The sequence below is a fragment of the Flavobacterium laiguense genome, assembly GCF_003097655.1.
Lineage (GTDB): Bacteria > Bacteroidota > Bacteroidia > Flavobacteriales > Flavobacteriaceae > Flavobacterium > Flavobacterium laiguense.
Genome location: NZ_QCZH01000017.1, coordinates 1 through 81,928, shown reverse-complemented (window position 1 = coordinate 81,928; position 81,928 = coordinate 1). Strand labels below are relative to the sequence as shown.

At 35.0% G+C, this 81,928-nt stretch carries 71 protein-coding genes, 2 pseudogenes and 2 riboswitches; of the genes and pseudogenes, 26 read left to right on the top strand and 47 right to left on the bottom strand.

Going from position 1 to position 81,928, the window contains the following annotated elements; genetic code table 11:
* Positions 1-442: pseudogene (locus tag DB891_RS17630) on the top strand (DNA adenine methylase); the annotation flags it as partial.
* Positions 443-548: 106 nt separating this feature from the next.
* Here DB891_RS17630 and DB891_RS13385 read toward each other — a convergent pair.
* The 10 genes from DB891_RS13385 to DB891_RS13340 form a co-directional block, all read right to left on the bottom strand.
* On the bottom strand, positions 549-1,805 hold the full coding sequence (locus tag DB891_RS13385; protein ID WP_116764079.1) for a DUF3857 domain-containing protein: 1,257 nt from the start codon (positions 1,803-1,805) through the stop codon (positions 549-551).
* Positions 1,806-1,811: 6 nt separating this feature from the next.
* On the bottom strand, positions 1,812-3,728 hold the full coding sequence (locus DB891_RS13380) for a DUF3857 domain-containing protein (protein WP_116764078.1): 1,917 nt from the start codon (positions 3,726-3,728) through the stop codon (positions 1,812-1,814).
* A 56-nt stretch (positions 3,729-3,784) separates the two neighbouring features.
* A complete protein-coding gene (dtd, locus tag DB891_RS13375) occupies positions 3,785-4,237 on the bottom strand; it encodes a D-aminoacyl-tRNA deacylase (RefSeq protein WP_116764077.1) in 453 nt (150 codons plus the stop codon).
* A gap of 68 nt (positions 4,238-4,305) precedes the next feature.
* A complete protein-coding gene (gene rsgA / locus DB891_RS13370; RefSeq protein WP_116764076.1) occupies positions 4,306-5,283 on the bottom strand; it encodes a ribosome small subunit-dependent GTPase A in 978 nt (325 codons plus the stop codon).
* A 296-nt stretch (positions 5,284-5,579) separates the two neighbouring features.
* Positions 5,580-6,662: a bifunctional 3-deoxy-7-phosphoheptulonate synthase/chorismate mutase type II gene (locus tag DB891_RS13365; protein ID WP_116764088.1), complete on the bottom strand. Its 1,083-nt coding sequence runs from the start codon at positions 6,660-6,662 to the stop codon at positions 5,580-5,582.
* Positions 6,663-6,834: 172 nt separating this feature from the next.
* On the bottom strand, positions 6,835-7,686 hold the full coding sequence (locus DB891_RS13360) for a prephenate dehydrogenase (RefSeq protein WP_116764075.1): 852 nt from the start codon (positions 7,684-7,686) through the stop codon (positions 6,835-6,837).
* Positions 7,687-7,873: 187 nt separating this feature from the next.
* A complete protein-coding gene (locus DB891_RS13355; protein ID WP_116764074.1) occupies positions 7,874-9,022 on the bottom strand; it encodes a pyridoxal phosphate-dependent aminotransferase in 1,149 nt (382 codons plus the stop codon).
* 53 nt (positions 9,023-9,075) lie between these two features.
* Positions 9,076-9,903: a prephenate dehydratase gene (locus DB891_RS13350; protein ID WP_116764087.1), complete on the bottom strand. Its 828-nt coding sequence runs from the start codon at positions 9,901-9,903 to the stop codon at positions 9,076-9,078.
* 640 nt (positions 9,904-10,543) lie between these two features.
* Positions 10,544-11,788, bottom strand: coding sequence for a dicarboxylate/amino acid:cation symporter (locus tag DB891_RS13345; protein ID WP_116764073.1), 1,245 nt, complete (start codon positions 11,786-11,788; stop codon positions 10,544-10,546).
* A 104-nt stretch (positions 11,789-11,892) separates the two neighbouring features.
* Positions 11,893-12,501, bottom strand: coding sequence for an outer membrane beta-barrel protein (locus DB891_RS13340; protein WP_116764072.1), 609 nt, complete (start codon positions 12,499-12,501; stop codon positions 11,893-11,895).
* A 190-nt stretch (positions 12,502-12,691) separates the two neighbouring features.
* Between DB891_RS13340 and gldA the strand changes: the two genes are divergently transcribed.
* Positions 12,692-13,591 (top strand): gliding motility-associated ABC transporter ATP-binding subunit GldA, encoded by a 900-nt coding sequence (gene gldA / locus DB891_RS13335; RefSeq protein ID WP_116764071.1) that lies wholly within the window; start codon positions 12,692-12,694, stop codon positions 13,589-13,591.
* A 359-nt stretch (positions 13,592-13,950) separates the two neighbouring features.
* Here gldA and DB891_RS13330 read toward each other — a convergent pair whose 3' ends face one another.
* The 24 genes from DB891_RS13330 to DB891_RS13215 form a co-directional block, all read right to left on the bottom strand.
* The gene (locus tag DB891_RS13330; protein ID WP_116764070.1) at positions 13,951-15,363 is read right to left on the bottom strand and encodes a pyridoxal phosphate-dependent decarboxylase family protein; all 1,413 of its coding nucleotides are present in this window, start codon (positions 15,361-15,363) and stop codon (positions 13,951-13,953) included.
* 110 nt (positions 15,364-15,473) lie between these two features.
* Positions 15,474-16,430, bottom strand: a complete 957-nt coding sequence (gene metF / locus DB891_RS13325) for a methylenetetrahydrofolate reductase [NAD(P)H] (RefSeq protein ID WP_116764069.1) — start codon at positions 16,428-16,430, stop codon at positions 15,474-15,476.
* Positions 16,431-16,525: 95 nt separating this feature from the next.
* On the bottom strand, positions 16,526-19,207 hold the full coding sequence (metH, locus tag DB891_RS13320; protein WP_116764068.1) for a methionine synthase: 2,682 nt from the start codon (positions 19,205-19,207) through the stop codon (positions 16,526-16,528).
* 98 nt (positions 19,208-19,305) lie between these two features.
* On the bottom strand, positions 19,306-19,536 hold the full coding sequence (locus tag DB891_RS13315; protein WP_116764067.1) for a hypothetical protein: 231 nt from the start codon (positions 19,534-19,536) through the stop codon (positions 19,306-19,308).
* 121 nt (positions 19,537-19,657) lie between these two features.
* Positions 19,658-19,948, bottom strand: a complete 291-nt coding sequence (locus DB891_RS13310; protein WP_116764066.1) for a GIY-YIG nuclease family protein — start codon at positions 19,946-19,948, stop codon at positions 19,658-19,660.
* 88 nt (positions 19,949-20,036) lie between these two features.
* Positions 20,037-21,038 (bottom strand): homocysteine S-methyltransferase family protein, encoded by a 1,002-nt coding sequence (locus DB891_RS13305; protein ID WP_116764065.1) that lies wholly within the window; start codon positions 21,036-21,038, stop codon positions 20,037-20,039.
* Positions 21,039-21,303: 265 nt separating this feature from the next.
* Positions 21,304-21,411, bottom strand: a riboswitch (SAM riboswitch).
* A gap of 338 nt (positions 21,412-21,749) precedes the next feature.
* A complete protein-coding gene (locus DB891_RS17795; protein WP_223256107.1) occupies positions 21,750-21,914 on the bottom strand; it encodes a hypothetical protein in 165 nt (54 codons plus the stop codon).
* Positions 21,905-22,129 carry a hypothetical protein gene (locus DB891_RS13295; protein ID WP_116764064.1) on the bottom strand — a complete coding sequence of 75 codons (225 nt, stop codon included), beginning with the start codon at positions 22,127-22,129 and terminating at the stop codon, positions 21,905-21,907. The genes DB891_RS17795 and DB891_RS13295 overlap by 10 nt, the downstream gene beginning before the upstream one ends.
* A 137-nt stretch (positions 22,130-22,266) precedes the next feature.
* The gene (locus DB891_RS13290) at positions 22,267-23,319 is read right to left on the bottom strand and encodes an NAD(P)/FAD-dependent oxidoreductase (protein WP_116764063.1); all 1,053 of its coding nucleotides are present in this window, start codon (positions 23,317-23,319) and stop codon (positions 22,267-22,269) included.
* Positions 23,320-23,463: 144 nt separating this feature from the next.
* A complete protein-coding gene (locus DB891_RS13285; protein ID WP_116764062.1) occupies positions 23,464-24,039 on the bottom strand; it encodes a precorrin-2 dehydrogenase/sirohydrochlorin ferrochelatase family protein in 576 nt (191 codons plus the stop codon).
* A gap of 87 nt (positions 24,040-24,126) precedes the next feature.
* On the bottom strand, positions 24,127-24,894 hold the full coding sequence (gene cobA / locus DB891_RS13280; RefSeq protein ID WP_223256106.1) for a uroporphyrinogen-III C-methyltransferase: 768 nt from the start codon (positions 24,892-24,894) through the stop codon (positions 24,127-24,129).
* A gap of 4 nt (positions 24,895-24,898) precedes the next feature.
* Positions 24,899-26,989: a HEPN domain-containing protein gene (locus DB891_RS13275; RefSeq protein WP_116764060.1), complete on the bottom strand. Its 2,091-nt coding sequence runs from the start codon at positions 26,987-26,989 to the stop codon at positions 24,899-24,901.
* Positions 26,990-27,149: 160 nt separating this feature from the next.
* On the bottom strand, positions 27,150-28,394 hold the full coding sequence (locus DB891_RS13270) for a sulfate adenylyltransferase subunit 1 (RefSeq protein WP_116764059.1): 1,245 nt from the start codon (positions 28,392-28,394) through the stop codon (positions 27,150-27,152).
* Positions 28,395-28,525: 131 nt separating this feature from the next.
* On the bottom strand, positions 28,526-29,425 hold the full coding sequence (gene cysD / locus DB891_RS13265; RefSeq protein ID WP_116764058.1) for a sulfate adenylyltransferase subunit CysD: 900 nt from the start codon (positions 29,423-29,425) through the stop codon (positions 28,526-28,528).
* Between the two features lie 119 nt (positions 29,426-29,544).
* Positions 29,545-30,246 (bottom strand): phosphoadenylyl-sulfate reductase, encoded by a 702-nt coding sequence (locus DB891_RS13260; protein ID WP_116764057.1) that lies wholly within the window; start codon positions 30,244-30,246, stop codon positions 29,545-29,547.
* A gap of 220 nt (positions 30,247-30,466) precedes the next feature.
* Positions 30,467-30,877, bottom strand: coding sequence for an RrF2 family transcriptional regulator (locus tag DB891_RS13255; RefSeq protein WP_116764056.1), 411 nt, complete (start codon positions 30,875-30,877; stop codon positions 30,467-30,469).
* A 154-nt stretch (positions 30,878-31,031) separates the two neighbouring features.
* On the bottom strand, positions 31,032-31,550 hold the full coding sequence (locus tag DB891_RS13250) for an alpha/beta hydrolase (RefSeq protein WP_116764055.1): 519 nt from the start codon (positions 31,548-31,550) through the stop codon (positions 31,032-31,034).
* Between the two features lie 216 nt (positions 31,551-31,766).
* Positions 31,767-32,939: a trans-sulfuration enzyme family protein gene (locus DB891_RS13245; RefSeq protein WP_116764054.1), complete on the bottom strand. Its 1,173-nt coding sequence runs from the start codon at positions 32,937-32,939 to the stop codon at positions 31,767-31,769.
* Between the two features lie 83 nt (positions 32,940-33,022).
* A complete protein-coding gene (locus tag DB891_RS13240; RefSeq protein ID WP_116764053.1) occupies positions 33,023-33,448 on the bottom strand; it encodes an OsmC family protein in 426 nt (141 codons plus the stop codon).
* A 59-nt stretch (positions 33,449-33,507) separates the two neighbouring features.
* Positions 33,508-33,750 carry a putative signal transducing protein gene (locus tag DB891_RS13235; protein WP_116764052.1) on the bottom strand — a complete coding sequence of 81 codons (243 nt, stop codon included), beginning with the start codon at positions 33,748-33,750 and terminating at the stop codon, positions 33,508-33,510.
* 123 nt (positions 33,751-33,873) lie between these two features.
* Positions 33,874-36,288: a bifunctional aspartate kinase/homoserine dehydrogenase I gene (gene thrA, locus DB891_RS13230; protein ID WP_116764051.1), complete on the bottom strand. Its 2,415-nt coding sequence runs from the start codon at positions 36,286-36,288 to the stop codon at positions 33,874-33,876.
* A 218-nt stretch (positions 36,289-36,506) separates the two neighbouring features.
* On the bottom strand, positions 36,507-37,472 hold the full coding sequence (locus tag DB891_RS13225; protein ID WP_116764086.1) for an alpha/beta fold hydrolase: 966 nt from the start codon (positions 37,470-37,472) through the stop codon (positions 36,507-36,509).
* Between the two features lie 77 nt (positions 37,473-37,549).
* A riboswitch (SAM riboswitch) is annotated at positions 37,550-37,657 on the bottom strand.
* Between the two features lie 232 nt (positions 37,658-37,889).
* Positions 37,890-38,099, bottom strand: a complete 210-nt coding sequence (locus tag DB891_RS13220; RefSeq protein ID WP_116764050.1) for a hypothetical protein — start codon at positions 38,097-38,099, stop codon at positions 37,890-37,892.
* 115 nt (positions 38,100-38,214) lie between these two features.
* The gene (locus DB891_RS13215; RefSeq protein WP_116764049.1) at positions 38,215-38,442 is read right to left on the bottom strand and encodes a hypothetical protein; all 228 of its coding nucleotides are present in this window, start codon (positions 38,440-38,442) and stop codon (positions 38,215-38,217) included.
* Between the two features lie 805 nt (positions 38,443-39,247).
* Here DB891_RS13215 and metK point away from each other — a divergent pair.
* Positions 39,248-40,498 carry a methionine adenosyltransferase gene (metK, locus tag DB891_RS13210; RefSeq protein WP_116764085.1) on the top strand — a complete coding sequence of 417 codons (1,251 nt, stop codon included), beginning with the start codon at positions 39,248-39,250 and terminating at the stop codon, positions 40,496-40,498.
* A gap of 68 nt (positions 40,499-40,566) precedes the next feature.
* Here the strand turns inward: metK and DB891_RS13205 are convergent, their stop codons facing one another.
* Complete coding sequence (locus DB891_RS13205) at positions 40,567-42,042, bottom strand: M28 family peptidase (RefSeq protein ID WP_116764048.1); 1,476 nt, start codon at positions 42,040-42,042, stop codon at positions 40,567-40,569.
* A gap of 366 nt (positions 42,043-42,408) precedes the next feature.
* On the opposite strand from DB891_RS13205, the gene DB891_RS13200 reads away from it, so the two are divergent.
* The 3 genes from DB891_RS13200 (at position 42,409) to DB891_RS13190 (ending at position 43,875) form a co-directional block, all read left to right on the top strand.
* Positions 42,409-43,026, top strand: coding sequence for a deoxynucleoside kinase (locus DB891_RS13200; RefSeq protein WP_116764047.1), 618 nt, complete (start codon positions 42,409-42,411; stop codon positions 43,024-43,026).
* 179 nt (positions 43,027-43,205) lie between these two features.
* The gene (locus tag DB891_RS13195; protein ID WP_116764046.1) at positions 43,206-43,502 is read left to right on the top strand and encodes a type II toxin-antitoxin system HigB family toxin; all 297 of its coding nucleotides are present in this window, start codon (positions 43,206-43,208) and stop codon (positions 43,500-43,502) included.
* Between the two features lie 4 nt (positions 43,503-43,506).
* Positions 43,507-43,875, top strand: coding sequence for a helix-turn-helix domain-containing protein (locus tag DB891_RS13190; RefSeq protein ID WP_116764045.1), 369 nt, complete (start codon positions 43,507-43,509; stop codon positions 43,873-43,875).
* A 106-nt stretch (positions 43,876-43,981) separates the two neighbouring features.
* On the opposite strand, the gene DB891_RS13185 is transcribed toward DB891_RS13190, so the two are convergent.
* The 5 genes from DB891_RS13185 to DB891_RS13165 all read right to left on the bottom strand — a co-directional run bounded on the left by DB891_RS13185 (position 43,982) and on the right by DB891_RS13165 (position 51,667).
* Positions 43,982-46,567 (bottom strand): sodium-translocating pyrophosphatase, encoded by a 2,586-nt coding sequence (locus DB891_RS13185; RefSeq protein WP_116764044.1) that lies wholly within the window; start codon positions 46,565-46,567, stop codon positions 43,982-43,984.
* 111 nt (positions 46,568-46,678) lie between these two features.
* Complete coding sequence (locus tag DB891_RS13180; RefSeq protein ID WP_116764043.1) at positions 46,679-47,209, bottom strand: inorganic diphosphatase; 531 nt, start codon at positions 47,207-47,209, stop codon at positions 46,679-46,681.
* A gap of 123 nt (positions 47,210-47,332) precedes the next feature.
* Positions 47,333-47,935 (bottom strand): DNA-3-methyladenine glycosylase family protein, encoded by a 603-nt coding sequence (locus DB891_RS13175; RefSeq protein ID WP_116764042.1) that lies wholly within the window; start codon positions 47,933-47,935, stop codon positions 47,333-47,335.
* Between the two features lie 137 nt (positions 47,936-48,072).
* Positions 48,073-50,574, bottom strand: a complete 2,502-nt coding sequence (locus tag DB891_RS13170) for a DUF5686 and carboxypeptidase-like regulatory domain-containing protein (protein ID WP_116764084.1) — start codon at positions 50,572-50,574, stop codon at positions 48,073-48,075.
* Positions 50,575-50,686: 112 nt separating this feature from the next.
* Positions 50,687-51,667, bottom strand: coding sequence for a pyruvate dehydrogenase complex E1 component subunit beta (locus DB891_RS13165; RefSeq protein ID WP_116764041.1), 981 nt, complete (start codon positions 51,665-51,667; stop codon positions 50,687-50,689).
* Between the two features lie 390 nt (positions 51,668-52,057).
* Between DB891_RS13165 and DB891_RS13160 the strand changes: the two genes are divergently transcribed.
* The 4 genes from DB891_RS13160 (at position 52,058) to DB891_RS13145 (ending at position 55,507) form a co-directional block, all read left to right on the top strand.
* Positions 52,058-52,804 (top strand): electron transfer flavoprotein subunit beta/FixA family protein, encoded by a 747-nt coding sequence (locus DB891_RS13160; RefSeq protein WP_116764040.1) that lies wholly within the window; start codon positions 52,058-52,060, stop codon positions 52,802-52,804.
* Between the two features lie 74 nt (positions 52,805-52,878).
* Entirely contained in the window at positions 52,879-53,847 is a 969-nt protein-coding gene (locus tag DB891_RS13155; RefSeq protein WP_116764039.1) for an electron transfer flavoprotein subunit alpha/FixB family protein, read from the top strand.
* 163 nt (positions 53,848-54,010) lie between these two features.
* Positions 54,011-54,634: a bifunctional nuclease domain-containing protein gene (locus DB891_RS13150; RefSeq protein WP_116764038.1), complete on the top strand. Its 624-nt coding sequence runs from the start codon at positions 54,011-54,013 to the stop codon at positions 54,632-54,634.
* A 21-nt stretch (positions 54,635-54,655) separates the two neighbouring features.
* Complete coding sequence (locus DB891_RS13145) at positions 54,656-55,507, top strand: thymidylate synthase (RefSeq protein ID WP_116764037.1); 852 nt, start codon at positions 54,656-54,658, stop codon at positions 55,505-55,507.
* Between the two features lie 66 nt (positions 55,508-55,573).
* Here DB891_RS13145 and DB891_RS13140 read toward each other — a convergent pair whose 3' ends face one another.
* The gene (locus DB891_RS13140) at positions 55,574-55,870 is read right to left on the bottom strand and encodes an isoamylase early set domain-containing protein (protein WP_116764036.1); all 297 of its coding nucleotides are present in this window, start codon (positions 55,868-55,870) and stop codon (positions 55,574-55,576) included.
* 233 nt (positions 55,871-56,103) lie between these two features.
* Between DB891_RS13140 and DB891_RS13135 the strand changes: the two genes are divergently transcribed.
* Positions 56,104-56,445, top strand: coding sequence for a 2TM domain-containing protein (locus DB891_RS13135; RefSeq protein WP_116764083.1), 342 nt, complete (start codon positions 56,104-56,106; stop codon positions 56,443-56,445).
* Position 56,446: 1 nt separating this feature from the next.
* A complete protein-coding gene (locus tag DB891_RS13130; protein ID WP_116764035.1) occupies positions 56,447-56,929 on the top strand; it encodes a dihydrofolate reductase in 483 nt (160 codons plus the stop codon).
* Positions 56,930-56,981: 52 nt separating this feature from the next.
* On the opposite strand, the gene DB891_RS13125 is transcribed toward DB891_RS13130, so the two are convergent.
* Positions 56,982-57,281, bottom strand: a complete 300-nt coding sequence (locus DB891_RS13125) for a hypothetical protein (protein ID WP_116764082.1) — start codon at positions 57,279-57,281, stop codon at positions 56,982-56,984.
* 231 nt (positions 57,282-57,512) lie between these two features.
* Between DB891_RS13125 and ubiE the strand changes: the two genes are divergently transcribed.
* On the top strand, positions 57,513-58,244 hold the full coding sequence (ubiE, locus tag DB891_RS13120; protein ID WP_116764034.1) for a bifunctional demethylmenaquinone methyltransferase/2-methoxy-6-polyprenyl-1,4-benzoquinol methylase UbiE: 732 nt from the start codon (positions 57,513-57,515) through the stop codon (positions 58,242-58,244).
* Between the two features lie 24 nt (positions 58,245-58,268).
* Entirely contained in the window at positions 58,269-58,973 is a 705-nt protein-coding gene (gene porT / locus DB891_RS13115; protein ID WP_116764033.1) for a type IX secretion/gliding motility protein PorT/SprT, read from the top strand.
* A gap of 30 nt (positions 58,974-59,003) precedes the next feature.
* Here the strand turns inward: porT and DB891_RS13110 are convergent, their stop codons facing one another.
* Positions 59,004-59,726, bottom strand: coding sequence for a TrmH family RNA methyltransferase (locus tag DB891_RS13110; RefSeq protein ID WP_116764081.1), 723 nt, complete (start codon positions 59,724-59,726; stop codon positions 59,004-59,006).
* A 49-nt stretch (positions 59,727-59,775) separates the two neighbouring features.
* Between DB891_RS13110 and tamL the strand changes: the two genes are divergently transcribed.
* From tamL to accD, 3 genes are all read left to right on the top strand, one after another.
* Positions 59,776-62,421, top strand: a complete 2,646-nt coding sequence (gene tamL / locus DB891_RS13105; protein ID WP_116764032.1) for a translocation and assembly module lipoprotein TamL — start codon at positions 59,776-59,778, stop codon at positions 62,419-62,421.
* A gap of 64 nt (positions 62,422-62,485) precedes the next feature.
* Positions 62,486-63,553 carry a class II fructose-bisphosphate aldolase gene (gene fbaA, locus DB891_RS13100; protein WP_116764031.1) on the top strand — a complete coding sequence of 356 codons (1,068 nt, stop codon included), beginning with the start codon at positions 62,486-62,488 and terminating at the stop codon, positions 63,551-63,553.
* Positions 63,554-63,623: 70 nt separating this feature from the next.
* Entirely contained in the window at positions 63,624-64,478 is an 855-nt protein-coding gene (gene accD / locus DB891_RS13095; RefSeq protein WP_116764030.1) for an acetyl-CoA carboxylase, carboxyltransferase subunit beta, read from the top strand.
* A 183-nt stretch (positions 64,479-64,661) separates the two neighbouring features.
* On the opposite strand, the pseudogene DB891_RS13090 reads toward accD, so the two are convergent.
* Both DB891_RS13090 and DB891_RS13085 read right to left on the bottom strand, forming a co-directional pair.
* Positions 64,662-65,536 (bottom strand): annotated as a pseudogene (locus DB891_RS13090) (cupin-like domain-containing protein).
* Positions 65,537-65,636: 100 nt separating this feature from the next.
* The gene (locus DB891_RS13085) at positions 65,637-66,887 is read right to left on the bottom strand and encodes an ABC transporter permease (RefSeq protein ID WP_116764029.1); all 1,251 of its coding nucleotides are present in this window, start codon (positions 66,885-66,887) and stop codon (positions 65,637-65,639) included.
* 164 nt (positions 66,888-67,051) lie between these two features.
* Here DB891_RS13085 and purH point away from each other — a divergent pair, with 164 nt between their 5' ends.
* The 6 genes from purH (at position 67,052) to rodA (ending at position 74,312) form a co-directional block, all read left to right on the top strand.
* Positions 67,052-68,578 carry a bifunctional phosphoribosylaminoimidazolecarboxamide formyltransferase/IMP cyclohydrolase gene (gene purH, locus DB891_RS13080; RefSeq protein WP_116764028.1) on the top strand — a complete coding sequence of 509 codons (1,527 nt, stop codon included), beginning with the start codon at positions 67,052-67,054 and terminating at the stop codon, positions 68,576-68,578.
* A 54-nt stretch (positions 68,579-68,632) separates the two neighbouring features.
* Positions 68,633-69,661 (top strand): rod shape-determining protein, encoded by a 1,029-nt coding sequence (locus DB891_RS13075; RefSeq protein ID WP_116764027.1) that lies wholly within the window; start codon positions 68,633-68,635, stop codon positions 69,659-69,661.
* 54 nt (positions 69,662-69,715) lie between these two features.
* A complete protein-coding gene (gene mreC, locus DB891_RS13070; protein WP_116764026.1) occupies positions 69,716-70,543 on the top strand; it encodes a rod shape-determining protein MreC in 828 nt (275 codons plus the stop codon).
* Positions 70,536-71,042 (top strand): rod shape-determining protein MreD, encoded by a 507-nt coding sequence (locus tag DB891_RS13065; protein ID WP_116764025.1) that lies wholly within the window; start codon positions 70,536-70,538, stop codon positions 71,040-71,042. The genes mreC and DB891_RS13065 overlap by 8 nt, the downstream gene beginning before the upstream one ends.
* Positions 71,039-72,979: a penicillin-binding protein 2 gene (gene mrdA / locus DB891_RS13060; RefSeq protein ID WP_116764024.1), complete on the top strand. Its 1,941-nt coding sequence runs from the start codon at positions 71,039-71,041 to the stop codon at positions 72,977-72,979. The genes DB891_RS13065 and mrdA overlap by 4 nt, the downstream gene beginning before the upstream one ends.
* 97 nt (positions 72,980-73,076) lie before the next feature.
* On the top strand, positions 73,077-74,312 hold the full coding sequence (rodA, locus tag DB891_RS13055; protein WP_116764023.1) for a rod shape-determining protein RodA: 1,236 nt from the start codon (positions 73,077-73,079) through the stop codon (positions 74,310-74,312).
* A 194-nt stretch (positions 74,313-74,506) separates the two neighbouring features.
* Here rodA and DB891_RS13050 read toward each other — a convergent pair whose 3' ends face one another.
* Together DB891_RS13050 and DB891_RS13045 are read right to left on the bottom strand one after the other, a co-directional pair.
* Positions 74,507-76,660 carry a carboxy terminal-processing peptidase gene (locus tag DB891_RS13050; RefSeq protein ID WP_116764022.1) on the bottom strand — a complete coding sequence of 718 codons (2,154 nt, stop codon included), beginning with the start codon at positions 76,658-76,660 and terminating at the stop codon, positions 74,507-74,509.
* A gap of 308 nt (positions 76,661-76,968) precedes the next feature.
* Positions 76,969-79,146 (bottom strand): carboxy terminal-processing peptidase, encoded by a 2,178-nt coding sequence (locus DB891_RS13045; RefSeq protein ID WP_116764021.1) that lies wholly within the window; start codon positions 79,144-79,146, stop codon positions 76,969-76,971.
* A gap of 209 nt (positions 79,147-79,355) precedes the next feature.
* Between DB891_RS13045 and surE the strand changes: the two genes are divergently transcribed.
* From surE to lpxB, 3 genes are all read left to right on the top strand, one after another.
* The gene (gene surE / locus DB891_RS13040) at positions 79,356-80,132 is read left to right on the top strand and encodes a 5'/3'-nucleotidase SurE (RefSeq protein WP_189337152.1); all 777 of its coding nucleotides are present in this window, start codon (positions 79,356-79,358) and stop codon (positions 80,130-80,132) included.
* A complete protein-coding gene (locus DB891_RS13035; RefSeq protein WP_116764020.1) occupies positions 80,129-80,401 on the top strand; it encodes a hypothetical protein in 273 nt (90 codons plus the stop codon). Before surE ends, DB891_RS13035 begins: the two co-directional genes overlap by 4 nt.
* A 251-nt stretch (positions 80,402-80,652) precedes the next feature.
* Positions 80,653-81,765 carry a lipid-A-disaccharide synthase gene (gene lpxB, locus DB891_RS13030; RefSeq protein ID WP_116764019.1) on the top strand — a complete coding sequence of 371 codons (1,113 nt, stop codon included), beginning with the start codon at positions 80,653-80,655 and terminating at the stop codon, positions 81,763-81,765.
* Positions 81,766-81,928 lie beyond the last annotated feature (163 nt).

Below are 81,928 nucleotides of genomic sequence, written 5' to 3'. Positions count from 1 at the left end.
AAGTGGTGGTCAATTTACTCCGAAACTGGTGGTCAATTTACACTGGAATGGGGTGGTCAATTTGACCGGTTTTTCCAATTTAGACGGCTTGGAGGTCGTACAAAAGGATTATGAAGCGTTGTTCAAAGAGTTCAGGGACATTCCTAACGTTGTGTTTTTGGTTGACCCGCCCTATCTGTCAACTGAGGCTGGGACTTACAAAAGTTATTGGAAACTAAAAGATTATTTGGACGTGTTTCAAGTATTGGATAGAACGAATTATTTTTATTTTACGTCAAATAAGTCGTCTATTATTGAGCTATGCGAGTGGGTGGAGACTAAAACACCACAAAGCAATCCGTTTCACAATGCTTTAAAAGTTGAAATGAGCGCACATTTAACCAGTACCGCAAGCTATACGGACATTATGCTATATAAGCAATGGAATTCGACAACCACGTAAAATTAAAGCCCTTTTAAAGGGCTTTTAAATTTGTTTGAATAAGATTGTATCTTTGTCAAAAAAATGGGCATTTGAATTCAAACATGTGTGCATTTGAATTTTGCGATTATACTTGCACCGTTTCTACAGCAGCAATCACATAGTTGAATGCTCCTCTATTAGGAAAAATTGATATACCATTAGCTCTCGTGCTAACTAAAACAGGATTTGCCTTTAACCCTGCAGTACGCAACATAGCGGCAAGCATTAGATTAATTTCGGCCACATTACCCGTTTTGTCTTTATAGGCTTTTTTTACTCCATCATTACAAGAATAGCCATTATACTCATTCCATTTTACGGTTGATTTCACATAATTTAAAACGGCTAAAATGATTTCATCTTGCTTTGCCAAACCAGTAACAATCGCTTTTAAATCGTCTTCAAAATAAACCGTTTTATTAAGTTCGGGTCCAAAATCATCATTATAATAAATTTTCTTTGCAACAGATTCCCAATCTGTCGAATACAACTCAGTAGGAGAATTAGGGAAATTAGTCATCGCTAATTCATGGGAAACACTCGAAGTATAATTATCAATATTATTCACAAAAGCTTCTTCTTTCATAGCAGGCAAATTCTCTGCTAAATAGGTTGTCTGGGTTTCTGAGTAATCTATTTTGTCTTCCGAATAAGTGGTTTTCGAAGTGGTAAACCCAGTTCTTTCCTTACTCATGATCGAAATAGTTTTTTGATTTTTCACAACAGTAACCTTGGGAACTACAAACCCTTTTTGATTCGGATTGTAAACAAAGTATTCTGGAATATAAGTTATAAATTCAGAATGATCCACAGGAATACTAGTCTGAAAAAACCATTCTTTTAATTCACCTATGCGAGCACTCCTAATAGCATATTCAAATTCAACAACAGAGCCTTCCTTTACATTAGGCATCGCTATCTTTTTTCTCCCCCAATATTTGTCTGTTTTTTCATCGAATTCACCATCGCTTTTCAATTTGGTCTTTTCTATTTTTCCTCCAACTAAATTAAAAGTTATGGCGTCAGAAAAAGAAACGCTTTCTTTTAAATCATTCCCTAAATAATATTGTACTGATTGATTTGCCCAATCGTAGCCTTCTTTTTTATAGATTTTAACCCGTATTTTTACCTTGGTAACCATCTCAAAACCTTTCCCTTGAGAATATTCAAATCTAGTCTCTCCCTTTTTAAATAATATTGCAGCTACAGCAGCCGTATCTTTAGGATGTACTTTTTGTTCCAGCTCGGCAATCGAGACTTTTCCCAATTTGAATTCTTGAGCGTTTGCATTAAAAAAAAACAGAAATAGAAATAAAAAAAGGATTAGGTTTTTGGTTTTCATTTTTGGTTAGCTTTTGGTTAAAATTATTTTAGCATTGTTGTTTCTAGAAATTTGCTCCATAAAAAGACGAAATTCATCGTATTCTTTGTTCGTATACAAACCTTTTTTCAAAAAGAATTTTCGTTTGTAAATGATGTTATTATTGTCTTTTTTTACAATCTCAGTTTTATATTCTCCGAATTTACTGTTCAATTCAACATTCCCTGGAAGAAACTCTATAGAAAAATTAGCAGGTAAAGCTATCTCAATTTCATCTATATCTACTGATCCTCTTTGAATTTCTAAAGGATTTTTTCGATTCCGAATTCGTTTGACACTTTGGGTTAATGGATTAAAGACATTTACCACAAACATCATTTTATTGGCTGATATGTTTCCATAATTTACAGCACTTATTTCGGCATTTTCAGTGAAACTTATTTTATCACTATCATTTTTAAAAGTGATTTTCTTTATTTTCAAGTTATTAATGGTGCTCCAATAGTCTTTATAGAATTTATCTATTTCTGTTGCAGAAAATTTATCGTTATGAAATTTTTGATTGTATTGAGAACCCTCAGAAACAATGCCTATTTTTCCAGATAAATCTCCATTTTCGGAAATAGAATAGGTTCCTTTGCTTATTTGAGTATTTCCACTATCCTCATAAATTTTAGTTCTTACAATTTCTCCTCCATCAGGTTTTATTACCAAAACATCCCTGTCATCTGTAAAAGTTCCTTGATAACCAAAAGGATCTACTTGACTGGTGCACTCTAAAAAAACATATTTATCCTGATTGGGTATAGCCAAAATCATATGATTCCCTTGCATCGAAACAAAATCGGTTTCAATATCACGCTTTCTTGGATTACCATATAAAACAGTATTATAAGACGGGACATCTACTGCATTAAGAAGTGCTTTGGTATAATTACTCAAAGCTTTACAATCTCCATATCCTAAGCGGTCAACATCACTGGCTAACATTGGCTTCCAACCCCCAATCCCTACTTGAACGCTAATATACCTTGATTTCTCTTGCACATATTTATAAATAATTTGTGCTTTCTTTATCGGGTCAGTTTCAGCCCCCACTAGAACTTTTATTTTTGCTTTAGTAACTTCAGGCAAATCTGTAGTTCCTGTTAGAATTTTTTCGCTATACCATTTCCCGAATTCTGCCCATGTTTTAGCATTCCCATCTACTCCTTCTAAATGAAACAATTCTAATCCTAGCATTACCCTTGGAAAAAGAGTACTAATTGACGGACTCGCTGTTTCCTCTTTTTGAGCAAACACTTTTAATGCTGTATAAGAAAGCTGAGTTGAAGTATCTACTGTTTTTTTTATATTAAAATTTGAAAAATTAAATCCTTTGTATTTAAATCCAAGACTTGAAGGACAACTTACATTGAGAATACTTTTTTCTACACTTACAAAATAATCATTTAGCGGCATCCATTGCGGTATAAAAGCAGTATTGGATGTTTCTGTTTCGCTTTCAAAAACAACTGTGAATGGATATTGAATCGGGGTATAATCTAAGTAAATATAGCGACTTTCAGAGAAAAGTGTACTCCCGCTTACGGCACTTTGATCTCTAAAATCACTCCTCTTTATTTTTTTTATTTCTTTCCCAAAAGCATCATAAACCGTTGCCAATATGCTTTTAACTGGACCGGACTTATCATAATTTTCATAGGCTTCAACCGCATCAAGTCCTTTTTCATTCAGAACAGTCACTACTCGTTTGTTCTTAATATTCATACTGCGCTGAGACGCAATTACAATATCAATTTGGTTCAAACGAACAACTGCATTGGCGTTTTCTTTGAGACTGTCGGAAATAGTTAGGGTATTGTATTCGCTTTTTTGAGCAAAAAGAAGAGTTGTAGTAAATAAAAAAACAATAGAAATAACAGATACAAACTTGTAGGACATAAAATATATTTAGTACCGAAATATAAGAAAATTTTGTCTAAATAAAACAATTAGTTTTATTCTTTATTCTTACTATCTATTTGTATGGTAACAGGTCCGTCATTAAGCAACAATACTTTCATATCGGCGCCAAAAATTCCAGTTTGAACTTTTTTTTCCAACTCCTTTTCCAACTGTTTTACAAAATTTTCATAAAGCGGAATAGCCACATCCGGCTTTGAGGCTTTTATATAAGAAGGTCGGTTTCCTTTTTTTGTAGAAGCGTGAAGTGTAAATTGGCTTACCACAATAATATCGCCATCAATGTCTTGAATAGACAAATTCATGACGTGATTTTCATCATCAAAAATACGGATTTTGGTAATTTTACCCACCAACCAATCGATGTCTTCTTGGGTATCGGCATCTTCCATTCCTACTAAAACCAATAATCCTTTTCGAATATCGGCTACTATTTTAGAATCTATAGTTACGGAAGCTTGGGAAACTCTTTGGAGAACAACTTTCATTTATTTTAAATTGCGGATTTTAAAATATTGCTTTTTGGCATTGCAATTGACATTGAATTTTGCAATTGTTATTCCCTAGTTTTATCACTAATTATTCGATCCTCATTATAAACATCGGTACGATAATGTTCATCGTCCCCTTCTAATATTTTAAGGTAACTATTGTAACGAGACCATGCAATTTCATCTTTTTCCAAGGCAGCTTTGATGGCACAATGCGGTTCGTCTTTATGTAAACAGTTGTTGAATTTACATTGATCTTTCAATTTAAAAAACTCTGGGAAATAACCGCTAATCTCTGATGGATCCATATCTACCATTCCAAAACCTTTGATTCCAGGGGTGTCTATAATTTTGGCTCCAAAAGACAAATCATACATCTCTGCAAAAGTAGTGGTGTGTTGCCCTTGCTTGCTTGCAACCGATATCGTCTTGGTTTTTAAATGCAAGGAAGGTTCCATAGCATTCACTAAAGTCGATTTCCCCACACCGGAATGTCCAGAAAACATACTCACTTTACCCACCATCATTTCTTGTAATTCTTCGACTCCCTTCATTTCGGTTGAAGAAACTCTCAAGCATTTATATCCAATTTGCTGATATACATGTTGCATATACAATTGCTCATCGAGTGTGGCTTCGTCTAAAGTGTCTATTTTATTAAACACCAAAACAGCTTCAATTCCATAGGCTTCGGCAGTCACCAAAAAACGATCTATAAAGTTGAATGTAGTTGGCGGATTATTTATGGTTACCAATAGAAAAACGCGATCAATATTGGAAGCAATAATATGCATTTGATGCGATAAATTTACGGCCTTACGAACGATATAATTTTTTCGATCGTGAATATTATGAATTGTTCCTGTAACAACATCCGACGTTTCTTCTAGCTCATAGTCTACCACATCGCCAACCGCAATCGGATTGGTGCTTTTAATTCCCTTGATTCGGAATTTCCCTTTCATACGGCATTCTATAAAATCTCCTTGTTCGGATTTTACGGTGTACCAACTTCCTGTAGATTTGTAAACGAGTCCTGTCATAGAGGATTTTTGATTGAAGATTAACGATTTTAGATTTCTGATTTAAAATCTAATACTTTGCAAAGATAAAGGATTTATGGAGGATTTTTGATTGAAGATTAACGATTTTAGATTTCTGATTTAAAATCTAAGATTTTACAAAGATAAAGTTTTGATTTCCGTTTAAAGTTTAAAGTTCTTGAACCTCCTAAAAAACAAAATCCCAAAACTATAAGCCTTGGGATTTATCAATATCTAAATTTTACGACTCACGAAATCTAAAATCAGAAATCGTTAATCTAGAATCTTAAATCAAATTAAGCATTCAAGACTTTTTCTTGGTGACCAATACTTTCTTGGTGAATGGCTTTGAACATTTTAAGAACAAACTCTTCTGAAAGTCCTTTTTTCTCTCCATCCAAAATCATTTTTCCAAGAATTTCGTTCCAACGATTGTTTTGCAATACCGCAACGTTAGCATCTTTTTTCACTAGACCAATTTCGTCGGCCACTTTCATACGTTTTCCTAACAATTCTAATAAAGTAGCATCTAGAACATCTATATTCGCTCTTAATTTTGCCATTTTACTGGTAAATTCATCCGATACATCATTTTGTTTTCTTACTCTCAAATCAATGAAAATTTGTTTCAAAGCGTCTGGCGTCACTTGTTGAGCAGCATCACTCCAAGCATTATCTGGATCGCAATGCGTTTCGATAATCATACCATCGTAATTTAAATCTAATGCTTGTTGCGTTACCTCAAGTATCATATTACGATCTCCTGTAATGTGTGATGGATCAATAATCAAAGGCAAATCAGGGAATTTATTTTGCAATTCGATAGCAATTTGCCATTCTGGAATGTTTCTGTATTTCGTTTTTTCGTAAGTCGAAAACCCTCTGTGAATCACTCCTAATTTCTCGATACCTGCATTATACAAACGCTCAACGCCACCCAACCACAAAGATAGATCTGGATTTACAGGATTTTTTACCAAAACTATTTTTTTAGTCCCCACTAATGCATCCGCAATTTCCTGCATAGCAAAAGGGTTAACCGTTGTTCTGGCTCCAATCCACAATACATCAATATCATACTCCAAAGCCAATTTTACGTGAGCAGCATTTGCAACCTCAGTACCCATCAACAATCCCGTTTGTTCTTTGGCTTTTTTCAACCATTTCAAACCTATTTCTCCAACACCTTCAAATCCTCCTGGACGCGTTCTTGGTTTCCAGATTCCTGCTCTAAAAACACTTACATCAGAATCTTTTAATTCATGTGCGATTTTTAAAACTTGTTCTTCTGTTTCTGCACTACAAGGTCCCGCAATTACGAATGGGTGAGTCAAATTGAATTCATTCAACCAATTTCTCAATTCTTTCTTATTTTCCATTTTTCTTAGTTTTAGTTTTTTAGTTTTTAGATTTATTTTTATTTTTTTCTTACTTATGGCTCCTTCTAGTGTGTTTGCTTCGTTCCTCGCAATGACTTCACACACTCAACACTAATCAAAAGTTTCGGGACTGAATACTGCAAACTGACCACTGCCTACTTTCTTAAACTGCCTACTTTTTCATTCCGTTTAATATCTCCTTTATTTTATTGACACTTTGCATTTCGTTGTAAATAGCATCGTAGTCATCATTTTCTAAAAGCTCTTTAAACTTAGACAAATTCGCAATGTACTCTTCTAATGTTTTGACTACCTGTTTTTTGTTTTGTTTAAAAATAGGCGTCCACATCGCTGGAGAACTTTTGGCCAAACGAACGGTACTCTCAAAACCAGAACCCGCCATGTCAAAAATATCCTGTTCGTCTTTTTCTTTATTGATAACCGTTTTTCCGAGCATAAATGAACTGATGTGCGACAAATGCGACACATAAGCAATATGTTTATCATGCGATTTCGGATCCATATAACGAATCCTCATTCCTATTGCTTTAAAAAGCCACAATGCTTTTTCCTGTAATTTGAAAGTCGTTTTTTCTACTTCGCAAATGATATTTGTTTTTCCGTGAAACAATCCTTTTATCGCTGCCGATGGCCCCGAGAACTCTGTACCTGCAATGGGATGCGTTGCGATGAAATTTCTTCTTTTTGGATGATTCGCAACCGCTTCACAAATGGGCACTTTAGTCGAACCTACATCAAAAACAATGGCGCTATTTGGAACTAGGTCCAATACTTTTGGCAAAAGGACAATAGCTGTATCAACAGGAACCGAAACGATCACAAAATCAGCATTGACTAGATCATCAAAAACCGCAGCTTCATCAACAACTCCAAGAGAAATTGCTTCCTGCAAATGATTTTCGTTACTGTCAATTCCAAAAATTTTTGCTTCTGGATATAACGCTTTAGCATCTAATGCTATTGAGCCTCCTATTAATCCAATTCCTATTACGTATATTTTCATCGTTTTATTTTTTTGTAGCTAATCCTGCTATCCGCTATATCTTTTTTGAGGCGAAGAAATCCCGATAGCTATCGGGACGCCTCAAAAAAGGATGCCGCTTCTATCAGGGCTAGAGCATCACGTTTTTTTAGAAAATTTTCGTTTTCTTAAATCATTCATATTAGACGCGATAAATCGCGTCTCTACGTTATGCAAATCTATCAATCGCTTCTTGTACTTTTTCTTCTTTTACACAAAGTGCAAATCGTATGTATCCTTCTCCGTTACTTCCAAAAATGGTTCCCGGAGTTATAAAAATATGTTTTTCGTATAATATTTTATCGATAAAATCCTCGGCAGAGACTACTCCTGCAGGCAATTTGGCCCAAACAAACAATCCAACACCTGCTGCGTATACTTCACAACCTAATTTTTCGGCCAATTGTTCCGTAAGTACTCGGCGTCTTTTATAAATGGCATTCATTGAGTCAAACCAAGATTTATCGCTTTTCAAAGCTTCAACGGCTCCTTTTTGAATACCGTAAAACATTCCGCTATCCATGTTGCTTTTGACTTTAAGAACTGCGTCGATCAAAGTAGCATTTGCCAAAATCATTCCTACTCTCCAACCTGCCATGTTGAAGGTTTTACTCAAAGAATTCAACTCTATTGCGACATCTTTGGCTCCTTCTACCTGCAACAAACTCATGGGTTTATCATTCAAAACAAAACTATACGGATTGTCATTGATCAATAATATGTGATGCTTTTTGGCGAAAGCCACTAACTTTTCGAACAATTCCAAACTACCTCTTGCTCCTGTTGGCATGTGAGGATAACCTATCCACATGATTTTCACTTTTGATAAATCTAATTTTTCTAAAGCGTCAAAATCAGGTTCCCAATTATTGTTTTCCTTCAAATCATAATAAACCGGCACCGCTCCAACCAGATTCGTTACCGAAGTGTAGGTAGGATAACCCGGATTTGGAATCAAAACATGATCTCCTTCATTCAGGAAAGCCATAGAAATATGCATAATCCCTTCCTTAGAACCTATTAAAGGTAAAATTTCGGTATTAGAATCTAATGCAACTCCATAATTATTTTGATAAAAATCGGCCATTCCTTTTCTAAGTTCCGGCAATCCTTGATAACTTTGGTATTGGTGCGCGTTTTCGTCATGCATTGCCAAAACTACGGCATCTATAACCGCCTTTGATGGTTTTAAATCGGGACTTCCAATTCCCATATTGATGATTGGTTTCCCCTCTGATGCCAATTGTCGCACTTCTCTCAACTTGGATGAGAAATAGTACTCTTCAATTATATCTAGACGTTTTGCTGTTTTAATCATGGCAATTTATTTTAGTATTCCTACTTGTAATTTATCTTTTGTTATTTCCCTTTTTAGGGTCTCGTGTTTTTATATTCTCCCAATACTTTAAAATACTCGGCCATTATAGTCAACAATACTTTGGCCTTGGCGTAATCTTCATATTTTTCGAAAGTAACATCTACGAAAAACGAGTATTTCCAGGGAGTTTCTATTTTTGGCAACGATTGTATTTTGGTTAAATTCAATTTACAATCGCTCATCACATTCAGTACTGCTGCCAAACTTCCTCGTTTGTGATCCAATTCAAATTTGATTGAAGCTCTATTGATTTCGTTTTCATCCGTAAATTCTTTTTCCTTTTTGATAATTACAAAACGAGTCATGTTATTGTTTATCGTTTGAATTTCTGGAGCCAGAATCTCTAAATCATACAATTCTGATGCTGTTTTGCTCGCAATTGCCGCTATCCCCGTTAGCTGTTTTTCGTGAATCCTTCTGGCGGTTTCGGCAGTATCCTTGTCTTCAACCAATTTTATGTTTGGATATTTTTTTAAGAACTCCATACATTGCAACAACGCCATAGGGTGAGAATGTACTTCTAGAATATCTTCGATTTTTTGACCTTTCAATGCCATTAAATTTTGGTGAATATCTAAATAATGTTCTCCTATAATGTGTAAATTATTTTTGTCAATCAATGCGTAATTTGGAATGATTGGCCCTGCAATAGAATTCTCTATAGCCATTACCGCTTGATCTGATTTTCCAGTCAGCAGACTAGCTACCAATTCCTCAAAAGACAGACATTCGTCTACCTCAACATTTTGATAAAAATAGTCTTGAGCCACTTGGTGGTGGAAAGATCCTTTAATTCCTTGTATTGCAATCCTCACCCCCAGCCCCTCTCCAGAGGAGAGGGGAGCTTTAGCTTCTAAAGGATTTTGTGTTTGTACTGACATCTTAGCTTTAATTTTATATCAAAAAAAAATCCTGATTTTCATCAGGATTGTATATTAGTTTTATTTGTTTCTTACTCTTCAAATAACCATAGCACAATCCCTTACTTCCTAAAGAAGAAATAAAAAGAGTTGCTAAAATAAAAACGGTTAGTAGACATCGTATTGTTTGTTGTTCAATTATTTAATGCAAATGTATAACATATTTTGAGTCGTCCAAAATAAAAATAATCTTTTAACAAACAAAAAAAGATTTGTTTGTTAAAAGGGTTTTAAACTTCTAATTCCATAAAAATAAAGCTATTTAAATGCCTAAAATTACTGATTCCAAAACGGCAAAACCGGTAGAGAACCTTATTTTTAGCGAAAAATACTGTTTTTTGACCCCTTTGCTTTAGAATGTTGATGAAAAAACGGCTCCTGTAGGCTTAAAACTAAAGTTGTTGTGTCCGCGTGAAGGATGGGCTAAGCTACCGAAGTAGCAGCAACAGCCTGACAGCATAAAGGAAAGGGGCCGAATGAACGGTATGCTAAGTTGGCCCCTTTTCTTTATGGTGGCACGCCCAAACGTTTTTTTATTATTTTAGATGATGCTCTGTGAAATCCATTTCTTGCCTTCGGAAATTCTGGTGACCATCATGGCACAAACCAAATCACCATTAGCATTCAATAATGTTGCGATTGGGTCAACCAAGGTCCCTATAATCATTGCAGCGGGTAAGGCTTGTTCCATAGGGAATCCATAAACGGTTATGGCGAGAATCTCTCCTATATAGCCGCCGTTTGGAATGCCGCCCTCGACAACCGATACTATTATGGTGATCCCGATTGCGGTAAGTATGGTATAGGGATCCGTAAGATCCTTGCCAAACATGGCAAAAATAACGGCAATTTTCACAATCGACGACATGCTGGAACCGTCTTTATGCAAAGGAGCTCCAAGAGGGATTACCAAATTGCTGATGTGACTTGGGATTTCCATTTGTTCTGCGGCTTCGAGATTGGCGGGGATCGTTGCTATACTACTGCAGGTTCCAACCGCTGTTAAAGCCGGAGTAATATTGTTTTTCCAAAATATTTTCAGCCCTTGATTTCCTCCTGCGAAGAAGGCGTACAAACTAAAAAAGACAATAAAATAAAACGTACAAACTGCATAATAAAGCCCCAAAGGTTTTGCGTAAGCGCCAAATAACTGCGGTCCAAATATACCGACTTGATATGCAAAATAAGCCCCAAGACCTATTGGTGCAGTTTTCATAATGAGATGCAATAACTGCTTCATCACTTCATTACCAGAATCGAGAAACTTTTTAAAATTTTTTCCTTTTTCGCCAGAACGCAAGGTCGAAAAACCGATCAGAAAAGAAAACAGTATAAGTGCCAGCATATTTTTTCTGGACAAAATCTCATAAAAATCATTGACGGTCAGCAACTGCGTGATTTGCGAACCGGTGCTGCTTTGTTGAATGGTTTCTAATGCGATTTTTGACTGGACAAAACCTTGATGAATTGGAAAAAGTAAAACAGCCATAATCATGATAATTGCCGAAATAATAACGGTGGTCAAAAATACTCCCATGACTATCCCGAAAAGTTTTCCGAGATTTTCATTTTTTTGCAAATTGGCAATCGAAGAGGCAATGGTAAAAAAAACGAGCGGAATAATTGCCGTAAAAAGTAAATTCAAGAATATATCACCTAATGGTTTTATGACTTCTACTCCATCTCCAAAAACTAAACCTAAGATACTCCCAACGATTATTCCACCGAGGAGCAGTAAGATACTATTGTAATTTTTCAAGAAACTGCTGAATTTAGTTTTTTTCATATTGATTTAGTTTATTGTAAATATATAAATCTAAATGAGATTATTTTAAAAATAAAAAGCATCCGTAAAAACGAATGCTTTCTTAAAATCAAGAAGAATAAAAATTAGAAATTTTTTGAAATTCCTATATTAAATGACTGCCCAAAATTGAAATAAAAATTACTATTACTTCCACTATTTTGATCACTCTTTGTATTTGAATATGACAAACCTCCAATACCAAAATTTAATCCAAAATTATTTTTAATATTTAAAAACAAACCAGGTGCAAAACTCATATAAAAACCATCAAATGTATTTGTTGAGCTAACTGGGTCAGAAAAAGAATTAGTGTTAGTTTCTTTAAGATTTTTGTAACCTGTACCTAAATCAGCATATAACAAAAACATTTGGCTAAGTGATTTTGAATACCGGACAAAAGCTCCTGCCGAGAAGTTTTTAGTTATTCTTTCCTGATTATTCGATTCGTTTTCCTGATAAGTGTATTCATTTTTAGAAGATGAAAATCCAGTTTCAACCCCTACTGTCCAATTATCCTTGAACTGATATCCTACTTTTGGAGAAAAATTAAAGTTTTCATACTTGGACTCACTCCCTTGATTAGAGTCTTTATTAGACCAAAAACTCACATTTCCAGATACCAATACCGTGCCTTTTTGAGCATTTGCAAAGCTCATCATAGCCAATGCAAGAATTACTACTGTTTTTTTCATAGTTTATTTGATTTGTTAAAAATTAGTAATTATTTAACAAGAACCGTGCCAGTATTTAATAATTTTCATACAATTTATCGTTAATTTTATTTGTCCTAACCATTTTGCTAGTTGTCAATTAAAACATAAATTTTATGGATTAATGGAGAACTATGTATTTTCTATTTACTTTTGCAACAAATAAAATCTCATGTCAATAGAAGTAAAAAACATTTCGAAATCTTACGGTGCTCAAAAGGCACTGGATAACATTTCATTTTCTGTTCAAAAAGGAGAGATTGTTGGTTTTTTAGGGCCGAACGGAGCAGGTAAATCCACTTTGATGAAAATATTGACCACCTACATCAATGCCGATTCTGGTGTTGCACTTGTTAATGGCTTTGATGTAAACAGTCAGGAAAAATCGGTACAGCTTTCTATTGGGTATTTGCCGGAGCACAATCCGTTGTACTTGGATTTGTACGTGAGAGAGTATTTGGCTTTTAATGCCGATGTTTATAAAGTAGAAAAATCTAGAATCGAAGAAGTGATTCAGCTGACAGGTTTACAAACCGAAAGCCATAAAAAAATAGGGCAATTGTCTAAAGGGTATCGCCAGCGTGTGGGATTAGCCAATGCGTTATTACACAATCCCGATGTTTTGATACTAGACGAACCCACAACCGGATTGGATCCCAATCAATTGGTCGAAATTAGAAATGTGATTAGAAACGTAGGGAAAGACAAAACCATTTTCCTATCGACACACATTATGCAGGAAGTAGAAGCGATTTGCGACCGAGTAATCATTATTGACAAAGGACAAATAGTTGCCGATAAAAAATTAGAAACCTTAATCTCTGCCAATAAGGAACAGGTAATCGAAGTAGAATTTGATTTAAAAACAGAAGAGGATCTTATTGCTCAAATTCCGCATTTAAAATCGTTTAAAAATACTCACGGAAACTCTTGGGAATTGACTTTTGTTTCAGATAAAGATATGCGCCCAACTGTATTTGATTTTGCCTATGACAACGGTTTGAAGACTTTACAACTCAACCAGAAAAATAAGAATTTGGAAGCGGTCTTTAGGGAGATTACTAAGGAGTAGGCAGTGTTCAGTAAAAAGCAAACCCGACAGGTTTTAAAAACCTGTCGGGTTTGCTTTTTTAGTTAAAATCCAGACTATAACTCATCGAGTAATTCTTGAGCTGTTTTTAGTTTAATTTTCCCTTGCTTGTGAAGTTTCACTTCACTTGCTGCAACTTTTAAGTCTTCCCACAAATCAATCTTACTCGAAGACATTTCCTTAACTTTTTTTTACGAAAGATAAGCTATTCTAAACTTTCATGCCAAATTCAGCTTTGTCGTCTGGGATATCAATTAGTACTTTCATAAAAGTGAAATTAAATTTTTACTTCTTAAATTCTAAAGAATTAATACAAATATACAAAAAAAACAGTTCTCAATTTACTCAATCCCCAACTCCAAAACACTCGCTTTCATTTCGGCTATCGCAATTTTAACATCATTTTCATTCGTTCTCCAATTGACAAACGAAGCTCGAATTCCTTTGAGCTTTTGATACACTGTTGGCGTCATAAACACTTTGCCTTTATCGTTGAGATGCGTCAAAAATAAATTTACTTTTTCCTGATTGTGGTCTCCCGCCAAAGTAAAGCAAACATTGTTGAGACGGGTTGGTGCCAATAATTCGAAGTTTTCGTTTTCGGCAATGAAAGCATCAAATTGCAATGCCATCGCAACGCTATTCTCAACAATATCTTGAAATCCTTGTTTCCCATACGCCAAAAGCGAAAACCAAACAGGTAACGCTTTTAAACGTCTTGAATTCTCAGGCAAGAAATTAAGGTAACTGAAATTCTCCAATGGATCGCCCAAATACGGGGCATTCGAGTTTTGAAACGTTTCTACCTGAAGATTTTTATGTTGTTCCTTTACCAGATAAAAAGCGCTTTCGTAAGGAACATTCAACCATTTGTGGCAATCAATCGTAATACTGTCTGCGTTTTCCCAACCGTTTACCAAATGTTTGTGTTTTAGGGAACAAGCTGCGAAACCTCCAAAAGCTGCATCAATATGCCACCAAAAGTTGTATTTTCCTTTGAGTTTTTTAATTGCACCGAAATCATCAAAATCGGCTGTATTGACTGTTCCTGCACTTGATATTAAAATAAAAGGCTGACCGTTTAATTTTGTTATGTTTTGTTCCAAATCGGCTATATCAAGAGCTTCCCGATTTCCTTCGACTGTTTTTATTTTGGTGAAATTTTGGCTTCCAATCCCTAACATTGACAAGCATTTTATTGAGGATGAGTGTGGCGTTGCCGTAAGAATATGTATAGGTGTACTAATTCCATTTTTGGCGAAATCATGACCTAACTGTTTTCCTAACCATTGTCGAGCCACCGCCAAACAAGTGAAATTTGACATGGTAGCACCCGTCACAAATCCGCCCAAGAATGATTTTGGCAAGTCCAACAATTGCAATAACAAGTTAATGGTTTCTATTTCTATCAAGGCCGAAACACCTCCTTGCGCTTTTGTCGATTGTGCATTTGGGTCGTAAATCGTCGTCAGCCAATCTCCAACTATAGAAGCGGGTGTTGCTCCTCCTGTAACAAAACCCCAATATCTAGGCCCAGCTTGCGAAACCATCAAGGGCGCCAAACGCTGATTGAATTCTTCCAAAGCAGTCAATGCTCCCAAACCAAAATCGTTTAGATTTCTATTGGTAGTAATCGAATTTTGGGTTGAAGTGGGAACGGTATCAATAGCATTCAAAAATTCTATTCCTTGTTGTTTTACTTGTTCAAGGATGTTTTCGATTTCGCTTAGGTCTTGTTGAAGGGTTGGATTCATTTGGTTAGTTAAATTAAAATTAGAAGACCTAACAGATTTCAAAAATCTGTTAGGTCTAAACTACACAGAAAACTTGTGCTAGTGTGATTGCTTCGTTCCTCGCAATGACTTTAAAAAACCTGACTTGCTATTTGTCTGATATTCTCCGATTTCCCCATAGAATAATAATGCAAAACAGGAACTCCTGCCGCTTTCAATTCGATTGATTGTTGAATCGCCCATTCGATTCCCACTTGACGGATTTCTGCATTATTTTTGCATTTATCTACTGCGTGTATCAAATCCTCCGGCAAATCAATACGAAATATTTGAGGCAATACTTGTAAATGTCTTTGCACCGCGATAGGTTTGATTCCCGGAATAATTGGAACTGTAATTCCCATTTCTCTGGCTTTGGCAACAAACTCAAAATATTTGGCATTGTCAAAAAACATTTGGGTCACTACATAATCGGCTCCTGCATCCACTTTTTCTTTCAATCTTTTTAAATCTGATATCAAAGAAGGAGACTCTAAATGTTTCTCTGGATAACCCGCAACTCCGATACAAAAATCGGCTAGGTTATCCACATCCATAACATCGTGTAAATATTTCCCACTATTTAATTGATTGATTTGAGAAACCAAATCAACTGCAAAATTATTTCCTCCCATTTTTGGGACAAAAGACTGCTCGTCCTTCATTGCATCACCTCGAAGTGCCATTACGTTATTGATTCCAAGATAATGACAATCGACCAGCATATATTCCGTTTCCTCTTTGGTAAAACCTCCGCAAAGCAAGTGTGGCACGGTATCTACATTGTATTTGTGTTTTATGGAAGCACAAATACCCAACGTTCCCGGACGCATTCTGGTTAGTTTTTTATCCAATAATCCGTTGCCTTTATCAATATAAATATATTCCTCCCGAGAAGTGGTCACATCTATAAATGGCGGTTTGAACTCCATCAACGGATCGATATTATCGTATAACTCCTGAATGCTTTTCCCTTTTTGTGGTGGAATAATTTCGAAAGAGAATAACGTTTCTCCTTTGGCATTTTCTATATGTTGTGTTACCTTCATTTTTCTTAGTTTGAAGTTTAAGGTTTAAGGTTTAAGGTTCTCTCGAACAACTTTAAACTTTAAACTTTAAACAAAATTTTAACTTTAAACTATTTTTAATCTGCAATATTCGGATTCAACCATTTCATAGCGACTTCGGTTGAAACGCTTCTTCTCTTGGCGTAATCAATAACTTGGTCTTCCTTTATTTTTCCGAGTCCAAAATACTTACTCTCAGGATTCCCAAAGTAATACCCCGAAACCGATGAAGCCGGCCACATTGCCATACTTTCGGTCAAGGTCACTCCAATTTCTTTTTCTACATTTAAAAGTTTCCAAATCGTTGGTTTTTCCAAATGATCGGGACAAGCCGGATAACCCGGTGCTGGACGAATTCCTTTATACACCTCTTCAATCATCGCTTCGGTAGTTAAGTTTTCATCTGAGGCGTATCCCCAAATTTCTTTACGTACTTTTTCGTGAAGGTATTCCGCGAATGCTTCTGCGAATCGGTCTGCCAAAGCTTTCACCATAATCGAATTGTAATCGTCCAAATCCTTTTCAAATTCCGAAGCCCATTCATCAACACCAAAACCGGTGGTTACGCAAAACGCTCCCATATAATCGACTTTCCCGCTCTCTTTTGGAGCAATAAAATCCGATAATGCAATATTTGGAGCTCCTTTGGTTTTTTGTGATTGCTGACGCAACGTCAAAAATTTCTCCAATACTTTTCCGTTTTCATCACTCAATTCAATATCGTCATCGTTGATTTGATTGGCAGGGAAAATTCCGTAAATTCCTTTGGCGGTCAGTTTCTTTTCTTTTAAAATTACTTCCAACATCGCTTGTGCATCCGCAAAAACAGAAGTCGCCTGTTCTCCAACGACACTGTCTGTTAAAATCGCCGGATATTTTCCAAACAATTCCCACGTTCTAAAAAACGGTGTCCAGTCAATATACGGAACCAAAACATCCAAATCGACCTCAATAATTTGTTCGCCAATTACATTTGGTTTTACAGGCTCGAAATGTCTCCAATCCAATTGCAATTTATTCTTACGGGCTTGCTCAATCGTCAAGAAATTCTTGTCGCGTGAACGATTTAAAAATGTTTCTCTAAACGCATCATATTCGGCTCGAATATCACTGGCGTATATTTTTTTATCCTTGTTCAGTAAACTTCCAGCCACCGTTACGGCTCTGGAGGCATCGTTTACGTGAATAACCGTTTCTCTATATTGAGGTGCAATTTTCACGGCTGTATGTGCACGAGAAGTCGTTGCACCACCAATCATTACTGGAATTTTCAGCCCTCGTTTATCTAATTCCTTGGCGAGATACACCATTTCGTCTAGTGATGGCGTGATTAATCCGCTCAATCCAATAATATCTACGTTGTGTTCTATGGCCGCTGCAATAATTTTTTCGGGAGGCACCATTACTCCCAAATCTACAATCTCATAATTATTACACGCCAATACCACCGAAACTATATTTTTACCAATATCGTGAACATCGCCTTTTACAGTTGCCATCAATATTTTTCCGTTCCCTTGTTTGTCTCCCGCTTGTTTGCTCGCTTCAATATAAGGCAACAAATAGGCTACGGCTTTTTTCATTACACGAGCCGATTTTACCACTTGCGGCAAAAACATTTTACCAGAACCAAACAAATCCCCAACAACATTCATTCCTGTCATCAAGTTGATTTCGATAACTTCGATCGGTTTTGTTGCTGCCAAACGCGCTTCTTCGACATCTATTTCTATAAATGCATCAACTCCTTTTACCAAAGAGTGTGTGATTCTTTCTTGAACCGTTCCCGAACGCCATTCTTGAACTGCTTTTTCAGTACTCTTTACATCACCTTTTACATTTTCGGCAAAATCTAATAAGCGTTCTGTAGCATCGTCGCGTCTGTCCAAAATTACATCCTCCACATGTTCCAATAAATCTTTTGGAATCTCATCGTAAATCGACAACATTTCTGGATTTACAATTCCCATTGTCATTCCGTTTTTAATGGCGTGGTACAAGAAAACCGAGTGCATCGCTTCTCTCACCGTGTCATTCCCTCTAAACGAAAACGAAACGTTACTCACCCCACCACTAATGTGTGCGTGCGGTAAATTTTCCCGAACCCATTTGGTTCCCCTAAAGAAATCCAAAGCATTCAAGCGGTGTTCCTCCATACCGGTTGCCACGGGGAATATATTCAAATCGAAGATGATATCTTGCGGTGGAAAATGAACTTTATTGACCAAAATATCATACGAACGCTGGCAAATTTCTACTCTACGGTCGTAATTATCCGCTTGTCCAGTTTCATCAAAAGCCATAATAATTGCCGCAGCTCCGTATCGTTTGATCAATTTGGCGTGATGAATGAATTGCTCTTCTCCTTCTTTTAATGAAATTGAGTTTACGACACATTTTCCTTGAACCACTTTCAAACCAGCCTCAATGATTTCCCATTTCGAGCTGTCAATCATAATGGGCACACGAGAAATATCCGGCTCGGCAGCAATCAAATTCAGGAATTTGGTCATCGCATAAACGCCATCAAGCATTCCCTCATCCATATTAATATCGATGATTTGCGCGCCACCTTCTACTTGCTCTTTGGCAATGCTCAATGCTTCTTCGTATTTTTCCTCCTTGATTAATCGAAGGAACTTTCTGGAACCTGTTACATTGGTTCGCTCCCCAATATTCACAAATACGCTATTTGGCGTAATGATTAAGGGCTCTAATCCCGATAATACCAGGTTTCTTCTATGTTTATTGTGTCCCATTTTTTTATTTTGAGTTCCTAAGTACCTAAGTAGCTTAGGTTCTGTGTTTTTATTATTTTGTCTACGGTTAAAAAACTGTAGCTATATTTATTTTAATTTCAATTCATTTTTTGGGCGTGTCCCTCCAAAAAAAGTCGGGTCGGGCTATTCGTTGCAAGTCCTCGACCAATTCCGTTAGCACTCCATTGGTCTGTGGGCTTTTCACTGCTATCCCTCACGCGGGTTTTGTGAAATTCAACACTATTTTCATTCAACGGAATAAATTCCGTTGCTACAAAATGGGTCGTTCCTCCGGAACTCAACCACAAACTCGCCGTCTCGTTTGTCATTCCGACGAAGGAGGAATCTCATAATGTGATTCCTCCTTCGTCGGAATGACATAACTAAACTTTATATTTTTTATTCTCTTTGCGGGCACGGATTGCAAATCCGCACTATCAATAATAAGAATTATAAAAATTCTTTAAATTTTGGCCATTGATTATAACCTATCATCGGATTATTTGATTGGTATTTAAGAATTAACTCAACTTCTTTCTTATTTATATCTTGATCAGCCAAATTTTCAGACTCAAATAATATTTCTTTTCTTATCGTAAAATCTTTCCTTTGCTGTCTCGTAAAATCTTTTTCTATAATTTTACTATTGGCACTTCCAAAATAATTTAAAGTATCTGTCAAATCTTTCCCGATATAAATTTTACCGTTTGGATATGTTATTTTATAAATTACTTTAAACATTTATATTCGTTTTTTAGATAAGACAGCATTCACACCTTTAAACAATTATTTTTTAATTAAATCTTTTATTATAGTAAATCTTTTCAATCTACATCACCGCCGTCGAAACTCTCGGTTTATAATTCTTCGCTATATCTGCAATCAATTTGATGTGATTTGGAGTTGTTCCGCAACAACCGCCTATGATGTTTATTAAATTATCGTCTAAATATTCTTTGATGAAGGCTTGCATTTGCTCCGGGGTTTCATCGTATTCTCCAAAGGCGTTAGGCAATCCTGCATTGGGATGCGCCGACACGTTGAACGAAGTGTTTTGCGACAAGGTTTGCAAATAGGGTTTCAATAAATCGGCACCAAGGGCACAATTGAATCCAACGCTCAACAACGGAATATGCGAAACCGAAACCAAAAAAGCTTCTACAGTTTGTCCCGAAAGTGTTCTTCCCGAAGCATCCGTTATTGTTCCTGAAACCATAATAGGAATATCAATCGAACGTTCTTCTTTGACTTCTTCGATAGCAAAAAGGGCTGCTTTTGCATTTAAAGTATCGAATATGGTTTCCACCAAAAGTAAATCACAACCACCGTCCATTAAGGCTTCTACTTGTTGTTTGTAGGCAATACGCAAATCATCAAAAGTTACGGCTCTGTATCCCGGGTCGTTTACATCGGGTGACATACTGGCCGTACGGTTTGTTGGGCCAATAGAACCGGCCACAAATCGAGGCTGGTTTGGATTTTTGGCAGTGAATTCATCGGCTACTTCACGGGCTAGTTTGGCCGATTCATAATTCAATTCATAAACGTATTCTTCCAGGTAATAATCCGCCATTCCGATGGTGGTTCCCGAGAAAGTATTGGTTTCTACAATATCGGCTCCTGCCTCAAAATACGCTGCGTGCACCGCTTTGATGGCTTGAGGTTGCGTCAGGGACAATAAATCATTGTTCCCTTTTAGAGAATGTGGAAAATCCTTGAATCGTTCGCCACGAAAATCTTCTTCGGAGAAATTATAACGTTGCAGCATGGTTCCCATGGCTCCATCAAGCACGAGTATTCTCTTTTTTATTTCTTCTTGAATTGTTGACATATTTTTTATTTCTCGCAAAGACGCAAAGGCGCTAAGCTTATTATTTATTATTACTTTCAAAAATTCCTAATTCTAGCTCTTTAGCCCCGATGGAAGCGGCATCCTTTTTTTTACACCTGACAGGTTTTAGAAACCTGTCAGGTGTAAAAAAAAGATATAGCGTACAGCGGGAACGATAATGGCATAAAAGCACCAATCATTCGCTCTAAAAAAAATATCGATATGTTGTCAGGAAAAGGTTTGAGGAATACGGGGATGTATTCTTGTGTTATCTATCCGCGCTATACGTGGTAGAATGTAGCACCTTCTTTAAAATAGTAAAGGGTTGCTAAGGTTTCATCGGGTCTTTTCCCTCCGCCTTTCGTGATAACTTTCAATAAAAATAGGAACAGTGCAAAGAAACGACATAACGCCAACAATTGCAAGTTTTTTTAAAAGTTTAAAACTGTTTAATGTTGCTTAAATTGTTTAAAAAAAGTTTAAGATTGTCTCCATACCGACTCAATACATAAATTTTAAACTTTTCAAATCCTAAGCTAGATTAAACAATGGTTTGCCAAGACTTCTTTCTTAGCTGACACTTTAGTACTTTGGCTTTTGCTTAGTGCCTCTAAAATTAACAATCTCAATTCGTCTCATCTTAGCGTTCACTCGATAAACCAGATAATTATTTTTGTCTATAATTGCTTTGTGTAAATTTTGGTTCGTTTTTTATTTTGGGAATAATTCAGGGTAAAGAATGATTAGACTTGTAACCTGTTTTATTTTTGCTTCCAATTGCAAAATTTCTTTTATTGACCAAAATTTCTCCAAATAAAGAAGCGTACCATCTAAACCTTTTTCTGCCTGCGGTGTCCATTTAATAGCTAATGCCATTTCTTGAATTTATCCATAACGGCTGAATGGCTTACCAATTCATTATTATCAGCTTGAGAAATTCCAATTTCAATTTCTTCTTTTTCCTGCGCTGACAATTCACTGTACCAATCCTTTTTACTAGCCTTTACCAACAGTTCCAGTTTTTCCAAAAGACTTTCATCTATATTGGATAATTCTTGAATAAAATTGGATTTTCTTGTTACTAAATTCATAATGAATTAATTTTGATGTCTCACAAAGGTACAAAATACAGTAGATTTTTGAATAATGAAAAACGATTTTAGATATTAGATTTCAAAATGTTACAGAAATCTAATGTCTAAAATCGTTAATCAAAAATCTTAAATATTTATACAATCGCTTTCACTACTGCTTTTGGAGCTTCTTTACGAGTACCGTCAAATCCGTCAACTCCGGAAACGGTAGTGTATTTCATCACATATTTTTTACCCGGATTGATGATTTGGTAAGCCGCTTGACACATTAATGTGGCTTCGTGGAATCCGCAAAGAATCAATTTTAATTTCCCTGGATAGGTGTTTACGTCACCAATGGCGAAGATTCCAGGAATATTCGTTTGATAATCTAAAGCATTGTTTACTTTGATGGCATTTTTTTCGATTTCTAATCCCCAGTGTGCAATTGGACCTAATTTTGGTGTCAATCCGAAAAGTGGAATAAAATAATCGCATTTTATGTTTTGGTGTGCACCATCTTCTTCAACATCTACAGATTCTAAATGCTCAGCACCGTTTAAACCAATTACTTCTCCTGGAGTAATCATTTTTATTTTTCCGGCATTTTTCAATTCCTGTACTTTTTCTACAGAATCTAAAGCACCACGGAATTCGTTTCTACGGTGAATCAAAGTTACCTCTGAAGCAATGTTCGACAAGAAAATACTCCAGTCTAAAGCTGAATCTCCTCCTCCAGAAATCACAACTCTTTTGTCTCTGAATTTTTCTGGATTTTTGATAAAGTATTTCACCCCTTTATCTTCGTAAAATTCGATGTCTTCGATAAGTGGTTTTCTTGGTTCAAAACTTCCCAAACCTCCTGCAATGGCTACTACAGAAGCGTGGAATCTTTTTCCTTTATTAGACGTAACAATAAAGCTTCCGTCTTCTTGTTTTTCGATAGTTTCTGCACGCTCGCCAAGAGTAAACCCTGGTTCGAATTGCTTGATTTGTTCCATTAAATTATCAACCAAATCACCTGCCAATACTTCTGGAAATCCCGGAATATCATAGATAGGCTTTTTAGGATACAACTCAGATAATTGCCCGCCTGGTTGCGGTAAAGCATCCAGAATATGACATTTTAATTTTAATAATCCCGCTTCAAAAACTGCAAATAAACCTGTTGGTCCTGCTCCTATTATAAGTATGTCTGTTTTAACCATTTTTTTATTCTTTATATAATTATGCTAAAATTTGTGTGCAAATGAACGAATCCATTTTGTTAGTTTAAATGATAATTATCACAAACTGTTTTTTTCTTTTCTCCGAAGGAAAAGTTCCCATTCGTTATATTCTCTGAAATCTACTTACTTCTTCAACGACTCTGTAATTTCGTTCATCTTTTGGACTTTTTCTTCGAAATTCCCTTTTAAAGTCTTTCGGTATTCATTCAGGTTTTCGACCATTTTATTGATGTCCTCCGGAATTACTTCTTCAAAAAACTCGCGTAATCTTTTGGCTGTCGTTGGTGATTTCCCGTTGGTCGAAATGGCTATTTTTACATTTCCTTTGGTTACAATGCCTCCCAAATAATAATCGCATAAATCGGGTGTATCTGCAATATTACAAATGAGATATCTTTTTCGGGACAAATCGTACACTCGTTTGTTTACTTTCAAATCATCGGTACAGGCAATAACCATGCTGCGTTTCTTGAGCATTTTTTTCTTGAACTTCGCTTGGGTCAATTTTACCGAAGGATGTTTTTCAACTAATGCTTCCAATTCGGGCAAGAACTTTGGCGCCACTACCTCAACATTGGCATTGGGACTGGATTTCAACATGAACGACAGCTTTTCTAACCCTACATTTCCACCACCTACGATAAGTACATTGAGGTTGTGTAGTTTTAAAAAAATGGGATATAATTCGTTTCTTTCCATTGTTGTTCCTTTATTTTTTATCTAATTGAAATTTTTCCAAGCTATCAAAGCTACAAATTAATTATCGCTCTTTGGAGTTTTATTGCTTTATGAGATAATTTCTTTTGATAAAAATTCTTCGTAAAAGCCTTTTAATTTATTGCTTTCTTTGACTACTTCTCCAATTACGATAATAGCTGGCGAACTTAATTTATTCGCAACAACCACTTCTTGAATCGTATCAATTGTTCCTACACCTATTTTTTCATTTGGTGTTGTTCCGTTTTGAATAATCGCAACGGGTGTTTCTCCTTTGGATTCTTTTTGAAATAAAGTAACAATTTGTGATAGTTTACTCATTCCCATCAAAATCACCACTGTTGCTGATGATTGTGCTGCGAGAGCGATGTCTTTGGACAAATCTCTATCGGAAGTGGTTCCTGTGATTACCCAAAAACTTTCGGAAGTTCCTCTTTTGGTCAATGAAATTCCCTGATAAGCGGGAACTGCAATCGCTGATGAAATTCCGGGTACTACAAATGTAGGGATTCCAAAACTTTCTACATATTCTATCTCTTCACTACCTCTACCGAAAATAAATGGATCTCCACCTTTTAACCGAACCACATGACCATAAGTCAGCGCATTATCGACAATCAACTGATTGATTTGATCTTGCGAATATTCATGACAACCAATTCTTTTACCCACAAATATTTTTATGGCATTTTGAGGAGCATGATTCATTATTTCCTCATTGGCCAAGGCATCATACAAAACCACATTTGCTTCAGCAAGTGCTTTTACACCTTTCAGCGTAAGCAAATCTGGATCACCAGGTCCGGCGCCTACTAAAGTTACTTTGGGTTGTATCATTTGTTTATGCATTAGCTAAATCTTTGGCTCTGTATGCTTCTATTTTTCCGAAGAAAGTGATAGCATCTTGTATGTATTTTTGTGCGAACGCTTCTGATGGCTCATCCGCTTTGATTTGATAAACTAAATCTTTGAAAGGGGAATCCAACTCGATTTTTTTACTTTCGATGAAAACGGTATCAAACAAATCGATAATTCCAGCGTGGTGGTTTGTCTTTTCGTTTTCGGCCAATAATAATGCTTTGGCTCCATTTACAAATCCAGCATACGCTAAATAAATAGCATCAGACCATTTTTTATCTTCGAAAGCTTCTTGAGCAAAAGTTAATTTGTCTTTGGCTTCAAAAATTAAAGTAGCCACTAAATCAATTACAACACCGGCACATTCTCCAACTCCAACCGCTTTTACGTAGTTATCGGCATTTCCCCAATCTACAAAATCAGCTTCGGTTAAATTAGTTACATCGGCCAATGGTTTCAAGAATTCATAAAAATATTTCTCTCCTTTGGCATCGTAATAATTCAAGAAAGATAATCCGTTAGCGTTTGCTTCAAAATCATTTAAGATATAACGCAAAGCATCCGGTCCTCTACGGCTTGGTATTTTGATTACTTTATCCGAAAAACGTCCTTCTCCATTTCCTAAATTTCCACCACCTAATAATACCTGAAGTGCGGGAGCTACCAATTTTCCTGCATTAATAGACATTCCTTGGAAACCAATTTCAGCCATATTGTGTTGTCCACAAGCATTCATACAACCGCTAATTTTTATTGCGATTTCTTGGTTGTTGCTGTATTGTGGATATTCTGTTTTTAATACTCTTTCTAATTCATCTGCAATACCAGTACTGCTTGCGATTCCTAAATTACAAGTATCTGTACCTGGACAAGCTGTGATGTCTCCGATAGTATTGTATCCTAAAGTTACAAAATCCAGTTTGGCCAATTCTTGATAGAAAAAAGGCAAATCTTCTTCTTTTATATGACGAATAACAATGTTTTGTCTTAATGAAAAACGCAATTCATTAGCTGCATAATTTTTAACTAAATCAGCCAATAATCTCGCTTTGTCTGTATAAAAATCTCCTAAAAGCACTTTGATTCCGATAGCTACATATCCTGCTTGTTTTTGAGCAAATACATTTGATTTTTTCCAAGCTTCGAAAGCGACAGTATCTTCGATTACTACTTTTGGAACTTCCAATATTGAAGTTGGAATCGCTCCGTCAAAAGCTGTAGTGTCAATTTCAACCGTTTGGTAAGACAAGGCTTTTTTCTCTTCCTCCACCAATCTCAAAAATTCGTCTCTACCCAAATCTTTGATTAAGAATTTCAAACGTGCTTTCAAACGTTTGGCTCTTTCGCCATAACGGTCAAAGATTCTTAAAACCCCTTCGGTTGTTGGGATAATTTGGTTTACCGGAATAAATTCAGATAACAATTCGGCATGACTCGGTTGAGAACCTAATCCACCGCCAAGCATTACTTTAAATCCTCTTTCTCCATTTACCACTTTTGGAATAAATCCTAAATCGTGTAAATAACTCAAAGCCGTATCTTTATCCGAAGAAGAAAATGACATTTTGAATTTACGTCCCATTTCTTGACAAACCGGGTTTCTCAAGAAAAATTGAAACAAAGCGTGTGCATAAGGCGATACATCAAAAGGTTCTTCTGCATCAATACCCGCTGTTTCGCTAGCTGTAATATTTCTTACCGTGTTTCCGCAAGCTTCTCTCAAGGTAACATCATCTTTCTCTAATTCTGCCCAAAGCTCAGGAGTTCTATCCAAACTTACATAGTGAATTTGAATATCCTGACGCGTTGTAATGTGCAAACGCCCAGTTGAATACTCATCTGAAACTTTACAAATACGGTGCAATTGTTCGCTGGTTACCTTACCAAAAGGCAGTTTGATACGAATCATTTGAACGCCTTCCTGACGTTGACCGTACACACCTCTTGCTAATCGAAGGCTACGAAAACGTTCGTCATCGATTTTCCCGTCACGGAATAAAGCAATTTTTCTTTCTAAATCGATAATGTCTTTTTGAACAATCGGGTCTTCTATTTCGGTTCTAAAACTTTGCATAATATTTTAATTTTATTCCAGAAAAAACAATTTAAAGCTACTTATAAAAACCTCACCCCTCCCGATAATTATCGGGACTCTCCAAAGGGAGAGGGAGTCGAAACCGGAAATTATTAACCTGCTTTTTCTATTATCTATTCGTCTATTATCTATTTTCTCTTTATTTAATAAAACCAACTCCTGCTGTTGTGTTGGTTGCAGCATCAATTAAGATGAAAGCTCCATTTGATTTATTGTCATTGTAAGCATCAAAATAAATGGCTTTGCTCAATTTAATGGTTACTTCTCCAATTTCGTTTATGGCTAATTGTGTGGCTGGTGTTACTCCAGAATAATCGGTTGCGATTACGTTTTTCACGCTGTCAATTTTGGCCAAAACTCTATTGCTGTTGTGTTGTACAAAATATTTTGCACCTGCCACTAATTTTTTACTGTCCATCCAACAAACCGTTGTTGTGATGTCTTTTTCAATTCTAGGAAGCTCGCTAGATTTTACAATCATATCCCCTCTCGTCACATTGATGTCATTTTCTAATTCGATCGTGATAGAAGAACCAGCCGTAGCCTCGTCAAATTGCTTGTCAAAAAAGTGAATATTCGTCACTGTAGATTCTGTCAAAGAAGGAAGTACTGTAACAGCATCCCCAACTTTGATATTGTTACCGTATAATTTTCCGGCATATCCTCTAAAATCGTGGTACTCTTCCGTTTTTGGTCGGATTACCGTTTGAACAGGAAAACGTGCTGTTCCGTTTTCGTAAATATCTTTTGGTTCTAAACCTTCCAAATGTTCCAAAACCGTTTGTCCAGTGTACCAAGGCATGTTCTCTGACTTATCAGCCACATTTCCACCATTGATTGCACTCAATGGAATGTAACTTACGTTTTGTTCTTTGTAGGCGCTTTTTGCATTTAATGCCTGAAAATCGGCTTTGATTTTGTTGTATACTTCTTCCGAATAATCAACCAAATCCATTTTGTTTACCGCAACAATCACATCTTTTACTCTCAATAAATTATTGATAAAAAAGTGACGGTACGTTTGCTCAATTACTCCTTTACGGGCATCGATCAAAATGATAGATACTTGTGAAGTTGAAGCTCCAGTGACCATGTTACGTGTATATTCTACGTGACCCGGAGTATCGGCAATGATGTAACTTTTTTTCGCTGTAGAAAAATAAATATGGGCTACGTCTATCGTAATTCCTTGTTCTCTCTCGGCAACCAAACCATCGGTAGCCAAAGAAAAATCTAGGTAATCGTATCCTTTTTGCTTGCTGCTTTTTTCTATTGCTTCAATTTTATCTGTAGTCAATGATTTTGTATCGTATAATAATCTCCCGATTAATGTACTTTTTCCGTCATCTACACTTCCTGCTGTTGCTATTTTTAAAACTTCCATCCTTATTTTTTGTTTAAAGTTTCCTCACCCCAGCCCTCTCCAAAGGAGAGGGAGCCAAGACTGGAAATAATAATGTTTTATTTGCTTTATTCTTCCTCCCTCTCCTTTGGAGAGGGTCGGGGTGAGGTTTTCTAAAAATAACCTTGTTGTTTTCTTTTTTCCATAGCAGCCTCAGAACGTTTATCATCGATTCTGGCTCCTCTTTCAGAAATGGTCGAAGAACGAATTTCCCCCACTACTTCTTGAATGGTTGCTGCATACGATTCAACAGCGGCAGTACAACTCATATCCCCGACGGTCCTGAAGCGAACAATTCGTTCTTCGATTTGTTCGTCTTCTTCTTGGTACACAAAAGGAGAGTGTGACCAAATTAAACCGTCTCTCAAAAAAACTTTACGTTTGTGTGAAAAGTAAATCGATGGAATTTCGATTTGCTCTTGTTCGATATAACTCCAAACATCTAATTCTGTCCAGTTTGAAATTGGAAAAACACGTACGTTTTGACCATTTTCAATTTTTCCGTTCAAAAGATCAAACAATTCTGGACGTTGGTTTTTTTCATCCCATTGACCAAAATCATCACGAACAGAAAAAATACGTTCTTTGGCTCTTGCTTTTTCCTCATCTCTACGGGCACCACCAATACAAGCGTCAAATTTAAACTCTTCGATAGCGTCTAATAATGTAGTGGTTTGCAAGCTGTTTCGGCTTGAATATTTACCAGACTCTTCTACAACTTTCCCTTCATCAATGGCATCCTGCACATTACGAACGATTAATTCCAATCCTAATTCGGCTACCAATCTGTCTCTAAATTCAATCGTCTCAGGGAAATTATGTCCTGTATCCACGTGTAACAATGGAAAAGGAATTTTGGCAGGGAAAAATGCTTTTTGCGCCAAACGTACCAATGTGATCGAATCTTTACCGCCAGAGAAAAGCAAAACGGGTTTGTCAAATTGAGAAATTACTTCTCTGAATATGTAAATTGCTTCGCTTTCTAAAGCATTTGTTTTTAATATCGAACTCATATTTATTAGTTTAAAAGTTTAAAAGTTTAAAGTTTAAGGTTGTTGTGACCTCAACTAAAATCTCGTAACTATTATTATTTTTTTCTATTCTCCTTATTCTATTTTCTAAAATCTGATTTCTATTTCTGGTGTAAACCACATTCTTTATGACTGGATTCCCACCACCATCTTCCTGCTCTGATGTCCTCTCCTTCTACAATAGCTCTCGTACAAGGCGCACAGCCAATGCTTACAAATCCTTTTTTGTGCAAAGCGTTTTGCGGTACATTATTATCATCAATATATTTTTGAACATCTTCCAAACTCCATTTTAACAATGGGTTGAATTTTATGATATTGAAATGAGCGTCATATTCAAAGGCTGCCAAATCATTTCTGTTTTCCGATTGTTCCGCACGTAAACCAGTAATCCAAATTTCGTTTCCTTTTAAAGCTTTGGTCAACGGTGCTACTTTTCGAATAAAACAACATTCTTTTCTGTTCTCCACCGATTCGTAGAAGCTGTTTGGGCCTTTTTTATTCAACAAATTTTCAACATCACTAGCTTCAGGAAAATACGTTTGAATTACTACTTTGTATTTCTTTATTGTTTTATGAAAAACATCATACGTTTCCTGAAATAATCTGCCGGTATCCAATGTAAAAATGGTAATTGGCAACTCATTTTTGGCAATCAAAGCGGTTATAACCTGATCTTCCTGACCAAACGAAGTAGAAAAAACCACTTTGTCTTTGTATTCATTAGCCAAAAAAGCCAAAGTTTCCCCAATAGAGAGACCTGCTGTTTTTTCTAATAAAGTATTTACTATTGCTGTGCTCATTTTTATTTCTTTTTTCCTCACCCCAACCCTCTCCAAAGGAGAGGGAGAAAAGCGGATTTGATTTTTAATTTAAATCTATTACCCTATCGGTTTACTAGATTAAAGCACAAAAATAATACTTTTTTGCTAACTACAAAACTTATTTCTGTAAATTAACAGTTTGTATTCCAGTTGTTATATTTTATTTCTGTGATTTAGGTAGGAGTAAAAAGACATTCTCTTAAAAAGCGATATCCGCCAGTGAATTATTTTCTAAAATCCTCAACGTATTGTCACGAACTTCCATCATTAATTTCCGAACCGCACAAGTAGCTTCATCGGTACAATCATCACATGGCTCATAAAAGTTATGGCTTGCGCAAGGCAATAAAGCTATTGGCCCTTCGAGAATGCGATACACCTTAGCCATATTGATTTCTTTTGGGTCTTTTATCAAATAATAACCGCCACCTTTTCCTTTTTTGGCGCCAAGAAAACCGGAATGACGCAAAAGAAGTAAAATACTTTCTAAAAACTTAATCGAAATGTTTTCACTTTTGGCGATTTCAGCGATTTGCACGGGAGTTTGGTCTTCCCGGCGAGCCAAAAAGGTTAGTGCTTTTATTCCGTATTTTGTTTTCTTTGAAAGCATGGTTTTGAAAGATAATAGATAATAGACCTTTAGATAATAGACTCAAAACAGAAAATAAGTATTGGCTCTTTTTGATGAAATATAAAACTTGAATAGAATTCTATTTCTCTACGAAACTACAAACTTTATCCTTTTATCAGCAAATTACATGAAATTATTTTAAAATTTCCTTGCAAATTGAAGTCGTAAAATCTTTTTCCGCATAAAAATTATGTTCTTTATTTTTTATAATTTCAAAATCTATCGAAAGTTTTTCAAACCAATTCTCACTTGGTTTATTGCTGTCATTTTCTCCATAATAGAGTTTTATTACTCCATTCGGAATTTCATCCTCATAGCGCAATCTTGTTGACGAAACAGCAAAAAAACTTCTAAAATTCAATCCCTTTAAAGCTGCTTTCCAAGCAATTGTTCCACCAATACTAAAAGCTAAAACATCAATTTGATTCTTTTCAGTTTTCAAAAGATGCTCAACAGCTTTTTCGATTCCGCCATTAACAAACTGACTGTGGAGATTTTCTTCGGTATAATTAGTTTTGTCAATTCCACCCAATTCACAGCAATCATAATATTGAATTTCGAACTTATCCTTCAATAGTTCGACATAAGCTGAAACCCAATCTGATTTTTCTTTTCCCCACAAATCCGATAAAATGATTAATCTTGAGTTCATATAATTTTAAGATGGCTAAAAACCAAATTTACAATTTAACAAATCTAAAACGGACTTATAATATGAAAAATTAACAATAACATCGCCACTATAAACACAAAACCCACGGTTTAAACCGTGGGCTATAGCTACAATTATATTTTTTATATACAACTAACAATTATTGCTGCATTCAAAATCTGCAATCAAAAATCGTTAATCATCATTCTAAAATCCTTAAGAAAGCGCCTGCTCCAAATCGGCAATGACATCAGCCACGGTTTCCAGTCCTACGGATACACGTACCAAACCATCGGTAATACTCACGGCCAAACGTTCTTCAACAGACAATTTACTGTGGGTTGTAGAGGCAGGATGTGTTACAATAGTTCTTGTATCACCCAAATTTGGTGACAATGAACACAATTTTATTTTATCCAAAAATGCTCTTCCTGCTTCTATTCCGCCTTTGATTTCGAAAGCAACGATGTTACCACCTAATTTCATTTGCTTTTTGGCAATTTCGTATTGCGGATGTGATTTCAAGAAAGGATATTTAACGGTATTTACATTAGGGTGACTTTCCAAAAATTCAGCTACTTTCATCGCATTTTCACAATGTCTGTCTACACGAATCGCCAATGTTTCTAAGCTTTTCGAAAGTACCCAAGCATTAAAGGGTGATAATGAAGGCCCAGTAAGTCGAGAAAAAAGATAAATGTCTTTTATCAAATCTACATTTCCAACTGTGACCCCTCCTAATACTCTTCCTTGTCCATCCATTAATTTAGTCGCAGAATGCACTACCAAATGTGCTCCCCATTTTATCGGTTGTTGAATGTATGGAGTGGCAAAACAGTTATCAATAATCAAAATCAAATTATGCTTTTTGGCAATAGCTCCTAATAATTCCAAATCAATAATATCTACTGCCGGATTGGTTGGAGATTCGGCAAAAAGTATCTTAGTGTTTGGCTTGATAAAGCTCTCAATGGTTTCTGGTTTCGTAAGGTCAAAATAGGATGTTTCGATGTTCCACTTCGGAAAATAGTTTACAAACAAGGAATGAGTCGCTCCAAAAACACTACTGGCAGAAACAATATGATCACCAGATTTCAACAAGGCTGCAAAAGTAGAATACACCGCAGCCATTCCAGATGCGAAAGCAAATCCCGCCTCAGCACCTTCCATTTTACAAACTTTATCTACAAATTCGTTGGTGTTTGGATTACTGTATCGGCTATAAATATTTCGATCTTTCTCTTCTGCAAAAGAGGCACGCATATCTTCAGCATCTTCAAATACAAAACTAGAAGTTAAGTACAAAGGAACGGAATGTTCTAAATATTGAGTTCTTTCTAATTGGTTGCGTATGGCTTGGGTTTCAAAACCAAATTCTTGTTCGTTCATTCTATTTTTTTGTTTAAAGTTTAAGGTTTAAAGTTTAAGGTTTAAAGTTGTTGGAATATTCAAAACCAATCTCTTTAATTAAACTACAATGATTTATTGTTCAAAACTACTTTATAATGTATGGTTGCGGTTGGTTCTAATGTTTTTGAAACCGAACAGTATTTCTCAAAAGAAAGTTGTGCCGCTCTAGCTGCTTTTTCTTCGTTGATTGGACCTTCCAAATAAAATACTACGTGAATATCTTTGAAAGGTTTTGCCTCATCTACTTGTACGCGTTCGCCTTCAACCTCAGCTTTGAAAGAGGTAATTTCTTGACGTTGTTTCTTTAAAATCGAAATCATATCAATCGCGCTACATCCTGCAACGCCCATTAATACCAATTCCATTGGGCTTGCTCCCATATCATTTCCGCCAAATTCCGGGCGGCTATCTACATTTACGATATGACCTCTTTCGTTTTTTAATTCAAAATGGAAGTTGTCGTTTACTCTGTTAAGTGTTATTTTCATTGTTATCTTTTTTGAACGCTGATGACGCGGATTTTCAAACGCGGATTCAACGGATTTTTTTATTTATCTCCAGTCTCTAAATTATTATTGCCCTTTAAATAATCCTCTACTATTATTTTTGATGCATCTAAATCCAATTCATGAACTTGAAGCTTTACAGGATTTAAACCTCCCGAAGCAACTACCCAAGGCTCGATATTTGACATATATTCATTTTGGGTAAAAACTGAAATTTCATTCCCTTCCAATAAATTTCTAACATTCATTGCCTCAAAATACGATCCATTAAAAACTTCTACCATAACTATTTCTTTATATGCCGATAATGCTATTTTTCTAACTCACATTCAACGGTTATTTCTATTCTTCAATCTAAAAATCTAAATTCTAAAATCTGCTCCCGATAGCTATCGGGACTAAAATCATTACCCTTTATCCGATAATCTCAAAATATCTCCAAAAACTCCTCTCGCCGTAACTGCCGATCCTGCTCCTGCTCCTTGAATCACGATAGGTCTGTCTCCGTACGATTCCGTGTAAATTTCGAAGAATGAATCCGACCCTTTCAATCCGCCCAAAGCAGTGTCTTTTGGTACCGAAACCAATTTCACTTCCAGATTTCCTTTGTCATTTTGCAAATCACCCGATAATTCTCCAATGTATCGCAACACGTGATTCGGTTGTTGATCTGCTTTGATTTTAGCATAAATAGGATCAAACTCCGTCAATTTATTCAAGAAATCAGATACATCTCCTTCACGCAAATGCTCTGGAATTAAGTTCTGAATCGAAATTTCTTCAAATTCATTTTGCAAGTCCAATTCTCTCGCCAAAATCAATAATTTTCTACCCACGTCGTTTCCACAAAGGTCTTCTCTTGGATCTGGCTCTGTATAACCGTTGTCTATTGCTTCTTTCAATATTTCGCTGAACGGAGCATCTTTTGCAGAGAAATTATTAAACAAATAACTCAACGTTCCAGAGAAAACTCCTTTTATCTTAGTGATATTCTCGCCCGAAAGGTGCAATAATTTTATCGTATCAATCAATGGCAAACCGGCACCAACATTCGTTTCATAAAGATATGTCTTTTGATTGTCTTCCAACACTTTTCGCAACTGTTTATAAAAGGCATAACTCAAGGTATTCGCCACTTTATTAGAGGAAATCAAATCGAAACTATTTTCGGCCAATTTGATGTAATTCTCAACAAATACAGCAGATGCCGAGTTGTCAATAGCTATTAAATTCTCCAAGTGATGTTCATTTGCAAAAGCAATAACATCATCAATAGAATAGGAAGTTCCGTTGGTTTGAATTTCATTTCTCCAATTTGGCGAAACACCATCTTTATTCAAAAGCACATTTTTAGAATTCGCAATGGCAAAAACATTCAATTTGATTCCTTTTCGTTTTTCGATGGCGTCAGCCGATTCTAAAATCTGATTGATCAACGTTCCTCCTACCAATCCATGACCAAAAATTGCAATATTTATTTTTTTGGAAACCCCAAAAATTTCTCCGTGAATCACGTTCAAGGCTTTGTTCAACTCCGATTTTCTTACCACCAAACTCACGTTTTTACCCGTAACCGTGTTATTGAAAAGAATAGGGACAATTTTATTTTTAATTAAAGCCGTGTAGGGTTTATGAAACGTACTCAAGTCCTGACCAATAATCGAAATCACCGAAACATTATCGGTAACCGTGATTTTATTGACATCTTTCGAGTAAAAGTCATTTTCAAATTCTTTTTCGAGTTCAATCATCGCTCGAGTCGCTTTATCTGCATCGACCACAAGTCCAATTCCTCTTTCAGACGATCCTTGCGAAATAATACTTACACTAATATCATTGTCTCCCATCACTTTAAAAATACGGGCATCAACGCCCGTTTTCCCTAGCAATCCTCTACCTTCAAGATTCACCAAAGCCACATTTTCCAGAACCGAAAGCGTTTTAATTCCTTCCTTATCCGCTTTAGAAGTAATTAATGTTCCCTTATTTTCGTGATTAAAAGTGTTTAAAATTCGTAATGGAATGTTTTTTTCTAATAAAGGAATTATCGTTTTTGCATGAAGAATTGTTGCTCCAAAGTTAGCCAACTCATTCGCTTCATTAAATGACAAATGATCAATTTTTTTGGCATCCAAAACTAAATCAGGATTGGCTGTATATATTCCGTCTACGTGGGTATAATTTTGAAGTTCTTCGGCATCTAAATAGTTAGCAAGTAAAGAAGCCGTGTAATTACTCCCATTTCTGCCCAAAGTAGTGGTGTCATTCTTACTATTAGAACCAATAAAACCGGTAACAATATTTACAGTGGTACCATTATTTTGTTTAAAATAGGCTATTACATTTTTCTTAGAAAGTTGTTCCAAAGGTTGTGCATCACCGAATTTAGAATCGGTTTTTATCAATTCTCTGGTATCCCCAAATTTTGCCTTAACTCCATTTTTAATCAAAATAGCCGTTAGCAATTTGGCCGAAAGCAACTCCCCTTTAGACAGTACTTCGTCTTTAATTTTTATGCTATAATCCCCAATAAGACTAACCCCTTCAAATAATTTTTCTAGTTTATTGAACTCTTCAGACAAATCAACATCATCATAACCATCTTGTTGGTAAATTTTGAAATTTTCAAAAAGCGGTTTATAGTCCCCATTTTTTGATGCCAAAGCCAAAATATCTTCCAGTTCATCTGTAGCATTCCCACGAGCCGAAACTACCACCGCAATCTGTTCTCCTTTATCTACTTTTCCGGCAATGATTGCCACCACTTTATTGATTCCGTCTCCATTTGACAAAGACTTTCCTCCAAATTTTAATATTTTCATTTTCTTATTTTTTAAAGTCAAAATCTAGTTTCGACCATTTTTTTTTAATAATCTTAATTTTGGCGTGCCACCATTAGGAAAAGGGGCCAACTCCTCTTTGCGCTCATTCGGCCCCTTCCCCTAATGCTGTCGGGCTATCTGGGCTACTTTGGTAGCTTCCGTCTATCCCTCACGCGCGTGACCAAGAACCTTTTCGTTTAACGAGAACTTTATATTTCCTAATTAAAAATTCCTTTAAGCAAATTGTCCAATTGTTTGTATTCAATCAAGAAAGCATCGTGTCCGTGAATGGAATCAATCTCTTGAAAAGTAACATTGGCTTTGTGTTTTTTCAATTCCTCGTACGTTTCTTTATTTTCCTTTACCGAAAAAAACAAATCCGAATTGATTCCAATAATATGAATATCCGCTTCTATTTGAGACGCTACGGCAAGAAAAGATTCTCTGCCTCTCGAAATATCTATCGTCTTCAGCAATTGATTCATCAACTTATAGGCCGAAAGTTGAAAGCGCTTTTGCAGTTTCCCTCCATGATGACTCAGCCAACTTTCTATATTAAAAACGGCTAATTCTTCGTTTGTTGTTCTGTCAAATTTTGCTTTAAAAGATTCTGGTGTTCTATAACACAACATCGCGTGAATACGAGCGTCCTCTATTGGCTTAGCCGAATTATTTAGAATTTGTTCTTGCAAAAAACAATTGGCGATTAACCAATCTGTAGATTTCCAATCCGTTGCAATAGGTATTAAATGTTGGGCTATTTTAGGTTCTAATGCCGCAATTTCCCAAGCAATTCCGCCACCTACTGAACCACCAATAATAGCAAACAATTGAGTAATCTGAAGAACTTTGAGTCCTTCTACAAAAAGTCTGGCAACATCTCTAGCCGTAAAATCCAGATAGTTTTCAATTATGGTATCATCAAAACCATTTCCGGGTACGTTAAAAGCAAGTATGGTGTATTTGTTGGTGTCTATCGTTCTGTTTTCACCAATAAGCACATTCCACCATCCCTTTAAACCTACAACTTGAGAGTTTCCGGTTAGTGCATGATTAACCAAAACAATAGGTGCAGTATGTAAGGCTGGGCCAAAAAGATGATAACTCAAATTGATGGTTGCATAAAAAGCACCACTTTCGGTAGTGAAATTTTGTATGGTAAGTGTGGTTGGTTTATTTTCCAATTTCAAATCTTTAATGAATTTTTGATTTGTACCTGGAAATATTATGAAGAAAGCTAGAGAAACTAGATCAATTCTTTGTGTTATCTTTCCACGTTTGGCGTGGTAGAATGCAGCACCTTCTTCGATAAATCGAAGGGTTGCTAAGGCTTCATTGGGTCTAATCCCTCTGCCTTTCTTTATAACATTTCAATACGTTTCTGAACTTAATGGTGCAAATTAACTACTATTTTATGAAACAACCAAATTATTATTCGACTTCATTATCGAAACAGTGGTTTTCCATAAATTAAAAGTTTGCCGCGAAATGCACTAATTCTCATGAATTCCTTTGTATTTCTAAAGAATGTTTCGCGTTTTTATTCGTGCATTTCGTGACAAAAAACTTTTACTTACTTTTCCTGATTTCAAAACTCATATTTAAATAAAAAGAGTTCCGTTTTCTTTAGAGTACATGTGAAACAATAAAGAATTCTTGCCTTTTTTAGCTTTCAAATCGAAATTTTCATCCACATCAAATCTTGGGTGATCTAACTCTTTTTTAGGATTGAATGGCTCTCCTTTTATTGCTCTCAAAATTGTGTTTTTTAGTAACTCTACTTTGCTTGTGATATATGTTATAGTTTTCATGATACTTTATTTTTGTAATTGATATTTATTTATGGCTTATAATTCAAATGCCGTACAGCATTTTCTTTTTTTTATAGCACAATGAGTTTCGTTTCCTAAAAGTTCAATTGTGCTTTTATGCTTTTAATTCGATAAAAAGACTGGATAAACAACAGACCTTGAAATCTTCCAGATCTTCCCATCTAGTCGAGAGTCGAATCAAATCTTTGGTTGTTCCCGTGACGAGCTGCTGTTCATCGGCTACTTTCTTGGCAGCTTTGGCAGAACCAAATAAATTGGCTGCGTGTTTGGCTACATCTTGTTTAGCGTGCAATGCATTGGCTGTGAAGGTTTTTGAACTCATAATTTCTACTTTATTAAGTTATATATTTTATTGAAAACCGAAACTTTCTCAGCTTCTATTTTTCTTTTATTTTTTACTCTGTTTACTACTACATTTCTAGACCGAAAAACAAAAAACCCTTTTAGATACGTATCCAAAAGGGTTTTAAGTTGTACTATAAACTTATACTTTTTGGAATCAGCACACACACACACACATCATGGCATAAATACACGTCATCATCGTCTTCGATTTTGCTTTGCAAATGTTAACCTTAATTGTGTCGAGTTGTTTCATACTTAATATTGTTCTAATTCTTGAAAATAATGATTTAAAAATGGCCTAAAAAAAAACCTCCCAGGTTTATTGGGAGGTTTTTGCTATATCTTTTTAATTTAAAATTAAGCTATACCGTCCCTGCAGGATTTATCCTGAATGGCTTTAGACATATTACATACATTAAATTGCATCTTTGTTTTTTTGTTGTAGCAAAATTGCAAACTTTTTTCCGAAATTCCAAATGTAAAATATTAAAATAACAAGAAAATAACATTTGTTTAATTCTGTAACATATTATACTATAGCTAAATCCAATTTTTTATATCAAAAAAAAGTTAAGAACAATTTGCAATTCAAAATGGTTTCATACATTTGCACCCGAATACCAGAGGAAAAATTTGAACTGATTGCAACCTCTTCATAATGAAACGAATTCATTATGGATGCTGAAAAATTTTCAGTAGAAAAAATGCTAAAGCAGAAACTCTCCTTTAGCCCTTTTACAGCAATTGTTTTTTCTCGACTAATTTTTAAATTTATAATTATTATGGCTTATTTATTTACGTCAGAATCTGTAAGTGAGGGACACCCAGACAAAGTTGCAGATCAAATTTCGGATGCATTAATTGACAACTTTTTGGCATTTGATGCTGACTCAAAAGTAGCTTGTGAAACTTTAGTTACTACTGGTCAAGTAATTTTGGCGGGTGAAGTTAAGTCGAATACCTACTTAGATGTACAACAAATTGCGCGCGAAGTGATTCGCAAAATTGGATATACTAAAAGTGAATATATGTTTGAAGCCAATTCTTGTGGTATTCTTTCAGCCATTCACGAACAATCTGCCGATATTAATCAAGGAGTTGATAGAGCAAGCAAAGAAGAACAAGGTGCCGGTGACCAAGGAATGATGTTTGGTTACGCCACAAATGAAACCGAAAATTATATGCCTTTGGCACTTGATTTATCTCATAAATTATTGCAGGAATTAGCAATTTTAAGACGTGAAGACAACGAAATAAAGTATTTACGTCCTGACGCAAAATCCCAAGTTACTTTGGAATATAGTGATGACAACAAACCAACACGTATTGATGCTATCGTAATTTCTACTCAACACGATGATTTTGACGAAGAAGCTACCATGCTTGCCAAAATCAAAAAAGACATTGTTGAGATATTGATTCCAAGAATCATTGCAAAAAATCCTGCTCACGCTCATTTATTCAATGATAAAATTCAATACCACATCAACCCAACTGGAAAATTCGTAATTGGAGGGCCTCACGGAGATACTGGATTGACGGGAAGAAAAATCATTGTAGATACATACGGTGGAAAAGGAGCTCACGGTGGTGGTGCTTTCTCTGGAAAAGATCCAAGTAAAGTAGATAGAAGTGCGGCTTATGCTACACGTCATATCGCTAAAAACCTTGTTGCTGCAGGTGTTGCCGATGAGATTTTGGTTCAAGTTTCTTATGCTATTGGAGTTGCAAAACCAATGGGTATTTTTATTGACACTTACGGAACTTCAAAAGTGAATTTGACCAATGGTGAAATTGCCAAAAAAGTAGAAGCCATTTTTGACATGCGTCCTTACTTCATCGAACAACGTTTGAAATTAAGGAACCCAATCTACAGCGAAACTGCGGCTTACGGTCACATGGGACGTACTCCAGAAACGGTAACAAAAACGTTTTCTGCTCCTGGTGGTTTGACGAAAACAGTAACAGTTGATTTATTTACTTGGGAGAAATTAGATTTCGTTGATCAAGTAAAAACTGCTTTTGGATTGTAATATTTCCAAACTTTAAATACATAAAAAAAACCAACTCAATGAGTTGGTTTTTTTTGTGCCTGATATTTCTATCTTTCAAATTTGACGTTGGGTAATGTCTTTGGACGGATTGGATCATTCGATAACATCCAGCCTGTTCGATAAATCCACTCTGTCATTTTATGCAACTTAAGGTAATCGATATTCTCGGATTCGTCCATAGGAGTATGATACTGACTATGCAAAACACTAGTGAAGAAAACCGAGGGAATTCCTTTTCTAGCATAAGGCAGATGGTCTGAACGAAAGAAGAAATATTCTGGGTGTTCTGGTTTATCCCAAAGTTTATCCAAATCAAACTTAGGACCTTCTTCATTGGCTTTCTTAGCGATATTAACTAAATCTGACGAATTTTCATGAGGAGAACTGGAGCCTAATAAAGCGGCTTGATTTATATCATTTCTCCCTATCATATCCCCATTTAACACTGCCACGATAGCTGACTCAGCTACTGTTGGGTGTGCCGAGTACCATCTTGACCCTAATAAACCTCGCTCTTCCGAACCATGAAACACAAATAAAGCACTTCTTTTGCCTGGTTGTTTTTTAAAGGCTCTAGCAATAGCCAGCATCGCTACACAAGTGCTCGCATTATCATCTGCTCCGTTATAAATAGAATCTTGACCATATTTTTGTCTAACCCCATCATGGTCTTGATGTCCGCTAAACAATACATATTCATTTTTGAGCTTAGGATCTGTCCCTTCAATTTTTCCAACAACATTAACAGAAGGGTATTTATAGGTTTCCGAAAACACTTGAGTCGACAACATTTCTTTAGTATTTTTTAAAAACTCCAACTGATCACCATGCAACCAAAAAACAGGCATTGTAGCCCCTATTTTATCTCGAAGACCTTCAATTCCATAAATACCTCGTGTCATTTGAGGTTCTACTTGTGACCAGCTTTTTTCTGCATCAGAATCAGCAACAATAATAAGAGCTGCTGCTCCATACTTAACTAATAAGTCGTAGTATTTGGTTCTTACTAAACCTGGATAACGCCTGTCAAAAAGAGAAATGTCATTTGCAATCCCTTCTTGAGAGGCAAGTATAACAACAGCTTTTCCTTTAATATCAGTTGCTTCTATTTGTTCCTTTGTCGCTATACCAAGATAGACCAAAGGAGCATCTACTTTCACATTCGTTGTTTCAGCAACCAAAACCTCTTTCCATAAATCATACGATTTTTGACCAATTTTAAAGTTTGTGTTTGAGGTTACTTGATGTCTGTATAAATCGAAAAACTGAAAAAAAGTGCCATCATCTCCAGCAGGAACCATCCCAGCTGCTTCTGCTTTTTTAGCCAGCCACATCGATACTTTTAATTCATCCAATGTTCCAGCTTCTCTACCATTAAAATGGTCTCCAGCCATTTGATACAAATCGGTTTTAAGATCTTCCGTAGTAATTGCTCCAACTAAAGGCTTCTTAATTACCTGTGCCAAACTGACACTACCATTAACAATCAAAAGAGAACAAACAAGAAGTATTTTATTTTTCATGAGTTTTGAATTAGACAATCCAAACTTAACAAAATAAAACTATTCCATAGCGAATTTAAAATTTATTCAAAAACATAATTTATCAGGATTGAGTTTTAATTCTAAGAGAAATAAAAACCATTTCCTGAAAAAGATTGATTTTATTATAAATAAAGCCATTCATCAAGTACGAATGGTTTTTTTTTGCCTTTTTCAAGAAACACAGCATTTCTAAGTCCTAAAATCAACACTAAGTAAAATGTTTTTATTAAAAAACAATGAAAATACTATTTTGAAAAATGGTTCGTTAAATTCTGTTGCTAAACCCAAATTTTATCTATTTTTACATTTTTATACAACTATAAATTATAAAATCGCAATACCGTAATGCACATAGCAATAGCAGGAAACATAGGCTCAGGAAAAACAACATTAACACGCTTATTAGCCAAGCATTTTAAATGGGAACCCCATTTTGAAGAAGTGGTAGACAACCCTTATCTGGATGATTTTTACCACCAAATGGAACGTTGGTCTTTTAATTTGCAAATTTATTTCTTGAATAGCCGTTTCCGTCAAATCATGCAAATTCGTGAAAGTGGAAAAAAGTTTATTCAAGATAGAACCATTTATGAAGATGCTCATATTTTCGCCCCCAATCTTTATGCTATGGGCTTGATGACCAATCGTGATTTTGAAAATTATTCCTCTCTTTTTGAATTAATGGAATCTTTAGTAAAACCACCTGATTTACTAATTTACTTAAGAAGCTCCATTCCCAACTTAGTAGGGCAAATTCACAAACGTGGACGCGAATACGAAAATACCATCTCTATTGACTATTTGAGCCGTCTCAACGAGCGTTATGAAGCTTGGGTTCACACGTACACCAAAGGAAAAATAATGATTATTGATGTAGACCACGTTAATTTTGTTGACAATCCAGAGGACTTAGGAAACATCATCAATCGAATTGATGCCGAGTTGAATGGAGGGTTGTTTTAAAAAACAGATTTTACGAATTTACATAAAGAAGCCTCATTGCAACAAATTGCAATGAGGCTTCTTTATTTCAATTAAATCCTTAAAATTTTTAAATTCATTTTTAGTTTTATTGTTAAATTCAAAAAAATATTTTTCCCAAATAGGGAATTTATAAGTACCTTTGACATTCAAAGCAACCTATGAGAATAATTGCCAAAAGAACCTTGCAAAATTTCTGGGAAAAATATCCCAACTCAAAACAGCAATTATTAGCTTGGTATCAGGTTTTTGACAAAAATACGCTTGACAATTCTAATGCTATAAAATCAATTTTTGGCTCAGCAGATTTTGTCGGAAATAATAAAGTTATATTTAATATTTGCGGCAATCATTATCGGTTAATCGTGAAAATTAATTATGTAACACACATTGTCTATATTTTATTTATAGGAACCCACTCCGAATATGACGATTTGAAAGACATTAAAAACTTATAAAAAAATGGAAATACATCCTATTAAAACAGAAAAAGATTATGACTTGGCATTAGAAAGGGTAAACCTCCTTTTTGACGCTAAGCCTAATACCAATGAAGGAGATGAATTAGACATTTTAGTAACGCTAATAGAAAAGTACGAAGAAATGCATTACCCTATTCCCGAGCCTGATCCAATTGAAGCGATTAAATTTATGATGGAACAAAAAGGAATTACTGATGCCGATTTAGGTGTTATTTTGAACAGCCGTTCAAGAGTTACCGAAATTTTCAAACGCAAAAGAGCTTTAACTATTAAACAAATTCGTTTGCTTACAGAAAACCTTCATATTCCAGCTTCCACTTTGATTAAAGAATATGCTTTGAAACAATAGTTTTAACTTATTTAAACAAAAAAACACCTCATTACGAAAATTCGAAATGAGGTGTTTTTAGTATAGAATCTTAGACAAAGTCGTCAACTTTGATCAAAATATTTTCTTATTTCACGGCATCAATCTGGGCTTCGACCTCAGCATCTGTTCCTTGAAATTGCTTAACGACAACATTGCCATTTACTGTAGTTGTAATTGTGGCACTTACTTTCCCGTTAAGGTTTGTTTTTTCAATTCTAACTTCACTACCCATAGACATCGTCTTTTTGACGCAACAAGCTTTCCCTTTATGAGCGACAAATTTTCCGTCTTTATCATAATGAGACAAACACATTTCTTTTTCCTCAGGTGAACATTTAAGACTGTCGCACATTTTAGCACATTCCTCTTTGGTCATTTTAGACAATTTAGACATGTCGCATTTCCCCATCATCATTGCTCCTTCTTTCATGTGGCATTCTTTCATCCAGATTTCTTTCTTTTCTGGACAAGTGCCTTTTGCATCCATGGTACTTTCTCCACTTCCTAAAATTGGAGCCATCACCAGTCCAATCAAACAGGTCAATTTAATTAAGATGTTCATCGATGGACCAGAAGTATCTTTGAACGGATCTCCAATAGTATCACCAGTTACTGCAGCTTTGTGCGCATCCGAACCTTTATAAGTCATTTCCCCATTAATCATCACCCCTGCTTCAAATGATTTTTTGGCATTGTCCCAAGCACCACCGGCGTTATTTTGAAAAATAGCCCAAAGTACCCCAGAAACAGTAACTCCGGCCATGTATCCCCCAAGCATTTCGGCAATCATTTCGTTGTTATCTCCATAGACTAATTTACCAAGAAGCACAATCGCAATTGGGAAACCAATCGTTAAAATTCCTGGTAGCATCATTTCGCGTAAAGCGGCTTTAGTAGAAATATCAACACATTTTGCATATTCCGGTTTTCCCGTTCCTTCCATGATTCCTGGAATTTCTTTGAACTGACGACGTACTTCGTACACCATATCCATCGCAGCTTTTCCTACTGAATTCATCGCTAAAGCTGAGAAAACCACGGGTATCATACCTCCAACAAATAGCATCGCCAATACTGGCGCTTTGAAAATATTAATTCCGTCAATTCCTGTAAAAGTCACATAAGCGGCAAATAAAGCCAAAGATGTTAAAGCTGCCGAAGCAATCGCAAAACCTTTACCTGTTGCAGCCGTTGTATTACCAACTGAGTCCAAAATATCGGTTCTGGTACGCACTTCTTTCGGCAATTCACTCATTTCGGCAATTCCACCTGCATTGTCCGATATAGGTCCAAAAGCATCGATTGCCAGTTGCATCGCTGTGGTTGCCATCATTGCTGAAGCCGCCAATGCCACTCCATAAAATCCTGCCAAAGCATAAGAGGTCCAGATAGCCGCCGCAAACAATAATACGGTTGGAAAAGTAGAAATCATTCCTGTTGCCAATCCTGCAATTACGTTTGTTCCTGCTCCCGTACTCGATTTTTGAACAATCGCCATTACTGGTTTCTTACCTAATCCCGTATAATATTCCGTTACCGATGAAATAGCTCCACCTACAACTAGACCAATAAGAGTTGCGTAAAATACTCTCATCGATGAAATATCCATTGATCCCTCACCAAAGAAAGTCATGCTCATTGTTTCCGGCAACATATATTGCACTAGGAAGTAACAAGCGATAGCTGTTAAAACTATAGAAACCCAGTTTCCTATATTTAATGCTTTTTGAACTTGCGCTTCTTTGGCATTTTCATCTGTAATTTTAACGAGCATAGTACCAATTATAGAAAACAAAATTCCGAAACCGGCAATTGCCATTGGTAATAAAATAGGCCCAATTCCACCAAAAGCATCTTGAATGTTTCCATTCATATCTTTTATCACATAATTCCCAAGTACCATTGCTGCTAGAACTGTTGCTACATACGAACCAAATAAATCGGCTCCCATTCCGGCAACATCTCCCACATTATCTCCTACGTTATCCGCAATGGTTGCAGGATTACGAGGGTCATCTTCTGGAATACCTGCTTCGACTTTACCCACCAAATCGGCACCTACATCGGCAGCTTTGGTATAGATTCCTCCCCCCACGCGGGCAAACAAAGCGATAGATTCAGCTCCAAGAGAAAAGCCAGCCAATGTTTCTAAAACAATAGTCATATCTTCTGTAGAAGTCCAATGCCCGTTCATAAAGATTTGGAAGAAAACAATAAAAAAACCAGTCAACCCCAAAACAGCTAAACTCGCTACACCTAATCCCATTACCGTACCTCCGCCAAAAGAAACTTTCAAGGCTTGCGGTAAACTCGTACGAGCAGCTTGTGTCGTTCTCACATTGGTTTTTGTTGCAATTTTCATACCCATATTTCCCGCTAATGCAGAGAAAAATGCCCCGAACACAAATGCTACTACTATTAATATATTGGTTTGAACACCCGGAATAAAAGTAACTCCTGCCAAAACAGCACTTGCAATAACTACAAATACAGCCAGTAATCTATATTCCGCTTTTAAGAAAGCCAAAGCTCCTTCATATATGTGATCTGATATCTCCTTCATTTTACCATCTCCTGCATCTTGTTTCAATACCCAAGATCGTTTGATAGCCATAAAAACAAGCCCTACTAATGCCATAAAAATTGGCACATAAATCATAATTGAATTCATAAATTTACTTTTTGGTTGGTTAGTATAAAATCTTAAACGAAAGCAATTTAAACAAAAAAAGCAACACTCATTGAAGAGTGTTGCTTTTTTATAAAATTTAAAGGGCGAAAATTATTTAATACTAAATAATCCTGCTGGTTTATTTTCAATTTGATCAAAACGTTCTGTACATTCTTTAATGATAGCATACGCTTCGTTTACATCTCCCCAACCTTCTACATCCACTTGTTTGTTTTCAAGATCTTTGTAAACTTGGAAGAAATGCTCGATTTCTTTCAATAAGTGTGGGTTGATATCCGATAGGTTTTCTAATGAATTCCAAATTGGATCAGAAACTGGTACACAAATTACTTTTTCGTCTGGTCCTTTATCATCTGCCATGTGGAAAACTCCAATAGGCTTCACTTCCATTACACATCCAGGAAAAGTTGGTTCAGTTACCAATACCAAAACATCTAATGGATCCCCGTCTAATGCTAAAGTTTCTGGAATAAAACCATAATCAGCTGGGTACATCATAGAAGAGAACAACATTCTATCAAAACGCATTCTTTTTATTTCAAAATCGTACTCATATTTATTTCTACTTCCTCTTGGAATTTCGATTAAAACATCGAAAGTTGTTAATTTGTCTGCAGTCATTATTATTTATATTTTCTTAAATTATTCTCTTAATTTATTTACGAATGCAAAAGTAATCAAACAATACTTTTTTACAATAAAATATAGACAATATATACTATATCGTTTTCGTTAAATTTTCAATCAATACACTATTGTTCTTTTACGTTTTTTTAGATAATAATGCCAAAGCAAAAATGTAGCATAAGAGCGGTGAGGACTCCATTTCTCGGTATGATTTTCCATTTCTTGTTTGTCATGGATTTCAAGCAGTTCCTTTATGGTATTCACCACCGCAATATCGCCCAGTGGCAGCAAATCGGGTTCTTGCAAACAAAACATCAAATAAATATCTATTGTCCAATTGCCAATTCCTTTAATCTTTATGAGTTCTTCGCGCACTTGTTGAGCCGATTTTTGCGGCAAACTGTCTAAATCTATTTCCTCATTCAGAATAGCAGACGCCAATGCTTTTATATAAGTCGTTTTTTGTCGGCTTACGCCAAAGGCTCTATATTCTTCATCAGAAACTAAAATCAGTAATTCTGGTTGAAAAATAGTGTGCTCTGCTTTTATTTTTAAAAAAGTGGCTTTTGCAGAATCTATTGATACTTGCTGTTCTAAAATCAACAGCACCAAAGTCTCAAATCCCTGAGGTCTTTTAGGAATTGTTGGCAACCCGTAGGTGTCTATGATGAGTTTGAATATGGAATCTTTTTCTAAAAGATGATCGATAGCTTGTTGCATAGTTTGATGTTTTAGCCCTCCCGATAGCTATCGGGAGGAAACGGCATCCTTTTTAAGAGATAATTTTTCTTTATCTCTTAAAAAGATATAGTGTACAGCTGGACACGAGTGAAACGAACTGACGAAGTAAATAGCTCCTAAAAATAGAATCCAAATGATCCTTTTACCGTAAATCTATTAGTACTTGGGGTGTCGAGATAACTGCCTCTCCAAGCAAAATCCAAACGGAATACTTTGAAGATATTCCCAATTCCCGCATTGTATTCCCAATATACATTCTCTGGTGCCACATAGACTAAGCCCGAAGCATTTATGGCTCTATTGGCATCCGACACCGTTCCGTAAGCGGCTTTTACCCCTACGAATTCTCTCCAATTTAGTTTTCGCATAAAAGGAACTCTCGCAAATAGTCTTCCGTTGAAATCATGGTTCCATTGCATCATGGCATATTGATCCGTAATAAACTCATAATAATTAAGATTGCTGAAGGTGTTTTCGATAGTGAAAAACGTTTGATTCCCTGGTATAATACTCAACAATCCCAATGGAATCGTGCCAAAAGTTTTTCCTAGCTCCAAAATCAAATTGGTGCGCCCAAGTGGCCCAATAATGATGGGTTGTTTATAATAGATTTCGATTTTTTTATAATTAAAATCACTATTGATTATCCCTTTATAACCTTGACTATAATTAGCAAAAACCGTCGTATAGGGACTATTGGCAATACTTCTTTCTACACCAAATGCTACAGTTCTTCGGTTAGGCGTATACATTGCTTGAATGTTAAATTCCGATTGGGTTGTATTGCTTTTTACAACTCCCGCAGGATTCTCTGCCGTTGGTAAAGTGGTATAATAATCTAAGCTAAAAACTGGCGATGCCGATTCCAGTGTTTTATAGGTCACTCCCGTTTGAAAGGTTAGGTTTTTAATCGGTTCCATTGCAATATAGGCATTGGTCAATCCTATATTGGTTAACTTCCCGTTGGATCCTGTGGTAAAAAAGGCCGAAGAACCAAAATTTCTAGCCAAAATATCATTGGTAGTGGTTAGACTTGCTCCCAATTGCTCAATATCTCGCCTATTCCCGCCAGAAATAATAATTCGATTTTTCTTTTCAATCATCCATTTTCCGGCAAAACCATACTTAAACCTTTTATCGTCAAAACCATAGGCTGTAAAAGCTTGCACACGCCAGGGATCATTCGGTCCAAAATAGGTTCGACCTCCTAATTGTACTCTAAAACCCTCGACTTCATTGTATCCAAATGTCGAGAAAATAGGCCCTATATCATATACGTCGTAATTTATGTAACCACTCGCAAGAATCTGAACTACATCATACAATTGCTTAAATTTCTTGACTGTTTGCAAAGTATCGAGCATTTTATACACACCCAGTTCATCTTTGCTTAATTTTTCAAATCGATTTTCATTCCAAAAATCCTCGGTTTTATTATAAACTTCATCATCACGAAAATTTACTTCTTCTTTATAAAAGTCAACCGGTTTTTCTTTATTGAATTCATGATTCCTGTAAAAAGTGGTTCGCTTACCATACACCCCTTTTGATTTTTCTTTTTTATTTAAAGCAAAATCAGACATCAAATAATCTTTGGTCAACAGAAAAACAGAATCATTTAAAACATCAAATTCTTGTTCTACATAAACATCCTTTACCCAGTTGATATTGGCGCTTTTGGTAACGGCCATGTTGATTTTTTTGATGGCAAATGTGGTGTCGTTTACCCAAAAATCTCCTTTGAAAGTCAGTTCATTTTTTCGCCTTGGATAAAAAACAATATTATAACACCATTTCTTATCAATGTAAGCACTGTCCCTTAATACATAATTGTAAACATCAATTCCCGTTGTTGATAGTGGGCTGGTAAAACTTTTATCAAACAAAGTGAGGTAATTACTATAAATATTGTAATCCGAATACAAGTCTTTTATAAAAGATATAATTTGTTGATTCCCTTCAAATCCAGACGTTTTATTAGCTTTTGTTATCTCCTTGACCTTCTTCAATTTATTGTCGCCATAAATATCAATTAACGCTTCGTTTATAAAGATAGGCAAATACGTTTTTCCAGTAATTTTTGAAGTGTCAACTTGATTAAATATAAACTCCATGCCCTTGAAAATCTTCTTTTTCATAAACGCACTGTCAATAGAATTCAAGTCGAACTCAACTTTTTCATACTTCTCCATTTGGTATTGGCCAAATAGGTACAAACCATTTTTACGCTTTTTCTCCCAAATCTTCCTTAGAATATCGAGTGCTGGATTGTTCTTTTTAGACGTTTTTCCGGTATAAATAACCACTTCTTTCAAACTCTCCTGTTCGCTTAATTCAACCGTAAAATTATAATTGACCGATTTGTTAAGCGTTATTTCTTTTTCAGAAAAACCAACTGAGGTTATCAATAGTGTCTTATAAGTGTTTGGAGATTCCATATAAAAACGTCCATCTTCGTTGGTCACAGTCCCTGTACTGGAATTTTTGAAAACCACATTGGCGAATGGAATAGGCTGTTTGGATTTGTCAACAACAATACCACTCACTTTTGTTTGCGCAAAAATGGGGCTTGCGATTGCAAGTAATAAAAACAGACCGAAGAATATATATTTTTTCATAATCATCAAAAAAAAAACTTCATCAAATTTACATTTCTGATGAAGTTTTAAACATATTAATTTAAGAATATTAGACATTTTAAAAATCTAAAGATTCAGAAAGTCTAAAAATCTATTTTTTATACATTACTTTCTTAACCGCTTTCACAACATCCGCAGCATTTGGCAACCATTCTTTCAACAATACTGGAGAATAGGGCGCTGGAGTATCGGCAGTGGTAATACGTTGAATTGGCGCATCTAGAAAATCAAAAGCTTGCTCTTGAACCAAGAAAGCAATCTCCGAAGATACACTAGCAAACGGCCAAGCCTCTTCAAGAATTACCAATCTATTTGTTTTTCTAACTGATGTCAAAATCGCATCTTTATCCATAGGGCGAACAGTTCTCAAGTCGATAATTTCACATGAAATTCCTTCCTTGATCAATTCATCTGCCGCGATATAGGCTTCTTTGATAATTTTTCCGAAAGAAACGATAGTTACATCAGTCCCTTCACGTTTGATAGCGGCAACTCCAATAGGAACCGTATATTCACCATCTGGCACTTCACCTTTATCACCATACATTTGTTCAGATTCCATGAAAATAACTGGGTCATTGTCACGAATTGCCGATTTCAACAAACCTTTGGCATCATAAACATTAGACGGAACCACCACTTTAAGTCCTGGAGTATTGGCAAACCAGTTCTCGATAGCTTGAGAGTGTGTTGCTCCCAATTGTCCTGCCGAAGCAGTTGGTCCTCGAAAAACGATAGGCACATTAAACTGTCCACCGGTCATCTGACGCATTTTGGCAGCATTATTTATAATTTGATCAATTCCAACCAAACAGAAATTGAAAGTCATGTATTCCACTATCGGGCGACAACCATTCATTGCCGATCCTACTGCAATTCCAGTAAAACCAAGCTCTGCGATTGGCGTGTCAATTACTCTTTTCTCCCCAAATTCGGCAAGCATTCCTTTTGATGCTTTGTATGCACCATTGTATTCTGCTACCTCTTCACCCATTAAGTATATGGACTCATCGCGACGCATTTCTTCGCTCATCGCTTCGCAAATGGCCTCTCTAAATTGTATCGTTCTCATATTTATATAGTCTGTGTGTAATTTTTAGAAACGCAAAAATAATTATTTTAAATCACTTAAAAGCATAAATCACTTTAAAATAACACCTCTTTACACATATGCTTTTTAGGAGCTATTCCAGCTATCCACCATATCCGGACTACGAAATCGATGTAATTCAGTAAAACACATCCATTCTAGAATGAAAAAACAAAACCCCAGCCAAATCAACTATCTCATAATTCACAAAAACGAGTCAATTATTTATATTTTTTTTGATTAAAACACATCAACAGAAACAATAAATTACGAAATCGTAATAGCCAAACAAAATGTTATGCATGCATAGTATTTTATTCAATTTATTATTTTAAATTTGTCGAAGAAATTACGAATTATAAAACATAAATTATGAAAATATTAGTTTGCATCAGCCACGTTCCTGATACTACTTCAAAAATCAACTTCACCAACGGAGACTCTGAGTTTGACACCAATGGGGTTCAATATGTAATTAATCCAAATGACGAATTTGGTTTAACTCGTGCCATTTGGTTCCAAGAACAACAAGGCGCTACAGTTACTGTAGTGAATGTTGGTGGACCAGATACTGAACCTACTTTAAGAAAAGCATTGGCCATTGGTGCTAATGAAGCTATTCGCGTAAATGCAAATCCTACTGATGGCTTTTTTGTAGCCAAACAATTAGCCGAAGTAATCAAAAATGGTGGTTATGATGTTGTGATTGCCGGAAAAGAATCATTGGATTATAATGGAGGAATGGTTCCTGGTATGATTGCTGGAATTTTAGGCTATAACTTTTTAAACTCATGCACCAACATCGCCGTTGACGGAGCAAACGTAACTGCTGTTCGTGAAATCGATGGTGGTAAAGAAACCGTTAGTACTACATTGCCTGTTATTATCGGAGGTCAAAAAGGTCTTGTTGAAGAAAAGGATTTACGTATCCCAAACATGAGAGGAATTATGACTGCTAGAACAAAAGCATTAACAATCCTTGAACCGGTTGACGCTTCTGTAAATACTAAAGCGGTGAAATTTGAAAAACCAGCTCCAAAATCAGCAGTAAAATTGGTTTCGGCTGACAACTTGGATGAATTGATCAATTTATTACACAACGAAGCAAAAGTAATCTAGTAATCGGTTTTTAGTCACAGTTTTCAGTTGTAAAACTTTAAACCTTAAACTTTAAATTTTTAAACAAAAAAATCATGTCAATATTAATATATGCAGAATCTGCAGAAGGAAAATTTAAAAAAGTAGCATTAGAACTAGCTTCTTATGCCAAAAAGGTAGCTGAATCATTAGGCACTACCGTTACAGCTGTGACGGTAAATGCAGGAGATGTTTCGGAATTATCAAAATACGGAGTAGACAAAGTTTTAAAAGTAGCCAATGACAAATTAGCTGGTTTTACTGCCAAAGCTTATGCTGATGTCATCAAACAAGCTGCACAAAAAGAAGGCGCTAAAGTAGTTTTACTATCTTCTACCACGGACAGTATTTACCTGTCTTCATTAGTTGCGGTAGCGCTAGAAGCAGGTTTTGCTTCAAATGTGGTGGGATTACCGGTAAGCACTTCTCCTTTTCAAGTAAAAAGAAATGCATTTTCAAATAAAGCGTTCAACATTACAGAAATCAATACCGATGTTAAGGTTTTGGCTCTAGCCAAAAACTCGTATGGAATTTTTGAAAATGCTTCAGCATTAGCAGAAGAAGATTTCAATCCAACCATCGAAGATGCTGATTTTGGAGTAAAAGTAGTTTCTGTTGAAAAAGTAACCGGAAAAGTTTCTATTGCTGATGCTGATATTGTGGTTTCTGCAGGACGTGGTCTTAAAGGACCTGAAAACTGGGGAATGATTGAAGAATTGGCTGGAGTTCTTGGAGCTGCAACTGCATGTTCAAAACCAGTATCAGATATCGGATGGAGACCTCACGGAGAACACGTAGGACAAACAGGAAAGCCCGTAGCAACCAATTTATATATCGCCATTGGAATCTCAGGAGCCATTCAACATATTGCGGGAATCAACTCCTCAAAAGTAAAAGTAGTTATCAATAGCGACCCAGAAGCTCCTTTCTTTAAAGTTGCTGATTATGGAGTTGTAGGTGATGCTTTTGAAATTGTACCACAATTAATAGCAAAATTAAAAATTTTTAAAGAGCAACAGTCTTAAAAACAAATATCTCTAGTTAAATATAGCTGCCTAAAAACAAGATAATCGTATCTTTGCTTTAGGTAGCTTTTTTGTTCGATAAATTTTGACTAAAATTGCACTTTTATTTAATATATAAAACGACACTATTAATAAGGTACTTTGTACTTTCTATTATACTAACATGAGTCTAGTAAAATTATCCATAAAAGGAATTTCATATAGTCAAACCCAAAACGGTGCGTATGCATTGATTTTGAACGAGGTTGATGGCGAAAGAAAATTACCGATTGTTATCGGAGCATTCGAAGCCCAATCTATTGCTATTGCTTTAGAGAAAGAAATTAAGCCTCCTCGACCATTGACTCATGATTTATTCAAAAATTTTGCCGATCGATTTGACATTGTTGTCAAACAAGTCATCATACACAAGCTAGTTGACGGTGTTTTCTATTCCAGCATTATATGCGAAAGAGATAAAATCGAAGAAATAATTGATGCCAGAACTTCAGATGCCATTGCATTAGCCATTCGATTTAACGCTCCTATGTTTACTTATAAAAACATATTGGACAAAGCTGGAATTTATTTAAAAGCAAATCCACTTGAAACCGATGCGGCTTCTCAAGAAATAGACGATATTCTTTCTAATCCCGAAACTTTTGGTCATACTCCCGAAAGCAACGAATCTGGCAACACCTATGCTAAACACAGTTTGCAGGAATTAAACGAATTATTGCAACAAGCTGTGGAGCACGAAGATTATGAAAAAGCCGCTAAAATTAGGGACGAAATTTCAAAACGATAAACTACAAATCACAACCCTAGAATGAAGCAATACTTAGATTTAGTACAACACGTTATGAAAAACGGTTGTCAAAAAGGAGATCGTACCGGAACTGGAACAAAAAGTGTATTTGGCCACCAAATGCGATTTGATTTGAGTGAAGGTTTCCCCATGGTAACTACCAAAAAATTACATCTTAAATCTATAATTTACGAATTGCTTTGGTTTCTCAAAGGGGATACAAATATCAAATACTTACAAGAAAACGGCGTTAAAATTTGGGATGCTTGGGCCGACAGCAATGGCGACTTGGGGCCTGTTTACGGACACCAATGGCGCAATTGGAACAGCGAGGAAATTGACCAAATTTCTGAACTTATTACCGAATTAAAAACAAATCCAAACAGCCGAAGAATGCTCGTTTCTGCATGGAATCCATCGGTTCTTCCAGATACGACTAAGTCATTTGAGGAGAATGTTGCCAACAACAAAGCGGCCTTGCCTCCTTGTCATGCCTTTTTTCAATTTTATGTAGCTGCCCCAGATGAAACCAAGGGAGAAACTAAAGGAAAACTATCTTGTCAATTGTACCAACGCAGTGCCGATGTTTTTTTGGGTGTTCCTTTTAATATAGCCTCCTATGCCTTATTAACAATGATGATTGCGCAGGTTTGCAACCTTGAAGTTGGAGAATTTATCCACACCTTTGGTGACGCTCACATTTACAACAATCACTTTGAGCAACTCGAATTACAACTCACACGTGAGCCAAAACCATTGCCAAAAATGATTTTGAATCCCGCTATAAAAAACATCTTCGATTTTGATTTCGATGACTTTACTTTAGAAGGATACGAACCACATGCCCTCATTAAAGGAAACGTTGCTGTCTAAATAAACAAAACACCAATCTGATTTATAAAAAATTCCGCTTTCAACAAGCGGAATTTTTTATTGGGATTATATTGCTAATACACTGTTCTCTGCACCTGCGTAATCATTCCACTTGAATGAATCGGCTTCTGGTTCATTTACAAACACGCCATCTATGACATATTTAAATTCATAAACAGCATCTTTATTTAAATCAAAAGTAGCTTTGAAAGTACCATTTTTCAATTTACTTAAAGCTCCCTCTTCTAAACTCCAGTTATTAAAATCCCCAACAACAGAAGCTTCATTAGCCGTTTTAGCTTCAACTGAAAAAGTAACTTTACAAACTGGCTTTGTTTTTACAAATTGTTTCTTTATAGACATAACTATTTAGTTTTTAAGATTATACCAAAGTAAATAAAATAATTCGACATTACAATCTGGCCTATACAGAATTGATGTAATAACAAGAAAAAGCATTCTTTTTTATTCTTTTAAGAAAATAGCTCCAATAATTTTTTGATTCCAAAATAAGAAAACGATTTCTCATTAATATTCAATAATCAGAATAGTGTCTTTAAAAAATATATTTTATCTTTATGGACAAAATTTATACCATGGAAAAAGAATTACACGAGCAATATGAATACGCCAGAAGACGCCTAAGACAAAAGAAAAGGCTCTATTACCATTTTGTTCTCTTTACTTTGATTAGCATCTTTTTATTCACCGCTCATCGATTTTTCGATATTGGTATAGATACAAACTGGTCTACATGGATTATTATCGTATGGCTATTCCTTTTTATATTACATTTTATAAAAGTATTCATTACCGATCGTTTTATGAACAAATATTGGGAAAGAGATCAGATCGACAGACTTGTAGCTTTACAGCAAAAAAAAATAGCCCAATTGCAATCTAAAATTGAAGAAAATAATTCAAATAAAATCCCCTAGTATGATAATTATGATTGCTGCTGTTGCAGAAAACGATGCACTCGGAAAAAACAATGAACTGGTTTGGCATCTTCCCAATGACTTTAAAAGATTTAAATCATTAACTACAGGTCACTATATTATAATGGGGAGAAAAACATTTGAAAGCTTTCCGAAACCTCTTCCCAATAGAACTCACGTGGTAATCACAAGACAAGAAAACTACCAACCAGAAGGTTGTATTGTAGTTAATAGCATAGAAAAAGCAATCGCTATTTGTCCAAAAAACGAAACTTCATTTATTATTGGCGGAGGAGAAATATATAATTTGGGGCTTCCTTATGCAGACAAGCTAGAAATTACAAGAGTTCATCATAATTTTGAGGCCGATGCTTTTTTCCCAGAAATAAACCCTGATAATTGGCGAGAAATTTTTAGTGAATTTAACCCAATAGACGATAAACATCTTTATGAATATACTTATCAAACTTACATCAAAAAATAAAAAAAAACATCCCAATTGGGATGTTTTTCATTTAAACGATTAGAGGAATGACCTACTCTTGTAATAAAATTTGATAACATAATATACAAATCACAAATATCATTATTACTCCAGAAACGAAGACAATGTTATTTGATGTTTTTTGAGAGTACAACTCAAAAAAACCTTTAGTACCAAATACCACAAAGATACTAAAGGCAAAGAAAATTAAAATTTCCAAAAACAAATTTAATCCTAAGAACGTGTTTTGCGCTTTTAAAACAATACAGCCATTACTGACAGTACCTTCAAAAAAAAATACAAGAACAAATGAGATAAATAGCGCAAGAAGCATCCATTTGATTTGGGTCATTACTTCCCTCTTAACCATTCAATAAATATTAAAATTTCATGGTACAAACTTCTGTAATAAAAACAGGAACCACAATACCCACTTTTAGTGATATTTCATTTATTTTTCATCCATAATTGGGCTTTAATTAAGTAATATCACACAAAACAACAATTTGAAATAAATTTCACCCATTTCAAAAAACGTATTTATAGTTTATACAGTTTGTTTATATTTGTACAAATTAAAAAAATGCCAAAAGAAATCACACCCTATAAAGACTCCTCTCTTAGTAAAAAAGAACAAGTTGCAAAAATGTTCGATACCATTTCTGGAAACTATGACAATCTAAACCGTGTCATTTCGTTTGGTATAGATGTTAAATGGAGAAAAAAAGTTTTGCAGTTGGTTGCCAAAACCAATCCCGAAAACATTTTGGATATTGCTACAGGAACAGGAGATTTGGCTATTTTGATGGCTAAAACAAATGCAAAAAAAATCATTGGATTAGACATTTCCGCAGGAATGCTTGAAATAGGTTCAAAAAAAATTGCCGATAAAAATCTTTCCAAAACAATCGAAATGGTTTTAGGTGATTCTGAAAACATGCCTTTTGAAGATCATTTTTTTGACGCCATAACCGTTGCTTTTGGCGTAAGAAATTTTGAACACCTAGAAAAAGGGCTCTCTGAAATTTTAAGAGTTCTAAAACCAGGTGGGATTTTCGTTATTTTAGAAACCTCTGTTCCAGAAAAAACACCATACAAACAAGGCTATAAATTTTACAGCAACAATATATTACCAATCATTGGAAAATTATTTTCAAAAGATGAAGTTGCTTATGGCTATCTATCAGAATCTGCCGCTTCTTTTCCTTATGGAGAAGCATTAAACAATATTTTACGAAAAACGGGGTTTATAGATGTTGTAGCTATGCCTCAAACATTTGGAGTTGCAACCATTTACTCAGCCTCCAAAAAATAATACTGAAAAACATTCAGCGTAAATATGAAAAAAATAATTGCACTTGTTTTGATAGTTTTTGCCTTAAATGGAAACGCCCAAAATTCAAAAGGAATTTTTAGCAAGGATCCCATTATAAATTTAGAAACCTGGCAAAAACACCGAATTTACTTTGGCTTTTATCTGGGCTTCAACTCTTATGATTTAAAAATTGACTATAAAACAGTAGGACCTGATATTCAAGTAGACAATTCAACAGGTTTCAATGTTGGTATAGTTGCGGATGTTAGACTACAGGAGTATTTAAACTTACGTTTTGAACCCGGTCTCTACTATTCCAGTAAAATTTTACATTATCCTAATTTTGCTTCCGAAAAAGATGCCCTTAGGGAAGTAAACGGTACTTATATCCATTTTCCTTTATTGTTAAAATTCTCGTCCCTTAGAACCGGAAATATACGCCCTTATTTACTGGGAGGTGTATCTGCAAACTTAAATCTATCCAGTAATTCAAAATCTTTGGAAGACAATCTTGAGAATCGATTTAGGATGAAATCGTGGACTACGAATTATGAATTGGGCTTTGGAATTGATATATTTTCAGAATATTTCATATTTTCACCATCCATAAGAGGTTCATTTGGAATCTCAGACGAATTAATACGCGACAAAGACCCAAATAGCCCATGGACAGGCAATATTGAGTCTATGAAATCCAGAGCGGTTTTAATTAATTTTACTTTCCATTAAAAATTTCATTAAGTGCTCCCAAGTTTAATTTTACCTTCTAAATTCACTTAAAATTATTGCGGTTGCGGTAGCCACATTTAAGCTTTCGGTTTCTTGAAGATCCCCAAAACGAGGAATGGTTAGTCTTTTTTGAATCAAATTCTCCAACTCTGCTGAAATTCCATTGGCTTCATTACCCATTATTATGATTCCATCTTGAGGCAAATCTGTTTTATAGATAGTATCCCCATCCATAAATGTTCCAAAAACGGGCAACTTAGTTTTGGATATAAAATCATTCAAATCGACATAATTTACGTTTACTCTAGCAATAGATCCCATCGTAGCCTGAACCACTTTTGGATTGTAAATGTCAACCGTTTCTTTGGAGCACAACAGCTGCTTAACTCCAAACCAATCACATAATCTTAAAATAGTGCCCAAATTCCCTGGATCTCTAATAGAATCTAGCGCCACTATCAAACCAGAATCAATAATCTTTTTTTCTAAAGGAATTTTAAATACGGCTAAACAAGTATTAGGAGTAGCTAATGCGCTAATTTTATTCAAATCACTTTCGGAAATAATTGTTTTCTTGGCTGCTGCTATTTCATCAAAATCCGACTTTGTTGTATAAAGATGTTCCAATTCAAAATTTGATTTTACTAATTCTTGAATTACTTTTACGCCCTCGGCAAAAAACAACTGATTGGCAAAACGATGTTTTTTTTGTTGCAAACTCGAGATAAGCTTTATTTGGTTTTTACTAAGCATAAAAAAAATGTACTTTTGAATTAAAAATTTTATAACAATCAAAGCCCGCATGCCCAAAAAAAAATCATCCGATACAATAAAAAAAAGTCCCGACAATTTTCGGGATGATAATCTTGGGCAATCCTTACTTTTTCAGAAGAAAAAGAATTTTACAAAAATAGCAGCATTTATCCTAATTTCAATATTAATTTTGGCTTGTAATTCAGAAAAGAGAGTTCCCGCCAGAAAACAGCTTCTTGTAAAAAATGAAATCATTCAAAATGACAAATTAATAAAGAATCAGGATGTATACGACCAATTGTACCAACAACCAAATAGCCGTCCTTTATTTGGCTATCCATTTCAATTAAATATCTACAATTTAGCCAATCCCAATCCGGATTCAACATTCAATCTGAAATATCAAAACAAAGAAAAAAAACACAAAAGAGAAGTAAAATGGCTCTCCGAGAAACAAATAGGAAGACTTCGCAAATCATTTTGGCACCATGGAATACACTCTTTTTTGAAAGAAACAGGAGAAGCACCAGTTATTGCTGACACTTCAAAATCTAGAAAATCGTTAATTCGTCTTAAAAGTCATTATTTCAATAATGGCTACTTCAATGTTAAAGCCACATACAAGCTAGACTCTCTAAGTCCCAAAAAAGCCAAAATAAAGTATGATGTCACAACAGGAAATCCATTTTTCTTAGACACCATAACAGCTACAATTTCAACCCCCGTATTGGATTCCATTTACAAAACAAAGAAATCATTAATTATATCTGGGAACCAATACAAAACAGAAGATTTCGAAAGTGAAAAAGATCGAATAAGTGCCCTTTTCAGAAACAATGGTGCCTATCGCTTTCAACCTAATTATGTAACTTTTGACATTGACACTATCAATAAAAAGAATAAAGCAAACATCAATTTAAGTATCGGTAATTATTTATATCTAGAGAATGATTCTACAAAAACAGAACCATTTAAACTATACAAAATTAGCGACATCAACATTTATACAGACTATAAAAGCTCAAATCACAATTCTAAAATAAAAGATAGTGTCACCTATAACAACATGAATTTGTATGCCTTTGATAAAATAAAATACACCCCACACGCCATAACCGATGCTGTTTTTATTGTAAAAGGAGGTCTATTTGCTGATTCTAAAACCGTTTTATCGACACGTTATTTAAACAATCTTAAAATTTTTAATTACCCCACCATCCAATATGAATTGGATAAAAGAGACAGTACAGCACAGTCTTTGATTGCCAAAATTTATTTAACACCCCGTAAAAAATACAGCTTTGGCTATACTTTAGATTTAACCCATTCTAATATTGAAGATTTTGGTATTACCGGAAGTATTACAGAAACCGTTAGAAATGTTTTTAATGGAGCCGAAACATTGGAACTTTCAGCACGGGGAAATATCGGTGCATCCAATGATATAGCAGATCCAGGAGACAGTTTTTTTAATGTCTCAGAATTCGGTGTGGATGCAAAACTTAACTTTCCGCGGATTTTATTTCCTTTTAAAACAGAAAAAATCATCCCCAAAAGCATGATTCCCTCTACTATAATGAGTATAGGTCTTTCAAAGCAAACCAATATCGGCTTAGATAAAGAAAACGTTAGCGCCGTTTATTCGTACAGTTGGACTCCAAAAAAAAATAACACAACCCGTTTCGATCTTTTTAATGTTCAGTTTGTAAACAATCTTAATCCTGAAAATTATTATAATGTATATGAATCTTCGTATGATGCACTAAATGAAATAGCAAAAGACCCTAGTATAGTTACAGACCCTACTTATTTTGACACAAGCGGTGATTTAATTATAGAAAGTGGAACAACTGGTTTTACAAATGATGTACTATCGGGCAAGACCTCTTTGAAACCAAATGATGAAGATTACCAAAATGTAAACAGCATTGAACAACAAAGAGTTAGACTTACCGATAATGATTTTATTATGGCCACCAATATTGTCTTCACAAAAACAACCAAAAAAGATCTGCAAGACAATGATTTCTACATGTTTAGAACAAAAATTGAGTCTGCAGGGACACTATTATCTGCTATTTCAAGCATTGGAAATTTACCTAAAAACTCAAGTGGAAATTACGAAATTTTCAATTTAGAGTATTCGGAATATCTAAAGACTGAATTTGACTTTGTCAAGTATTGGGATATCAAGAAAAACACAGTTTTTGCCATGAGAACCTTTTTTGGAATTGCGATCCCTTATGGGAATTCAAATTTTATTCCATTTACTAAAAGTTATTATGCAGGAGGATCTAATGACAATAGAGCATGGCAACCCTATCGCTTAGGCCCTGGAAGCAGCCCGTCTACAAACAACTTTAATGAAGCCAATTTAAAAATCGCAATCAGTGGAGAATACCGATTCTTAATTGGAGGTAAATTTAATGGCGCCTTATTTGCTGATGCAGGCAACATTTGGAATGTATTTGACGGCACCACTTTTGAACCAGCTAAATTTACGGGTTTAAAAGATTTAAGCAAGATAGCCTTAGGTACTGGTTTTGGGATACGATATGATTTCGGTTTTTTTGTAGTTCGAGTCGATATTGGGTTTAAAACCTACAATCCTGCTAATGAAATGGGAGAAAGATGGTTCACTCAATATAATTTTGCCAACTCTGTTTTTAATTTTGGCATCAATTACCCTTTCTAAATGCTAATTAATTCTTATTTTTGCAGATTATAATCTAAAAACTAAAAAACTAAAAGAAATTACAATGGCACACAATATTAAACCAGGAGTTGCTACAGGCGATCAAGTACAGGAAATTTTCAATTATGCAAAAGAAAAAGGCTTTGCCCTTCCAGCTGTAAATGTTATTGGATCTGGCACTATTAATGGAGTTCTTGAAACTGCTGCAAAACTAAATGCACCAGTTATCATCCAATTTTCAAATGGTGGAGCACAATTTAATGCAGGAAAAGGACTTTCTAATGCAGGAGAAAAAGCCGCTATTGCAGGTGGTATTGCAGGAGCAAAACACATTCATACTTTGGCTGAAGCCTACGGAGCAACAGTTATTCTACACACTGACCACTGTGCCAAAAAATTATTGCCTTGGATTGATGGATTATTAGATGCTTCTGAAGTACATTTTGCAGCAACTGGAAAACCATTGTTCTCTTCACACATGATTGATTTGTCTGAAGAGCCAATCGAAGAAAACATCGAAATCTGCAAAGGATATTTAGAAAGAATGAGCAAAATGGGAATGACCTTAGAAATCGAACTTGGAATCACTGGTGGTGAAGAAGACGGTGTGGACAACTCTGATGTAGATAGCTCAAAATTATATACACAACCTGATGAAGTAGCTTATGCTTACGAAGAATTATCTAAAATAAGCCCAAAATTTACAATTGCAGCTGCTTTTGGAAATGTACATGGAGTTTACAAACCAGGAAATGTAAAATTGACACCAAAAATCTTAAAAAATTCTCAAGATTACGTTCAAGAAAAATTCAAAACTGGACCAAACCCTGTTGATTTTGTTTTCCACGGTGGATCAGGTTCTACATTGGAAGAAATCAGAGAAGGAATTAGTTATGGTGTTGTAAAAATGAACATCGATACTGACCTGCAATTTGCATTTACGGAAGGTGTTCGTGATTTTATGGTTAACAATATTGACTACCTTAAAACTCAAATCGGAAATCCAGAAGGATCAGACGTTCCTAACAAAAAATATTACGACCCAAGAAAATGGTTGCGTGAAGGTGAAGCTACTTTCAATGCGAGACTTGAGCAAGCTTTTGCTGACTTAAATAACGTGAATACACTATAATTTTAGATTTTAGATTTTAGATTTCACGAGGAAATCTAAAATCTAAAATCTTAGATCTAAAATAATAAAAATGGCTTGGTTTAAAAGAAAAGAAAAAGGAATTACTACGGCTACTGAAGACAAAATGGACATCCCAAAAGGTCTTTGGTACAAATCACCTACAGGTAAAATTATTGATGCTGATGAATTGGCTCGTAATCTATTTGTAAGTCCCGAAGATGGTTTCCACGTTAGAATTGGAAGCGCAGCCTATTTTGATATTTTGTTTGACAACAATGAATTTGTTGAATTAGACAAAAACATGACCTCTAAAGATCCTTTGCATTTTGTTGACACAAAAAAATATGCAGACCGATTGAAAGATGTAATGGAAAAAACTCAACTTAAAGATGCTGTCCGTACTGGTGTTGGAAAATCTAAAGGTAGAGAATTAGTGATTTGTTGTATGGATTTTGCCTTTATCGGTGGGTCTATGGGAGCTGTTGTAGGAGAAAAAATTGCCAGAGGAATTGATCATGCTATCAAAAACAAACTACCTTTTGTAATGATTTCAAAATCAGGGGGAGCCAGAATGATGGAAGCTGCTTATTCTTTAATGCAATTAGCAAAAACATCTGTAAAATTAGCTCAACTTGCCGAAGCTAAATTACCTTATATCTCTCTTTGTACCGACCCAACAACAGGAGGAACAACTGCTTCTTATGCCATGCTTGGAGATATTAATATTTCCGAACCAGGTGCCTTAATCGGATTTGCAGGACCAAGAGTAGTTAGAGACACCACCGGAAAAGATTTACCAGAAGGTTTTCAAACTGCCGAATTTCTTCTTGAACATGGTTTCTTAGATTTTATAACCGCCAGAAAAGAATTGAAAGATAAGATTAACTTATACATCGATTTGATTCAAAACAATGATATTAGATAAATGAAAATCCCGAGCAATCGGGATTTTTTTTATGTTATTAAATTAATAAACTGTAGAGGTAAAAAATAACCATTAAGAAAAGAAGGTTCATTTAGACTATATGCTTAATGAATCTTCATTTCTTAATGGTTTATAAAATCTTAGATTGAATTTGCATCTATGCATGTAACTCCATAAACACCACTAATTTCTTGGCTTGCCTTTTTTAAGTTCTTTTTCTGCAATTTTAAAAGCCAATTTCTCCCGCCATTTTGCATAACTCCCTTTGAAAATTACTTTCAAAACACTATCTACTGCACCATGCATAAACAAACTCCAAACCCCGGCCATTTTTCGACTTATGGATTGGTCCCAAGCGCGTAGTGTCAAGGAGAAAGAACCATCAATATAACGCATCCAGTGCCACATCCCAGTTGGCATAAACAGAGTATCTCCATGCTCTAAGAAAACTTCATAGCCTTCAACTCCCATTAAAGCAGGGAATTTTTCAAAATCAGGATTGGCAACATCATAATCTTCCAAAGCATAAGTTGTATTTGGAAGACAATAAAGCCTTTTTTTCCATTTATTATCAAACAATATAATGTGTTTTCTACCTCCAAAATGAGTATGAAAAAGATGTGGCAAATCAATATCATAATGCAAAAAAGTGATTGCACTAGACCCTCCAAAAAACATAGCTGGCATAGTTTCTATAAAACCGCCCATTAAATCTTTAGGAATCTTTATATCATTAATTAAATCAGGTTTGTATTTAAGAAAAAAATACGCAACTCAGTAGGTTCCCTTTTTATTAAATCCAGGTACTCCCCAAACTTCATACTCGCTATAGAGGCATTTATTACTTTGGTGGGATCAGCTTTTGAATTATCAACCAACTTTACCTCAATATCTCCAGCGATTTGCTTGAAATAATCGGTTGCCCATTTTTCTCTTGCCGGCCAATCGTTAGTCAGTCCTTTTATAATTAGAGGCTTTCTTTTATCCAAATAGTTCTTCTTAAAATCTTCTCGGGTTATAGATTCTACGGTATCAACAGGTTTTAAAATAAAGCTCATTTACTATTTTTATTAAATTATAGTGCATTTCTCTCTCTCAAAAATACCTAATTATTAATAACTCTCAAAATTTACAGTAAAACAACAATAAGACAACCTTTTACATACCAGTTCTAATAGCTTCAACAGGATCCAGTTTTGAAGCCGCAATTGCAGGAAGAATTCCAGAAATAAGACCAATAACAGCTGCCAAGCCTGTTCCAATAAGAATATTTCCAAGTCCCAAAACAAATTCAAATTCCAAAACATTAGTTAGAATTAAAGCAATTATCCAAACCATAAACAATCCAATGACACCTCCTAGAACTGATAGGATTATCGCTTCGAATAAAAACTGAAACAATATAAAACGGTTTTTAGCGCCCAATGATTTTTGTATCCCAATTAAATTAGTTCGCTCTTTAACCGAAACGAACATGATATTGGCAATCCCGAAACCCCCTACTAATAATGAAAATCCACTGATGATCCAACCTACCACATTCATTTGGCTAATAATTCCATCTATAAGATCGAGAAAACCTGCAAACACATTAATAAAAAAGTTATCAATTTCGCCTGCTTTCAACCCCCTAAAACTTCTTAATTTTTGAGATATCTCACTTTTATACTCTTCCATATCCACCCCTTTTTCTGGTTTGAATATTATCACATTAGTTAAATTCGGATTATTATCTCCATAAAGTTGTCTAACAAAATTAACCGGAATAAAAGCTGAAGAATCATCGCTATCTCCAAACATACTGGATCCTTGCTTTTTTAAAATTCCAATGACTGTAAATCGTTGCCCATATAATCTAACGTTTTTCCCAATGGGCTCTGAGTCTCCAAATAACGATTTTGCAATTTCATTTCCAAGAACAATAACCGAAGATCCAGAATTGGCTTCAGACTCATTATAAAACCTTCCTTTTTCGAATTCCAACCCTTGAATATCAATAAATTCATGGGAAACAGGCACAATATTTACATCACTTACCGTATTAGATCCATATTTAATGGATTCTCCTCTTGTAAATATTTGATAGCCTAATTGCTCTGTATGCGTCATGACTCCTTTCAAATAAACATATTCCGTATATTTTACATTGGGAAATTGTTCTCTTTTCCATTGTGGTATATCCGAAGGTCCAAAGGAAAATTTCAATAGATAAATAGTGTTTTTATCCAAACTACTCAAATCTTTGGAAATTTTTCGATCTAAAGAATCAACAGCCGCAAGCACCGCGATAATAGAAAATATTCCAATTGTAACACCCAATAAAGAAAGTAATGTCCTCAATTTATTACTTCGCAACGCATTCATCGCAAAACCAAAACTCTCCTTTAATAATCGTAGATAAACTAGCATCTCATTTTAATTTGTGTTATTGTAAATTTCAAGATATTTATTGCAATAACCTAAAAAAAATACATTTAACGATTGGTATGTAACTTTAATACATTGTTACATATTTTTATTGAATTATATTATCAAAAAAAACTATTTTTGCACTTTATAATCATAACTACTCCATGAACACAACAAAAAAGATCCAATCCGCATTAATTTCAGTCTTTTCAAAAGAAGGTCTCGAACCAATTGTAAGAAAACTACATGATCAAAATGTAGTTTTTTATTCTACAGGTGGTACTGAGGAATTCATTAAAAATTTAGGAATTCCTGTAATCCCTGTTGAAGATGTTACAACTTACCCTTCTATTTTAGGTGGTAGAGTAAAAACGTTACACCCGAAGGTTTTTGGAGGGATCTTAAACCGTCAAGACAACGAAAGTGATGTGCAACAAATGCAGGAATACAACATTCCGCAGATTGATTTGGTAATTGTTGATTTATACCCTTTTGAAAAAACAGTTGCTTCTGGAGCAAGTGAAGAAGACATAATCGAAAAAATTGACATTGGTGGCATTTCATTGATTCGTGCTGCCGCAAAAAACTTTAAAGACACTGTAATCCTTTCATCTATGGATCAATACAGTCTGTTTTTGGATATGATTACTGCCCAAAATGGAGCTACGACTCTTGCAGACAGAAAATTATTAGCCACTAAAGCTTTTCATGTTTCTTCTCATTATGACGGAGCTATTTTTAACTATTTCAATACAGACGAAACCATCTATAAAGCGAGTATAGAAAATGGTCAAGTATTGAGATATGGAGAAAATCCACACCAAAAAGGATTTTTCTTTGGTGATTTTGACGCTATGTTTACCAAGGTTCACGGTAAAGAATTGTCATACAACAACTTATTAGACGTAGATGCCGCAGTAAATTTGATTAATGAATTCAAAACTGACGGACCTACATTTGCTATTCTAAAACACAACAATGCTTGCGGATTAGCAACAAGAGATACTATTAGTGAAGCTTACAATGTAGCTTTGGCATGTGATCCTACTTCAGCTTTTGGAGGTGTATTAATTGCAAACACTACAATAGATGTTGCAACTGCAACTGAAATCAACAAATTATTTTGCGAAGTGGTTATCGCTCCATCTTATGATGCAGAAGCAATTGCGATCTTACAAGAAAAGAAAAACAGAATCATTTTGATTCAAAACAATGTTGAATTACCTCAAAAACAAGTAAGAACGTGTTTGAATGGATTATTAATTCAAGAAAGAAACAACATCACTGATACTAAATCCGACTTAAAAACCGTTACAGTAACAGCACCTACAGAGCAAGAGATTAATGATTTAATTTTCGCTTCGAAAGTTTGTAAAAATACCAAATCAAACACAATTGTATTTGCCAAAAACGGAACATTAATTTCATCTGGTACAGGACAAACTTCAAGAGTAGATGCGTTATTACAAGCCATCGAAAAAGCAAAAGTATTTGGTTTTAGCTTAGAAGGAGCTTCTATGGCAAGCGATGCCTTTTTCCCTTTTCCTGATTGTGTTGAAATTGCTAAAAAAGCTGGAATAACAGCAGTAATTCAACCTGGAGGTTCAATAAAAGACGAATTGAGCATCAATTATTGTAATGAAAATAATCTTGCAATGGTATTTACAGGTACACGTCATTTTAAACATTAATTTGTTTAACTTTGTGCGTAATTTATTTATAACTTTTTAACCCCAATAAGGCATATGGGCTTTTTTGATTTCATGACTGAGGATATTGCGATAGACCTTGGTACAGCAAACACTTTAATCATTCACAATGACAAAGTCGTAATTGACAGTCCGTCTATAGTTGCGCGTGATAGAATATCAGGCAAAATTATTGCAGTTGGTAAGGAAGCCAATATGATGCAAGGGAAGACGCATGAAAACATAAAAACGATAAGACCTTTGAAAGATGGTGTAATTGCCGATTTTGATGCTTCTGAAAAAATGATCAGTATGTTTATTAAAAGCATACCTGCATTGAAAAAAAGAATGTTTACACCAGCCCTTAGAATGGTCGTTTGTATCCCTTCTGGAATTACAGAAGTGGAAATGAGAGCGGTTAAAGAATCTTGCGAAAGAGTTAACGGTAAAGAAGTATATTTGATTCACGAGCCTATGGCTGCAGCAATTGGTATCGGTATCGATATTATGCAACCAAAAGGAAACATGATTGTTGATATAGGTGGTGGAACTACAGAAATTGCAGTAATAGCATTAGGCGGTATCGTTTGCGACAAATCCGTAAAAATTGCGGGTGATGTATTTACTAATGACATTGTTTATTATATGCGTACACAACACAACCTTTTTGTTGGGGAAAGTACTGCTGAGAAAATAAAAATACAAATTGGTGCTGCTATCGAAGATTTAGAAACACCTCCAGAAGACATGTCTGTTCAAGGAAGAGATCTACTAACCGGTAAACCTAAACAGGTAGAAGTATCGTATAGAGAAATTGCAAAAGCACTAGACAAATCAATACAAAGAATTGAAGATGCGGTAATGGAAACATTGTCTCAAACTCCTCCGGAGTTAGCTGCCGATATTTACAACACCGGTATTTACTTAGCAGGTGGTGGTTCTATGTTAAGAGGTCTTGACAAAAGAATTTCGCAAAAAACCGATTTACCAGTTTATATCGCAGAAGATCCTTTAAGAGCTGTTGTACGAGGAACCGGAATGGCACTTAAAAATATTGCTAAATTTAAAAATATCCTAATTAAATAGAACCTAGTTCTCGTTAGAGTTTTTAGTTATATAACATCAATTATACCGTAAAAAATGCAGCAAATATTTTCATTTATTATAAAAAACAGTAATAGATTACTGTTTTTGCTGCTTTTGGGTATTTCGTTATCTCTTACCATTCAATCCCATTCTTTTCATAAAAGCAAAGTTATTAGTTCTGCCAATTTCCTGAGCGGAGGTGTATACGAACGAATTAATTCTTTCGAGGAATACCTTCACTTAAAAGAACAAAACGAAGAACTTGCTTTAGAAAACGCTAATTTAAAAAGTCTGCTCTTTAAGACTAAAGATACATTAAAAGCCCCAAACCTAGACAGTTTAAAAGGAGTTTTACCAAAAGACATCATTGTTTCCAGAGTAATTCATAACTCATATAATGTATATGAGAATTTCTTAACTTTGAATTCTGGCGCCAAATCTGGTGTTAAACCCGATATGGGAGTGATAAACAGCTTGGGAATTGTAGGTATTATTGATAATGTATCTGCCAACTATTCTACTGTTATTAGTATATTAAATATTAAATCTCAAATAAACGCCAAAATCAAGAATTCTGACCATTTTGGAACTTTGAATTGGGATGGAAAAAGTACTGGTTTTGTGCAATTGATAGATGTACCAAGATTAGCTTCAATAAGAAAAGGGGACACTATTGTTACAGGGGGACAATCTGTAATATTTCCAGAAAATATAGGAATTGGGACAATCGATAAAATATTCATTCCTGATGACAAAACCCATTATTACACGATAAATGTAAAATTATTCAATGACATGACCAATTTGGGTTATGTATACATTATCAAAAGTAAAGACAATGAAGAAATTAAAAATCTAGAAAAACTAGGAAAGGATGAATAGCATCGTATTAGGCAATATTTTTCGATTTGTACTCTTACTGGCAGTTCAAATACTTGTTTTTAACAACATGAATTTTTGGGGCTATGTAACTGCATTTCCCTACATTCTTTTCATAATTCTTTATCCTGTAAACGGAAATAAATACGGTCTTTTAGTATCTAGCTTTTTCCTCGGATTGATAATGGATTTGTTTTGTAATTCTGGTGGTGTTCACGCAACGGCATGCGTACTACTCGCCTATATAAGACCTTCCTTTTTTAAATTTTCATTTGGTCTTAGTTATGAGTATCAAACTGTAAAATTAAATGATGTTTTAACACCCGAACGATTTACTTTTATTTTATTATCTGTTATAACGCATAATTTCACTCTGTTTTTACTGGAATCTTTTCAAATAAGCTTCTTTTTGGATGTATTACTTAGAACATTATTAAGTACTGTTTTCACCATAATTACTTGCATTATATTAATTTATCTTATAAAGCCAAATAAACGATGAGAAAAGTCTTGTTGCCAGCTTTAATTATCATTGGTGCCTCTTTACTATTAATTCGTATTTTTTATTTGCAAATTGTTGATGATTCTTTTAAGTTAAAATCCGACAATAATGCAATAAAAATTAAATACGACTATCCGGAAAGAGGATATATCTATGACCGAAACGGTGTGCTATTAGTGGCTAATCAGCCCTCCTATGACATCATGGTTATTCCTAGAGAGCTTAAAAATACAGACACAATTGAATTTTGTCAACTTTTAAATATTACCAAAGAGGATTTTATAAAAAAAGTTGAAAAAGCCAAAGTCTACAGCCCTAGATTGCCCTCTGTCTTTTTAGCTCAGTTGAATAAAACTGAATTTGCTGCTTTTCAAGAAAAAATTCGAAAATTCGAAGGTTTTTATTTTCAAAAACGTTCTTTACGTGATTACGAAGTAAATTTCGGCGCCAATATTTTTGGGTTTATTACACAAGCAAACGAGAAGCTTATCGAAAAAAATCCATATTACAAAAGTGGTGATTTAATAGGCAAACAAGGTGTTGAACAAAGCTATGAAGAAATTTTGCGCGGTGTAAAAGGCGTTAAATATTTCCAGAAGGATAAATTTAACAGAGAAATTGGTTCATTCAAAAACGGAAAATATGACACCATCGCCGTACAAGGTGAAGATATTAACTTAACTATTGACGCTGTATTACAAAAATACGGCGAGGAATTAATGGTCAATAAAAGAGGTGGAATTGTTGCTATTGAACCTAAAACAGGTGAAATCCTGGCACTTGTTACCGCTCCTTCTTATGATCCCGGAATATTAGTAGGACGACAACGTTCAAAAAATTACACAAAACTGTATCACGATTCTATCGCAAAACCCCTTTATGATAGAGGGCTACTTGCCGAGTATCCTCCTGGATCTCCTTTTAAGATTATGACCGGACTAGTTGGGCTACAAGAAGAAGTTGTTGACGAAGAAACCACTTTTGGTTGTAGTCATGGTTTTTCTTACGCAAGAGGGCGTTTTCAAAGATGTCACTGCGGTATTTTTGGCCCTAGAAGTCTGAATGTTGGGATTTACAAATCCTGTAATGCTTATTTCTCTAATGTGTATCTGAGAACTATCGCCAAATACAAAAAACCCGCTTATGCAGTTGATGTATGGAGCAACCATGTAAAAAGTTTTGGGCTAGGTCAATTTATGGGCTATGATTTACCTATTGGAAAAAAGGGGAATATCCCCACTTCCAAAACATACAAAAGAATATATCCCAATGGTGGTTGGAGAGGAACAACAATAATCTCTAATGCCATTGGTCAAGGAGAAGTATTGATGACGCCTATACAATTGGCCAATATGATGTCGGCAGTAGCCAATCAAGGTTATTATTATACTCCTCACATCATTAAAAAAATCAAAGGAGAAAAAATAGACCCTAAATTCACTACAAAACACGTAACAACTATTGATAAAAAATATTTTCCTCCTATGATTCAAGGTTTGTTTGATGTTTACAACCATGGTACTGCCTATGCTTTAAAGGTAGAGGGAATAGATATTTGCGGAAAAACAGGAACTGCAGAAAATTTTGCCAAAATTGATGGTAAAAGAGTTCAACTTAAAGACCATTCCATTTTTGTTGCTTTTGCTCCAAAAGACAACCCCAAAATAGCCATTGCCATTTTAGTCGAAAACGGGGGCTTTGGATCCACTATAGCTGGGCCAATTGCCAGTTTAATGATTGAAAAATATCTGAGAAAAAAAATCACAAGAACTGATTTAGAAACTCGAGTATTAAATATCAGTTTGCAAGGACAATATGCAAAACTAGGAGGACTTTCGGAAGAAATTAAAAAAGAATTGAGGATTAAAGATTCTATTTTAAAAAGCAAAACAAAAGCACCCGTAATAAAAACAGATTCAACCAAAGCCAAAACATAATACATTCATTTCTTCCGAAAAAGCAGTTTATTGCCTAGGGTCGTCAGGAACGTATTCTTAATATAAATCGGAAGATAATTTATTCATCACGTTTCAAATGAAAAATCAAAATTTATCAAACAATATTGATTGGATATGTATCATTATCTATATAGCACTTGTGTTTTTAGGTTGGTTAAACATCTATTCTTCATCATTGTCATCTACTGAAGGCACTTATGAGAAACAAGCTATTTTTATTGTCCTATCAATTCCATTAATTTTTATTTTATTATACATTGATGGTAAATTTTATGAAAAATATGCCAGTATAATATACGGAATTTCTTTATTATCATTAGCTGGATTATTTGTTTTTGGTAAAACAATTGCAGGACAACGATGTTGGTATGCGATTGGGAGTTTTACACTGCAACCATCTGAATTTGCCAAAGCAGCCACAGCATTGGCACTGGCAAAATACTTGAGTGACACTCAAATTAATTTAAAAGATGTCAATCGACAAATACAGGCATTAGCCGTAGTTTTTTTACCTGTCATGCTTATTTTGCCTCAACCCGACCCTGGAAGTGCCTTAATTTATAGCATTTTTATAATTGTACTGTTTCGTGAAGGATTACCTTCTTGGTATGTTTGGACAGGATTTATCACCATATTACTTTTTATGTTAACACTTATTTTAGAGCCTCAATATGTTATTTTAATGGCTCTACTTGCGCTGATTCTGATACATTTCAAATCAAGACTAGGTGATAGAAACATCGTATTAAGTACTATTCTTTTTATTGTAATATCTGGTTTTGTATTGTCTGTAAACTATGTTTTCACACATGTTTTCAAACAACATCACCGCGATCGTTTTAATATTTTACTCGGGAAATCGGTAGATATGAAAGGGATCGGATACAATACCAATCAATCTGAAATTGCAATTGGATCCGGTGGATGGTTCGGCAAAGGGTTTCTAGAAGGAACACAAACAAAAGGTGGATTTGTACCCGAACAACATACCGACTACATTTTTACCACTGTTGGCGAAGAGTGGGGCTTTGTTGGTTCCTTAGTGGTAATTGGATTGTTTGCTGGTTTGTTTCTTCGCGTAATTTATCTAGCCGAAAGACAAAAAACTAAATTCAGCAGAGTTTATGGATACTGTGTTGCTGGGATATTATTTACCCACTTTTTTGTAAACATCGCTATGGTTATCGGTATTTTCCCAACTATTGGAGTACCATTGCCTTTCTTTTCCTATGGAGGTTCTGGGCTTTGGGGATTCACCATTTTGCTATTTATTTTCATAAAAATGGATGCTAATAAAGTAAACGAATGGTAAACAATAAATGGTATTAAAACCCATTCTTTTTTTACTATTACTAATTTATTTTAGATCATATCTTCCTTCCCCATAGAAAGCAACCATTTTTTCATTGGTCCCAATCTGATATAATTATCCTTTTCAATAATACAAAAAAAGTGCCTCAAATTACTGAAGCACTTTTCTGTTTTTATATTGTCTTAAAATAACTATTACGATTTAACTAATCTCCTCTTTTTATCTGTAGGAATGCTAGTTTTCACAATCGATTTGGGTTGCAAGTCATCCAATACATTCAAAGCTTCTTCAACATAAACATCTTTTGATAAACTTTCATGCCATCTTTCTCTCTTTTCTTTTAGAACTGGATCTTTGCTGATCACTTCTAATTCATAAGGTAGTGAAGTAAATTTTAAATTATTTTTATAATTAACAATTGGTTTATACTTTTTAGCCATTTCTTCAATTTGATTTTGAGCTACTTTAAATTCATCTATATGCAAACTGTAATTATTTTCTGTACTTCTAGTGTCAATCCATTTTGCATTTTCTTCGATTAATTGAAATTGAATGCTTTTTTCAATTCTCTTTTTACTGTTACTAATCGCTTGCTCAAAATTTGAAGTGGCACTCCAAACTGTATAAGGAGCTGGATCAATTTTATCCCATGGCATTGCATGTTCTTGATCCCGTTCTCCCATTTTTAGATAGGCATACCGATCTGGCATTACTATATCGCTGCTTACGCCTTGCAATTGCGTGGATCCTCCGTTTATTCTATAAAACTTTTGAATAGTTGTTTTTAAAGCCCCTAAATCACCCGCTGTATTATTATGCACATATAAATTCAGGTCAATTACTTTTTGAACTGTCCCTTTGCCATACGTTTGTTTGCTTCCAATGATGATACCTCTTTTATAATCCTGAATAGCAGCTGCCAAGATCTCAGAAGCCGAAGCCGAAAATTCATTTACCATAATGACTAATGGGCCATCCCATTCTATTTTTTCATCAGTATCATACAAAATCTGTTGCTTCTTCCCCGCTGATTTAACCTGAACGATAGGTCCTTGTTCAATAAATAATCCCGCAATATCAACAACTGTAGACAAAGATCCACCACCATCATCTCGGACGTCTAAAACGATACCATTTACTCCTGTTTTTTTCAAACGATCCACTTCTAGAGCAATATCTTTACCCGCATCTCTTCCATCTTTATTTTCAAAATCAAGATAAAATTTTGGCAAATAAATAACCCCATATTTCAAGCCGTTTTTTTCAACAACACTAGATTTCACATACGTTTCTTCAATTTCTACAACATCTCTTATGATAGGAACAACTTGTATAGTTCCATCTGCTTTTTTAACGGTAAGACGAACTTCAGAACCTTTAGGTCCTTTTATTTTTTTAACAACATCAGACAAGCGCATCCCTACAACATCTACCGGAACTCCATTAGATTGGGCTACTTTCATCAATAAGTCTCCTTTCACTAATTGTTTTCCTCTCCAAGCTGGCCCACCAGAAATAAGCTCTAAAACTTCAATATAATCGTTTTTCTTTTGTAATTGAGCACCAATACCTTCAAATTTACCACTCATACTCGTATCAAAACGCTCTTTGTCTTCGGGGGCAAAGTAAGTGGTATGCGGGTCAAATTGAGACATTATAGAATTGATATATAACGTAAACCAATCGTCTCTTTTTAATTCATACATAAATCCAAAAGACTCGTTCAAAGAATTTAATGAACTATCTCTTGTTTCTGTTTCCAAGACAACATCAGGTTTTACAATATATGTTGGATCTTTTAATTTTTTATCTTCTTCTAATTTTTGTTTGTCAGTCAAAGAAGAAAGAGTAGATAACTTTATTTGTTTTCTCCATTTTTCTTTCAACTCTTTGATGTTTTTGGCATATGGAGCTTTATCAGAATCCACATTAAAATCTTCTTCCATTTTATAATCAAAAGGCGTGCTCAAAACCTCTTTGGAAATTTTTTTACTTTCTTCCATACGAAGTATCAAACGATCGTAAGTAAGATTAAAGAAGGTCAAATCCTTATTGGTTAATTGATCGTCCAACTCCAATTCGAATTTAGAAAACTCATTGATATCCGATTGCAAGAAAAACCGTTTAGAAGGATCTAAACCTGCTATATAATCTTTATAAACGCCTTTTGAGAAATCATCATCAATAATTGCCGGATTATAATGTCCTTTTTCAACAACAAAAGTCAGTAACTCCAATAGCAATTTATCTCTTTCTGGATCTACCGATTTTTTAGAATTAATAGTAAAACCGCATAAAGTAACCGAAAGGCATACCGCAGTTATGAGTATTTTATATTTTTTTTTCATTCGTGGATAACATTTATTTTTAATAGAACATCGTATCGCCATTCTTCATTATTTTTTGCATTCAGAAACTTCGGAATAGAACCATAAAGCTAATAACCGAATTCGCTAAATATTTTTCGAAATTACATTAAAATCTATATCAACTCCCTAAGTATAAGATAATGTTTTGTTAAGATATAAATTTACATTAAGAAAAAAAGGAACAAATCAATTGGCGGAAGACAGCCTATTGCACAAAACTCAATAAAAAAAACGCTCCAAATACATTGAAGCGTTTCTTATAACTATTTTGAAATCATAGCAAAATGTTATGATTTAACCAATTTACCTTTTTTTATTTCACTGACCATACTGTTCCTTACAATTGGTTTCATTTGTAAATCATCCAATACATTCAAAGCTTCTTCAACATAAATATCTTTAGCCAAACCTTCATGCCATCTTTCTCTCTTTTCTTTTAGAGCAGCATCTTTAGCCATGCCTTCCAACTCGTATGGTAATGACGTGAATTTTAAATTGTTTTTATAATCAACTATCGGTTTATATTTCTTAGCTACATTTTCTATTTGATTTTGAGCAACCAAAAATTTGTCAATATTTAAGCTATAGGTATTTTCGTTACTTCTGCTGTCAATCCATTTTGCATTTTCTTCGATCAATTGAAATTGGATGTTATTCGCAATTCTCTTTTTACTGTTAATTATTGCCTGATCAAATTTCGAATTATCCTTCCAAACGCCATAAAGTGCCGGATCTATTTTATCCCATGGCATAGCATTCTCTTCATCACGCTCTCCCATTTTTAGATAAGCATAACGATCTGGCATAACAACATCACTGCTCACTCCTTCCAATTGAGTTGATCCTCCGTTTATTCTATAAAATTTCTGGGTGGTAGTTTTCAATGCTCCAAGATCTCCTGCAGAGCTGTTACGAACAAATTGGTTCAAATCGATTACATTTTGCACGGTTCCTTTCCCATAAGTTTGCTTACTTCCGATGATGATCCCTCTTTTATAATCTTGAATAGCAGCTGCCAAAATCTCTGAAGCCGATGCTGAGAACTCATTTACCATGATTACCAAAGGTCCATCCCACTCAATTTTTTTATCGGTATCATATAAAATTTCTTTTTTCTTACCTGCTGATTTGATTTGCACAATAGGCCCTTGTTCTATAAACAAACCCGCAATATCCACAACAGTTGATAAAGATCCACCTCCATCATCACGAACATCCAATACAATTCCTTTTACCCCTGCTTTCTTCAATCGATCTACTTCAAGAGCGATGTCCTTACCCGCATCTCTACCGTCTTTATTTTCAAAATCGATATAAAATTTAGGCAAATAAATAACACCATATTTTAAACCATTTTTTTCAACAACGCTAGATTTAGCATAAGTTTCTTCAATCTCAACAATATCTCTAATGATAGAAATAACTTGTATTGTACCATCTACTTTCTTAACGGTAAGACGAACTTCAGAACCCTTTGGCCCTTTTATCTTTTTGACAACATCATCCAAACGCATCCCAACAACATCAACAGGAACCCCATTGCCTTGTGCAACTTTCATTACTAAATCTCCTGCTTCCAATTGCTTTCCTCTCCAAGCAGGACCACCAGATATAAGCTCAGAAATCTCGGTATAATCGTTTTTCTTTTGCAAACGAGCTCCTATTCCTTCTAATTTTCCGCTCATACTTACATCAAAACGCTCTTTTTCTTCTGGTGCAAAATAAGACGTATGAGGATCAAAACGAGACATAATAGAGTTGATATACAAGGTAAACCAATCATCTCTTTTCAATTCATTCATAAATCCAAAAGACTCATTTAATGAATTTAGTGAACTCTCTCTTGTTTCTTTCTCAAGTTCCTCATTAGACTTTACTCCATATTTAGGATCTTTCCCCTTTTTATCTTCTTCTAACTTCTGTTTGTCCGTAAAAGAAGAAAGGGTAGATAACTTAATTTGTTTTCTCCATTTTTCTTTCAGCTCAGCTACATTTTTTGAATAAGGAGCTTTATCGTAATCTACATTAAATTCCTCATCTATGCTATAATCGAAAGGTTTGCTTAAAATCTCTTTGAATATTTTTTTACTTTCCTCCATACGAAGCATCAAACGATCGTAAGTAAGATTAAAAAAAGTCAAATCTTTATTAATTAACTGATCGTCTAATTCCATTTCGAATTTAGAAAACTCGTTGATGTCCGATTGCAGGAAAAAACGTTTGGAAGGGTCCAAAGCAGTAATGTAATCTTTATACACCCCTTTTGAAAAAGAATCATCAACAACCGCAGGATTGTAATGGCCTTTTTCTATTACAAAAGTCAACAGCTCCAAAAGCAACTTATCTCTATCTGGATCTACTTCTTTTTTTGAATTAATAGTAAACGCAAATAAGGTAGCCGAAAGGCATACCACCGCTATGAGTATTTTATAGTTTCTTTTCATAAATCTAATAATAGGATTCATCAATTTTTTTATCTAAGTTACATTAAAAACCATGCCAACCCGCTAGATTGCTACATAATTTTTTGTTAAAGATATAAAATAGAATTTTCAGCCTTAACGAATCAGTCTGAAAAATATATTTTATTTGTTCGCAATATAAGATTTTGTGTTACTACATTTGTTTCGAAACTTAATTTTTTTCAACAATTCTTTTTTAAAATACAATACTAATGAAAATTGAAAGACCTTTAATACTAATAACGAATGACGATGGCGTTTCGGCTCCGGGAATAAGAGCTTTAATTGCAGTTATGTCTGAAATAGGAGAAGTAATTGTCGTAGCTCCGGACAAACCACAAAGCGCAATGGGACACGCCATCACTATTAATAACACACTACATCTCAATAAAATTTCAAAAGAAACCGATTCAATTACAGAATACAGCTGCTCCGGAACACCGGTAGATTGCGTAAAAATAGCGGTGCATGAAATTCTGAAACGAAAACCGGATCTTTGCGTTTCTGGCATCAATCACGGTTCTAACTCTTCTATAAATGTCATTTATTCTGGAACCATGAGTGCCGCTGTTGAAGCAGGAATTGAAGGCATTCAAGCTATTGGTTTTTCTTTATTAGATTATGATTGGGATGCCGACTTTGAGCAAATTAAATCATATATCAAAAATATCACATTAGAGGTTCTGAACAAGAAACTGCCAGAAGGGGTGATTTTGAATGTGAATTTTCCAAAATTAAAAGAAAAAGAAATCAAAGGAATCAAAATTTGCCGTCAAGCGAATGCCATTTGGATGGAAAAATTCGACAAACGAAAAACCCCACAAGGCAAAGATTATTACTGGCTTACTGGAGAATTTGTTAACCAAGACAAAGGCGAAGATACCGATGAATGGGCATTGGCAAATGGTTTTGTTTCTATAGTTCCAGTACAATTTGATCTAACGGCGCATCATGCAATCCAAAACTTAACCAATAGAGACTGGAAATGAACAAAATAGACTTACTCATCGGATTTGTGATTGGAATCTTGGCTTCTATCTTGGGAATGTTCCTCTACATTACCTTTGCAGTTCATTTGGATTTTATAGCTGGACTTCAATTAATGAAAAGCCAAGGTCACCTCGGAAAAATAGTCACACTAGGTTCCATACTTGATTTAATTGCTTTTGGTATATTACTAAAAATGAATAAAGAACTTATGGCAAGAGGTGTCGTTTTGGCAGTTATCGCATTGACTATTATCACTTTGTTTCTGTAAAAAAGTTTAATCTTTAGGAACTCAAAACATTTAACTTGTGATTTTTAAAGATTTGAACCATTAAGATATTAAGAAAATTAAGATTCGTAGTCTTTCTTAATAAAACTTAATCCCTTAATGGTTTATAAAAAAAGAATGTCTATGGCATTTCCATTAGAATCATAAAAAAGAATTAATCTATCTTTGTTTGTTAAAAATGAGATGAAAGCTGATGGCGTTATACACATTTATAATTTTTTAAAATCATAAAAATGAAATATTACATTATTGCAGGAGAAGCTTCTGGAGATCTACATGGATCCAATTTAATGAAAGCACTCTACGAAGAAGATCCAAATGCCGACATCCGTTTTTGGGGTGGCGATTTGATGCAAAATGTAGGTGGCACTTTAGTCAAACACTATCGCGAATTGGCTTTTATGGGTTTCATTGAAGTGATTTTCAATCTGAAAACCATTTTAAATAACATTAAAATTTGTAAAAACGACATTTCAAAATTCAATCCAGATGTAATCATTTATATCGATTATCCCGGTTTTAATATGCGAATCGCCAAATGGGCGAAACAATCCGGATATAAAAATCATTACTATATTTCTCCTCAAATTTGGGCTTGGAAAGAAAACCGCATCACAGCCATAAAACACGACATTGACAAAATGTACGTGATTTTGCCTTTCGAAAAAGATTTCTACGAAGTCAAACATCAATTCCCTGTTGAATTTGTAGGCCATCCTTTGATTGATGCTATTCACAACCAATCGGGTATTGACACCAATACTTTTAGAACAGAAAACCAATTATCCGAAAAACCAATCATAGCCATTTTACCGGGAAGCCGCAAACAGGAAATCAGCAAAATGCTGTCCGTAATGTTAAGCGTTGTCACTGATTTTCCCGATTATCAATTTGTAATCGCAGGTGCGCCAAGTCAGGAATTTTCATTTTATGAGCCATTCATTGCTAGCGAAAACATAAAATTCATCTCGAATAAAACCTATTCTTTATTGCGAAATTCCACCGCAGCATTGGTAACTTCAGGCACCGCAACTTTAGAAACCGCGCTTTTCAAAGTTCCCGAAGTGGTTTGCTACAAAGGCAGTTGGGCATCATACCAAATAGCCAAACGCATTATTACGTTAAAATACATTTCACTTGTCAACCTAATCATGGACAAAGAAGTAGTAACCGAATTAATTCAGGACGATTGCTCCACCAAACGCATTCGAGAAGAATTAACCAAAATTCTAGAGCCTAACTATCGTAAAACCCTTCTGGAAAACTACGATTTACTGGAAGAAAAACTTGGCGGAATTGGTGCCAGCAAAAAAACAGCACAATTAATTGTTGATGCAATAAAGTAATTTAAACATACTTTGGGCGTGACCCCATAAAGGAAAGAGGCCTACTTAGCACACCGCTTAGTCGGCCTCTTTCCTTTATGGGGTCAGGCTATCCGCCTTTACTTTGTATTTGATAAAACACTAAATTTATTCAAAGGAAAACAGAGGTGAACTATGCTATCCG

Coding starts and splice junctions, on each gene's coding strand:
- DB891_RS13295 (WP_116764064.1), bottom strand. CDS start 22,129: ATGAATTTAGTAACAAGAAAATCCAATTTTATTCAAGAATTATCCAAT.
- DB891_RS13220 (WP_116764050.1), bottom strand. CDS start 38,099: ATGAAAACTATAACATATATCACAAGCAAAGTAGAGTTACTAAAAAAC.
- DB891_RS13205 (WP_116764048.1), bottom strand. CDS start 42,042: ATGAAAAATAAAATACTTCTTGTTTGTTCTCTTTTGATTGTTAATGGT.
- surE (WP_189337152.1), top strand. CDS start 79,356: ATGAAAATTGAAAGACCTTTAATACTAATAACGAATGACGATGGCGTT.
- DB891_RS13365 (WP_116764088.1), bottom strand. CDS start 6,662: ATGGAAAATAAGAAAGAATTGAGAAATTGGTTGAATGAATTCAATTTG.
- gldA (WP_116764071.1), top strand. CDS start 12,692: ATGTCAATAGAAGTAAAAAACATTTCGAAATCTTACGGTGCTCAAAAG.
- DB891_RS13075 (WP_116764027.1), top strand. CDS start 68,633: ATGGGCTTTTTTGATTTCATGACTGAGGATATTGCGATAGACCTTGGT.
- metH (WP_116764068.1), bottom strand. CDS start 19,207: ATGGGACACAATAAACATAGAAGAAACCTGGTATTATCGGGATTAGAG.
- DB891_RS13385 (WP_116764079.1), bottom strand. CDS start 1,805: ATGAAAACCAAAAACCTAATCCTTTTTTTATTTCTATTTCTGTTTTTT.
- DB891_RS13195 (WP_116764046.1), top strand. CDS start 43,206: ATGAGAATAATTGCCAAAAGAACCTTGCAAAATTTCTGGGAAAAATAT.
- DB891_RS13250 (WP_116764055.1), bottom strand. CDS start 31,550: ATGAACTCAAGATTAATCATTTTATCGGATTTGTGGGGAAAAGAAAAA.
- DB891_RS13345 (WP_116764073.1), bottom strand. CDS start 11,788: ATGAAAAAAACTAAATTCAGCAGTTTCTTGAAAAATTACAATAGTATC.
- DB891_RS13240 (WP_116764053.1), bottom strand. CDS start 33,448: ATGAAAATAACACTTAACAGAGTAAACGACAACTTCCATTTTGAATTA.
- DB891_RS13215 (WP_116764049.1), bottom strand. CDS start 38,442: ATGAGTTCAAAAACCTTCACAGCCAATGCATTGCACGCTAAACAAGAT.
- DB891_RS13145 (WP_116764037.1), top strand. CDS start 54,656: ATGAAGCAATACTTAGATTTAGTACAACACGTTATGAAAAACGGTTGT.
- DB891_RS13045 (WP_116764021.1), bottom strand. CDS start 79,146: ATGAATCCTATTATTAGATTTATGAAAAGAAACTATAAAATACTCATA.
- DB891_RS13160 (WP_116764040.1), top strand. CDS start 52,058: ATGAAAATATTAGTTTGCATCAGCCACGTTCCTGATACTACTTCAAAA.
- mreC (WP_116764026.1), top strand. CDS start 69,716: ATGCAGCAAATATTTTCATTTATTATAAAAAACAGTAATAGATTACTG.
- DB891_RS13245 (WP_116764054.1), bottom strand. CDS start 32,939: ATGAACGAACAAGAATTTGGTTTTGAAACCCAAGCCATACGCAACCAA.
- DB891_RS13255 (WP_116764056.1), bottom strand. CDS start 30,877: ATGCTTTCAAAGAAAACAAAATACGGAATAAAAGCACTAACCTTTTTG.
- purH (WP_116764028.1), top strand. CDS start 67,052: ATGAACACAACAAAAAAGATCCAATCCGCATTAATTTCAGTCTTTTCA.
- DB891_RS13355 (WP_116764074.1), bottom strand. CDS start 9,022: ATGATTAAAACAGCAAAACGTCTAGATATAATTGAAGAGTACTATTTC.
- DB891_RS13050 (WP_116764022.1), bottom strand. CDS start 76,660: ATGAAAAAAAAATATAAAATACTCATAACTGCGGTATGCCTTTCGGTT.
- DB891_RS13185 (WP_116764044.1), bottom strand. CDS start 46,567: ATGAATTCAATTATGATTTATGTGCCAATTTTTATGGCATTAGTAGGG.
- DB891_RS13275 (WP_116764060.1), bottom strand. CDS start 26,989: ATGCAAAGTTTTAGAACCGAAATAGAAGACCCGATTGTTCAAAAAGAC.
- DB891_RS13150 (WP_116764038.1), top strand. CDS start 54,011: ATGAGTCTAGTAAAATTATCCATAAAAGGAATTTCATATAGTCAAACC.
- porT (WP_116764033.1), top strand. CDS start 58,269: ATGAAAAAAATAATTGCACTTGTTTTGATAGTTTTTGCCTTAAATGGA.
- DB891_RS13155 (WP_116764039.1), top strand. CDS start 52,879: ATGTCAATATTAATATATGCAGAATCTGCAGAAGGAAAATTTAAAAAA.
- DB891_RS17795 (WP_223256107.1), bottom strand. CDS start 21,914: ATGGCATTAGCTATTAAATGGACACCGCAGGCAGAAAAAGGTTTAGAT.
- DB891_RS13200 (WP_116764047.1), top strand. CDS start 42,409: ATGCACATAGCAATAGCAGGAAACATAGGCTCAGGAAAAACAACATTA.
- cysD (WP_116764058.1), bottom strand. CDS start 29,425: ATGAGTTCGATATTAAAAACAAATGCTTTAGAAAGCGAAGCAATTTAC.
- dtd (WP_116764077.1), bottom strand. CDS start 4,237: ATGAAAGTTGTTCTCCAAAGAGTTTCCCAAGCTTCCGTAACTATAGAT.
- DB891_RS13035 (WP_116764020.1), top strand. CDS start 80,129: ATGAACAAAATAGACTTACTCATCGGATTTGTGATTGGAATCTTGGCT.
- DB891_RS13180 (WP_116764043.1), bottom strand. CDS start 47,209: ATGACTGCAGACAAATTAACAACTTTCGATGTTTTAATCGAAATTCCA.
- DB891_RS13110 (WP_116764081.1), bottom strand. CDS start 59,726: ATGCTTAGTAAAAACCAAATAAAGCTTATCTCGAGTTTGCAACAAAAA.
- DB891_RS13135 (WP_116764083.1), top strand. CDS start 56,104: ATGGAAAAAGAATTACACGAGCAATATGAATACGCCAGAAGACGCCTA.
- DB891_RS13130 (WP_116764035.1), top strand. CDS start 56,447: ATGATAATTATGATTGCTGCTGTTGCAGAAAACGATGCACTCGGAAAA.
- DB891_RS13305 (WP_116764065.1), bottom strand. CDS start 21,038: ATGTCAACAATTCAAGAAGAAATAAAAAAGAGAATACTCGTGCTTGAT.
- DB891_RS13270 (WP_116764059.1), bottom strand. CDS start 28,394: ATGGAAGTTTTAAAAATAGCAACAGCAGGAAGTGTAGATGACGGAAAA.
- DB891_RS13085 (WP_116764029.1), bottom strand. CDS start 66,887: ATGCTAGTTTATCTACGATTATTAAAGGAGAGTTTTGGTTTTGCGATG.
- DB891_RS13140 (WP_116764036.1), bottom strand. CDS start 55,870: ATGTCTATAAAGAAACAATTTGTAAAAACAAAGCCAGTTTGTAAAGTT.
- DB891_RS13190 (WP_116764045.1), top strand. CDS start 43,507: ATGGAAATACATCCTATTAAAACAGAAAAAGATTATGACTTGGCATTA.
- DB891_RS13360 (WP_116764075.1), bottom strand. CDS start 7,686: ATGAAAATATACGTAATAGGAATTGGATTAATAGGAGGCTCAATAGCA.
- DB891_RS13235 (WP_116764052.1), bottom strand. CDS start 33,750: ATGGTAGAAGTTTTTAATGGATCGTATTTTGAGGCAATGAATGTTAGA.
- DB891_RS13165 (WP_116764041.1), bottom strand. CDS start 51,667: ATGAGAACGATACAATTTAGAGAGGCCATTTGCGAAGCGATGAGCGAA.
- DB891_RS13285 (WP_116764062.1), bottom strand. CDS start 24,039: ATGGAAAGAAACGAATTATATCCCATTTTTTTAAAACTACACAACCTC.
- DB891_RS13310 (WP_116764066.1), bottom strand. CDS start 19,948: ATGTTTAAAGTAATTTATAAAATAACATATCCAAACGGTAAAATTTAT.
- thrA (WP_116764051.1), bottom strand. CDS start 36,288: ATGAAAATATTAAAATTTGGAGGAAAGTCTTTGTCAAATGGAGACGGA.
- rsgA (WP_116764076.1), bottom strand. CDS start 5,283: ATGACAGGACTCGTTTACAAATCTACAGGAAGTTGGTACACCGTAAAA.
- DB891_RS13315 (WP_116764067.1), bottom strand. CDS start 19,536: ATGACAAACGAGACGGCGAGTTTGTGGTTGAGTTCCGGAGGAACGACC.
- DB891_RS13380 (WP_116764078.1), bottom strand. CDS start 3,728: ATGTCCTACAAGTTTGTATCTGTTATTTCTATTGTTTTTTTATTTACT.
- metK (WP_116764085.1), top strand. CDS start 39,248: ATGGCTTATTTATTTACGTCAGAATCTGTAAGTGAGGGACACCCAGAC.
- lpxB (WP_116764019.1), top strand. CDS start 80,653: ATGAAATATTACATTATTGCAGGAGAAGCTTCTGGAGATCTACATGGA.
- accD (WP_116764030.1), top strand. CDS start 63,624: ATGGCTTGGTTTAAAAGAAAAGAAAAAGGAATTACTACGGCTACTGAA.
- DB891_RS13175 (WP_116764042.1), bottom strand. CDS start 47,935: ATGCAACAAGCTATCGATCATCTTTTAGAAAAAGATTCCATATTCAAA.
- DB891_RS13125 (WP_116764082.1), bottom strand. CDS start 57,281: ATGACCCAAATCAAATGGATGCTTCTTGCGCTATTTATCTCATTTGTT.
- DB891_RS13340 (WP_116764072.1), bottom strand. CDS start 12,501: ATGAAAAAAACAGTAGTAATTCTTGCATTGGCTATGATGAGCTTTGCA.
- metF (WP_116764069.1), bottom strand. CDS start 16,430: ATGAAGGTAACACAACATATAGAAAATGCCAAAGGAGAAACGTTATTC.
- DB891_RS13330 (WP_116764070.1), bottom strand. CDS start 15,363: ATGAATCCAACCCTTCAACAAGACCTAAGCGAAATCGAAAACATCCTT.
- DB891_RS13260 (WP_116764057.1), bottom strand. CDS start 30,246: ATGAGCACAGCAATAGTAAATACTTTATTAGAAAAAACAGCAGGTCTC.
- ubiE (WP_116764034.1), top strand. CDS start 57,513: ATGCCAAAAGAAATCACACCCTATAAAGACTCCTCTCTTAGTAAAAAA.
- rodA (WP_116764023.1), top strand. CDS start 73,077: ATGAAAAATCAAAATTTATCAAACAATATTGATTGGATATGTATCATT.
- tamL (WP_116764032.1), top strand. CDS start 59,776: ATGCCCAAAAAAAAATCATCCGATACAATAAAAAAAAGTCCCGACAAT.
- DB891_RS13290 (WP_116764063.1), bottom strand. CDS start 23,319: ATGGTTAAAACAGACATACTTATAATAGGAGCAGGACCAACAGGTTTA.
- DB891_RS13170 (WP_116764084.1), bottom strand. CDS start 50,574: ATGAAAAAATATATATTCTTCGGTCTGTTTTTATTACTTGCAATCGCA.
- fbaA (WP_116764031.1), top strand. CDS start 62,486: ATGGCACACAATATTAAACCAGGAGTTGCTACAGGCGATCAAGTACAG.
- DB891_RS13065 (WP_116764025.1), top strand. CDS start 70,536: ATGAATAGCATCGTATTAGGCAATATTTTTCGATTTGTACTCTTACTG.
- mrdA (WP_116764024.1), top strand. CDS start 71,039: ATGAGAAAAGTCTTGTTGCCAGCTTTAATTATCATTGGTGCCTCTTTA.
- cobA (WP_223256106.1), bottom strand. CDS start 24,894: ATGATACAACCCAAAGTAACTTTAGTAGGCGCCGGACCTGGTGATCCA.